This window comes from Desulfatibacillum alkenivorans DSM 16219 (assembly GCF_900142135.1).
Taxonomy (GTDB): Bacteria; Desulfobacterota; Desulfobacteria; order Desulfobacterales; family Desulfatibacillaceae; genus Desulfatibacillum; species Desulfatibacillum alkenivorans.
On sequence record NZ_FQZU01000007.1, the window covers coordinates 115,343 to 213,656 of the forward strand.

At 55.2% G+C, this 98,314-nt stretch carries 76 protein-coding genes, 1 tRNA gene and 1 pseudogene; 41 read left to right on the top strand and 37 right to left on the bottom strand.

What is annotated here, in order from left to right; all coding sequences use genetic code 11:
• Positions 1–53: 53 nt before the first annotated feature.
• The gene (gene creD / locus BUE18_RS08240; protein ID WP_073474760.1) at positions 54–1,358 is read right to left on the bottom strand and encodes a cell envelope integrity protein CreD; all 1,305 of its coding nucleotides are present in this window, start codon (positions 1,356–1,358) and stop codon (positions 54–56) included.
• A 423-nt stretch (positions 1,359–1,781) separates the two neighbouring features.
• On the opposite strand from creD, the gene BUE18_RS08245 reads away from it, so the two are divergent.
• The 4 genes from BUE18_RS08245 (at position 1,782) to BUE18_RS08260 (ending at position 6,482) form a co-directional block, all read left to right on the top strand.
• Positions 1,782–2,492: a response regulator transcription factor gene (locus BUE18_RS08245; RefSeq protein WP_073474762.1), complete on the top strand. Its 711-nt coding sequence runs from the start codon at positions 1,782–1,784 to the stop codon at positions 2,490–2,492.
• Complete coding sequence (locus BUE18_RS08250) at positions 2,489–4,093, top strand: sensor histidine kinase (RefSeq protein ID WP_073474764.1); 1,605 nt, start codon at positions 2,489–2,491, stop codon at positions 4,091–4,093. Before BUE18_RS08245 ends, BUE18_RS08250 begins: the two co-directional genes overlap by 4 nt.
• A gap of 220 nt (positions 4,094–4,313) precedes the next feature.
• Positions 4,314–4,598 (top strand): pentapeptide repeat-containing protein, encoded by a 285-nt coding sequence (locus tag BUE18_RS08255; RefSeq protein WP_073474765.1) that lies wholly within the window; start codon positions 4,314–4,316, stop codon positions 4,596–4,598.
• A 354-nt stretch (positions 4,599–4,952) separates the two neighbouring features.
• A complete protein-coding gene (locus tag BUE18_RS08260) occupies positions 4,953–6,482 on the top strand; it encodes a methyl-accepting chemotaxis protein (RefSeq protein WP_073474767.1) in 1,530 nt (509 codons plus the stop codon).
• A gap of 229 nt (positions 6,483–6,711) precedes the next feature.
• Here the strand turns inward: BUE18_RS08260 and BUE18_RS08265 are convergent, their stop codons facing one another.
• From BUE18_RS08265 to BUE18_RS08275, 3 genes are all read right to left on the bottom strand, one after another.
• Entirely contained in the window at positions 6,712–7,338 is a 627-nt protein-coding gene (locus BUE18_RS08265) for a class I SAM-dependent DNA methyltransferase (RefSeq protein ID WP_139264652.1), read from the bottom strand.
• Positions 7,339–7,446: 108 nt separating this feature from the next.
• Positions 7,447–8,292: an SDR family NAD(P)-dependent oxidoreductase gene (locus tag BUE18_RS08270; protein WP_073474769.1), complete on the bottom strand. Its 846-nt coding sequence runs from the start codon at positions 8,290–8,292 to the stop codon at positions 7,447–7,449.
• A 148-nt stretch (positions 8,293–8,440) separates the two neighbouring features.
• Positions 8,441–9,202: a YkgJ family cysteine cluster protein gene (locus BUE18_RS08275; protein WP_073474770.1), complete on the bottom strand. Its 762-nt coding sequence runs from the start codon at positions 9,200–9,202 to the stop codon at positions 8,441–8,443.
• Positions 9,203–9,948: 746 nt separating this feature from the next.
• On the opposite strand from BUE18_RS08275, the gene aprB reads away from it, so the two are divergent.
• From aprB to BUE18_RS08305, 6 genes are all read left to right on the top strand, one after another.
• Positions 9,949–10,386, top strand: a complete 438-nt coding sequence (gene aprB / locus BUE18_RS08280) for an adenylyl-sulfate reductase subunit beta (protein WP_073474772.1) — start codon at positions 9,949–9,951, stop codon at positions 10,384–10,386.
• A gap of 76 nt (positions 10,387–10,462) precedes the next feature.
• Positions 10,463–12,433 (top strand): adenylyl-sulfate reductase subunit alpha, encoded by a 1,971-nt coding sequence (gene aprA / locus BUE18_RS08285; RefSeq protein ID WP_073474774.1) that lies wholly within the window; start codon positions 10,463–10,465, stop codon positions 12,431–12,433.
• A 116-nt stretch (positions 12,434–12,549) separates the two neighbouring features.
• The gene (locus BUE18_RS08290; protein WP_073474775.1) at positions 12,550–13,824 is read left to right on the top strand and encodes a CoB--CoM heterodisulfide reductase iron-sulfur subunit A family protein; all 1,275 of its coding nucleotides are present in this window, start codon (positions 12,550–12,552) and stop codon (positions 13,822–13,824) included.
• A gap of 10 nt (positions 13,825–13,834) precedes the next feature.
• Positions 13,835–16,159 (top strand): FAD-dependent oxidoreductase, encoded by a 2,325-nt coding sequence (locus BUE18_RS08295; protein WP_073474777.1) that lies wholly within the window; start codon positions 13,835–13,837, stop codon positions 16,157–16,159.
• 17 nt (positions 16,160–16,176) lie between these two features.
• Entirely contained in the window at positions 16,177–17,418 is a 1,242-nt protein-coding gene (gene qmoC / locus BUE18_RS08300) for a quinone-interacting membrane-bound oxidoreductase complex subunit QmoC (protein ID WP_073474779.1), read from the top strand.
• A gap of 201 nt (positions 17,419–17,619) precedes the next feature.
• A complete protein-coding gene (locus tag BUE18_RS08305; RefSeq protein ID WP_073474781.1) occupies positions 17,620–18,525 on the top strand; it encodes an alpha/beta fold hydrolase in 906 nt (301 codons plus the stop codon).
• 17 nt (positions 18,526–18,542) lie between these two features.
• On the opposite strand, the gene BUE18_RS08310 is transcribed toward BUE18_RS08305, so the two are convergent.
• From BUE18_RS08310 to prfB, 3 genes are all read right to left on the bottom strand, one after another.
• Positions 18,543–19,091: an HD domain-containing protein gene (locus BUE18_RS08310; RefSeq protein ID WP_073474783.1), complete on the bottom strand. Its 549-nt coding sequence runs from the start codon at positions 19,089–19,091 to the stop codon at positions 18,543–18,545.
• Positions 19,092–19,101: 10 nt separating this feature from the next.
• On the bottom strand, positions 19,102–19,932 hold the full coding sequence (locus tag BUE18_RS08315; RefSeq protein WP_073474784.1) for an ATP-grasp domain-containing protein: 831 nt from the start codon (positions 19,930–19,932) through the stop codon (positions 19,102–19,104).
• A 1-nt stretch (position 19,933) separates the two neighbouring features.
• A protein-coding gene (gene prfB / locus BUE18_RS08320) for a peptide chain release factor 2 (protein WP_211482792.1) occupies positions 19,934–21,032 on the bottom strand; the annotation gives its coding sequence in 2 pieces (ribosomal slippage) (positions 19,934–20,962 and positions 20,964–21,032; 1,098 coding nt in all).
• A 249-nt stretch (positions 21,033–21,281) separates the two neighbouring features.
• Here prfB and BUE18_RS08325 point away from each other — a divergent pair.
• Positions 21,282–21,845, top strand: a complete 564-nt coding sequence (locus BUE18_RS08325; RefSeq protein ID WP_073474786.1) for a flavin reductase family protein — start codon at positions 21,282–21,284, stop codon at positions 21,843–21,845.
• A gap of 146 nt (positions 21,846–21,991) precedes the next feature.
• Here the strand turns inward: BUE18_RS08325 and BUE18_RS08330 are convergent, their stop codons facing one another.
• The 10 genes from BUE18_RS08330 to BUE18_RS08375 form a co-directional block, all read right to left on the bottom strand.
• Positions 21,992–23,500, bottom strand: coding sequence for a hypothetical protein (locus tag BUE18_RS08330; protein WP_073474788.1), 1,509 nt, complete (start codon positions 23,498–23,500; stop codon positions 21,992–21,994).
• 303 nt (positions 23,501–23,803) lie between these two features.
• Positions 23,804–25,375 carry an apolipoprotein N-acyltransferase gene (lnt, locus tag BUE18_RS08335; protein WP_073474790.1) on the bottom strand — a complete coding sequence of 524 codons (1,572 nt, stop codon included), beginning with the start codon at positions 25,373–25,375 and terminating at the stop codon, positions 23,804–23,806.
• A 409-nt stretch (positions 25,376–25,784) separates the two neighbouring features.
• Positions 25,785–26,627 carry a hypothetical protein gene (locus BUE18_RS08340; RefSeq protein WP_073474792.1) on the bottom strand — a complete coding sequence of 281 codons (843 nt, stop codon included), beginning with the start codon at positions 26,625–26,627 and terminating at the stop codon, positions 25,785–25,787.
• 178 nt (positions 26,628–26,805) lie between these two features.
• A complete protein-coding gene (locus tag BUE18_RS08345) occupies positions 26,806–27,429 on the bottom strand; it encodes a TetR/AcrR family transcriptional regulator (protein ID WP_073474793.1) in 624 nt (207 codons plus the stop codon).
• Between the two features lie 191 nt (positions 27,430–27,620).
• Positions 27,621–28,130 carry a MogA/MoaB family molybdenum cofactor biosynthesis protein gene (locus BUE18_RS08350; protein WP_073474795.1) on the bottom strand — a complete coding sequence of 170 codons (510 nt, stop codon included), beginning with the start codon at positions 28,128–28,130 and terminating at the stop codon, positions 27,621–27,623.
• Between the two features lie 26 nt (positions 28,131–28,156).
• Entirely contained in the window at positions 28,157–28,627 is a 471-nt protein-coding gene (locus BUE18_RS08355; RefSeq protein ID WP_073474797.1) for a hypothetical protein, read from the bottom strand.
• Between the two features lie 156 nt (positions 28,628–28,783).
• Positions 28,784–29,602 (bottom strand): NUDIX hydrolase, encoded by an 819-nt coding sequence (locus tag BUE18_RS08360; RefSeq protein WP_073474799.1) that lies wholly within the window; start codon positions 29,600–29,602, stop codon positions 28,784–28,786.
• 185 nt (positions 29,603–29,787) lie between these two features.
• Entirely contained in the window at positions 29,788–30,561 is a 774-nt protein-coding gene (locus BUE18_RS08365) for a TIGR03943 family putative permease subunit (protein ID WP_073474800.1), read from the bottom strand.
• Positions 30,558–31,604, bottom strand: a complete 1,047-nt coding sequence (locus tag BUE18_RS08370) for a permease (protein ID WP_083610868.1) — start codon at positions 31,602–31,604, stop codon at positions 30,558–30,560. Before BUE18_RS08370 ends, BUE18_RS08365 begins: the two co-directional genes overlap by 4 nt.
• A gap of 91 nt (positions 31,605–31,695) precedes the next feature.
• Positions 31,696–32,754, bottom strand: coding sequence for a metal ABC transporter solute-binding protein, Zn/Mn family (locus BUE18_RS08375; protein WP_073474801.1), 1,059 nt, complete (start codon positions 32,752–32,754; stop codon positions 31,696–31,698).
• Between the two features lie 285 nt (positions 32,755–33,039).
• Here BUE18_RS08375 and BUE18_RS08380 point away from each other — a divergent pair, with 285 nt between their 5' ends.
• Positions 33,040–33,240 carry a hypothetical protein gene (locus BUE18_RS08380; protein WP_073474802.1) on the top strand — a complete coding sequence of 67 codons (201 nt, stop codon included), beginning with the start codon at positions 33,040–33,042 and terminating at the stop codon, positions 33,238–33,240.
• Positions 33,241–33,387: 147 nt separating this feature from the next.
• Here the strand turns inward: BUE18_RS08380 and BUE18_RS08385 are convergent, their stop codons facing one another.
• Positions 33,388–34,683, bottom strand: a complete 1,296-nt coding sequence (locus BUE18_RS08385; RefSeq protein WP_073474804.1) for an alkaline phosphatase — start codon at positions 34,681–34,683, stop codon at positions 33,388–33,390.
• Between the two features lie 480 nt (positions 34,684–35,163).
• Between BUE18_RS08385 and BUE18_RS08390 the strand changes: the two genes are divergently transcribed.
• From BUE18_RS08390 to BUE18_RS08410, 5 genes and pseudogenes are all read left to right on the top strand, one after another.
• Complete coding sequence (locus BUE18_RS08390) at positions 35,164–35,745, top strand: SCP2 sterol-binding domain-containing protein (protein ID WP_073474806.1); 582 nt, start codon at positions 35,164–35,166, stop codon at positions 35,743–35,745.
• 67 nt (positions 35,746–35,812) lie between these two features.
• A complete protein-coding gene (locus tag BUE18_RS08395; RefSeq protein WP_073474808.1) occupies positions 35,813–36,754 on the top strand; it encodes an AAA family ATPase in 942 nt (313 codons plus the stop codon).
• A gap of 760 nt (positions 36,755–37,514) precedes the next feature.
• Positions 37,515–37,829: pseudogene (locus BUE18_RS28860) on the top strand (DUF58 domain-containing protein); the annotation flags it as partial.
• Positions 37,830–38,080: 251 nt separating this feature from the next.
• On the top strand, positions 38,081–40,123 hold the full coding sequence (locus tag BUE18_RS08405; RefSeq protein WP_073474811.1) for a transglutaminase-like domain-containing protein: 2,043 nt from the start codon (positions 38,081–38,083) through the stop codon (positions 40,121–40,123).
• Entirely contained in the window at positions 40,089–40,277 is a 189-nt protein-coding gene (locus tag BUE18_RS08410; protein WP_073474813.1) for a hypothetical protein, read from the top strand. Before BUE18_RS08405 ends, BUE18_RS08410 begins: the two co-directional genes overlap by 35 nt.
• A gap of 21 nt (positions 40,278–40,298) precedes the next feature.
• Here BUE18_RS08410 and BUE18_RS08415 read toward each other — a convergent pair whose 3' ends face one another.
• Positions 40,299–40,778: a CBS domain-containing protein gene (locus BUE18_RS08415; RefSeq protein ID WP_073474815.1), complete on the bottom strand. Its 480-nt coding sequence runs from the start codon at positions 40,776–40,778 to the stop codon at positions 40,299–40,301.
• A gap of 517 nt (positions 40,779–41,295) precedes the next feature.
• A complete protein-coding gene (locus tag BUE18_RS08425; RefSeq protein WP_073474819.1) occupies positions 41,296–41,658 on the bottom strand; it encodes a DUF1330 domain-containing protein in 363 nt (120 codons plus the stop codon).
• 512 nt (positions 41,659–42,170) lie between these two features.
• Here BUE18_RS08425 and BUE18_RS08430 point away from each other — a divergent pair.
• The 7 genes from BUE18_RS08430 (at position 42,171) to BUE18_RS08460 (ending at position 51,348) form a co-directional block, all read left to right on the top strand.
• The gene (locus BUE18_RS08430; protein ID WP_073474821.1) at positions 42,171–42,593 is read left to right on the top strand and encodes a hypothetical protein; all 423 of its coding nucleotides are present in this window, start codon (positions 42,171–42,173) and stop codon (positions 42,591–42,593) included.
• Positions 42,594–42,661: 68 nt separating this feature from the next.
• Positions 42,662–45,700, top strand: coding sequence for an FAD-dependent oxidoreductase (locus BUE18_RS08435; RefSeq protein ID WP_073474823.1), 3,039 nt, complete (start codon positions 42,662–42,664; stop codon positions 45,698–45,700).
• Between the two features lie 517 nt (positions 45,701–46,217).
• The gene (locus BUE18_RS08440) at positions 46,218–47,042 is read left to right on the top strand and encodes a hypothetical protein (RefSeq protein ID WP_073474824.1); all 825 of its coding nucleotides are present in this window, start codon (positions 46,218–46,220) and stop codon (positions 47,040–47,042) included.
• A 5-nt stretch (positions 47,043–47,047) separates the two neighbouring features.
• Positions 47,048–48,151, top strand: coding sequence for a 2-hydroxyacyl-CoA dehydratase subunit D (locus BUE18_RS08445; RefSeq protein ID WP_073474826.1), 1,104 nt, complete (start codon positions 47,048–47,050; stop codon positions 48,149–48,151).
• A gap of 10 nt (positions 48,152–48,161) precedes the next feature.
• Complete coding sequence (locus BUE18_RS08450; RefSeq protein WP_073474828.1) at positions 48,162–49,403, top strand: 2-hydroxyacyl-CoA dehydratase subunit D; 1,242 nt, start codon at positions 48,162–48,164, stop codon at positions 49,401–49,403.
• Between the two features lie 4 nt (positions 49,404–49,407).
• Positions 49,408–50,184 (top strand): acyl-CoA dehydratase activase, encoded by a 777-nt coding sequence (locus BUE18_RS08455; protein WP_073474830.1) that lies wholly within the window; start codon positions 49,408–49,410, stop codon positions 50,182–50,184.
• Between the two features lie 561 nt (positions 50,185–50,745).
• Entirely contained in the window at positions 50,746–51,348 is a 603-nt protein-coding gene (locus BUE18_RS08460; protein ID WP_170868304.1) for an ankyrin repeat domain-containing protein, read from the top strand.
• A gap of 129 nt (positions 51,349–51,477) precedes the next feature.
• Here BUE18_RS08460 and BUE18_RS08465 read toward each other — a convergent pair.
• Positions 51,478–51,553: transfer RNA gene (locus BUE18_RS08465), tRNA-Arg, on the bottom strand.
• A gap of 528 nt (positions 51,554–52,081) precedes the next feature.
• Between BUE18_RS08465 and BUE18_RS08470 the strand changes: the two genes are divergently transcribed.
• The 6 genes from BUE18_RS08470 to BUE18_RS08495 all read left to right on the top strand — a co-directional run bounded on the left by BUE18_RS08470 (position 52,082) and on the right by BUE18_RS08495 (position 59,592).
• Positions 52,082–52,795, top strand: a complete 714-nt coding sequence (locus tag BUE18_RS08470) for a CBS and ACT domain-containing protein (protein ID WP_073474833.1) — start codon at positions 52,082–52,084, stop codon at positions 52,793–52,795.
• Positions 52,796–53,272: 477 nt separating this feature from the next.
• Positions 53,273–55,753 (top strand): S8 family serine peptidase, encoded by a 2,481-nt coding sequence (locus BUE18_RS08475; RefSeq protein ID WP_073474835.1) that lies wholly within the window; start codon positions 53,273–53,275, stop codon positions 55,751–55,753.
• A 12-nt stretch (positions 55,754–55,765) separates the two neighbouring features.
• The gene (locus tag BUE18_RS08480) at positions 55,766–56,215 is read left to right on the top strand and encodes a hypothetical protein (protein ID WP_073474837.1); all 450 of its coding nucleotides are present in this window, start codon (positions 55,766–55,768) and stop codon (positions 56,213–56,215) included.
• A 266-nt stretch (positions 56,216–56,481) separates the two neighbouring features.
• The gene (locus BUE18_RS08485) at positions 56,482–57,321 is read left to right on the top strand and encodes a DUF3108 domain-containing protein (protein WP_073474839.1); all 840 of its coding nucleotides are present in this window, start codon (positions 56,482–56,484) and stop codon (positions 57,319–57,321) included.
• A 6-nt stretch (positions 57,322–57,327) separates the two neighbouring features.
• On the top strand, positions 57,328–58,935 hold the full coding sequence (locus BUE18_RS08490) for a SidJ-related pseudokinase (RefSeq protein ID WP_083610871.1): 1,608 nt from the start codon (positions 57,328–57,330) through the stop codon (positions 58,933–58,935).
• A gap of 48 nt (positions 58,936–58,983) precedes the next feature.
• Positions 58,984–59,592 carry a DUF3786 domain-containing protein gene (locus BUE18_RS08495; RefSeq protein ID WP_073474841.1) on the top strand — a complete coding sequence of 203 codons (609 nt, stop codon included), beginning with the start codon at positions 58,984–58,986 and terminating at the stop codon, positions 59,590–59,592.
• Between the two features lie 509 nt (positions 59,593–60,101).
• On the opposite strand, the gene BUE18_RS08500 is transcribed toward BUE18_RS08495, so the two are convergent.
• From BUE18_RS08500 to BUE18_RS08515, 4 genes are all read right to left on the bottom strand, one after another.
• A complete protein-coding gene (locus BUE18_RS08500) occupies positions 60,102–60,884 on the bottom strand; it encodes a YkgJ family cysteine cluster protein (RefSeq protein ID WP_073474843.1) in 783 nt (260 codons plus the stop codon).
• A 7-nt stretch (positions 60,885–60,891) separates the two neighbouring features.
• Positions 60,892–61,494: a hypothetical protein gene (locus tag BUE18_RS08505; protein WP_083610872.1), complete on the bottom strand. Its 603-nt coding sequence runs from the start codon at positions 61,492–61,494 to the stop codon at positions 60,892–60,894.
• Between the two features lie 16 nt (positions 61,495–61,510).
• Entirely contained in the window at positions 61,511–62,566 is a 1,056-nt protein-coding gene (locus BUE18_RS08510) for a deoxyguanosinetriphosphate triphosphohydrolase (RefSeq protein ID WP_073474845.1), read from the bottom strand.
• Positions 62,567–62,718: 152 nt separating this feature from the next.
• Positions 62,719–63,999, bottom strand: coding sequence for an OmpP1/FadL family transporter (locus BUE18_RS08515; RefSeq protein WP_073474847.1), 1,281 nt, complete (start codon positions 63,997–63,999; stop codon positions 62,719–62,721).
• Between the two features lie 270 nt (positions 64,000–64,269).
• On the opposite strand from BUE18_RS08515, the gene BUE18_RS08520 reads away from it, so the two are divergent.
• Together BUE18_RS08520 and BUE18_RS08525 are read left to right on the top strand one after the other, a co-directional pair.
• Complete coding sequence (locus BUE18_RS08520; RefSeq protein ID WP_073474849.1) at positions 64,270–65,250, top strand: hypothetical protein; 981 nt, start codon at positions 64,270–64,272, stop codon at positions 65,248–65,250.
• Between the two features lie 92 nt (positions 65,251–65,342).
• Positions 65,343–65,855 carry a hypothetical protein gene (locus BUE18_RS08525; protein ID WP_073474851.1) on the top strand — a complete coding sequence of 171 codons (513 nt, stop codon included), beginning with the start codon at positions 65,343–65,345 and terminating at the stop codon, positions 65,853–65,855.
• Positions 65,856–65,871: 16 nt separating this feature from the next.
• Here the strand turns inward: BUE18_RS08525 and BUE18_RS08530 are convergent, their stop codons facing one another.
• The 5 genes from BUE18_RS08530 to BUE18_RS28695 all read right to left on the bottom strand — a co-directional run bounded on the left by BUE18_RS08530 (position 65,872) and on the right by BUE18_RS28695 (position 72,393).
• A complete protein-coding gene (locus BUE18_RS08530) occupies positions 65,872–66,543 on the bottom strand; it encodes a methyltransferase domain-containing protein (protein ID WP_083610873.1) in 672 nt (223 codons plus the stop codon).
• A gap of 851 nt (positions 66,544–67,394) precedes the next feature.
• Positions 67,395–68,699, bottom strand: coding sequence for a 4Fe-4S dicluster domain-containing protein (locus BUE18_RS08540; RefSeq protein WP_073474856.1), 1,305 nt, complete (start codon positions 68,697–68,699; stop codon positions 67,395–67,397).
• A gap of 273 nt (positions 68,700–68,972) precedes the next feature.
• Complete coding sequence (locus tag BUE18_RS08545; protein WP_073474858.1) at positions 68,973–69,893, bottom strand: ABC transporter substrate-binding protein; 921 nt, start codon at positions 69,891–69,893, stop codon at positions 68,973–68,975.
• 71 nt (positions 69,894–69,964) lie between these two features.
• Positions 69,965–70,426, bottom strand: coding sequence for a chemotaxis protein CheX (locus tag BUE18_RS08550; RefSeq protein WP_073474860.1), 462 nt, complete (start codon positions 70,424–70,426; stop codon positions 69,965–69,967).
• A 50-nt stretch (positions 70,427–70,476) separates the two neighbouring features.
• Positions 70,477–72,393 carry a chemotaxis protein CheW gene (locus BUE18_RS28695; RefSeq protein ID WP_073474862.1) on the bottom strand — a complete coding sequence of 639 codons (1,917 nt, stop codon included), beginning with the start codon at positions 72,391–72,393 and terminating at the stop codon, positions 70,477–70,479.
• Between the two features lie 418 nt (positions 72,394–72,811).
• Between BUE18_RS28695 and BUE18_RS08560 the strand changes: the two genes are divergently transcribed.
• Together BUE18_RS08560 and BUE18_RS08565 are read left to right on the top strand one after the other, a co-directional pair.
• The gene (locus BUE18_RS08560; RefSeq protein WP_073474864.1) at positions 72,812–75,412 is read left to right on the top strand and encodes a PAS domain-containing hybrid sensor histidine kinase/response regulator; all 2,601 of its coding nucleotides are present in this window, start codon (positions 72,812–72,814) and stop codon (positions 75,410–75,412) included.
• 308 nt (positions 75,413–75,720) lie between these two features.
• Positions 75,721–77,643, top strand: coding sequence for an FAD-dependent oxidoreductase (locus BUE18_RS08565; RefSeq protein WP_073474865.1), 1,923 nt, complete (start codon positions 75,721–75,723; stop codon positions 77,641–77,643).
• 242 nt (positions 77,644–77,885) lie between these two features.
• Here BUE18_RS08565 and BUE18_RS08570 read toward each other — a convergent pair whose 3' ends face one another.
• The 3 genes from BUE18_RS08570 to BUE18_RS08580 are packed head-to-tail and all read right to left on the bottom strand — an operon-like array spanning position 77,886 to position 82,410.
• Positions 77,886–80,297 carry an ATPase, T2SS/T4P/T4SS family gene (locus tag BUE18_RS08570; RefSeq protein WP_073474867.1) on the bottom strand — a complete coding sequence of 804 codons (2,412 nt, stop codon included), beginning with the start codon at positions 80,295–80,297 and terminating at the stop codon, positions 77,886–77,888.
• Positions 80,285–81,718, bottom strand: coding sequence for a sensor histidine kinase (locus BUE18_RS08575; protein WP_073474869.1), 1,434 nt, complete (start codon positions 81,716–81,718; stop codon positions 80,285–80,287). The genes BUE18_RS08570 and BUE18_RS08575 overlap by 13 nt, the downstream gene beginning before the upstream one ends.
• 41 nt (positions 81,719–81,759) lie before the next feature.
• Positions 81,760–82,410, bottom strand: a complete 651-nt coding sequence (locus BUE18_RS08580) for a GTP-binding protein (protein ID WP_073474871.1) — start codon at positions 82,408–82,410, stop codon at positions 81,760–81,762.
• A gap of 263 nt (positions 82,411–82,673) precedes the next feature.
• On the opposite strand from BUE18_RS08580, the gene BUE18_RS08585 reads away from it, so the two are divergent.
• Genes BUE18_RS08585 through pbpC form a run of 3 tightly spaced genes read left to right on the top strand, consistent with a single transcriptional unit; the run spans position 82,674 to position 90,752 of the window.
• Positions 82,674–83,480, top strand: a complete 807-nt coding sequence (locus BUE18_RS08585) for a heterodisulfide reductase-related iron-sulfur binding cluster (protein ID WP_073474873.1) — start codon at positions 82,674–82,676, stop codon at positions 83,478–83,480.
• Entirely contained in the window at positions 83,477–88,327 is a 4,851-nt protein-coding gene (locus BUE18_RS08590) for an alpha-2-macroglobulin family protein (protein ID WP_073474875.1), read from the top strand. The genes BUE18_RS08585 and BUE18_RS08590 overlap by 4 nt, the downstream gene beginning before the upstream one ends.
• Before the next feature lie 46 nt (positions 88,328–88,373).
• Positions 88,374–90,752, top strand: coding sequence for a penicillin-binding protein 1C (gene pbpC, locus BUE18_RS08595; RefSeq protein WP_083610875.1), 2,379 nt, complete (start codon positions 88,374–88,376; stop codon positions 90,750–90,752).
• A gap of 558 nt (positions 90,753–91,310) precedes the next feature.
• On the opposite strand, the gene BUE18_RS08600 is transcribed toward pbpC, so the two are convergent.
• Both BUE18_RS08600 and BUE18_RS08605 read right to left on the bottom strand, forming a co-directional pair.
• Positions 91,311–91,682, bottom strand: a complete 372-nt coding sequence (locus tag BUE18_RS08600; protein ID WP_073474877.1) for a response regulator — start codon at positions 91,680–91,682, stop codon at positions 91,311–91,313.
• A 30-nt stretch (positions 91,683–91,712) separates the two neighbouring features.
• Positions 91,713–92,384 (bottom strand): acetate--CoA ligase family protein, encoded by a 672-nt coding sequence (locus BUE18_RS08605; protein WP_073474878.1) that lies wholly within the window; start codon positions 92,382–92,384, stop codon positions 91,713–91,715.
• A 407-nt stretch (positions 92,385–92,791) separates the two neighbouring features.
• Between BUE18_RS08605 and BUE18_RS08610 the strand changes: the two genes are divergently transcribed.
• Positions 92,792–93,193 carry a response regulator gene (locus BUE18_RS08610; RefSeq protein WP_073474880.1) on the top strand — a complete coding sequence of 134 codons (402 nt, stop codon included), beginning with the start codon at positions 92,792–92,794 and terminating at the stop codon, positions 93,191–93,193.
• 40 nt (positions 93,194–93,233) lie between these two features.
• Here the strand turns inward: BUE18_RS08610 and BUE18_RS08615 are convergent, their stop codons facing one another.
• Positions 93,234–93,938, bottom strand: a complete 705-nt coding sequence (locus BUE18_RS08615; protein ID WP_073474882.1) for a hypothetical protein — start codon at positions 93,936–93,938, stop codon at positions 93,234–93,236.
• Positions 93,939–93,948: 10 nt separating this feature from the next.
• On the bottom strand, positions 93,949–95,118 hold the full coding sequence (locus BUE18_RS08620; RefSeq protein ID WP_083610876.1) for an OmpA family protein: 1,170 nt from the start codon (positions 95,116–95,118) through the stop codon (positions 93,949–93,951).
• A gap of 123 nt (positions 95,119–95,241) precedes the next feature.
• Between BUE18_RS08620 and BUE18_RS08625 the strand changes: the two genes are divergently transcribed.
• The 3 genes from BUE18_RS08625 to tnpA form a co-directional block, all read left to right on the top strand.
• Complete coding sequence (locus tag BUE18_RS08625) at positions 95,242–95,697, top strand: DUF3015 domain-containing protein (protein ID WP_073474886.1); 456 nt, start codon at positions 95,242–95,244, stop codon at positions 95,695–95,697.
• 110 nt (positions 95,698–95,807) lie between these two features.
• The gene (locus BUE18_RS08630) at positions 95,808–97,640 is read left to right on the top strand and encodes an Lnb N-terminal periplasmic domain-containing protein (protein WP_139264654.1); all 1,833 of its coding nucleotides are present in this window, start codon (positions 95,808–95,810) and stop codon (positions 97,638–97,640) included.
• Between the two features lie 402 nt (positions 97,641–98,042).
• A partial coding sequence (tnpA, locus tag BUE18_RS08635) for an IS200/IS605 family transposase (protein WP_139264584.1) occupies positions 98,043–98,314 on the top strand: 272 nt, incomplete at its 3' end.

Here is a 98,314-nt window from a genome sequence, read left to right on the forward strand (position 1 = left end):
CGCCCCAATACGCGGTGGACAGGCCCCCGGCCCAACAAGCCAAATGGTTGCGGCTATATTTCCACCGCGTACCAGTCTATATTGCGGGTCAGATACATGGTCAGGCCCAAAAGCACGGCCAACCCGGCCGCGCCGGAAACCAGGGAGTAATCCTCCAGTTGCAACAAAATGAACAAATACCCGTACAATGCGGCGTACACTCCGCCCACGATCAGGGCGAATTTTTTGCTTTTCAGCACGCTGGAGGAATACCCCGTGACCAGAATCATGACCGCAATGCACGAGGCCAGATAGGCGCCTCCAAAAGCGACGTGTTCGGACACGGAAATCAGAAGCAGGTAGAATATGACGATGGCCATACCCACCAAAGCGTATTGGATCGGGTGGATGCGCACTCTAGTAATGACCTCCACCAGAAAGAAGCCCACAAACGCGACAAGGATGAACAGAATGGCGTATTTCAAGGTCCGCTCCGACTGCTGGTAGGCGTCCGCCGTGTTGATGAATTTTACGCCGAATCCGGAACGCTGCACCCCGTACCCCTCATCAACCCAGTACTGGGGATATTCCCGGTTCAGGTCCAGGATGTTCCACTTGGCTTCAAATCCTTCCCCTACGTTTCGCTCTCCGGGAAGATAAGCCCCGAAAAAACTGGGGCTGGACCAGTCCGACTTCATGTGCACCGAAGTGGTTTCCCCCAAGGGAATGAATTGCAGGGAGTAACTGCCGTTCAAGCAAATTTGAATGGAAAAGGTATATTCCTCCTGGATGGCATCCACTGCGATGGGAGACGATATTCCCGATTCAAAAACCTCCTGGGAAGACAAGCCCGGACCCATTTTTAAATCCGCCTTGTTGAATTTTCCCGACACCCTTTTGGTCAGCCCGCGCATGTCGGTAATTCCTAACTCCAGGGCCGCCTTGTCCCAATCCACGTTTTGGGGATCGATTCCCAGTTTTTCCAAATCGAATTTTTTGAATGTCCCCGAAATCTCCAGGGTGGAGTTGTAAACCACCGCTTCGTATATGCCTCTGGACAGATTCATGGGCTTGGCCTCCCCGTTAATGTTCAACTCGTGGGGCAGAAAGTGTGCGCTGTGGGTCCTGACGTAATCTTTTTGGGCGACTTCATAAGGCAGGGTGATGAAAGGCCCGCACAGCATCTGCGCATTGCCCCATTTGGAGGATATTTCATCCACCGCCTCCATGCGGCGGCCCGACCTTTCGTTGATCAATCCCGAGATCAGGCCTGTTGGAATCATGAGCAGAAAAATCAGGACGATGATGGTTATCATTTTAACGGTGGCCGGGCTGATTTTCCGTTTTTGGTCAGGCGATTCTCCTCTGTGATCCTCCATGTCTCCTCCCTGTTTTTACCGGGTTTAGTTAATTTTGCGGCGCGTCTCAGGCTTTGATCCCAAGACGGGTTTTTTCCGCATCATTTTCCAGTTGCGCGCCCGCACCAGGAGGGTGAGCAAAACCTTTCTGGGGAAGTGCGAAAAGGCCGAAACATAAATGATTCCCTGGAACGTAGTCATGAGCGCCTCCTTGTTTTCGAGAATGTATAAATGAAAGGTGTGCAGGCATGATGGAATCGGTGTGGAGAGGCGTGGAAAAAATGTGCAGAATCTGTGCAGACTGTGTTAACGAATTGAAATCATATTCTTTTGGGATGTTTTATCATCGCTTCACCGGGCTTGTAATGTAAAGCGGCTTGGCTTATGATAGGCCTGCAACTTACCAGCATGCCTTAAAAACCAAGCCGTTAAGGGAGAAAGAGCATGGTCAAGGCCCCGACCATTATGGTGGTGGATGACGACGCCCATATCAGGGAAGTAGTTGGATTCGCTCTTAAAAAGGAGGGATTTCAAACCATCCAGGCCAAAGACGGCCTGCAGGCCGTGGAGATGTTTGCGGAAGCCGCTCCGGACCTGGTTATCCTGGACATCCTCATGCCCGAAATGGACGGCACGGAAGTGTGCAAAAAAATCCGGGGGGATTCGGACGTTCCCATCATTTTTCTTTCCTCCAAGGACGATGAAATCGATCGCATTTTAGGCCTGGAGTTGGGCGGCGACGACTACGTGACCAAGCCTTTCAGCCCAAGGGAGCTTATCGCCCGGGTCAAAGCCCGGTTGAGAAGACGGCTGACCGAAGCCAAGCCCGCGGTTTCGTTGCAGGAAAAACTGGGCGCCATTCTGGAAAAGGGCCGCCTGCGCCTGGACGTGGACGCCCGCATCGTGTCCTGGGATTCGGTCCGGGTGGAGTTGACTCACCGGGAATTTCGGATTTTGCAGACCCTCATGGGCTATCCCGAGAAAATTTTCACCCGGGAGGAGTTGATCGACGGCGCTTACGGACGGGATCATTTTGTCAGCGACAGAACCATTGACAGCCACATCAAGTCGGTGCGGAAAAAGCTGGCCGCCGTGGGCGGGGAAGCCATCCGCACCGCCCACGGGGTGGGGTATCAATTAGGGGAGTGCACATGAAACTGGGGCGGCCCCGGCTTAGATCCATCCTGCTGATTGTAAACCTGGTGGTGCTTTTGCTGCCTCTGGGCGGGATCGCGGTTTTCCGCCTGTACGAAACCGAATTGGTCAAGCAGACCGAGGCCAGCCTTATCGGTCAGGGAACCCTGGTGGCCTCCATGTTCCGGGTGGAAATGGCCCGCCAGTTCGACCTGGCCTTGGATCAGGGCGAGGCCTGGGACCTGGCATACGGCAATCCCCTGGACCCCCAATTCACCCCTCGGGAAAAAGACGTGTACGACCCCATCCCGCCCAGCCTGGACATTGCAACCGAGCCTATCCTGCCCCAGGGCCGGGACGCGGTTCCGCCCCGGCATCCCCCGGATATCTTCGCCAAGGCCGCGGGCGACGCCATCATGCCCGTCATCATCTCTTCCCGGAAAACCACCCTGACAGGCACAAGGGTCCTGGATTACCAGGGGACCGTGGTGGCGTCCTCGGGCACGGAGATGAACGAATCCCTGCTGGTGCGGGAAGAGGTTCCCAGAGCTTTAAAAGGCGAGCACGTGAGCTTGCTCAGGCAAAGGGAGCAGAATCCCTCCATAGGCCGGCAAAGCCGGGTGCGGGTGTTTGTGGCCATTCCCGTCATATATGGAAACCGGGTCTGGGGGGCTGTTGTGCTTTCCCGCACTCCCCTGGACTTAAACAAAGGCCTGTACCTGATCCGGTGGCATCTTCTGGAGGCCGGGGCCATTTTGCTAGGCGTGGTCCTGCTGGTGACCACCCTTACCACCCTGGCAATAAGCCGGCCCATGAAAAGGCTGGTCCGGCAGGCGGAGCAGGTCGCGTCCGGAGGGGAGGGCGCGGCTCCGCTCAAACGGCCGGGAACCAGGGAGGTGGCTCAGCTATCCGAAGCGATCTCCCGCATGGCGACCGCGCTGTCGCAAAGGGCGGAGCAAACCCGGGTGTTTGCAAATAACGTATCCCACGGATTCAAAACACCCCTTACCTCCCTTTCGGCTTCCGTGGAGCTTTTGCGCGATCCGGACCTGGACATGAGCGACGAGGAACGGGCGCGCTTCCTGGAAATGATGGAGTCCGACATTACCCGCCTGGATCGTTTGGTGAAGCGCCTCATGGAACTGGCCAAGGCGGATACCACGGAGCATAAAGGCGAAACCGTGGACGCGATTCTTGTTTTGGAATCCCTGGAGGAAAAATACCTGAATCAGGGCCGGGACATCTCCGTGTCCCATGGCGGAAACATGGGCAAGGTGGGCATGGCCAGAGAGTCTTTGGAGTCCATCCTGGTCAATCTTTTGGAAAACGCCTGGTTTCACGGACCGGAGGACGTGCAGGTTCGCATGGAAGCCAGCGTGGATTTTGAAGAGGAAGAGGAAAGGGTGGTCATCCGGGTATCGGACAACGGCCCGGGAATCTCCCCCGGCAATGCGTCCCGGATTTTCAACCCCTTTTTCACCACCGCCGCCCAAAGCGGAGGCTCGGGCATGGGGCTTTCCATTGTGGCCTCCCTGGTGAAATCCCACGGCGGAGCCATCACCCTGGATCAGGACGCCCCCGGCGCCTGCTTTGTTATCTCCCTGCCGCGTATGCCTGCATAATTCCCTGTGACGGCAGCTTGTTCGGGCTTGCCACAATTTGATTGCCAAGTCCTCTTTTAGCTTCGCGTTGGATATATAATGAGTTGATCAAGGACCGTCCCAAAAGGATCTAAGAATACGAAATCATGATACTTGACCATTAGTTTTTATCTCGTTAAAAAGACCCGGGGCAAACCTCCATAAAGCCAATTTGCTGCAAACCTCCTAAAAAAATGCCAATTTGTCGAAAAGTAATCTCCAGAATAGCATACTCTCATATCCCAACCTCAGTGGCGCCAACCTCCAAAGGGCTGATCTTAGGGAAGCAACCTTGCAGGAAGCTGATATGCGAAACGCTAGATTGCAGGGAATCATGTGTTTGAGCGCCGACTTCAAAAAAAAGCTGGAGGGCGACCCGTTGACGAAAACCGAAAAGGAATACTACTCACGAACGGTAAAAAAGAAAGCGGCGGCGCTCGCCAATTCAGACCTGCACAGTTTAGCCAGGAAATTGCTGGAACAGTGACGGGGATGGGGGCGAATTCATGTTTGACCTTTGAAATTTTACGGAGGCTTGGGACTGTTACGGCGGCGCTCGCTCCAAGGGTTCCCGAGGGAATGTATGCGGATGAATCAACAATTCAAAAGCATGCGTTTTTTTCTCGACGCCAGGGGCTCTCTGAATTATACTGTTTTTCCATAAAGCGTTGGATCAACCGTTAAATGAGCAGGCAATTTTGTCATGACTGATTACGTCCCCCCATGTATTGGTATTGACGGCGCCCATTTATAGACAATTCCCCCTTATCTGTTTTCAATCCGATGCGTTGCCTTGTATTATTTTGCATGGGCGCCGCTATGTATTGCATGGAGGGTAGTCATGAAACGCACTATTCAAACCAAACTCGTCGCCAATATCCTTTTCTATTTGTCCATTGCCATGGTTATTTTTTTGTTTGGCGCCTACAAGATGTCTCACGGGGTGGTGGATGTCTTTCTAAGCGACCTGGCCAAATCCTGTGCGGACAGAATGGCCGTATCCCTGGAGCACCCCATGAAGCATCAGGATCAGGAAGGCGTTCTTCGGCTGCTTGGGGCTGAAACTGTGGAAAAACGGAATTACGCCATTGTGGTGAAATCCGGCGCCGGAGGGGATATCTTTGCGGGGGTTCTCCGGGGAGAAAACGATGAGACATGGCGGCCCATCACGGATGAAAGCGCCATTGTGGAAGAGTGCGTCAAGCAGAGCAGAAACATCGGGCCGAAAGGGGCGGAACTGGGCGTCGTCGACTATTATGTATCCTTGCGTTACAAGGCTGCAAAGCTCCGTTACATCCTGGCGGTGATCGTTTCTCTCACATTGATTCTCACAAGCGTTTTATTGGTGAGCCTGTTTTTTGCCTTCCGCAGGGTTGTGGTCCGCCCATTGAAGAAAATTTCCGCGGGCATGGAGAAAATCGCACAGGGAGAAGGCGACCTGACTGCCAGGATGCATATAGAAACCGATGACGAACTGGGCGACCTGGCCCGGAACTTCAATATTTTCACCGAGAACACCCAATCTCTCGTGGCGCAGGTCAAGGAAGTCTCCCAAAACCTTTCCGCCTTTACCAGCCAAATATCGTCCACGGCTTCCGAGCTTTCGGCCAGTTCGGCGGAAACCTCCAGCACCCTGAGCCAAGTCAGCACCACGGCGGAGGAAATCAAGCAGACCAGTATGGTTTCCAATCAAAAGGCCGACGGCGTGGCGCAAAAAGCCGAAGAGGCCGCCCGGATTTCCAAGGACGGAGAAAACGCCTCCAGGGAAGCCATGGACGGGATGCAGCGCATCAAGGACGAGATGCAATACATCGCCGAAAGCATTATGAAACTCTCGGAGCACTCCCAGAGCATCGGAGACATCATCGGCGCGGTGAACGACCTGGCCAACGAATCCAACCTTTTGTCCGTGAACGCCTCCATCGAGGCGGCCAAGGCCGGGGATTTCGGAAAAGGCTTCGGCGTGGTGGCCCAGGAGGTCAAATCCCTGTCTGATCAATCCAAGCAGGCCACGGGGCAGGTCAAAGCCATCCTCAGCGATATTCAGGCGTCCACCAGCAAGGCGGTCATGGCCATGGAGCGGGGCGCCAAGGCCGTGGAAACCGGAGAGAACCTCTCGGCCAGCTCCGGCAACGCCATTCGGGTTCTGGCCCAAAGAGTGGAGGAATCCTCCCAGTCCGCCGCACAGATTTCCGCCTCCAGCCAGCAGCAGCTCATGGGGTTGGACCAACTCACGGCCGCCATGGAGAGCATCAAGCATGCCAGCGCCCAAAATGCGGAAGGCGCCCGGCAACTTGATCAGGCGACAGCCCGATTGCATGAGTTGGGGGAGTCCCTAAGGAATTTGTCCGAAAAATTTAAAGTGGATTAAAAGGGCGCGCCCCCGGGCTGCACGCTTGATGGAAAAACCGGAATAAAGATCCGTCAATGGCTCTTTGACCAAGGACCGGGATTCAACAGGGGGCGGAGCCGAGCGTCCGCCTCGGGTTCCCAAAAGGCCGGCACGCCTGCCTCCGGCAGCCCGTTTCCGGCCTAATGCCGTTTGCTCCCTGGGTTGACTTCGAAAAAAATAGAATCCCGAATCTTGAGTGCTTATTGGGTCACCCCGCAACCTGGTACAAACACACCTTGCAGGTGGATCCTTCCTTTTGAATATAGTCGCTGGTCTTTTCCTCCAAGGCTGTCCACGCCTTGCCTTTTTTCATCCTTGCAATTTCGTTGCGGTAATCGTCTTCGATCCAGGCGGCTTCCCGAACCGTAAAACAGATGAGGCCGCCGGGTTTGGTGATGCGTACCAGTTCGCCCAGGGCTTGGGGCCCCACATGCCCGGAGGTGAATGTGCCCACGCTTATGACGGCGTCATAAGCGTTTCTCTCAATATCCAGCGTTTGCGTAAGATCCCCTTGGACAAGGGACTGATAGACGTCCTTGCCCTTGGCCTGCTCGAGCATGTCCTGGGAATAATCCAGACCCGTGATGTCGGTGCACCCGTTTTCAGACAAAAAAGCCCCCACGAGGCCGGTTCCGCATCCGGCATCCAAAATTTTTATCCCCGGATTTTTGATGTATCGCAGCAGCAGTTTGCCTGCAATGACAGGGGCCACATATCCCATTTCATCGATCAAGTCTGCGTCGTACTTGTCGGCCCACTCTTTGTATGCGTCCATAAGTTCTTGTTTGCCGGTTGCATTCAGGACTCTGTCGTGGATTTCTTTACGGCTGCTCATAATCTTTCCCGTCTTTATTTTTGAGGATGTGATATCAACTAAGGATTTCCAATCCAAACACAGCCGGTTATAAAAATCAATGATTCCCTGAGGGGCGCAGTTGGGCGGTTATTTGCCGAACACGCTTTCGCCGGGCTTGACCACTCCCTTGGGCATGGAGGGGACTTTTTCTCCGCCCAGGACGTAGCCGCCGTCCAGGCGGAGGACGCTTCCGGTCATGAACGGGGCGTCGTGGATGAGAAATCGCACGGCCTTGGTGACGTCGTCCATCACTCCGGTGCGGCCTAAAAGGGTATGGTCCAGGATGGCTTGCTTTTGCTCATCCGTTAGTATTTCCCATCCCCGCGTGCCCGGTCCGTGGCGGGTTTCAAACAATCCCAGCATGATTTCGTTCACCCGCACTTTGGGCGCGGCCGTCCTGGCCCAGGTTTCGGTGAGGGAGGAAACCGCCCGGTTGGCGGCGGCGTAGCCGTCGTTAAAGATCAGCCCGGCCGGGCCGCTGCGGCCCGTGATCCCGGCAATGGAAGAGATGTTTATGACCAGCCCGTCCCCGGACTCCACGAGATGGGGCAGGGCGGATTCAAAGGCCCAGCGTTTGGCCCGGAGGGTCGTCTCCATTTCCAGGTCCCACTGGTCCTGGGTGTAATGGCCGTGGACGATGGGCCAGCCGCCCCGTTCGATATTGTTAACCAGGACGTCGAGCCGGCCAAAGTGCTTGGTTACGGTTCGGACCATGGTGGGGATGTTTGACTGGCTTTCCAACAGGTTGTTTTTCAAAATCAGGAAAGGCGCCCCCGAATTTTTCAGGTCGTGCTCAAGTTTGGGCAGGGAGTCCTCCCAGTCAAAATAGTTCACGGCCACGGCCATTCCCTGGCTTGCCAGGTCCAGGGCCAGGGCTTTGCCGATGCCTTTGACGCCTCCCAAAACCAGGGCTGTTCGACGGGGCGCGCTCATGGGGTTTCTCCTTGAAATTATTTGTTAAAGCCAGGTTAAAGCCTGGCGGGGGGGCGCCATATATCCGGGGCTGGAATCCTACTCCCCCCATATCTTGCGGGAACTTTGTTGCGACCCGCATTTGCTTGCCTTATTAAAAATCAGGGTGTTACCCTTCGAAATCGAGTTCCAAAGGCGCGTTGAAAAGCGCGTGCGCCGCCCAATGGACGGCCAGGTGCAGCAACTGCGTCTCATCCGCCTGGACCTTGCTGATTATCTCATCCCCAATGTCTTCGCACGAAGCCAAGGTCCCTTGCTCCAAGCGCTCTCTGAACCGGTCCAGGTCGTAACATGCCAGACGAAAAACCTGCTGGCCTTTAAGGTCCAAGGGACCGGGTCCGGCGGCGGCTTTAAGCCCGATCAGCTCCATGAAAAGATCGTTGAACCGGTTGAACGGCTCAAGGCCCTGGTTGCGGACCCAATCACCGGCGGTCCATTCCTTACCGCTTGCAAATCCCTGGCAATGGGATTCTTGTAATACAAAATAGCGTTCGGTCTTCAGGCCTGTATTTCTGTCTCTGGAAGCAAGGCGCACCAAAGGGTAGGTCCGGCACGATCCCGGCCGGTCCTCGTACACGGTGCATCCCTGGGGGGATACAAAGGGACAGATGAAGTTGTTCGCCCCGCTTACTTTGAGGGTGACGACGGGCAGCCCGGTCTGGGGGCCCGTGTGGCCTGTTGTATATTGCTCCAGGAAATCCGAGGAGTGGAGGCCGAAGTGGTTTTTCAGCCTCATGATGTCGTAGGGCGTCAAAAACTGGTTAAGGTCCCTGCAGCACTGGTTGAAGCAGGGAACCTCCGGGCGGCAGGCAAACACAAAGACGTCTTCCGGTCCCAGAGGGGCTAAAGGCGTGGCATCCGGTTGGGGCATGATCGGCTCCTTTAAGGTATTGAAATAAAATGCCTCCGTCCGCAAGCGGCCGGAGAGGTCCAGATTCCAATATGCCGTCGGGAAAGTCAATGCTTAAACTATAGCAGGCGACTGGGCGGACAGCCCGGGGCCCACGCCCTGGTCGGCCGGGAGCAGGCGCGGCTGATAAAACGGCTGAGCCTGTTCCGGCCTTTGGGTGCGGCGGGGCGTTGGAAAAGCAAGTGCGGCGTGCGCGGGAGGCATTTGCGCATTTTTTCACAAACTTGATGGAGGGGGTGAAGAAATTTTTCACAAGCATTGAAGAATATTTTCACAAGCCCTCACAAACTTTTCTTGACAAATTAAAATGCAGGTGCTTAAACCGGTATGTTTGTTTTTTGGGAGAAGCTCGATGGGTTTCTTAACCAATTTGAATTATTTAAAAAAAAGCAATGGATACCTTCTGGACAGGAAACGGATCCAATTGCGACCCAAGAAGTACAAGCCGAATCTTAAAGTAAATTGGCCGGATAGAGCCGAAAAACTTGAGCGGCGAGGGAGACGAAAAAAGCGCGGACATAAAGAGCCGGCGCTGCTACCCGCATACAATTCAAGAATACGCATATAGGAAGAATGAAGGAAGGGAGGTGCTGACTAAAACTTAGGATTTAACGGCGGGGTTTTAGGAGAGCTGACAACGCTTGGCCCTGCCTTGGCAATTAGTTGAGTGTATCTGCTGACAACGTGAACTTTAGGAGGTATAGTTTATGCCGAGTTTCGTAATTCAAGAAAAATGTGACGGCTGCAAAGGTGGCGAAAAGACCGCATGCATGTACATCTGCCCCAATGACCTGATGGTCTTGGATCCCAATGCCATGAAAGCCTACAACCAAGAGCCCGATCAGTGCTGGGAATGCTTTTCCTGTGTCAAGATCTGCCCGACCCAGGCTATCGAAGTGCGCGGTTACTCCGACTTTGTGCCTCTGGGAAGCTCCATTATGCCCATGATGGGCACCGAAGACGTTATGTGGACCTGTAAGTTCCGTAACGGAACCGTCAAACGCTTTAAGTTCCCCATCCGGACCACTGCTGAAGGATCCGCCAATGCTTATCTGGATCTGCAGGGCAAGGACATTGATTCCGAACTGCTGTCCACCGAAGAAGCCGACGGCATGGAACTGGCTGGCCCCACCGAACTGGCCTAGTTCGGACTTTGGGATGCAGTGAATCTGAACTTTAAAGTAACATCGAATATTCGACCCTTTTTTAAGGAGGAACAATATGGCATTACCGAACAAACCTCTGGGAGAACTCAAGGCGGAACTGAATCCTGAAGTAGAAGAGCGGGAAGTTGACATTCTGATCGTGGGCGGCGGCATGGCTGCTTGCGGAACCGCTTTTGAAATCAAAAAATGGGCTGCCGACAAAAGCATCCTGCTTTGCGATAAAGCTGCTATGGAACGCTCCGGCGCTGTTGCGCAGGGCCTCTCCGCCATCAATACCTACGTTGGAACCAACTCCAAGGAAGATTACGTCCGCATGGTTCGTAACGACCTGATGGGTCTGGTCCGCGAAGACTTGATCTTTGACCTTGGCCGTCACGTGGACGATTCCGTCCATCTGTTCGAAGAATGGGGACTTCCCGTATGGAAGAAAACCGAAGACGGAAAGAACCTGGACGGTAAAAAAGGCCAGAAGATGGGCACCCTGAAGAGCGGCGCTCAGCCGGTCCGCACCGGTAAATGGCAGATCATGATCAACGGCGAATCTTACAAGAGAGTCGTTGCTGAAGCCGCCAAGCTCGCTCTGGGCGAAGAAAACATCCTCGAGCGCGTGTTCATCGTGGAACTCGTTCTCGATGCTAACGAAGAAAACCGCATTGCCGGCGCAGTGGGCTTCTCCGTCCGCGAAAACAAGATCTACATCATCAAGTGCAACACCATGATGGTGGCTTGCGGCGGCGCCGTCAACATCTACCAGCCCCGGTCCGTTGGTGAAGGTAAAGGCCGCGCCTGGTACCCCGTATGGAACGCCGGCTCCACTTACACCATGTGCATGAAGGTGGGCGCCGAACTCTCCATGATGGAAAACCGTTTCACCCCGGCTCGCTTCAAAGACGGTTACGGCCCTGTCGGCGCTTGGTTCCTGCTGTTCAAAGCCAAGACCCTCAACGGCTTGGGCGAACCCTACGCCGGATCCGATGCAGCCAAGGCTGAATTGGAAAAATACGCGCCTTACGGAACGGCCGCCATCACGCCGACCTGTCTGCGTAACCACCTGATGCTGTTCGAGATGAAAGAAGGCCGCGGCCCCATCATCATGGACACCGTCACCGCTCTGGCAGCTCTGGGCGAAACCATGGACAAGAAAGAACTCAAGCACCTCGAATCCGAAGCTTGGGAAGACTTCCTGGACATGACCTGCGGACAGGCCAACCTGTGGTGCGCCACCAACACCGAGCCTGAGAAGAAAAACTCCGAAATCATGCCCACCGAACCTTACCTGTTGGGCTCTCACTCCGGCTGCTGCGGCCTGTGGTGCTCCGGTCCTGCAGAAGACTGGGTCCCCGCTTCCTACAAATGGGACTACAACGGCGTTGTCTACAACCGTATGACCACCGTTAACGGTCTGTTCACCGCTGGCGACGGCGTGGGCTGCTCCGGTCACAAGTTCTCCTCCGGCTCCCATGCGGAAGGCCGCATCGCCGCCAAGTCCATGGCGCGCTTTGTGAAGAACAACCCGGATTTCAAACCCACCCTGAACAAGTCCACCGAAGAACTGGTCGATCTGGTGTGGAAACCCGTCAAGGTTTTCTATGAATTCTCCGGCTACACCACCGCCGTGGACATCAACCCCAACTACATCAAACCTTCCGGAATGGCTCTGCGTCTCATGAAAGCCACCCATGAGTACGGCGCTGGAACCGCCACCTTCTACCAAACCTCCTCCAAGGCTTTGGAAGTGGTGATGGATCTCCTCGAGACCATGCGCGAAGACTGCGAAAAACTGGCCGCCGGCGACCTGCACGAACTGATGCGCGCTTGGGAAATCTACCACCGCATCTGGACCGTGGAAGCTCACCTGCGTCACATCCAGTTCCGTAAAGAAACCCGCTACCCCGGCTTCTACTATCAAGCCGACTACCCGGGCCAGGACGACGAAAACTGGTTCTGCTTCGTCAATTCCAAGTACGACCCCAAGGCCGGCACCTGGGAATGCAAGAAAGAAGACTACATCAAGATCATCAGCTAGTACCCATGCTGTTTGATTGACACTCACCTCCAGGCGTTCTTTGCGACGCCTGGAGGTTTTTATTAAGTATACCCCAGAATTTTAGCGCATATGTTTTTTGTGCACGGAGGGATAGCATGACAACAGACACTGCGGCTCGTGCCAGCGGAAGCATTTTAGTGGTGGGAGGGGGTATCAGCGGACTGACCACGACCCTCGAAGCCGCCGAAGTGGGGTACGAGGTCTTTTTGGTTGAAAAGAACCCGTATCTCGGCGGGAGAGTATCTCAGCTGAATCAGTATTTTCCCAAGCTATGTCCTCCCACATGCGGACTCGAGATCAACTTTCGCCGTATCAAGGACAACCCCGGCATCAAAACCTTCACCCTGGCCGAAGTGGTCAAGGTCTCGGGCGGTCCTGGCGACTATGACGTGGAAATAAAGCTGAATCCCCGGTATGTCAACGAAAACTGCACTTGCTGCGGCGAGTGCGAAAAAGCGTGCCAGATCGAAGTGGATAACGATTTCAACTTCGGCATGGATAAAACCAAGGGGGCTTTCCTGCCTCACGAAATGGCCATGCCTGCACGCTACGTGATCTCACCCAAGATCATTGGAACCGAGGATGCCAAACGTTGTTTGGAAGCTTGTAAATATGACGCCGTTGACCTCGAAATGGAGCCCAGAACCATTAACCTTAAAGTGGGCGCCATAGTGTGGGCGACGGGTTGGGAACCCTACGATGCTACCAAGATCGACAACCTCGGTTTTGGACAGTACGACAACATAATCACAAACATGATGCTGGAGCGCCTGGCCGCCCCGAACGGACCTACAAAGGGTCAGATTGTTCGGCCTTCGGACAACACCGCGCCTGAAAGCGTGGCCTTCGTCCAATGCGCCGGCTCCAGAGACGAGAACCACCTGCCCTACTGCTCCTACATCTGCTGCATGGCTTCCCTGAAGCACGCCTGCTACATCAGGGAGCAGTATCCGGACGCAAAGATCTACATTTTCTATATCGATCTCCGTGCACCGGGCGACAGGTATGAGAAGTTCTACAAGAAGGTCAAGGAAGACGAAAACGTATTTTTCATCAAGGGCAAAGTAGCGGAAGTTTCCGCCGATGCCTCAGGCGATATCACCGTGACCGCAGAAAACGCCGTCACCGGGGAAAAGGTCTCCCAAACCGTGAATATGGCGGTTCTGGCAACCGGTATGCAGCCTTCTGCTGCGCTGAACAAACTTCCGGCCGATCTCAAATACACGGATGACGGATTCGTCATCAATGATTATGCGGCTGGGGGAATGTTTGCTTGTGGATGCGCCGCCCAACCGGCTGATGTGGTGTCTTCGAACCAGAATGCAACTGGCATGGCTTTGAAGGCCATTCAAACCTTGGTGAAGAGGTAGGAGGTAATCCATGGACAAGAAGTTCGGTTTCTATATCTGTTCTGGATGCGGAATCGGAGACGCCCTTGACATTAAAGGTCTGATCGAGGAAGTCCCCGAAGAGGAGGGCTATTCCAATTGCAAGACCCATCCTTTTCTATGCAGCCAGAGCGGTGTGGACCTCATCAAGAAGGACGTGGCTGATGGGGTCAACACCATCGTGATCGGCGCCTGCTCCCGCAGGGTTAACTGGGACGTTTTCAAGTTTGATAACTGCATTGTTCAGCGCGTCAACCTTCGCGAAGGCGTTGTGTGGTCCCATAAAGACCTCATTACGGACGAAGAAATTCCCGAAGACGAGCCTAACAACCTGCAGATGATGGCCGAAGACTATCTCCGCATGGGCATGGTCAACGCTGAAAAGATCAAACTTCCCGAGCCTTATCAGCTGGAAGAAGGCATCAACAAGAAGATCATGGTCATCGGCGGCGGCATCACCGGCATTTCTGCGGCTCTCGATGCAGCAGCCACCGGCTACGACGTGACCATCGTGGAGAAGGAAGATGCTCTGGGCGGCTGGGCCGCCAAGGTGCGTAAGCAGCTTCCCATGGCGTATCCTTACGAGGAACTCCAGTCTCCCATCATTGGCAGCCTGATCGCCAAAGTTCAGGAAAATCCCAAAATCACGGTCAAGACCGGCACTGTGGTCGCCCGTATCGCCGGACAGCCCGGCGATTTCACTGTGACCCTGAAAAAGCCCGGCGAAAAGATTCCTTTTGACGTGCCTTATCCGCTGCCGGATGAAATGAAGGTGGATGAGAACGGAAAAGAGCTGGACAACGATGCTCTGGCCGTCAAGTACAAGGAATACAACGAAGGAAGGCACGACATCCTGAAGCTGGACCCCGACGGAGAAAAATTCGGCGCCGTGGTTCTGGCTGCTGGTTGGAGACCTTACAAACCTGCTGAAGGCGAATTTGCTCACCTGGGCTTCGGCGTGGAAGAAAACGTCGTCACCAACGCTCAGTTTGAAGAAATGGCCGCCAAGGGCAAGATCGTCACGGCTGACGGACAGCCCGCCAAGAGCGTGGTCTTTGTGCAAAGCCCGGGACAGGGCGACGACTCCGACTTCCCCTACGCTTCTTCCGTGACCAGCCTTGTTTCCCTGAAACAGGCCAAGTACGTCACCGAAGACTATGAAGACGGAAAAGCCTTTGTGTTCTATCAACACATGCGCACTCCCGGCCTGTCTGAAAACTTTTACAAGAGCATTCAGCAGACCCCCGGCATCTTCCTGACCAAGGGCGAGGTCGTCAGCGTCGCCAAGGGCGACGCCGGCCTGGTTGTGGAAGCGGACAACACCCTGTTGGGCGAAAAAATCCAGGTCAAGGCCGACCTGGTGGTTCTGGCCACCGGCATGGTGCCCGCCACCAAGGACGATCCGGTCGTCAATCTGGCTTATCGCCAAGGCCCGGCTTTCCGCGACATCGGCCTGTTCAACGGCTACTGCGACTCCAACTTCATCTGCTTTCCCTACGAAACTCAGCGCACCGGCATCTACGCCGCCGGCGGCGTGAGGCGCAGCCTCACCATGGCCGAGTCTGTGGAAGACGCCACCGGCGCCGCACTCAAGGCTATTCAGTGTCTCGAGTCCACCGACCGCGGCGTGTCGGTTCATCCCCGTTCCGGCGACAAGACCTTCCCGGACTTCTTCTTCCAACGCTGCACCCAGTGCAAGCGCTGCACGGAAGAATGCCCCTTTGGCGCCCTGGACGACGATGAAAGAGGAACGCCCAAGCCCAATCCCACACGGTGCCGCCGTTGCGGAACCTGTATGGGCGCTTGTCCCGAACGCATCATCGGCTTTGCGGACTACAACATCGACTCCATCGGCTCCCAGGTCAAGTGCATCAAGGTTCCGTCTGAAGACGACTTCGACGAACCGCCCCTGCGCATCCTGGCTTTGGTCTGCGAAAACGACGCAATGCCGGCTCTGGACATCGCAGCCATGAACGGTCTGACCTATAACCATCAGCTTCGTATCATTCCTGTGCGCTGCCTGGGTTCCGTAAACGTGATCTGGATCAAGGACGCATTGTCTCAGGGCATGGACGGAGCCATCCTCATCGGGTGCAAGCATGGCGACGACTATCAGTGCCACTTTGTCAAGGGCTCTGAACTGGCCGACATTCGTATGAAGAAAATCGGCGACGCCCTTGCCAGCCTTGCACTGGAACCGGAACGTGTGACCCAGGTCCAGGTAGCTATTGACGAGTACGACAAGCTCCCCGAGATCATCAACAAGTTCTGTGAGGAAGTCGAAGATCTTGGACCCAACCCGTTCAAGGGATTCTGATTTAGGAGGAAAAAACAATGGGTCAACAACTGTTGGAACCTGATGTTAGTTTTATTAAAGTGCTCAATGAGCGCGGCGGCGACACGCTGAAGAAGTGCTTTCAGTGCGCCACCTGCTCCGTAGCGTGCCCCATTTCTCCGGACAACAAGCCCTTTCCTCGCAAGGAAATGATTGCTGCTTCCTGGGGTCTGAAGGACCGCTTGGTGAACAACGTGGATATCTGGTTGTGCCACCAATGCGGAGACTGCTCCGTCATGTGCCCCCGCGGCGCCCGTCCCGGCGATGTGCTGGGCGCGGTCCGCAACGTGGCCATTGAAGAGAACTCTCCCATTCCGGCGCTGGCCAAGGCCGTAAACGATCCCAAAAAGCTGCCTGTGCTGCTTTTGATCCCGGCCGTCCTGTTCCTGATCATGGGCTGGGTGGTGGCGCCGATGATTTGGGCGGTGATCGGCCCCATCCTGGGCGCCATCTTCCGTTTTGACTACACCCAGACTACGTTCCTGAACTTCTCTCCCGAGCTGTTTCATGGACAAATCGCCCACTCGGCGTTTTTCAACACCTGGCTGGTGGATATGATTTTCATTCCCACCGCCATTTTCGCCGTGGTGTGCTTTGCTCTGGGCGTCAAGAAGTTTGCGACCAACATGCATAATGCAGCCGTGGCCGAAGGCAAAGTCAAGGAAACCGAGTTTTCCTGGAAGGGCATTGCCCAGGCTCTGCCTAAGGTCGCCGCATCCATTTTGCGTCACGAAAAATTCAATGAATGCTCCGAGAACAAGTCCCGCGGCACCTCCCATATGATGGTGCTGTTCGGCTTCATCGGCCTGTTCATCGTCACAACCTGCTTTATGCTCATCCTTTATGGATCAGCCCTGGTAGCCGGGTACGACCATGCATGGCACGGCCCCTACAGCCAGCTTAACCCCATCAAGTGGCTTGCCAATTTTGCCGGCATCGCTTTGCTGATCGGCTCTCTGGCCATGATCAAGAACCGCCTGGGGAAGAGCGAAAACCACCTGAAGAGCAGCTATCCTGACTGGAGCCTCTTGGGTCTGGTGTTGGGTCTGGCCGTGACCGGCCTGGGCGCGGAAGTCACCCGCCTCGCAGGCGCTGAGTTCGTGACCTACCTGACCTACTATGTGCACCTTATCTTTGTGTGGTGCCTGTTTGCTTACGTGCCGTTCTCCAAGCTGGCTCACCTGGTATACAGGACTGTCGCCCTGTGCTACGCCGAGTACGCCGGAAGAGACGCAAAATAAGCATTTGCAGTTCTTTGTTTCCACTGTCGGGGGCAGGTCTTTTTTCATCTCCGAAAAAAGCCTCCCCCGGCTTTTATTTTAAGTCTTGGATTTTTCCTTCCTTTTTTTCCTGATTTCGTAATAGAATGAGCAATCCATTCAATTCATCACAACCAGTTCGCTTTACAGCCGGCCATCGCCAATCAAAAAAAGGGGGATTCCATGCATCGTTATTTGATCGTCGCCGTTTTGGCTTTTTGTTTTGGTTGCGCCTCAACCACGCCGTTGGATAACTCCGCGCGCTCCTCGGCGCCCGGGTCGTTTGTCCAGCTTTCCCAGGGTATGGTACATTACAGCCTGGACGGGCCGGAAGACGGCGAGGCGGTCGTATTGGTTCACGGCTTTTCCACTCCCATGTTCATCTGGGAGAGAACCGTCCCCGCGCTGACGGACGCCGGATTCCGGGTATTGACTTACGATTTGTACGGCCGCGGATATTCGGACCGCCCGGACGTTAAATACAACGAAGAGTTGTTCGACTCCCAACTGGAGGAATTGCTTGAGGCCCTTGATATACAAGAGCCTGTGAATCTTCTGGGGTTGTCCATGGGCGGGGCCATTGTCACGATCTTTACGGCCAGGCATCCTGAAAAGGTCCGCAGGACCGGCATGATCGCCCCTGCAGGCTTTCCCGTAAAGATTCCTTTTACGGCCAAGCTGGTCCGCATTCCAGGCTTGGGAGATTTTTTAATGAGCGTCATGGGAGACAGGACTATACGGAAGAGCGCCGCCAAATCTTTTTACGACCAAAGCCAGGTGGAGCCCTTTTTGGCCAAGTTTGATGAGCAGATGAAGTACAAAGGATACAAGCGCGCCATTTTACGAACCTTGAAGGAATTCAACCTGAACGACCAGGAAGAGGCGTTTAAAGCCGTTGGAAGCTTAGGCAAGCCCGTCCTGTTGATCTGGGGAGAGAACGATCAAACCGTGCCTTACGAACACCACGAAAAGGTGATGGCGGCCATTCCTCAAACCCAGTTCCACTCCATTGAAAAGGCGGCCCATGTTCCCCATTATGAAAAGAACGGGGTGGTTTCACCGATTATCGTGGGATTTTTTGAAGATTAGTTCGGGCGCGGCCAAAGTCAGGGCAGTCCGAATTCCTTCACCCATTGTTGAAAGATCGCAACCTTTTCTTCACCAAATTTGGCAAGCCCCCTGGCGACCTGGTCCACGGATTTTGTTACGCCTTCGGCATGGCCGTTTTTCGAGTGAAATTTGTCCACGTAACAGATGATTTTTTCTTCCTGGCTAAGGGGGAGCATATCCCTTTCCGGCAGGCCCATGTTCAGCAGGGCCGCTTCCTCTTTGGGAATGCCCACGCCTACGTGGCGTTCGCAGACCAGACCGTGGCGAGGCATGTTGTCTGCATCCAGGATCTTTTTGCCTTCTATGCCATGATGCAGGTAATGCAGGTCGCCGTGGCAATCCAGGCCGGGGGCGTTGGTGGCGAATATGCCGATGTCGTGGAGCATGGCCGCTTCATGAAGGAAATCCAGATCAATGGAACCAGGGCCGATTCTCTTGGCCAAAGCCACAGATTTATCCGCCACCCAGGTGGAATGATTCACCAGCATGGCGTAGGCTTTTGATTCGGGATCGTAATATCTTTTTATAATTTCTATGGGGTCCATTTTTAGTCTCTCAATGAAAAAGGCGAAGGCCCTTGCTTTTTAGCCATTGCACGGCGGCCGCGTCAAACATATTGCGGAAGGCCGTTACGCCTCCTACTCCCTTTCGGCCGAAAACAAAATTTATTTCACTAATGAGCGGCTTTTTTCTGTTTTGATCGAACATTACGTCCACAGCCGCCAGGTTGACTCCCGTTCTGTCCTTGAAATCCTTGACGCATTCCACCCCTTTGGCGGTCAGTTCCGGATCGCCTTCCAGGTCGATCAATGCGCCTTTGCCCACGTTGTTTCTAAACTCACCGGGCGTATTTTGGCAGCGCCAATACGTTTTAACCATGTCGCCTATCAGGACCACGCGCAGGTCCTTTCCTCCATGGTCTACAAATTCCTGAGCAACGAAACCGTCTCCCTGCCTTTGAAAAAAAACCAAAGCCTGATCAAGTTCATCCTGGTTTGTTATCAGAAAAATTCCGAATCCGCATCCGCCCTGATTGTTTTTCAGGACAAAAGGACGAGGCAGGGGAGGGCGGTCAGGATCGGGAAATCTCCTCCTCCAGTCGTTTACGGACTCGAACGGCAGGGTTTTGGGGCGGGGCAGGCCGAATTTATCCAACAAAAGAAAATTACCGGCCTTGCCTTCAAATCCGAATCGGTTGGAATAATTGGGAAAGATACAATCCGTAAAACGCCGGCAGACGGCGTACTGCTCCTGATTGACGCTTTGGGGAAGGATAACGGCCCTAGCGTTTTTCAAAATGCCTGTGGTCCGATCTTCAGACAGGCTTTTGATAGGCAAGGTCAGGCCGAAGTCTCCTTTAAAATGCGGATGCAGCGAAACGATCATTTTACTTATGCCCGGAAAGGAGCACCGCTTCGATAAAGGGGTCGATATCTCCGTCCAGCACGGCGTTCACATTGCCCACATCCATGTTGATCCGGTGGTCTTTCACCATTTGGTAGGGATGAATGACATAAGACCGGATCTGGTTGCCAAAGCCGATGTCCTCCTTGGCCTCATAATTGTCCTGCATTTGCTTTTGCTGCTGTTCCTGCTCCACCTGGTACAGCCTGGCTTTCAGGACTTTCATGGCAAGATCGCGGTTTCTGTGCTGGGACTTTTCCTGCTGGCACTGGACCACAATGCCTGTGGGGATGTGCAGAATCCGTACGGCGGAGCTGGTCTTGTTTACGTGCTGGCCGCCTGCGCCGCTGGCCCGGAACACGTCAACCCGCAGGTCCTTTTCGTTCACGTCCACCACGATTTCCTGATCGATTTCAGGGTAGACCGCCACGGATGCAAAGGAGGTCTGGCGCTTGCCGTTGGAGTTGAATGGAGAGATGCGGACAAGGCGATGGACGCCTTCTTCGGTCTTCAGGTATCCGTAGGCATAGTCGCCGGTTACGGTAAAGGTGACGCTTTTGACTCCGGCTTCGTCGCCCGGCTGATAATCAAGGATGGAGTACGAGAAGCCCTTTTGCTCCACCCACCGGAGATACATGCGCAAAAGCATTTCGGCCCAGTCCTGGGCGTCGGTGCCGCCTGCGCCTGCATTGATGGCCACAATGGCGTTGCGGGCGTCGTCTTCGCCGTCCAGCATGCGGCTGAGGGACAGCTTGTCTATGCCTTTTTCAATTTTGACAAGGTGTTGACGGGCCTCTTCAATGGTTTGGCTGTCCTCCTCCTCCACGCCCAATTCGAAAAGGACCTCTGCTTCAGACAACTCTTCTTCGAGCTTCTCCCAGCCTTCCACCAGAGCGGTGATGCTTGTGCGTTCCTTTAATATGGCTGTATTTTTATCAGGCGAGTCCCAAAACCCATCCTGGGCCATGATGGACTCAATTTCGGCTAATCTTTGCTTTTTGCTTTCTAAGTCAAAGATACTCCTTCAATTGAACTAATTTTTCCTGGAGATCTTTGATTAATTGTTTCAACTCGCTGCTCATGATCGCCTCCTGTATACAAGCCCGTTTTCGGGATTATTCATTAAGAGAAACCTTTTAATAATGCCGCATTCTAAAAAATTTGTAAAGATGAATTAAAGTGCGGGAAATTCCGGCCAGGAGGCCGGAGATAATGGCCGGGCGAAGCGCCGCCGGAATATGTCTTGCCAAAAAAGGGTGAGGCGCTTTACTAAAGGAAGATAGATCCGTCATTCCAAATGCCCCACTAAACCATAACTAATGGAGGATGCTATGAAAAAATCATTCGGACCGCAAACCTACCTCCCCGCAACGCCCGTGCTTCTGGTGGGAACCTATGACAAAGAGGGGAAGCCCAATCTGATGACCGCCGCCTGGGGCGGCATCTGCTGCTCCAACCCTGTGTGCATGACCGTATCTCTGCGCAAAGCGACCTATTCCTATTCAGGGATAGTGGAGCGCAAGGCTTTCACGCTGGGAGTTCCCTCACAGTCGCAGGTCAAGGAAGCCGACTACATGGGCATCGTGAGCGGCGCCAAGGTGGACAAGTTTGCGGAGGCAGGCTATCACGCAGCAAAGGGCGATTTTGTGGACGCCCCGTACGCCGAGGAAATCCCGTTGGTTGTGGAATGCGAACTGGTGGAAAGCCTGGAACTGGGCTTGCACACCATGTTTGTGGGCAAGGTCATGGATGTGAAGGCGGATGGGTCCGTACTAGCTGAAGACGGCCTGCCGGACGTCTCCCGGATCAAACCCATTGTTTACGATCCCATACACAAGATTTACAGCGGCTTAGGCGAGTCCTTGGGCAAGGGCTTTTCCGTAGGCGGGAAGTAGACGGAAACAACGGAAAAGTCCGCTTTTGCCAAATTCGATATTGAACGGATTCTCCCGCCCCAAAGCCTTATGGGGGCGGGAGATCGTTCATAGCAATACGCGCATTTTATCCTGGAAATAACCTGCAGGGCGCCATTAAATTTTAATTATGGAGAGACCCCGGAAACCACCTGCAAGGCCCCGACGGCGTCTTCAACTCCAATTTTCCCGTCGTAGTTAAAATCCCCTTTGGGGCTGCTCAGATAGCCCAAGTTTCCAAACATGAGCGGGTTTTCCTTGGTGGGAATCCGTACGTTGTCCACTTTGGCGTTCACGGTGGTCGCCCCCGGGTCCACGCTCATGAAGATGCGAATGCTGTCATCCCTGTAGGAAATGTTCGAGGGCAAAGGAACGGAGAAGGCGCCCCGCCCTTCCGCCATAAACACCACGTTATCGTTGACCACGGCCAGTCCCATGGGCACGGCCTGGTTCAAGCTCCATCCGTAAGTTTGGTTCACCCGCACAATATCGCGATACATATCGCCGGCGGCGTTGCGTTCGCGCACCCGGCAATGTATGCGTTGGCTTCCTCCGCTCCATTCTGAGCGAATTTGGGCGGATATGTAGGTCCCTCTTGTCGTGTCCGCCACGTTCAGCCGCAGACCTACAGCGGCCCATTCACTGTTGGCGGAGGTCGTGACGGTGAGCACGGTAACGTCGGCCATAAGGCCTATGGAGTCGCCTTTGGCTCTTCTAATTTGGCCGTCGGAAGCGTCCTGGTCCGTGGAGGTGCACTCAAAATAATAGCGGCTGCTATCCACGGGGTCGATATCAAAATCAGCGCCTGATTCCTCCTCTACCGTCCATGTGGAAAGGTCTTCCTTGTCATAGCCTGCATGCCTGATGACGAGGGCCGAACGATTAAGCACCTGGTCGGTGTAGCGCGCATTGGTGTCCGACTCTGGATGGTACTGCAAAGCCCTGATCACAACGGGATAAGCGGCGCCATATTTAAACAGATCGCCCGTATAGGTATAGGTATAAGGATCGGCGGATCCGGTGTCCGGGATTGCCGGAGAGAAGAAAAGCGGCTGGGAGAATACAGGCTCCCGGTTCTGGTTTGGGGGAAAAATCACAACATCGTAGGCGTCGGCGCCGGTCACGCCATTCCAGGAGAATGTGGGGTTTTCTCCCGCGGTAGCCGCCACGGAGGTGACAACCGGCAACTGCTCCAGCGAGTTGGATGGAATATACCAGGTGCTTTGCGTGGAGGGGCCCACGGAAAATATATATTCCTTGTCCTCCCAGGTGGATCCCGGAACATCGTAGCCGCCTCCAAGATATGCGGGAAGCAGCCCGTCTGAGGAAAGGTGGTTAAAGTTGTAATAGGGCCCATTATATGTGAGTTGCAAAGAACCCGTGCGGGTGGACGATAGAGTTACGGGAAAAGGTGCGTCTCCGTCCGTAAGGGCGCTGCCGATCATAAACCATCGAGGCTGGTCGTTAGCCCACGGGTGGTAGGAAGGGTAGTAATAGTACTCGGATGAGTACTGGCGGCTTTCCGACATAACGGCTGCGTGATGAAAAACCTCGGCGGCGAAAAGCGCCGGGGCGGCAAAACACATCAATGCTGCGCACAAAGTGAACAACGCCATCGGGAACCTGGCTTTTTTCATGGTTCATCCTCCAAAAATTCTTGTTATCCTGTCTTATATGCTGTTTCCGGCAATTTGGGGGCAGGCAATGGAGCGGGGGCGGCGTCCGCTCCGGCGGTTTTTGGGGACTCTCCAAATAGCGCTGGCAATACGATATCGGCCTTAATTGCATAAAGATTTTTAAGGCCGTCTATAGGGCGGGCCCCCGATCAGTTTTTGCAAACATAAGTAAAGTTGGAGCATCATACTGCATGAAAAAAGGAATATCAATTATTTTTACACGATCGGACAAGAACTCCGAAAATATACCCGCAGACAGCGCTATTACTTGGGTTTTGGGCCGGCGAACATGAGAATCATCACCAAACCCATGCAGATGAAAGCAAAGAGATCGCCCAGTTCCGTATACAGGGTCTCGGTTTTTAGAAGCGGAAGGCTTGTTGTTCTGGAATCTTCGACAAATAGGTTCGTGGCCGCCAAAATGTCGCCCGTGGGATCGATGAATCCGCTGACGCCCGTGTTGGCCGCCCTGGCTACGGCTCTGCGGTTTTCCACGGCGCGGAAAACCGCGGTGGAAAAATGCTGGTAGGGCGCGCTGGATCTTCCGAACCACGCGTCATTGGTGATGGTCACCAGCAGATTGGCGCCGTCAAGGACCTGATGCCGGGCGAGGGAGGGGAAAATAATCTCGTAGCAAATAAGGACGCCCAGGCTAACGCCGTTTGCGGGCAGGGCTTCGCCTTTGCGTCCCGGGGAAAAGTCGCTGACTTGCTCCACCAGGTTATTGATAAAGGGCATATATTTTTTCAGGGGTACGTATTCCCCCCAGGGGACCAAATGGGCTTTGTCGTACTTACCGAGGACTTTGCCGTTTTGCCCGATTAGAAAGGCGCTGTTGTAAAAAATGGGTTCGTTTTCAGTGCGCTCAAAAGACATGCTGCCTGTAAGCAGGTATAGATGGTCCTCCCTGGCTTCGTTCAACACGCGGGCCGTCAAGAAAGGCTCTGTGGCCGAAAAATAAAAAGGCATGGCGCTCTCAGGCCAGATCGCCAATTCCGTCTTGGGGCTTACTGCACTTTTGGTAAGGCGGACATAGGTGTCTACGGTGTGTTCCTGATAGGCCGGGTTCCACTTGATGTTCTGGTCTATATTGCCCTGGATCACCGCGACCTCTATGGCCTCGGCGCCCTTGCAGGACTGTTTCACCTGGTCCAGGCGGAACACTCCGTAATAATAGGCGCCGCCCACAATCATGCCGGTGAGCAAAATGGCCAGCATTCCTCGCGTCCTGGATAAAGTAGGGCCGAACAGCGTGCCCGAGTACAGGGACGCCCCTAAAAGGTATAGGCCGTAGTTGACCAGGATGATTAAAGCGGAAACGCCATAGGCGCCCGTCAGGTCGGCAATCTGGATGATTTCAAGATTTTGGTATTGGGTATGGCCCAAAAGCCCCCATGGAAAACCCGTGATGAGATAGGTGCGGACATACTCCAGGCACACCCATAGGGCTGGCGCAAAAAACAGACTGCGCAGGGGCCTTACAGGGCCTTTTCGTGTGAACGCGGCAAACAGACCCATGTAGACGGACAAATAAACGGCCAGCAGGAACAATAACGGAATGGAAGCGTACCATGGCAGCCCCCCGTATTGCCGCATGACTCCGTCCACCCAGTAAACCAGTCCAATATTATGAATCAGGCCGGTCAGGAATCCCAGGCCGAAAGCCGCGCTCCATGATTTGTTGCGCACGGCGAACAACAGAGGCAGAAAGGCGAACCATGCGATCCACCATAAATCCGCCTGGGGATAAGCCAAGGTCAGGAGCACGCCCGAGCACATGGCTGCTATTAAACGGATCAGTGGGCCTTTTATGCTTTCCTTGAAAAAAACCGCCACGTTCCGATGCCCTCGCTATGCAATAACAAACATAAAGAAGCTGTAGAAGGGGCTAACCAAAACAGCCTGAGTCAAATTTCTCTATTCGTTCAAATCCCCGCCCTTTTGCTGTAAGAATCCGCTCCTGCATTTTTTAGTGCAGGCGAAGTCTTATCTATCTGTAATATCCGGCGTTTTGTTGCCCGGGAAGGGATTTTGTTGATTATACAGCCGAAAAAAATCATGGATGTTTTCCGGAAACAAATAATGCCTCGAAAAATCAGGCTTTGTCAATGCCTCCGGAGGTTGTTTTTCTGCATGAGAGTATGAATATGCATCATAAGGATGGGAGAAACAGGCGGGAATTGAAAGCGCGGAGCGGTTTTTTAACCGCTCCGCGCTATTTGAACTACGTTAATAGACGCCCATGCTATGCCGTGGGCTCTTCAATGAATAATTGCTGAAACACCCGGTAGCCCGGCATCTGGGGTTTAAATAAAAGAAAATAGGCTGCCGCGCCAAACGCCGCCAGGCCGATAATAAACCCAAGCCCCTGACTGCCCAGCAACTTGCCGATGTAATGGACGGCCAGCCCGGCCCCTCCGGCGGAAAGCAGGCTGACCGCAAAAATCGCGGTAAGGAGCCATACTCCCAGCATCAGAGGATTTTGACGGGATTTTTCTTTAGGCAGGGTGGCGTCCATGGCTGCGCCCTGGGCGATCCAGCGGATGACCGGTATCCCCAGGCCGGGAACCACAAAAAGCCCCATGCCCAAAAGGGTGTAGCATACATTGGACGTCAAAAATCCCAGGCCCATGTGCATACCCGGCGCCCAGTGCGCCCCGTTGTTCACCGACGAGTCGTATAAAAAGCGCTGCCAGCCCAGGCCGTCCCAACCATGGAGCAAGATGAAGAACATGAAAAAATACCCGAGAAACCATTGCATGTGGGCGGCGAAAAATTTCCCCATGCGAATGAATTTATAAGAAATCCAGAAACCTAATATCCCCTGGGTGATGTTGGTCACGGAAAAAATCACAACAAGCCAGGCCGGCAGATCCAAATGCGACCTGGCGACCTGCATGGTCTCCCAATCCGGAAAATTCCATAGCAGGTAAATGCCCGAAGGCGCGAATATGCACGACAGAAACAGCAAGTTGTACACAAAATACTTGGAGGTAAAAGGCTTATCCTCCTCTTTCAACTGCCTGGCCGCCGCCGAGGCGAACGTCGATCCCAGAGCGTAAGCCCAAAACACGTCAACCTGTACCATGATATCCCTCCCGTTTCGCTATGATTAACTAGAGACCCCTCACTGAATTATTCCATATGACAGTTTGCTTCATTCCCTCGCTTTGAATGGGAATGAATATTGTAAGATAAGTATCGCGTCCCCTTAAAATCGATGCTGAACTTTCCCCTAAGACCGTTGTGCGACCTCATATCCTGGCTCAGCTCATGCCGCTGATCATGAGTCCCGCAATGGTCCTGGACCAGCGTTTGGTCACGGCTTCGGGATCAGACGCGGACATGACGTCGCGCACACCGGCGACCAACACCCCGGTGATCGCCTTGGACAGGATAAGCGTGTCCAGATCCTGGCGCAAAAATCCCTTTTTAACCCCGTTGATGAAATACAACTCCGTGGCCTGGGCGATGGCGTCCAGCAGAGCTTCCATCCTCGCGTTTAAAGCCGGGTCCACGCCCAGGGCTTCGTAAAAAAGGATGGGGCCGAACCGCATATCCTCCCGGAACACTTCAAAGATGCGTTCGCCCAGGCGGATGATTTGTTGGTGGTATTCTCCGGCGGAGTTGGTCGCCGTGGGATAGTCCGACTCCACGATGGACGCGACCTTGCCGATAATCAGATCGATGACCGAAATGAAGATGTCCAGCTTGTTTTCAAAATACCGGTAAAAGGTTCCGTGGCCCATGCCAAGCCGTTGGGCGATGTCGGATATCTTGGTGGCGTGATATCCGTTTTCCGCAAAGGCGTCCATGGCCGCAGCCAGTATTTCGGCCCGTTTTTGTGTTGTTTTATCGGGCTGGGCGGTTTTTGAGCTTTTTCCTTGCATCGTGAAAAACGGTCCTTGTATTTTCATGAATGAGCATTGATGGCGCAGGGTCAATAACAGAATGACTCGTCATTCTGTACACTCGGATGAAAAATTGCGCAAGAAAAATTTTTCACGATGTGAAAAATGGGAAAGGCTATCGGGGCTTCAATTGTCGGCAGAGCCTCGCGAGGCGAGGAGATAAGATTTGATTAAGAATCTTTGGCGATGTGTTTGATGAGGTGGCCCAGTTCGGGAAAAATGAGGGATGTGCAGGCCAGCTTGCAGGCGCCTAAGCTGCCGGGCATGCAAAAGACGGCGGTTTTTCCCACGATTCCGGCGGCGGCCCTGGACAGCATGGCTGCGGAGCCGATTTCTTCGAAGCTTAACTGGGCGAAAAGCACGCCGTAGGCGGTGAGTTCCTTGTCAAACAAGGGGCGCACCGCCTCTACGGTTACGTCGGACGGGGTAACTCCGGTGCCGCCGTTGATGAGCACCACGGAGACCTCCCCGGAATGGGTCAGCCTTTCCACGGCGCTTCGGATTTCCGGCGCCGAATCGGGCGTCACAAAGTGTTCGATCACTTTATGCCCCTGTTCCCTCAACTGCTTTGCTATCCAATGGCCGCTTTTGTCCTGTTCCAGGCTTCGGCTGGTGGAAACAGTAATAACGGCCGCGTTTACGGAAAGAGGGGCCTGGCTTTTATGTTCACGGACTCCCATGATAGGCGCCTTACCGCCGGACGAGATTAGTCCAGGACGTCGTCGTCCGAGTCATCGTCATTGTCGTCAGCGCTGTCATCACTGGAGTCGCCAAGGTCCAGGTCGTCGCTTTCCAGAATGTCTTCTTCCGGCATATCGTCATCCACGTCGTCGTCGTCGTCGTCCGAGTCGTCCACATCTTCGGCCTTGAAAGTTTCTTCCACGATGACGTCGATTTCATCCACGTAACCTTCCTTGACTTCCTCCCTGTTGGGTCCGTAGAGCTGATTGACCAAGTCAACCATATCCATGGCCACATTTTCGGGCGGATACATACCGTGGGTGCGGAGGATGTCCACCACAGCCATTTTTCCCTGGGACAGGGCGGCTTCAATGGCCTCTCCGTCCACTTCCCGGGAGCCCATGATGGACAAATGCTCGTCCACTCCGCGGGCGAATTCGCTGATGATGAGTTTGTTTTTGGAATCATCCCGGGTAAGGACATATCTGTATTTCATCTAAGATTTCTCCTCGTAGCGCTTTTGGGCGCGTTTTGATTACGCCTTGCGGCGGCAGGAAAACCAACCCTAATAAAACAGGAACTCAAGAACCATAAAAACAGACGGCTGTCAACAAGACGCAAAATATTTCCCTGACTTGGCAGCCGATAAAATTTAATGGCGCTTTTTGGCCGCGGCCGGATACAAATCCGCCTTCGCTCGTACAGGCCCGTCCATGGGGGGGGTAAATCCAAACACCGTCTTTAAAAGGTTCATAAGAATCATAAAGGTGGCCCCCCAGAGAATATCGCGCGAGCCGTCCTTGCCGGCCACGGCGAAGCAGGGGAGGTTCCAGACGTCCGTTCCCGCCAGTTCCCGGTATTTTCCGGTGAGCTTGAGGGAGTATAACCCGTAATTGTCAGGTTCCCACAAGTCCTTCAGGGGCAGGCAGACGTTTTTTTCAATTTCATAGCTAATTTTGAATTTGACAGGCTTGGTCAGACGCCCAACCATGGGATATACGATCTTTCTTCTGCCCACAAGCCTATAACACGGCAAAGCTCCTAAAAAATCAATTTTTCGAGGCCCCACCCGCATTTCCTCCCAGCACTCCCTTAAGGCGTTGGCCAGATAAAACGAGATGGTCTCAAAGGTTTTCGGCCTCCGTTGTCTGGCGGCTGCATACCCCTGGCTCTTCCGCATAGGCAGGACGTAAGGGATAATCCAGTTCGCCACAAAACGATCTGCAATGGGCAATGCGTGTCCGCCGGGAAAGCACAGATCTCCCGGCTGTGAGACCTCCTGAGACCTTTTATTCAGAATAAATGACAGGCCGTTTTTCCCTTCGGCCATGAGGACGAGCACGCCCGCCTCCTGCCAGGATATCCCTTTTTTCTTCTGACTGCCCACAAAGGCCTTTTCCTCTTCATAATCAAGAGGGGCGCCGGCCAGGGCTTCCGTAACTTTTTCTATGGTCCTTGTATATGGCGTCACAACAAAACCTGCGTATATAGCCGCCCCCACGCATGATGATTTTCAAGGCGGCGCCCAAAAAAAAGGCTAAGGGGCTTATTTTAAAATTTAAATCATTTTCCGGGTAGGGCCTGGGGCGTCCCCCGGCCTTGCAGGAGGAAATAACCTTAGCAAGCAAGGGCGGAGCCGTCAAAGTAAAAACAGGGTTAAAAATACAGATATTGCTCGTTCACGTCCGGGGCGGGGAGGATTTGCACCTCCTTCAGGGTCAGGGTCGGCAGCTTCCTGCCCATCACGTCTTCCTTGCCGCATACGCCTCGCACCCGCACCCATTGGTCGTTTTTAAGGGATTCCAGGCCCTTTCCCTTCACAAAGACTCCAACCGGAACCGCGTCGGCCGCACAGCATGTTATATAAAACCGGAAGACCATGCCAAGGCCTTCAGGCGCGTCCTCAGGAGCGTAGTACATGCCTTCGGTCAGCACTTCCCCGCCTTCATAATCCTCCCAGTTGCGGAGCAGCTTGCTCAGGATCACAGGCTTCTCCTCCTGTTCCACCGGCGGCAGATCCTTGATGTCCATGGTCCACAAGCTGGGGTCGTCCCGTTCAATTTTTTGCTTCAAAGACTTGCCGGGCATGGAGGTTCCCAATGCCCTTTTGGAAAGGGCGAAGCCGCCCAGGCCCGTATTGTGGGCGCCGATGATGAACAAAATGGGCAGCAGCAGGAACCCTGCTCGAATCCATTGCATATGCGAGGAGCCGTGGGCGCGCTCTCCACGCCCGGCGGAAACCGCGGCCAGGGCGAATAACCCGGCGATTATCAGCCCCATGTACATCAGGCCCGCAAACCTGGGCTGCAAAAAAGCCAGATACCGGTCCTGCTCCAGCAGCCATCCGTAGGCCAGCACCCAGGCGATAAGCACCCAGGGCAATAATCTGGCGGCAAACCATTTTTCCAGAATATGGATGGTGGACCTCATAGGCTGACATACTCCATAACAAGCAAGCTGAAAAAGACCAGTGCGGCAGTCAGTGCACTAAGTGTGATGATCGCCCGTTTTTTAAACAAACTTAAATACATAAGCACCAATTTGATGTCCAGCATGGGGCCCAAGACCATAAAGGCCATTTGAGCGGAAAAAGGCATGCCGGTAAACCGGAAAGACGCGGCGACAAAGGCGTCCGCCTCGCTGCACAGGCTCAGGACTACAGCCAGGACCATCATAAGCAGGATGGAGAAGACCGGGACGCCCACGGCGGCGGCGAAAAGATCCCGTGAGATCATGGTCTGCATGAGCGCCGCCACAAAGGCTCCGATGATCAGGAACCGGCCTATGTCGAAAAAATCCTCCGCCCCGTGAACCAGGCCCGCACGGAGCCGGTGGAAAAATCCCCCGCCGTCATGGGAGCCATGGCAGCCGTCGCATCCCACGTGGTTTTCCGGCAGGATGGCCTGTTCCCTTGTGAAGAACATGTCCATGAGGATTCCCGCCGCCGAGGCGATGGCAAAGCCCAGAAAAAGCCGAATCATGGCGACTTTCCACATCATGCCGTAGGCCGCCAGGGTGGAGGCCGCCGCCAGGGGATTGACAATGGGGCCGCCCAGCAAATAAGCCACGGCCGCGCCTAATGGCAGGCCTTTTTTCACAAGGCGCCTCACCACCGGGACGATGGCGCACTCGCACACGGGAAAGATCAAGCCCAGGCCCGCGGCCAGAAAAATGGTCAACACGGGACGGTTGGGCAGCAGATTGGCGATTTTCTCCCGGGGGGCGAAGACTTCAATCAAGCCTCCTATGAGCGCGCCCAGAAGCATGAAGGGAAAGGCTTCCAGAACAATGGACGAAAAAATAATGCTGAAGGTCTGAAATCCCTCCCGCCTTCCCCATAAGATGAAAAAGAGCACGGCAGTGAACAAAAACAAGCCTTGAATCCACAAGCCGGCGCGGCCGGACCTGGGCTCGGCGTGCACATGCCCGCAAGCAGGGTGGATGGGCGTTAAATGGATAGCCGGTTTTTCCATGGTTCCGTTATTAGCTGTGAAGACGGGCGGGGCTCCGCGCCCCCAAAGAATGAGGCCGGCCCTTGCGGCGCCGGCCTCGTGGATTTTTGCTTTATTGGCTCAATGCCTGGGAAATGGCTGTCGCCATGCTTTTCATGTTGGTAAAGTAGTCCCGCGCCAACGGATTCAGGGAAAGAACCGCGCCGTTAATGGATTGGGCGATTTTTTCCGCCGCGTTTTTGTCAAACTGAGGCTGGACGAAGATCACCCGCACGTTGTCCTTTTTGGCTTTGGCGATAAACTGGGCCAGCTCCCGGCCTTTGGGAGTTTTTCCTTCCAACTCAACGGCCAGTTGCTTCAACCCGTAGGCGTCGCACAAGTAGCCGTACGCCGGATGAAACACAAAGACCGTGCTCCCCTTGACGGGCTTTAAAGCCTCGGCGATTTCACGATCCAGGGAGTCCAGACCGTCCAAAAAGCCTGCCAGGTTTTTTTTGTAGAAGGCTTTTCCCTGGGGATCCAGGTCGATTAGCGCATGGCAAATGGTTTTCGCCTGGATTTTCACCAGATTGGGATCCAGCCAGATATGAGGATCCTTGCCCCGTGCGTGATCGTCCAAAGACTCGCCATGATGATCTCCGTCATGTTCATCCGCGTCATGGTGATGCTCGTCGGCGTCATGGTGATGCTCGTCGGCGTCATGGTGATGCTCGTCGGCGTCATGGTGATGCTCGTCGGCGTCATGATGATGCTCTTCGCCCTCGTCCTCATGCTCCTCCATGTCGTGGTGCTCCTCCTCGCCCTCATGGTGGTGATGGCCGGTCATCGTGCGCAGGCGAACTCCCTGGCGGGTGTCCACAACCAGGGTGTTGGGGGCGGCGGTTTTAATCTTGGGCATGAGCGCGTTTTCAAAGGGCACGCCGATGCGGAAAAACACCTTGGCCTTGGCAAGGCCCGACATCTGGGCCGGGGTGGGGGAATACACGGCGGGGCTTTTGCCAGGGGGGATCAAGACGTCGACGCTCACCCTGTCGCCGCCTATCTGCTCCACAAAAAAAGCCTGGGGCGAAATGCTGACATAAACCGGCATGGGGGCGTCGCCGGCAAAGGCTCCCGGCGCCCATAGGCCCAGGACGCAAAAAAACATTAGCATACGAAATAATATTTTCATAAGTCGCTCCAAAGGAAAAACCACGTGAGTAAACAGAATGATTCCAGAATAATGCTATAGAACGGCCGAAAAATGCAAGCCAGGCGGCCCCCTGGAGCATGGGGCGTCTATGTTGGCGCCTGTTAATCGTTCCTGAGCGGTTTCAACAAGGCGTGAGGCTGCCTCATGCAACCCTTTCATTGAAAAAATCTTGAATTTTGCCGCGTTTTGTTGAACCTCGGAGTGTACAAGGCAAAGCGGGCAGTCATGTTTGTGTAAAGACGAGGCGCTAAGGGACGGCCCTTCATGGGCATGGCCGCGGCGGCCGCCCAATTGGCATTCGTGGCAGCAATGGCGATGGTCGCCATAGGCCAGGTGCAGGCCGTAAAAGGTTGGCGCCATGGCAAACAAAAGAGCGGGTATGATTACAAGCAAACGGACTATTTTGTTTATAATCATGAATCCCATCCTTGTTTAACTATTGGAAAGCGCTGGAGCTTTCCATGAAAAGCCGCTTCCTGCGACCAATGGAGTCCATAAAATATGCCTTATTCAATGGGTTTGTCAATGTAATGAATAGTTTTGGATAGGGGCGAAAAAAACGGGACGGCTTTGGGGCCGTCCCGTTTAGGGGGGAACAATATGGTTTGGGTTTTAGTTCATCCAGTTGACCATGATGTTGTACAGGTCGGTGTTGTCCATGGCCTGGCCGCACACCCAGTTGTTGCTCCAGATGATGGTGTCAACAGCGGTGTGGTTGGCGGACTGGGTGGTGTAATTGGCGGCGTTGCTGCCAAAGAAACCTTCCAGGTCGGCTTCGTAAATGGGGTTTGCATCGTCATCGGTAAGCAGATTGCCCGCCATGTCGGTGGCCTGGGTAGCGGTGTCGCCGGCGTTGGACAGGGTTCCGTAGGGGCCTTCAATGATGAAACCGCCGGTTTCGTGGTCAGCCACCACAACGACCAGAGTGTTGTTATAGCGGTCTTTGTCCTGGGCTGCCCAGTTTTTGACCACTTTAAAAGCATCGTTGAAATCCAGGGTTTCGCCGATCTGGTATTTGAGGTCGCGGGCATGGTTGGCCCAGTCGATCTGAGAGCCTTCCACCATCAGAAAGAAGCCGTCTTCGTTCTGTCCCAGCACTTTCAGAGCCGCCTCGGTCATTTCAGCCAGGGTGGGTTCGTCATTGGCGGCGCCGCGCTGGTAGATGGGGGTCAGGCCGCCGTCTTTGAACAGGCCGAGCAGTTTGCCTGTGTTGGCGGGAACGGCAGCCAGTTCGGTTTCGGTGGTCACGTAAGTGTAGCCGTGATTGTTCTGGGCGTCAGTGATCAGGTTGGCGTTGTATGCTGCATCCGTGGCCGTCAGCAGGCAGGAGGAGCGGTTGGTAGCAATTCCGCCGCCCAGCAGCACTTCAATGTTGTTAGCCAGGAATTGCTCAAAAACTTCGGATTCGCACTTGCGGTTATGCACATGCGCGCCGAAAACCGCCGGAGTGGCGTGGGTGATGTCGGACGTGGCCACCAAGCCTGTGGACAGTCCTTTTTGCTCGGCGATTTCCAGGACGGTCATGGTGTTGATGCGGGTTCCGTCGCAAACGCCGTCGCCGTTATCATCCAGGCAGGAAATTTCGCCGTTATTGAATTTTTCTCCGCTGGCCCATGCTGAGGCTGCGGCCGCAGAGTCGGTCACCGTGCTATTGCGGGAATGCGTGCGCTGGTAGCCGATATAGGGCAACTCTTCAAAATCCAGCGGATCGCCGTTGGGGCCGTTTTTGAAAATACGGGCTGCGGTGACGTTGGAAAGACCCATGCCGTCCGGAACCATTAAAATTACGTATTTGGGAGCGTCTTCAGCCGGGGGGGCAGCATCGCTGTCATCCGTGCAACCGCTGCCGCCAAGCGCCAAGATCAGCGCAGCCGCAATCGCCAAGAACAAGTTACCTGCTTTCTTCATCCTTTTTTCCTCTCCTTAAGTTTGGTTTTCAATTGTGTGCGTTTGCCTGTCTGTGGGGGCGGAGTCCGCCTATCCGGCCAAGGCCGAACTCCAGGTTGTAGATAGGAGAGGAATGTTAATGGGCAATTAACCCAACATGAGATTGCGGCTATGTTTCAGTTTGATAACTATTGATATATTGTTAAGATAGATATCAATTAGTGTAATATTAAATGATTATTGACTGTTGTATTTTGCTCTGAGATGATTATTATCCCCTGGGATTGATGGGTGCCAAATCCTTTCCTTTTTCATCAACCTGCTGTTGCTTTCAATTTTCCATTCGCGCCTAATGGGATTTGCGAATGCGGAGCGTATTCCAACGTAAGGGGCAGGCGCCCGTGCACTCTTCTTCAATTTGTTGCGGAGGGGGGCAGGGTGTGATAGTCTTCTGGTATAAGATCGCTGTTCTTTCAGTAACCCTTTCTGCGGGGACAAACCATGACCGAATCCATGTGCATCACCCTCAGGCTGGATGTAAACGAACTCATGACCGAGTTTATTCCCAAGGTCGCCCGGGAGTTTATGCGCCACGCCGGCACGGGCGCCCTGTTTCAAGGCGCTGAATTGTCCCTGGTCGTGGAAATTTCCGGGAAGCCGTATTTTTATGTCTTCAAGGACGGGGAGGAACTTTCAGCCGGGGAGGGGGATCTTGATTCGCCTACGGCTCGCGTTTGTATGGGCCTGGAAGACATGGAGCGGCTCATCCTCATGCGAAATATTGACCTGTTTGTGGGGCTTCCCACAGACAGCGCAGCCAGAGCCGGGAAGAAGCAGTCTGCCGTTAAGGAGATCAAGGGGTTTTTGGGGCTGGAGCTGACCAATGACGACGATAGCGTCAGCAAGGTCAGCGTCATATTGAACAACGCCCGTGAGCCCCGCGCCGTATTTAAACTGACCATGAAAGACGCCCGAAAACTCATGTCAGGCAAACAAAACCCCGTCAGCATGTTCATGAGCGGCCAGCTTCGCATTGACGGCGACATAGGGTTTGCCATGGCTCTTCAACCATTGTTCACCTGAAAGCCCGCATGGGCCGCAGGGCGGGGCGTCCCTCCCGACCTGGCGCCGTCCCGCAACGGAGAAGCAAATGCCTCATTCCCAGGCGCGGGAAATCTGCTCCCGCGTTACCGCGAACATAGAAAATGTCATGCGCGGCCAGGCCAAATCCATTCGTTTACTCATGGCGGGGTTCGCCAGCGGCGGGCATGTATTGCTGGAGGACGTCCCGGGCACGGGCAAAACCACCTTAGCCAAAGCCCTGGCCCTTTCCGTGGACCTGGATTTTTCCCGGATTCAGTTTACTCCGGATTTGCTGCCTTCGGACATCCTTGGGGTGTCGGTTTTCGATCAAAAGGAAAACGCTTTTAATTTTCACAAAGGCCCCATATTCACAAATATTCTTTTGGCGGACGAAATCAATCGCAGTTCCCCCAGGACCCAAAGCGCCTTGCTGGAAGCCATGGCCGAGAGCCAGGTCAGCATCGACGGCCAGTTGCGCAGGCTGGAAAACGTGTTTTTTGTCATCGCCACCCAAAACCCCGTGGAAACCTCGGGAACCTATCCCCTTCCCGAAGCCCAGATGGACCGGTTCTCGCTTCAATTTTCCTTAGGATACGTGAGCCCCGAGGTGGAGGTCTCCATTATGTCGGATCAGGGCGCCGGGCATCCTTTGGAGCAGTTGGGACCATGCGTTGGCATGGAGGATGTTTTGACGCTGCGCAGCCAGGTGAAACAGGTGGCCATCAGCGAGGAGCTTAAACGCTACATCGTGGATCTCGTGGGCGCCACGCGGAGAGAGGAAGGCATCCTCATGGGGGCCAGCCCCCGGGCTTCCCTGGCTTTGATGAAGGTTTCCCAGGCCCTTGCCCTGATAGACAACCAAAGTTTCGTCTCTCCGGACCATATCCAGGAGGTCGCCGTGTCCGTGATCGCCCACAGGATGGTCATGGATCCCCAGGCCAGGTTCTCCGGGCAAACAACAAAGGCCGTGGTGGAAAACATACTCAAAAGGGTTCCGGTTCCTGCTTGACAGGCAGCATCCAAGGGGCAAGATGATCAGCCGCATCGTCTATCATTTTTTCAGGATCAGGGCTAACCTCAAATATTGGTGGCGGGAACGGTTCACCATTCCCGGCAGGCTGGTCTGGGCGATCATAATCTTTTCCGCCATGGTGGGGGTGGACACCAACCGAACCACCGCCTTTCAGGTGTTTTGCTTTTTCTGCGTGGTCATGCTTTTTTCCTGGTTTTTCAGCAGATTTTTTTCCTGCTCCATCCAGGCGGAACGGCGCCTGCCCAAATTCGGAACCGTGGGGCGGCCGTTTCATTACACCATTCAACTGAATAATCAGGGCAAACGCCGGGAAAGGGGATTGGGCTGCATGGAGATCATGCAGGACGACCGGCCTGGCCTGGATCAACTAAAAAAGGCCGACTGGCCCAAAGGCCTTTGGGCCAGGCTGGTGCGATTGGGGGAAAGCTCCAGGCGCTCCTATCCGCGAGGCTTGGTTTCGCCCCTGCCGGACATGGGGCCGGGCGCGTCCACCGAGATCGAGGCCAGCGTCACGCCCGCCTCCCGCGGGCGTTTAGACTTTCTGGACGTCGCCATTGTCCGCCCCGACCCGTTTAATCTGATCAACTCGTTCAAACGGGTTTCCCGCAAGCAATCGGCATTGATCCTGCCCAGACGATACGAGCTGCCGCCCATCCATTTACCGAGCGTGCGAAAAAGGCAGCCCGGAGGCTTTTCCATCGCCCATTCCGTGGGGGATTCCGAGGAGTTCCTGTCCATGCGGGATTACCAGCCCGGGGATCCTCTCCGGCGCATTCATTGGCGAAGCTGGGCCAAAACCGGCAAGCCCATCATCAAGGAATATCAGGAGGAGTTTTTCGTGCGCCACGCCCTGGTGCTGGATACATTTCCGGAAGGCCGCTCCTCCCTGATTTTTGAAGAGGCGGTGTCCACGGCGGCTTCCTTCGCCAGCTCCGTGCAAACCAAGGAAAGCCTGCTGGACCTGATGTTCGTGGGCGCCAAAGCCTATTGCTTTACCACGGGCCGGGGCATGGGCCATGAAAGCCTTATGCTGGAAGTGCTGGCCTCCGTAAATCCTGTCGCGGGCAAGCCCTTTTCCGTCCTGCCTCCCGCCGTATTGCAGCGCGCTTCGGCGCTTAGCGGAGTGATTTGCGTGCTCCTGGCCTGGGACGAGGAAAGGCGCAATTTCGTAAGGGAGCTGAAAGCCCGGAGCATCCCGGCGCTGGCTCTGGTCATTACGGATAAGGCCGCAGACCAGGATGAGGACGGGGGAGAATGCCGCTTTATACATGTTGATTCCATGGCGGAGGATTTGGCGAAGCTATGAAAACCCCCCGCTTGTTTTTAGGCGCCACGCTGCTTTTTTGGGGGTGGCAGACCAACATGCCGATTATTGGCGCTGTCATGGCGGTTGTCATCGAGGCTTCCATCTTTCTGCCCTGGAGATGGACCTTTACAGCCAAGGATCTCAACAAGGCCGCCGACATTTGCGCAATTTTATTCATGGCCTTGCTAATATACCGTTTCAGCCAGGACGCCTCTTCCCAGACCTTGTTGGATTTGCTCCAACAGATTCCCATCCCGTTTTTCCCTTTGCTGGCTTGCCAGTATTACGGAGTGGCCGGCGGCATCGACTCCAGCGCCTTGTTCTACTCCGCCCGCCAGAAGCGGAAGAAGGACCCCGAGGCGCCGCGCAAGGTGGTGGACATCGGCCTGCCTTTCGCCCTGGCCTGCGTGCTATCGGCCAGCGCCGCCAACGCCAGGACGACCTTTTTTATGGGGTTTCTTGTGTTGTCGGTTTGGGCTTTATGGAAAACCCGGCCCAGACGATACCGCCGGAGCCTGTGGATTCCCTTGATTCTACTGGCGGCCGGGGCAGGGTATGCAGCGCAGAACGGGCTTCATACCTTGCAAGGATATGTAGAGCAGGCGTTTTTGGACTGGTACGGCGATTCTCTGGAAACCAAGGAAGACGCGTACAGAACCTTTACCCATCTGGGGGACATGGGCCGACTTAAGCTGTCCCATCGCATTGTCATGCGCATTTTATCCAAGCCGGGGGAGCGTGTTCCCGCCCTGTTGCGCTCCGCTTCTTATAACGCCTATTTTTCGGGCAACTGGACGGCTCGCGATGCGGACTTTTACCCCTCTCCCTACGACAACGCCAAAGACCTTTGGTTTTTTGGCGATGCGCCGGACTCCAGCCGGGAAACGGTCATATCCATGTTTCTGAAAGACGGGGAGGGCCTGTTGAGCCTGCCCGCCGGGACTTATGAAATCCAGGGGCTAAAATCCCGAACCCTGGAACGCAATCATTACGGGGCGGTTGTGGTGGATTTTGCGCCCCGCCTGGCCGTATTTAAAGTGCGATACGGAGACGGCCCTGACCTGCTCAAGCCTCCGGGCCCGGAGGACATGCGCATTCCCTTGGAAATCGCTTCGCTTATCTCCTCGCAGGTTGCCTCCCTGCCCCTGGAAGGGGAGACTGATTTGGAAAAAGTCCGCATTATCCAGGAGTATTTTTTGGATCATTTTAAATACACCCTGGATCTTGACGGAAAGGGGGGAAGGGACGCCGCTTTGGCCCGGTTTCTCCTGGACAGCAAAAAAGGGCATTGCGAGTTTTTCGCCGCGGCCACGGCCCTGTTTCTGCGCAATGCCGGGATACCAGCCCGGTACGCCACGGGATACGCCGTTATAGAACCCGGACCGGACGGCCAGTGGCTTGTAAGGGCGCGCCACGCCCACGCCTGGACTCTGGCGTATGTGGAAGGCCGGTGGCGGGACGTGGACTCCACCCCGTCGATCTGGGCGGAAGAGGAGAAAAGAGGCGAGTCCTTTTTTCAAGGGGTTTTTGACGCCTTTTCCAACCTGTGGTGGCGCATATCCTTAAAACGCCTGCAAGGGGATGGGACGGGGCGAAGCCTCACGGATTATCTGCTGTGGGGGCTGATCCCCCTGGCGGCCTTTCTCGTTTGGAGGCTGTATAGAAAGGAGCGGGTGGAAAAGGATAAAAAATCGGGGGAAGAAAGCCCTATGCCGGATTTGCAGGGCGGGGACTCCGAGTTTTATCCCATAGAGGAAATGCTTAACGCCCAGGGGTATTCCCGGCGGCAAGGGGAAAACCTCAACCAATGGGCGCTTCGGCTTGGGAGCCACGCTCCGGGCCGCTTAAAGGTTGACGTTCTCCGGGAGATCATTCATTTGCACTATAGATATCGCTTCGACCCCGCAGGGTTGGATGAAAATGATCGCCGCCGGCTTGCAGCTCTTGCCAAAGAGTGGCTGGAGAGTTATACCCGGGGCATGGACGCAAGAAAGGAAAAGGACCATGACCAAAATTTCGGAAACGACCTTCAGCCCTAAATGCATTGAATGCGGAGGCGAAACCTCCATCGCGGGCAAATGCGAAAACTCCAAGGTGGTTTGCAAATCCTGCAACAAATCCTACCCTTTTGAGGAGTACCAGGAGGCTTTCGAGGATTACATAGAAGACTCCTGCGTGTTTGAAGACGAGTAGGCGCTTAGCCCGCCAGGGCGGCTAAACTGCAATGCCCAGCCAGTCCTTGCACAATCTCTGAAAGACCTCGTGAATGTAAACCACTCCGATTACGGTTCCGTTTTCCAAAACCGGTAGGCGGCGGATTTTCTTCCGCACCATGCGATCCACCAGGACCAGGATGTGTTCGTCCGCTTCAGCCGTGGAAGCCTGAGTGCTCATGACATGCCGCACGCTTAAACCCTTGAATCGTTCAATATAAGGCGTAATGTCATCCATATCCATGCCGGCGTTGTCCTCCATATAATTAAAGAACGGGGGCCGCAGGTTGTACAGGATGTCCACCATGGAAATGACGCCGGCCATTCCCCCCACGGGATCGGTGACTATCAGGCTGATGGTTTTGTAGCCCGATTCCCTGACCTTGCCGTGGGCGATTCTTTCCACAGCCTCCATGACCGGCGCGTCCATGGAGATGGTTTCGTATTCCAAATACATCACGTCTTTGGCGGTCAGCTTCATAATTTCCTCCTCCTCCAGAAAAAAAGAGTTTAACCCGGCGAATGAACGCCGGATGGCGTGGAGTATTTCTTTTGATAAAGCGGACGGATGGATTATAACCTGTATAAAGGTCTCAAGGCAAAATCAGATTAAGATTGAAATCAGTGTTCAGAGCCCCGCCGGAGACATCCCCGCCCTTCACCCACAACTCGATAATAGCGCGAGCAAAAAAAGACGGGGCAATGCTGCAGAACCATTCAACGGCTCGGCATGGAGCAATTTGGAATGGATGGGCAGCCAGGCAGGAAATGACGCTGCCTGGGCCGCCCGTTTCAAGGATCAATTTCGGTTCGCAACAGTCCATTGTCCTGGGCCGCGCCACCGTTCGGGGTCATTATTGGCCTATCGGCCCCCGGCATTGCATGCTGCGGCAGGCTTGCTCAAGTGACTGCAATGGTTGAATTTGTTCTGTAGTTGCAGGGCTTGCCCTGCCAAGCGTGCTCTGCACGCCAAGGGAGGCTCTCGTTGAGCGAAGCAATCACGCAACGGGCTTGGTGGCCCACAAGCGGGAATCCTCTAAAGCCTCGCTCCGGTGATGCACGGTCGCCTTGTATTCAGGCGAGTTCACCATCTCGAAAAAGGCCTCGATGGAAGGATATTCCACCAACAAAACCCCGTCCCAATCGCCGTCCCCGATCACCGGCATCATGTACTTGCCGAAATAAATGACCCGGCCGCCGATCTTCTGCACCAGCTTGAGCGTGGCGTCGGAATATTTGGCGTAGGATTCCTGGCCGCCCTCCTTTTTCAATTTAAGCAGGTTGACCATCACAATGGGGCCTTCGTGCTTCATCTGGGAAAGTTCCTTCAACTGCTGTCCGGTGGGTTCGATAAAAGCCATGCGTCTCCTCCTGAGTCGTCAAAGTTGAATTGTTCATCCTGTCCATGCGTTTCGAGCCGCATCATAATATCAAGGGCTCTCCCATTGCAAGAGTGAGTTATACGATCGTGTTGAAAATCCGTTATTGAAATTCTATTTTGCAAGGGAAGGTTTATATTGTATCTATCTATTCTTAATATCAAAATATCAAATAGATTCTTGACTTTTTCCATGCCCCCCTTTATTCTCACTGCCACGGAATTTTGGCCGATTAACCCATGCGGAAGCAGACTATGCCTTCTTATATCAAATCTCAATCCTTTCAATATCACCCCTATTCGCCCGGCTTTACATGAGGCCGGGACCATGCGCCGCCCGGGTTCGGCGTGCGCACCCTATAGTCCTGGTTCGGATTTCGGGGCAGACGGCGGTTAAGGCGCCAAGGCCTCGCATCGCCGGTATTCAGGCCGCCAATGGTTCAGCGGCTCAAGCCGGCAGTCGGGCGAACAGCCCCGAAGGAGGGAATCAGGCTCATGGATGAGGGCGACAAGCCTATAACAACTGCTGAGTTATTGGAACTGCGCGACCAGATGCTGGAGGCCGCGGACAGGGCCATTGCGGGCGATCCGGCGTTGTATCGACAGATACGCCGCATGCTGTGCAAGGTCGTCCACGGAGATGTGGAGATAGGCGACTATTACTCCCTGGCGCTCAACATCGCCCGTTCCCTGGATAAACTGGGGCCGGGCGTTTTCCTGTTCGAGTATTACTCGGAGAACATTCATCCTGAAAAAAAGGGCAAGGCCCGGTTTTTCAGGCCCGAGTGCCAGGATTTGCTGTTTCAGCTTGATTCCATCCAGGAGTTTAAGCGGAAAAAGCGGCCTTTCAAAATCATCAACGGCGGGAAGGGTGACGAGGGAGACGCTTCTCCTCCCGTTTGGCTGCATAACGGTTGATTGCGGAAATTCGGCGAACCGGGGCTCGAAAGCCCCTACGGAAAGATTTGGATAAAAGGAGACAAACCATGTCTAATGATGTTGTGGGATCTGTAATGGTGGTTGGGGGAGGCATTGCAGGCATTCAGGCTTCTCTGGATTTGGCTCAGTCCGGGTACAAGGTGTATATGGTGGAGAAAACCGCTTCCATCGGCGGCGTCATGGCCATGTTGGACAAGACCTTCCCAACCAATGACTGCTCCATGTGCATCATGAGCCCCAAACTGGTGGAGGTGGGCAGGCATCCCAACATCGAATTGATCACTCTGGCGGAAATCCAGGGCATAGAGGGCGCAAAGGGCGACTTTACCGTGAACATCCGTCAGGCGCCCCGTTACGTGGATACGGAAAAATGCATCGCCTGCGGCCAATGCGCGGCCAAATGCCCCAAAAAGGTCACGGACGAATACAACCAGGGCCTCATCAAACGCAAGGCTATCTATGTGCCCTATCCCCAGGCCGTGCCTTTGAAATTCGCCATCGACCCCGAGCAATGCCTCAAGCTGACCAAGGACAAATGCGGCAACTGCGAAAGGGTGTGCCCCGCAGGCGCCATCCTGTACGACGACAAGGAAAAAATCCTGGACATCCACGTGGGCTCCGTAATTCTGGCGCCCGGCTTTTCCGCTTTCGACCCCAAGGGCATCGACGCCTACGCCATGCACCAAAGCAGAAACGTCATGACCTCCCTGGAGTTCGAGCGCATCTTGTCCGCTTCCGGCCCCACGGGCGGCCATCTGGTGAGGCCTTCGGACAGCAAGGAGCCCCTGAGGATAGCCTGGCTCCAATGCGTGGGCTCCCGCGATATCAACCGGTGCGGCAATTCCTATTGCTCGTCCGTCTGCTGCATGTACGCCATCAAACAGGCTATCATCGCCAAGGAGCACGCGCCGTACGAACTGGACTGCTCGGTGTTCTACATGGACATGCGGACCCATGGCAAAGGCTTTGAAGACTGCTACAACGAAGCCCGTGACAAGCACGGCGTAGACTTCAAACGAGCCCGCGTCCACACCATCGATCCCAATGCCGAAACCGGGGATCTTAATCTGCGGTACGTGGACGAAGACGGCAATGTGCTGAACGATGAGTACGACTTGGTCGTCCTGTCCGTAGGTCTGGAAATTTCCGATCCGCTTCGGGAACTGGCCGGCAAGATGGGCGTGGAGCTCACCCCCGGCGGATTCGGCCTGGTGGACTCCTTCTCTCCTGTCGCCTCCAACGTGGACGGCATTTACCTGTGCGGCGCCTTCGCAGGCCCCAAGGACATCCCCCAGTCTGTGGTGGAAGCGGGCAGCGCCGCCCTCATGGCGGGCTCGGCCCTCACAGCCAGCCGCGACACCCTGACCGTAAAAACCGAAATGCCTCCCGAGGTCAATATCAAGGGCGAGCCTCCCCGCGTGGGCGTGTTCGTGTGCCAGTGCGGCATCAACATCGGCGGCGTGGTGGACGTTCCGGCTGTGCGGGATTACGCAGCAACCCTGCCTTATGTGGAATTCTCCGACGACAACCTGTACTCCTGCTCCCAGGACACCCAGGACGCCATGACCAAGCTCATCAAGGAGAAGGGTCTCAACCGCATCGTCGTGGCGGCCTGCTCTCCCAAGACCCACGAGCCCTTATTCCAGGAAACCCTGTCAGCAGCCGGGTTGAACAAATACCTGTTCGAGTTCGTGAACATCCGCAACCAGGACTCTTGGGTTCACAAGGACGATCCCAAAAAAGCCACGGAAAAAGCCAAGGACCTCCTGCGTATGGCGGTGGCCAAGGTGGCCCTGCTCTCGCCATTGGAAGAGTCGCAACTGCTGATCAACCAGCACGCCATGGTGATCGGCGGCGGCATCTCCGGCATTGCGGCGGCCCAGGCGCTTTCGGCCCAGGGCTACGAAACCTCCATCGTGGAGCGCGACTCCAGCCTGGGCGGTCAGGCCAGAAGCCTGTTCAAGACCGCCAAGCACGAGGACATCCAGGAAAAGCTGGGGCGGATGATCCAGGAAGTGGAGGACGATCCCAACATCACGGTGCATCTGAACGCCGAACTGGCCGACGTGACCGGCTTTGTGGGCGCCTTCCAGTCTACCGTTAAAAATGACCAGGGCGAATACGTCCTTGATCACGGCGTGACCATCGTCGCTACGGGCGCTTATGAACTTGAGCCCACGGAATATCTCTACGGCCAGGATCCCCGGATTCTCACGGGCCAGGAAATGGATCGCAAGATGATTGAAAACGATGCGGTCGTCAAAAACGCCGAAACCGCGGTTTTCATCCAGTGCGTTGGCTCCCGCGAGCCCAGCAGGCCCTATTGCTCCCGCCTGTGCTGCACCCATTCCGTGCTGAGCGCCCTGCATCTAAAGGAAATGAATCCCGACATGCAGGTTTACGTCCTGTACCGCGATATCCGCACCTACGGAGAGCGGGAAAACCTGTACAAGGAAGCCCGGGAAAAAGGCGTGATTTTCATCCGCTACAGCGTGGATGACAAGCCCAAGGTCAGCGCCGGCGACTCCAGCCTCACCATTGAGGTGCGGGACCCCATCGCAGGCCTGCCCCTGGCTATCAAGGCGGATTTGCTGACTCTCGCTTCCGCCGTGGTTCCCTATAACGACGAAAGGCTGGCCCAGCAGTTCAAGCTGCCCTTGAACGACCAGGGATTCTTTGTGGAAGCCCACGTCAAGCTGGCGCCTTCCTCCTTCGCCACGGACGGCGTTTTCCTGTGCGGCCTGGCCCATTATCCCAAGCCCATTGACGAAGCCGTGGCCCAGGCCCAGGCGGCGGCCTCGGCGGCAGTCACCCTGTTGTCGCGCAAGTCCATCAACACCAGCGCCAACGTGGCCAAGGTGGATCCCAGGTTCTGCTCATCCTGCATGGTATGCGTGAGCACTTGTCCTTACAGCGCGCCTTCCATGGTGAAGGAAGGACCCAACGCAGGCAAGGCTGAGATCAACCCGGTCCTGTGCAAAGGCTGCGGCCAGTGCGTGGCTTCCTGCCGGTCCGGCGCCCTGCACCTCCAGGGATTTGATACGGATCAGATCCTGGCCCAAATCCGCGAGATGTGCGCGGTGTAAGCGAATAGAAAAAACCGCCGGAGGCTGGCTGCTTGGCAGCCAGCCTCCGGCGGCCGACTTTTGAAATATTTGGGTCAAAACCTTTTATACGGCGCTCCGTACAAGAAGCGTTTTTGCCGCAGGGGCGCTGCTTGCCGCGCCCGTTGTTTTTATAGAGGCCGGGCTTGCCCCGCCCGGTTCTTGGGCGGCCCAGGCAACGGCAGTTTTTTGCCTGGGTGCGAAGCTCAAAAGGTTTGCCGATCCACTTCACCACGCCTCTATTGCAAACTGCATCCCGCAACCCCCCATCATTCCGGCGCTAAAAATTCTAGGTTAAGCAGCGCCCTGTGAAACCCCACATTAGCTTTTTGTCGCCTTTTATCGCTCCAGCATGGCTAATGCTCATGGGGTTAATCCAATAGACGGAAACGGATGGTGCTGCTGGAGGTATTTATTACAAAATAAGTTGACATAGATAATATATTGTAATATTGATTTTCCATGCGATCGCCTTTTTCCTTTTTTGGGAAAGAAGCCAATGAACTGGAAAATCACCCCGAAAATTCTCATCGTCAGCATCCTGCACGTCTCGGATAACAAGGCCATGCCCATCAAGGACATGATCGCCATCGGCAAGTTGTTCGGGTTTACCGGCAACGTTATACGGGTGACGACGGCCCGGTTGGTGCGGGACGGGCGTTTGGAAAACGACGAACGGGGGTTATATCGCATTAAAGACATGGACACGCCCATCAGCCGGTTTGTCAACGCCTGGAAACAGGGTGAGGCTCGGGTGAAGGAATGGGACGGGGCGTGGATTTGCTGCCTGGCCCCTAACGGAACCGCGGGGCGCCGGAAGAAAAACGCCAAGGCCCTGGAGCTTCCGGGATTTCGGGAAGGTTTGCCCGGTTTGTGGGTGCGGCCCGCCAATCTGACCATGGACTTGACTTCCCTTAAAAAGCTGCTTGTGCACCAGGGCATGGACCCGGCCGGAGAATTGTTTGTCGGCCGCGACTTTTCGGAAAAAACCGCGGTCCAGTGGCAAAAAATTCTCTGGCCCGTGGAAGAGCTGGTTCGGGACATGGAACAAGCTCTGGAACGCATTGAAAAAAGCAAGGCCCGCATCCAAGGCCTGCCGCCGGAGAGCGCGCTTATGGAAACCTATCTGGTGGGCACGGAAACGGTGCACATGCTGGTTAAGGATCCTTTGCTGCCTGAAGAAATAATGCCTCCGGTCCATCGCATGAAGCTGGCCGGGGCCATGCTGGAATATAATAAAATCGGCAAGGACGTCTGGGAGCGAGAGGCTTTTGGCCTGCGTTTTTCCCAATCCCCCTCCCACATGGAACTGGAAGGAGTGTAAAGCCATTGAACGCCATACAAAGCCAATTAAAAGCCCTGCATGATGCAGGCAAGCCCGTGCTGGGCTGCTTCCCCTTGTATCCGCCTTTGGAATTGATCCACTCCCTGGGAATCGCCCCGGCGGTGCTGTGGGGATTCAAGCCCTATTTCCCTCAGGTTCCCCTGGCTGACAAACACTTGCAGAATTACGCATGCTCCGTGGGCAGATATCTTGTGGAGTTCGTCTTGCAGGACGCGGGGGAGACTCTGGACGGCCTGTTGATGTACAACGCGTGCGACACCTTGCGGAACCTGCCGGAAATCATTGGCCGGGGCCTGGCAAAGGATGCGGCTTTGCCGCTGCACACCTTCCATGTCCCTGCCGTTTCCATGGAGAGACGCGGCGCCAGGGAATATTTGAAAGATCGCCTGGACGGCCTGATCGCCTGGCTGGAGGCGGCGTTCTCCGTAAAATTCGATCCCGACGCCTTTGAAAAGAGCGTGAACCTGTACGCTGAGATGCGCGGGCTCATGCAAAAGGCCCAGAAGTTCGCCGGGGAAGGCAAGGCCTTGTTTTCTGAATTGGCGGAGCTTTGCGGCAAGCTGAATTTCATGCTGGTGGAGGATCAGATAGCCGCCTTGCAGGACTTTTGCGGCGCCTGCGAGCAAAAGACTCCGGCGCCGGCGGGCTCGCGGGTGGCAATCAGCGGCATCCTGCCGCCTCCGCCGGAAATCCTGAAGGCCATGGAAGGCGCGGGGCTGACGATTGTGGGCGCCGACCTCGCCAACATGCATCGGGCCTGGGCGTATTCTCCAACGCCGAGTAAAGACCCGGCTGCTTATTATGCGGATTTTTACGAAAACCATTTTCCCTGCACAACGCTTCTGCCCACGGCGGACAGACGCCTGCCCGCCCTGGAATCCATGCTGGAGGATTGCCGCGCCGGGGCTTGGATATTCGCCGGGGAGAAGTTTTGCGAACACGAGTATTTTGAACTGCCCTACGTGGAAAAAGCGCTCAAGGCCAAGGGAATCGGCGTGCTTAGCCTGGAGTTCTCCCTGGGCGACGAGCAAAACCTGGGCTCCATGAAAACCCGCATAGAAGCCTTTGCGGAAATGATCGAGAAATAAGGAGGGCGGCATGGCTCAATTTGTCAAAACGGATGCGGGAAAACGGCTGACCCGGCTTATCACCAACGGCTATATGGACAATATCGTCAAGGCCCAGCAAGGCGCCTTTGTGGTGTGGATCGCCATTATCGTTCCTGCGGAGATTTTTGCGGGTTTTGATAACGTAATCTACTGCGTGCCCGAAAGCCATTCCGCCCTGTGCGCGGGAAAAGGCGTGGGCGTCTCTTTGTGCGAAAAGGCGGAAAATCTGGGATACTCCATGGACCTGTGCTCCTACGCACGCATCGACATGGGCTGCCACTTCAACCAGGGCGCGGACTCCCCGGCGGGCGGCCTGCCCAAGCCGGACCTGCTGGTCTCCAATAACAACAACTGCACCTTGCTGGCCAAGTGGTTTGACGTGTACCATCGGGAGTGGGACATCCCCCATTTCATCCTGGATATTCCGTTTTGCTACCAGCCGCAAAAGCAGCGGGACATGGAATACATCGTCAGCCAGTTTCAGGACTTGATTCAGACCGTGGAAAAACTCTCCGGCCAGAAGTTCAACCCGGAAAAAATGGCCCAGGCCTGGGAAAACTCCGTGGAAGCCGCCAAGCATTGGCGGCGTTTTCTGGCGGCGGCCAAAAACAAGCCTTCGGGGATTACGGCCTTTGACTCCTTCGTCCAGATGGCGCCCACCCTGACCATGCGGGGGACGCCGGAACTGGCCGAGCATTACCGCTTTTTGGCCGACGAAACGGAAGCGCGCGTTGACCAGGGGATTGTTCCCGCGCCCAACGAAAAATACCGCCTTTTGTGGGATAACATAGCGCCCTGGCACCAGTTGCGCAAAATGTCCTCCCGCCTGGGAGCGCTGGACGCCAACATCATCGCCGCGTCATACACCTATTGCATCGGCAGCCTGGAAGGGAGCCTGGACCCGCTGGAGTTTGCATCCCTCTCCCCATTGGAAGGCATGGCGAGGGTGCAGAATTTCACCATCTGCCCCCATGGGCTGCAGCTCAGGGGCCAGGCCATGAAACAGGCCATCGAGGAAATGGATATAGACGGCGTGGTTTTCGCCTCCAACCGGAGTTGCAAGGTGTATTCGCTCATGCAAATGGACCAGCAGCGCTACGTGCAGGAGGAACTGGGCGTGCCAACGGTCATGATCGACGTGGATCACGCAGACGAGCGGAAGTACAGCGAGGAAACCGCCTTCGTGCGCCTGGAGGCGCTGCTGGAAAGCATTGATGAGGCCAGGAGGTAAGGGGATGTTTTTTGCAGGCGTAGACATAGGCTCCACATCCACCGAATGCGTGATTCTGAACGAGTCAGGCGAAATTGTCGCTGCGGACATGCGGCCCACGGGCGCAAACAGCGCCAAGGCGGCTCAGGCGGTTTTGGACTCAGCTGTGGAAAAGGCGGGGCTGGACGCTCCGCCCCACCGGATCGTGGCCACGGGCTACGGCCGGGTGAGCGCGCCTTTCGCCCATAAGGTGGTGACGGAAATCACCTGCCACGCCCGGGGCGTGCTGCATCTTTTTCCCCAGGTCAGGACTATCGTGGACGTGGGAGGCCAGGACAGCAAGGTCATCCGCATCGGCCCCAAAGGCAATGTGATCGACTTTGTCATGAACGACAAATGCTCGGCCGGCAGCGGCAGGTTTTTGGAAGTCATGGCCCGGGCTTTGGAGGTCGAATTGGACGACCTGGGGCCGCTGTCGGAAAAAAGCGCCGAGGAAATTTCCATCAGCAGCATGTGCACGGTGTTCGCCGAATCGGAGGTCATATCCCTGGTGGCCAGAGCCGTCCCGGTGGAGGACATTATCAACGGCATTCACAAATCCATTGTCAACCGCCTGGCCAGCCAGATGCAGCGGATGAATCCCGAGCCGGATATTGTCATGACCGGCGGAGTGGCCAAGAATTCCGGGATGGTGAAAAAACTGTCCATGGCTGCCGGGCACACGGTGTTAGTCCCTGAAAATCCCCGCATGACCGGCGCCCTGGGCGCGGCCCTGACGGCCATGGGGTTGGAAAGGGAATAGATATAAAACAAGTTGGGGGCGCCTTTGGGACGCGCAGGGCTTGCCCCGCCGGTTTTTGGGCGCCCCAGGCAACGGCAGTTTGTTGCCTGGGTGCGAAGCACAAAAGGCTTGCCGATCCACTTCCATACGCCTTGATTGCCAATGGCATCCGGCGACCTCCCGTATTCTGCGTGTCTTCGTTCCCCTGGTCCTCCGTGGGAATGTATACCGGCGATGATTCGCGGCAATCGTATGTCATAACGGCTGGGGATCATTCCGCTCTGTAGCTTCAGGGCTTGCCCTGCCATTTTTTTGCTCTTCATTCCCATGCCGAAAATTGTAGGTTGGATAGAGCCCCGCGAAACCCAACAAATTGCCGCCGCGAAGCGGCATCATCAAAAACCCCTAATCGTAGAAGTACGCAAAAAAAATCAATCTGCATTCCATTTTAAAAAAAATTTATGGTATAATTACACAATTATCCATTATAGATATGATAACAATCATCTTTTGTGGATAACAACTATGTCATGGGCGCCGGCCTTGGGCGCTATTGACAGCCTTGCAAACAAAGGGGGGGAAATGATCCAGCTAAAGCGGTTTTTATTGCCGGACATCTTCCAGGCGGCCCAACAAGGAAGGATGCGAACGGTGAAATCCTTTTTGCAAAAAGGGACGCCCGTGGACGTCAGGGACGGAAGCGGCAGAACCCCTTTGATGCATGCCGCCGAGGAAGGCCGCCCCCAAATGGTGCAGTTTTTGCTGGATTCCGGGGCCGATCCAAACGCAGAGGACGATACACAGTTTACGCCATTGGGGCTTGCCGTACATTACTCGCATAATCTTGAATGCGTCAGGTTGCTGATAGATCACGGGGCCGACGTGAACGCCCAGGATGATGAGGGCTTCAGCATCCTCATGTTGGCTGTCGATGACGCTCCATTGGAATTGATTAAAATGCTTGTGGAGGCTGGCGCCGACGTCAACCATCAGGATTGCGAAGGCGACACTCCGCTAATCGTTGCCATGGACGGTTTTTCTTCAGCGCAGGAAATTCAATATTTGCTGGACTCAGGGGCGGACAAGACTATTCGTAACAACGCAGGAAAATGCGCCTATGACGTACTCTATGAAGATGATGACAGTTTTCACGGGCCTGAAATACTGGAACTCGTGCGTTTATAATTATGTAAGGCGGCAATTCATCCGGCAGTCAACGCGTTCCAACCCTCACAAAAAAACGGCCGGATTCCAACGCGGAATCCGGCCGCAATACAACAAAATAAATCTATACACAACAATCCAAAAACAGAATGGCGCCCCCGGCAAGGATCGAACTTGCGACACCAGGATTAGGAATCCTGTGCTCTATCCACTGAGCTACGGGGGCTTTTTCGTCCCGGCCTTCCATATAGGAAAAAAACCGGGCCGCGCCGGATTGTCCGCAAATAAAATCTAACAAACAGCCAACCGGCACGGGCCTTTAGAGCAATATTTAGCGCTGATGTCAAGCCCAAATAAGAATTGATCCGGGCTTTTATGGAAATGCTTCGATATCGCTCGCCCTATAGGGCGATCCGCCTTTTTTCCGGCTTTCAGAGGCCTCCGATCTCCTTTCGGCAGCCGCCTCAGCGAAAATTTTCATAAACGGTCGATTCCTTTAACGGGGTGTAAAGAAAACCGACGCATGCACTTTGACATAACTTTTTATTATAATGAATAAAATCAATTAGATAAATCCTTGTTTGCAGAAATATTCTCCTGGCACGGAGCCTGCTTATATCCATTGTCATGCAAGCCCGGCGGCGTTAACCGGGCAAGGCGGAAAACAGAGCCGGAAGCCCCGCGCATGCCCGGGCCAATTCCACCCGGCGCCATCAGCGGCGAAATATTCACAACCCGAAAAGGGGGTGAGACCATGCTAATAAAGGATTGGATGAAGCAGGACGGAGTCTCGGTCAACACCGACTCCACGGTCAAGGAAGCCAGGCGGCTGATGGAAGTCTGCCACACCCGCACCCTGCCTGTTCTCAAGAAAGGCAAGCTGGTCGGGGTCGTGACGGACCGGGATCTCAAGAGGGCTGCGCCTTCGGACGCCACCACCCTCTCCCGGCATGAAATCGCCTATTTGCAGGAAAAAATAGCAGTCAAGGACGTCATGACCAAGGACCCCGTCACCTTGGCGCCCACGGACACCGTGGAGCAGGCGGCTATGCTTTTTTTGGAGAAGAAAATCTCCGGTGCGCCGGTCATGGACGACAAGGGCCGCCTCATGGGGACCATCACCCAGGACGAGCTTTTCAAGGTGCTGATCACCCTCACCGGCGCCTGGCATCGGGGCATTCAGTTCGGATTTCTTTTGGACGACCGGCCCGGCTCCATCAAGGAGGTTGCAGACATCATTCGGGATTACGACGGCCGAATCCTGAGCATTCTCAGTTCCATGGAAAAGGCGCCCTGGAAAAGCCGGTTCGTGTATATCCGCATCCGGCCCATGGACAAAAATTTGCTGCAGCCTTTGCTCGATGAACTGCGCAAAGTCGCCACTATCCTGTACGTTCTGGATCAGACCGAAGGTTCTCGCCTGACCCTGGGAGCGGATGTGGACGCAGAGCCGGCGGAGGTTGTGTAGAGCTAAAAACAATTTTCCGGTTTGGGGCGGGCGGGCCTTAGGTTTCCCCGTTTTATCCCTGGCGTCTTAGGGAAGAGGGCGATCCTCTTCCCGATGCGTTCCTTCCTGTGTGTGTGAAGGCCAGGCCCGCCTCTGCTTTTTTTCCATTCGTTCTGTTGTCTTGACTTTTTTCTGATGAATGAAAATGTCAAACCAATTCAAAAGGTCGATTTTGGGCCTTTGGTTCTGCGAGCGCTTTGACTCGTCGGCACGAAAAAAAATTGGTCTTGGACAAATGAAAGGCAATGTCAAAAATGCCTTGAAAAACTGCGTTAACTTCGGTATTTGTAATCCATCTCCTAACAAAAATTTAAAATTCCGGGTGATCGACTCGTCTGCGCCCTATAAGGGCACAGATTTATTGGCGCTTAACCGTTCAATCTTGCATTGCCGCTCGATGCGGCGTCAAATTATTTATCAGAATCTTGGGAGGGAAAGATGCAAAGAATATTTAGGGTTGTAGGAATTTTTCTTGTCCTTATCCTTGGAGTTTTGACCATTGTTGCCACCACAAGCAGCAGCGACGGGGATGGAAGTGTAAGCGGCGGGGGCGATTCAGGCGATGCAGCTGTGTTTTCGCCAGCCTCCACCTTTCAGGAGCCCCAAGGGGTGGAGACTTTCCTCGTGGACGGCTCTGACGTCAAGGCGGCTTCCGACCAGATGCTGGTATATGTTTCCAGCGACATTACTCAGGCGCAATTGGACGCACTTGTCGCCCAAATTGAGTCTCTTGGCGGAACCATTATTGGGTCGGATTTGGAACTTTTGGTTATACAGGTGGAGACCGACAATGAATTGTGGATGATCGGCGCCTTGGAGGACATGGATGGCGTGGACGCAGCAGGCCTGAACGTCGTTGGCGGCGTCTCGGCGGTTGCAGCAATTCCTGATTTGGACGGGGACTGGTGGGTTGACAAGATTAACGCAGAGGACGCTTGGGATGTCACCACAGGGTCGGCGGGGGTAACCATTGGGATCGTTGATTCCGGCCTCAAGGCAGGACAGGAAATTTTGGATGAGAGCAGGCTTAAGCGATACGACTCCACAGGGAACGCCATTACCGATGACGATACTTGGGACCAAACCAAAGGATATCATGGGTTATGGGTCACGGGGTACGCCGCAGGATACATGGACGATGCTGATAATTACGATGATCAATCCAATGGGAGTAATGTTCGCGGCGTCAATCAGGCCGCCAAAGTTGTCTTAGTGGATGTGGGAAAATTGGAGGGAAGCTGGTGCGTTCCCTTCACGGATTTTTGCTGGTCGCACAGCATGACCCTCACTAACGTTTTAGGAGGAATAAAGACCGCCATCAACAAAGGCTCCAATATCGTGAATGTTTCTATTGGGGCCAGCACAAATGACTGCACTGATGACGATTGTAAAAGAACCCGGCAGGAGGAATGGCGTAAGGGGAAAAACGCCGCTGTTAAGCTAGCCAGGCAGAAAGGCGTCCTGTTGGTTTTTTCGGCCGGAAATGATTCTTACAAGGATGACGATGACCTTTTTGATCTTCCCGATGATCAAGAAGAGCAAACCATGGAGGAGATGTGGCAAAATTACACAATCATAGTGGGCTCCTCCTTGGGCATTGATGGCAGCGATCTATTAATGGCGTCAGGGTTTTCCAGAATGGGTGATGTCGTGGATATCCTGGCTCCGGGTGACGACATTGGTTTTGCACAAGATGGCGTGGATGTGATTCGAGCCAGCCACACTGGCAGCGGCACCTCTTACGCTTCTCCCATAGTAGCCGGCGCCTGCGGCTTGGTGAAAGGCCTCAATACGACGCTATCTCCGCCGGAAATCAAGCATATAATCACCTCTACGGCTCCGGAGGTTGTAACCACCAGCGATTCTCCCAAAAAGCACCTCGATATGGGTGCGGCGGTGAAGAGCGCCAAGCTCACCCAGGATGTGGCTTTGGTTAAAGAATCGCAGCAGGCATTTTCGCAACTGAACGAAGAAAAGGAACTTACTATACAAGTCCAGGTCCCGGACTCAGGCATTTCCGGAGTGGATATGCTTTTTATTACCGATATATCAGGTAGTTATAGTGACGATATCAATACATTCCAGGAAAAAGCGGCCACTATCATTCAAGACTTGACCGACCGGGGCTTGGACATTCAGTTTGGCGTAGCAGCCTTTTCTGACTTCCCCATTGATCCATACGGAGACGCCTCCTACAATGACGAAGCCTTTATTTTGTTTCAGTCGATTACGGATCAGGAGGCGGATGTCGTAAGCGCCATTAACCTGTTGGATCAACCCATAAGGAACGGAAATGACACACCGGAATCACAATTGGAGGCGCTGTATCAGGCCGCCGGGGGTTCGGGAAGGGATGTGGATGGCGACGGTTCCTACAACGACCCGGGAGATATACCTCCAACCCCTGTTGGATGGCGGGAGGGGGTTCAAAAGATAATAGTGCTCAGCACCGACGCTCCTTTTCATGACAGCGGCGAGGAACCCGCCTATCCCGGTCCGACTTTTGGTGAAACCCTTGCCAAACTCCAGGAGCAAAAAATAATCGTCATTGGATTGGACAGCGGGGATTCGGAAGGCGATTTGCAGGATGTTGTGAACGCCACGGAGGGCTTTCTTTTTGACCTTTCCTCCGATTCCGCTGAGATGGCCGACAAGATTGCGGAGGCCATGAACGAAATCCAGTCCTCTGTTGATATCTCCTGGCAAACGGTGACAGGGGAGGAGTTTGTTAAAAGCCTTACTCCCGAAAAATACACCGATGTGGCGCCGGGGTCTACACTGGACTTTGAACTCACGCTTACCAACCCCAAGAGTGTCGGCAAATACGCCCAGGATTATGATATCTTTATTTGGTTCAAGGCCGAAGATTCGCTAATCCAACGTGAATGGCTGCCTGTTTCCATTGCAGGTGGGAAATAAAGGAAAGTCTGTATGAACTGCTTGCGATTATTCAAGCTGAAACTGGGCTCAAAGGCTTTGCATTGGCTTGTTTCCATCATTGCCGGGGGGATGCTGTGCGTCTCCCCGGCTACAGCAGGGTGTTCTGGGAAGGGAGCCAATGTGGAGATTTTGTATAATTGGTCATCTTTTATGAATCTTCCTGACAAGGTTCCGGAGGGGAAGCAAACCTGCCGGTACGAGGGCATCATGGCCGTGTGCCGTGTGCTGCAATTGGAGTTCCATGCCCCCCCTCCCTCCAGCGACGTTGAAACGCTCGAACAGATAATGGATCAGTTCGGGGCGGGGGTGGCAGGGCAGATTCCAGAATTAAATATCTTATATCTAACTGTGGTTAACGGGAGAACTCAGGAGATGAAAAGAGCCCTGGAAGAAGCCAATATTGCTACAGTGTCATATCTCACGGCGTCTTCAATAGACTAATGGATGGCATGCAAACAATAATTGCCTGCGATAATCTCAAAGCGGGCGGGCCTTAGGTTTCCCCGTTTGATCCCTGGCGTCTTAGGGAAGAGGGCGGTCCTCTTCCCGATGCGTTCCTTCCTGTGTGTGTGAAGGCCAGGCCCGCCCCAGCTTTTTTTCCATTCGTTCTGTTGTCTTGACTTTTTTCCCTTGCCGTAGTCTATGAAAAGGGTCCGGCGTTGCGCCGGGCAGGAGGAAGAGTTTCGTTCCAGTCAGGAGAGCGGACCATGAAAAACTTTGCATGCACATTGGGAAAGTATACGGCCCTGACGCTATTCGCCGCGTCTTTCCTGCTCGCCGGTCAGGCGGGGGGCGGAGTCAATCCCACAATGGAAATTCCTCAACGGATTCCTTTTTCGCCCGGAGAAAAGCTCACCTTTGAGCTTAAATGGCTTTTTCTGCCCGCCGGGACGGCCACCATTGAGATTCTGCCCATCGAGTTGATGGACGGCGAGCCTGCGTGGCACTTTGTGCTCAAGGCCCGGACCAACCGGTTTACGGACGCCTTTTACAAGGTGCGGGACCGCATAGACACTTATGTGGACCTGAACATGACCCGAACCCTCTACTATAAAAAGATCCAGAGGGAGGGCGACACCAAGCGCGACGTGGAGGTCATTTTCGATTGGGAGAATCTTAAGGCTTCCTATGTCCAGGACGGGAACAAGGAAAAGGAAACGGAGATCAATCCGGAGTCCTTCGACCCTCTTTCCGTGGTGTACAAGTTCCGGTCCGGCGACATCGCCCTGGAACGGCAAATGCAAGCCTGGGTCACGGACGGCAAGAAGTGCGTGGAGGGAAGGGCCTTTATAACCAAGGAGCAATCCCTGGCCGTTCCCGCCGGACGGTACGAAACCTTTGTCATGGAGCCGGAGCTGAAGCACGCGGGAGGCGTTTTTCAGGAAAGCAAAAATCCCTCCCTGCGCATTTGGTTTTCCAAAGGCCCGGAGCGGCAAATCATCAAGATTCGAGGCAAGGTGGCCGTGGGCAGCTTTTCGGCCAATCTGGTTAAAGTGGAGAAACTTCCTCCCCATTTGCTGGATCAGGATATACCCGAGGAGGATTAGCTGGTTTTGATAGGCGCGTCTGAAATCACCGAACGAGACTTTGCGCTCCAGGAATTGGCCAAGCGCAGGCAAAGCCTGGAGTCCGTATACGTCAATCTGGGGAGGCTGCAATACCTTGTCCAGGAATACACCCCGTGCATCCATTTGGAAACCATGGAGGTGCTGGACGACCTTTTGCTCCGGGAAGAGCACACCAACCGGCGCACAGCCTATTTCACCTACCGCAAGGCGGCCGATGTTCTGGCCATGGCCGTGGAAAAATCCCCGGACCCGGAAGTGCGGCGAAAAGCCCTTGCCATTTTGCGGAACATGGTGTGCATCAAGCACGGGGCCGTGCATAGGGCGGTGGCCGAATCCTTGGGCTCCCTGCCTTTGAACATACGGGGCCCGGCCATGGAAACGCCTTCGGAAAAGGGGGCCTTGCCCAAAGCATCGTGGGCGTCCATTCTGCAGCAGGCGGGATTTTCGCCGGACGGGCCTCCCCTGGCCCAGGGCCGCAGCCTGGTGCTTCGCTCTCAAGACGATCAGGTGTTGGTGGTTAAGATGGCCCGGGACGGAGACTCCGTTCAAACCCTGCACGCCGAAGCCGCCTGGATGGAGCGCCTGGATCAGGAGGCTGAAGGATTTCCCGTGGACTTCCACGTTCCCAGGCCCATCAGCATGGAGAATAGCCGTGTGTTCCGGCTGGAGGAAATCCCCAGGCATGAGGGCGGCCTGGAAAACCTGCATCCTCAAAGACTGGCCATGGCTTACGTCGCGCACGGCGATTATTTCACCTATCCCAACGATCCCTCCGGCCCGGGGCTTCCCGCGGGCGGCGAGTTTGTGGAAATCCTGGGAAAAAACGCCTGGCTTTTGGGCAGGCTGGGCGCCTCCGGCATGGTTCACACCGCGCCCATTCCGTTGTTCCACAACCGGGTTCAGGCGGGACGGCGCACGGATCGCGGCTTGTACGAATGGCCCCGCCAGGGCAGGCTGGACCAATGGCTGTTTTCCTGCCAATACCCCAATCTGTGCAGCACCGGCCTGCGGGATTTCGAGCATATTTTGGCCTTCAGCGGCCCCATGAGCGAGCTGTACCTTCACCTGGGCACCCATGTGCTGAGCCTGGTTTTGGTGGCGGGCTCCTACTTCCGGAACAAGGACCCCGAACGGGTGGGATTAGACCCCCAGGGCGAACCCGTAGACGCCCGGGATCTGTTCGACCGCTCCTTGCTCATCACAGCCATCAGCGAAATTTTTTATCAGTATTACAGCGGCTTTGTAGGCCGGGAATTCACCGCCCCCCTGCCCCGGGACGTGGAGTCTCTGGCCGACGCCATGATCCGCGAAATGGGCGTAGACCGCTACATGGAGGAAATCCTGCGCGTCCATGACCAGGAGGCCATGACTCAGGAGGAGTTTCTCGACTTTCTGACCGGACGCGGGCTTTCTCCGGAAAAAGCCCGGTCATGCGTTCGGGGCAAAGAGGAGATCGTCCTGTACACCGGCCCGCACCTGGGAGGCTTCAACGACGTCATCTCGCTGCCCGAACTGATTTGCTTTGTCGCCACCGTCACCTCCCTGTGCGTTTCAGGCAGGTACGTGGAGCAGAATCCCCAACAAGCGGCTTGACCGCCTGAGTTTTCCAGCAAGGCGCATAGCGACATCCAAGGAGGGGTTATGAGCGCAGAAAATTCCGTTTACGAGCAAACTTACCATAAATACCTGAGCGATCTGGCCGGCATCGATATTCCCCAGGCCTGTCAAACGCTAGGCTTGGAATACGAGGACGGAAAGGCCGTCATTAATTTTGTGGGCAGGACCTACACCGTGTCCCCTCAGGGAGTAAAAAACGCCAAGGGGCTGCAGCCTGAGTTGGGAATCTGCGTAGGCCTGATCCGATACTTGCTCATGTGTCCGCCTTTTCCGCCCAAGGACGGAGGCTGGACAACATTTCGGGACATTAAGGGCGCAGGCCCCCTGACCGTGTATTGGGCCAACGACGTGGAACAAGCTCTCTCGGATGTGTTTGCAGGCAGGCCCCAGGACTTGAAAACGGCTTCGGAAAAGTTGAACGCCGCTCCTCCGGATCAGGATTATTCCTATGACGTGCAGTTTCAGGTGCAGGCCTTATCCCGTATGCCCATGCTGGTGCTTTTTAACGACGGAGACGACGACTTTCCGCCCAAAAGCACGGTCCTGTTCCGCGAAAGCGCCGGAACCTACCTGGACCCGGAATGCCTGGCCATCCTGGGCGTGGCCGTGGTTCAAAGCCTTATCAGGGCGTAGTTGGTTGCCGGAGCCCTTAATTTTTCGAGGAGAGCTTCCAATATATAAAACAACATTGATTTCAGATATTTATGTATGCATTCCCACGCACAGCATGGGAACGAGAAGTCGGGTGGACAACGGTTGCATACACAGTTTAGCACGCCCCCTTGGGCGCCGTTTTTTGGGGCGGCGCTGGCAGAGTCGTTTGCCTCCGTGTTGCAATAGTAGGCGCGGCCGGGATGATAGTCGAAATCGGGAACAGTCAGCGGACGGAAATTCCCTTTTGAAACCAGGGCGGCCCAGGCATGCAATGCCTGGGGCCGGAGGCCAAAAGGCGCGACCCGTGAGGGATTTCAAAATTGGGAATGCCCGGCGGGCGAATGGCATTGCATGAATCCCTATTCTTATTCTTCATCCCCTGCAGGCCAATTCAACCTGTCAGACTTCAAAGGGCAATGTAGGTTCAGGGCTTGCCCTGCTTTTATTTGGTCTTGGAAAGGGCGTTTGGCATACCTCCGCCCCGCCGCCTATACCAACCCCAACTCCGGGGACGGATATCCAAAGCAGAAGAGCTTGATCCAGGCGAATCCCAGGCGCAGCAACTCCACCTCGTCCTTTTTGGCTTTTTTCAGAAAAGCCTTGGGAACCTTGTACCGCTTTAAAAAGGTGCTTTTAAACACGAAATCCTTGAAGTCGTCCATGTTGTAGGCGGCCATAAACGCCATGCGGGCCATTTTGCCTTCCGGCCCGTCCGCGCCCCAGGGATCGTTCTGGAACAGGATTTTCACCTTGGTCCATTCGGTCATCATTTTGTGATAATACACCGCGCCCTGGTCCTGGGACCAACTGGACACGGTCCACTCCTTGGTTTCGTATTGGCCCTGGCAGAAGTCCGGCGGCTTGTAAAAATGGACCGGCGTAAGCACTCCCGTGGCTTCGTCCATGGAAACCCCGTGCTCCGTGGGAAAGGTGCGGCAGGCGTACATTCTGTCGCTGTAAACGGTGCATCCCTTTTCCGACAAAAAGGGGCAGGTTTTTTCTTCATTATCCGCCATGGTCAAGAGCACTTCCGGGAAGAAGTTGCCAGGCCTCAGCACCACGTCCGTGTGCTTTTCGATCACTTCCGAGGCGGTCATGCGCAGTTTCTTTTTTAAACGCACGATGTCGTAGGGATACAAAAACAAATTCAGGTTGCGGCAGCACAGGTTGAAGCAGGAGATGTCGGGCCTGCATTCAAAACAGAACACGTCTCCGTCCTCCAGGCGCCTGCCGGGGATTTTTCCAAGATCTTGGTCTTCTATGCGTTTCATATATAAATCAGGTCTCGCTGCTTTGTTTGACCAGCATTTCGGCCACGGACATTTTAATGGATTGATTGAAGCCGGTCTTTTGCCGAAGCTCCCTCTCAAGCCCCGCCAATTGCTGGTAAAAGGGCGTTCTGTCCAGGACGGCCTCCGCCCCGCTGGTTTTGGCCAGGTCTTCAAAAGCCCGGCATCCGATCCCCTGATGGATCGCTCCGTTGGGCATGGCGAACCGGTAATGGATGCCGTGGAGGCGGCAGATCATGGGCCGGTTTTCATAGATCATGCATTTGCCGTCCTGGTTGACCGGACACATGATTCTGTATGCGCCGCCCGCCATGTGATTGGCCTGGTCGATGACCTCCCGGGCTCTTTGCACGGCGGCCTTGTATTGGTCTTCGCCCAGCTTCATGCATCCGTCCTGGATGCCCAGGTACTCCAAAAAGGTGTGATGGAAGAATAACGTGAGGCAGCAGCTATCCTGGCATCCCTGGCAGTGAAAGCCATGGGCCTGGGCGACGTCATCATAGGCCTGATCCATTTTGGAATAGACTTCTTCCAAACGGGACAAAAAATCCCGGATCATGGGGTCTTGCACTAATGTCCGGACATTGGTCATGAAAGGCTTGTTCCTTCTACACCATGGGGGTGGGGAAAAAGATTTTCTGGTAGCGCGTCAGGGCGAACCTGTCCGTCATGCTGGCGATGAGGTCGCACACGCTTTGCCTGGTGGGCGCGGCTTGCTCGGGGCTGGCGAACAGCTCCTGCTCCATGGCGGCTTTTTGAAAGGCGTCTACGTTGTTCAAGTAAAAGTCAAACAGTTCCGAAAGAATCTTCTTGGCTTTTATGAACTCGTTGTGGACCACCGGCGCCCGATACACATTGTCGTATAAAAAGGTCCTAAGCTCCAGCATGACGTCGTGCATGGCGTCGCTCATTTTGATGGTCATCTGCCCGTCTTCCTCGCCGCTGGAATAAACCACGTCGCGTATCATGGTGGTAACCAGGTCCCGGTGCCTCTCCCCCAAAACCTCCACGCAATGGGACGGCACCTGGTCTCGCGTCACTACGCCGCTTCTGATGGCGTCGTCCAGATCGTGGCTCAGGTAGGCGATGATATCGGCCACCCGCACGACCCGGCCTTCCATGGTGGAGGCCACTTCGCCGGCGTCGTTGGGCATGATGGTTCCGAATCCCTTGGAATGCTTGGCGATGCCGTCCATGACCTCGTAGGTGAGGTTCAAGCCCTCGCCGCGTCTTTCCAGGCAGTCCACCACTCTCAGGCTCTGCCGGGAGTGGGTGAAGTCCTTATGAAACAGTTCCTTCAGGACCGTCTCGCCGCCGTGGCCGAAAGGGGTGTGCCCCAGGTCGTGGCCCAGGGCGACCGCCTCGGTAAGGTCTTCGTTAAGGCGCATGGCTCTGGCGATTGTTCTCGCAATTTCAGCCACTTCTAGAGTGTGGGTCAACCGGGTGCGATAATGGTCTCCCAGCGGAGACAAAAAAACCTGGGTTTTATGCTTCAGCCTGCGGAAGGCATTGCTGTAGACAATGCGGTCGCGGTCTCGTTGGAAAGCGGTGCGGATGGGACAGGGGGCTTCGGGACGCTTTCGGCCTTTGGACTTGGCGCTTGGGCAGGCAAAAGGCGATAAAAAGTCCAGCTCCCGTTGTTCGAATTTCTCACGTATTGTCATTGTTAACCATGGCTTAAGTTAATCATATACGCTTATAGTGCATAAGCCGCGAGAAGCATTTCACAGCTTGTTTGGATTGTAAAGCAGGAATACAAAAAAAGGGGCTGGAGTGCGCCTCCAGCCCCTTGATTTTTTTTTAATTTAAGCCTGAGTTAGAACTTGCGCGTGACGGTCAGGCACAGGATGTGTGCGCTGACCTCCTGCACTTCTCCGACCAGCCTGCCCACTTTAAGGCCGGTGGCTGCGTTGTATACGTCGCCGGCTTCGTTATCAAAGGTGCGTTCGTCCTCATACAGATAGGCGTAAGCGAAATCCGCAACCCATTTGCCGTACTGGCCTCCGAAGCCGCAAGACCAGGTCCAGCGGTCTCCGTTGGGCACAATCAGGTCCAGGGTTTCGTTGGGAACGAATTCAGGCTCGTAAGCCAGGCCCGCTCTCAGGTCCAGGTTCTTGACCACGTTGTAGGCGAAGCCCAGGCGGAAAGCGTGGGCGTCATCCCAGTTTTTGTCGATTTCCGTGACTGCGCCGGTGGAATCCACGTTCAGTTGCAGCATGTTGTAGTTGGACCACTTCGTCCATTGATAGTCAAACTCCACCGTGAAGGGGGCTTTGCTCCAGGAAGCGCCGATCTGCAGCACGGAAGGCAGATTGATGTCCAGGGTTCCGCCGGACTTCATGTTGATCAGGTTGTTTCCGGTAACGGTGATGTCGCCCGTCAGGTCATGGCAGAGCTGGCTGCGGTAGGATGCGCCGAGCCTGAACTCGTCCTGGATGTAGAACATGATGCCCGCGTTCCAGCCGCTGGCCCAGTCGTCGCCTTCCACTTTCATGTGGCCGTCCGGTCCGAATACGCCTCCGGGCATAAGGATGTTGTTTTCCATCTGGGCGTCCATGTAGTTGGCGATGAAGCCGGCGGAGATGCTCACGAATTTCCAGGGTTGGTAAGCAATAACCGGGTTGATGGCGTAGGTTTTGATGCGCGTATAGGTGGCGCCGGAGCAATACTGTCCCGGCCAGTTGTCCGGCCAATCCGTTGAAAGGCCGAAGTTGGAGTAGACCCCAAGGCCTACGGCCACTTTTTCATTGTACTTGTTGGTCAGGTAGAAATTGGGAATGAAGAACTCGTCGTCATTGGTCTTGGTGACCTGGCCGTAATAAGTTCCCAGCGCCGCATCCTTTGTGGAGGCTTGAAATTCCGCCTTGGGCCAGATAGCCGTTACGCCCGCTGCAATCTGAGTGCCTTCCAACTGAGTCAGGCCGGCGGGGTTGTAGTAAACCGCAGTCGGGTCGTCAGCCTGGGCGACGAAGGCGTTTCCCATGGCGACAGCCTTTGCGCCTTGATCGAAAATGCTGAAAGCTGCCGAATAACCAAGCCCGGGGGCTAAAAGCGCCGCCGCGAGCACACAACACACCACTAACCGGGTTTTCTTCATGACGATCTCCTTTTTTTCTGAACGGGAAGCAAAATTGAACAATATAATAGCAATTTCATAGGCGATTTGTTAGCTTCATGTCAACCCTAAAGCCTTTATTCCCTACAAAACTGGCATCTTGATTACGCAATGCTTTAAAAATCATTGCTAGTTTCGCTTCCAATATGGTATGTCCCTTAAAAGGCAAGAAATACTTATAGCAGGATCAGAAACTAAAATGATGGCCCGCAATTATTACCGGGGAACCTTGCGGCGGAAATGGAGGGCGTAATGGCCGGCAAATTCCAAATGGGAACCATCCTGGCACTGGTGTTTTTGTTGATGCTTCCGGCTGCTTCCGAAGCTTTTAACAGGGACCTGAGCACTGTAATGATTGACGATGCAATTTCCTTTTGCCCTGATAACTTAAGAGAGTATCTGGATGCCAGGAAGGCGCTTGTCTTAAAGGGAATGAAACACGGCGACTATGCCAGCGGCCCCATAGATCCCATGTCAGCCGAAAGGGTGTACAACCTGCTTATTGAACGGTTGAAACAAGGAAAAGCCGACGATCCCAATGTTATTATCGCATTTGGGACCCTGGCCTTTTTTCTGTCGGAAACCGTAAGCCCCGGCGCCTGCCGGACCCTGGACGCGCTTCTCCCTGAATGGGTGCTGTACGACGGCACGGACCCCATCAACAACGTGGAAGAAACCATTCTAAGCACCCTGGAGCTTTCCAAGCCTTTTCACGGCCAGTGCGACGAAGAAAGCATGGGCGACGCCTATAACGTGGCTGTGAACGTCATTGTCGACTTCTGGATCGCCGTTTTCAACGAGGCGGGCATGGAAACCGGGGCGCTCCTCCCCGTGGGCTCTCAGGTGGACCACTCCCGTCAGGCCATTTATACGCCTCAGGAACTGGAAGCCATGAGAATTGCCAAGGAAGCCAGGGAAGCGGCCCAGGCGGCCTATGATGAAGAAATGAGGGAAATGGTCCGAAACGGAGTCATCACCGCAGAAGTGGTTCAGTGGCAGAAAGAGCAAAAAGAAAAGAAAAAAATCGACCAGTACATTGAAAAGTACCGCCTCCAGTTGAAGCAGTTGGAAGAGGAATCGGACGAACTCCGCAGCGGGGGAACCATGGACAGGGACGAGGTCAAGCGCATGAGGGCCCTGAACGACGAAATGGGAGAGATTAAAAGCCGTATTTCCGAGTTCGAGGACGACCCCAACATGGCTCTGGAAAAAGAGAGAAACGACAACTGGTAAACAGTTGGATCAAAGCAGCTCGCTAAATAACGGGCCGCCGCCTCTACAACGGGGGCGGCGGCCCTTTGATTTTTATGGAATGGAGATTTGTCATGACCGGACGAAAAATCTTAATGTCAGCCCTTCTATGCCTGAGCCTGGCCCTGGCCGCAGGCTGCGCCTCCAGCGGATACTCCGGCGTTATCCCCGTGGCAGGAGCTACCTCGGGTCCGGATACGCCCGCCCGGCGCATGACAGCCTTAAACGCCGCCGAGCAGGTGCTTCTTTCAAAAGGCTATACGCCTGTATCGGTCGTTAAGGACAAAGGCTTCATGAATTTCCTTCTCGAAGCGGATTCCGACACGGTCTATAAAGTGAATGTCCGGCTGGTGGACGTTCAATCCGAAAAAAACGGCGTGGAAATGGACATAGACATGAACATCCTGCGGTCCGAACCCAAAACAAGCGGCCTTAGCATTGGAGGTGGAATCGGCTTTGGGACCGGAGGGGGAAGCGGCTTTGGGCTGGGAGTGGCCACCGGCGCCCGGGATTATCAGGACGATGACGTCAAGTTTTCCCTGAAAAAGGAGATAGCCGCCGCCGTGGAAAAAGCCCTGGCCCAGTAAACTGGGAAAATAATAATCAAGGCTCCAGGAGCCAGAACCGGGTTTCGTCTTCAATAAACAGGGGGATGTCGTTTTTCCGGGCGTCCGCCAGCGCCGCCATGGCCGGCTCCCGCTTCGGATCCGGCTTCAGGCCGTAGTATCCAAAGATGTACTCGACCATCTCATTATAATCCTGAAACGTCCATTGGATTAAGACGTCCCCGTAATCCACGACTTTCAACACGCTGTCCTGAATGGCGGCCTCGGCTATGACGTACCGGTGGGACTCGTCGTCGATCACGGCGAAAAGACTGGCCCCCAAAGTGTTTGCTTTGGGCTCGATGACCAATATCCGCCCGTTGGCGTTAAGCGTACGTGCAGCCTCTTTCAGGGCCCGGGGCGAATCCTGATGGTGCAGGGACAGCGTAAAAACCACTGCGTCGCAGACGCCGTCCTCCAAAGGTATCTCCTCGCCGCTGCCGACGGCAAGCTGCACGGCGTCTCCTACGCATTGACGCGCCAGATCCAAATCCGCTTGGCAGGGGTCCAAGCCCAAGACGGATTCCGCATGCTTTTCAAGGTGGCAGGTCAGGCGTCCGTTTCCGCAGCCGATTTCCACAATTCGTCCAACCCCGGACCTAAAACACCGCGCAAATATTCCTGCTTCTTTATTCTCAAGATCTCTGTGCATCATTACCTCAAATTGCATGCCGCGGCCGGCCGTTCACATACACCGTATAAATAGAATTTGCATCATTGCAGGGCAAGCCCTGGGATTGCATCGCTGTTTCAAACCGAAAGGGCTGAATTTGACTTGTAGCGGCAGGCCCCTGTGCCTGCCCGTCTGTCATTCCCGCGCCGAAAATCGTAGGTTGAGTAGAGCTCCGCCAAACCCAACAAATTGCAGCCGCGAAGCGGCATCCTTATTTTTCCACGTTCCCATGCCTTGCGTGGGAATACATGCAGAACTATCTGAGGTCAATGCCTTTCCAAACTTCCTTCGCATTGTTCAAGACCTGGAAATGGGTAACCCAGGCACGGCAGTATTGCGCCTGGGCGCGCCAGCGCAGTAGGTGCGGCCTTTGTGGTTGCGTAACGCCTTGAAACTCAGGCGGGCGCACGCCCCATCCAAAACCAGACAAAAGTCGGAAATCCAAGAACGCCATACGCTCGCCGGTCTTTCCTGTTTTCAAAAATCCTTCCCGGTCGCGCCTTTTGGCCTTCGGCCCCAGGCGGCAAACGACGCTGCCTGGGCCGCCCAAAAACTACAGCAGGGCAAGCCCTGACGCTACATCACCTATTGAACCGTAAAGGCTGAATGTGATGTGTAGGGGTAGGGCTTGCCCTACCCAGGACGCGCTCCGCGCGTCCTCAAAGCGCCTACATTGGGCTCCAATATCACATCAACAACCATTTCCTTCCCTCTGCTCGTTCCCATGCTGCGCCTGCGAATGCATACAAAAGTATTTAAAATCATGTTGGCTCGCTGTGCATTTCTACAAACAGAAACCAACAATCCCCGTTTTCGTCCTTTTAACAAAATGATGCAGGCTGCGACCTTCACATCTCCGTCAAAAAACCCTTGCCTTGCAGCCTCACTCCGGCGCGCATGGCGCCCAAAAACCGGGACCTTAGCGCGTCGCTCATGAGCGCGCTTTTTACCGGAGGCAGCCGCAGGAAAGCCCCCAGGATGGCGTTCATGGCCTTGTTTCCGATATTTTCCGGATTGTCGAAAATCTGATTCTGCAAGGCGCCCCGTTCCAGGGACTGGAGGATCACCCGCTCAAAGGTCGTTTCCGGGTGGATGACCCGCTTTTTTCGGGGGATCAATTGGCAGGCCGAGGGCTTGCAGTCCAGGCCGCAAACGCCGCAGCCTATGCAGAGATCCAGGTTGATTTCGGGCTTCTTTTTCCGTTTTGTATTGGGGTCGGAGTCGTCCTTCATTTCAATGGCGTTGATGGGGCAGGCCTTGGCGCATTTGCCGCAGCCCGTGCATTTTTCGTCCTCGATGTCTGCAATAAAGTTGCTGGTGACGATGGCGTTTTCGTATCCGAACTTGTTCATGCCCAAAAGGAGGTTGCAGCAGCATCCGCAGCATTGGCAAATGGAGGCGATGCCTTTTTGAACGTTGTCCGCCTGAAGCACCAGGCCGTATTCCCGGGACCTGGCCAGGTTTTCCTTCAGGGCCGATTTGCTCACCTCAACGGCCATGTTGTGCCGGGTGAGGTATTCCGCGCCCATGCCGAATGACAGGCAGGTGTCCAGGGGGACGTCGCATTCCTTGGCGTCGGCGTGGTGCTTTTCGTGCCGGCACGAGCAAAGCCCTACCGCAACTTTTTCGGCGCTTTCCACAATATGCACGGCTCGTTCGTAATCCAGAATTTCCACGTGATCGGCCAGGGACTCCTCATGGGGGACCGTGCGCAATGGACCGATTTGCTCGCCGTTGGAAAAATTGGCCTTGTACAGGGACCCGTCCTCAAAATAATGATGAAACAGTTTTCCCCAGGTTTCCATGTCCAGGTCGCCCTGGGTGCGCATCATGGTGAATTCAAAGATGCCCACGGCGATGGGGGAGGGCATGTAATGGTACTCGCCGTCGATAAACAAATCGATGACCAGCCCTTTGTCGCTGAGCCCTTCCAAAAGATTTTTCAACCGGGCGGGATTTATGCCCGTAATCTTTTGAATCCGATCCAACGTGGATAGCCCATAGGGCATTTTTACATAGATTTCGGCTTCCTCCGCCGAATACAAGGCCTTGACAATGTTGTATATGCGTTCGTTAAAAGGAACCCGCACTGCTTGCGCGTCGATTTTCTGCACGAGTTTTTTGTAGATGTCCTTGCCGACCAGATGCCCCATGTCCCCCTCCTTCATGGTTTCAGGTATGATGGGTAGATTTACGCCATCATGATGAGATTTTCATGGAAAAAGAATACACGGGTTCCGCCAAATTGTCCAGAACCTGTCTATATTGAGGTAAGAGAAGGCCTTTTGGGGCTGAGATCAGGGGGGATGTTTCGGGCCCCCGGCTTGAGAGCGTGATTGCTCTGCGGCAAGCCTCGGGGGCCCGGAAGCGCCTCGGCGCGTTTCATGCGGATGCTTTCCATGGAATGGCAAGTCTGTTTGGGCGCTTTATTTGCAGCCCACTTCCTGAGCGAACTTGGCGTCCACGAATTTTTCCAGGTCGATTTTATCGGAAAGCACGCCCATCTGACCCGACATATAATCCTGGATAACCGCCAGGTCGTCGATTACAGGCATGAGTTCATCAGTCTTGATGCGCTGGATTTCGCCGGCCAGCACCCTTTCCATGATTTCTTTTTTCTGATTAAAAAACCAGGCGCCCACCGCGGCTGCGCCTTCGGGCTTCTGGGCGGCGTACCGGCCCGAAAGCTCCAGGCTCTTGATCAATTCCAACACCGCATCAGGATGTCCTTCCGTAAGTTCTTCATTCATGACCAGGACGCAGCAGGGATGATTGGGCCAGATGTCCTTGGACAGGGCGAACTCTTCGCCGTAGCCTTCCAGGATCGCCTGGGACCCAAAGGGCTCGGCCACAATAAAGCCTCCCACCTCGCCTTCTTCATCGTACTGGATGGCCATGGGCATTTGGCCGGGCGCCATGACTTCCAGCATCACGTCCTTGCCCGGAATCATGCCTTTTTCAGACATGAGCTTGTGCAGGAGCATGTGATGCACGGAAAGCTGATACGGGATGATGATGACCTTGCCGGCAAAATCCTCCAGGGTTTGGATGTTGGCGCGTTTGTTGGTGATGAGCACGCTGCCGGTCCTGTGCGTGAACATGACCAGCTTGATCTTTACGCCGGATTTGAAAAGGTCCATGGCCGTGGGCGCCAGGACGAAGGCCGCGTTGATCTCGCCGGCGGCCAGGGCGTCGGCCACCTGGTTCCAGCCGCCGATGCTTACGGTCTCCAAAGAGGCGTTGTTGAAGGTTTCGCCTCCCTTTTCCAGTTTGTACTTGGTCAACCCCAGGATCAGATGATCGGTGATGGGCAGGTGACCCACCCTGATAACAGTCTTGTCAGCCATGTTTATCCTCCTTGGATGAAATCCGTATCGTGCAATTATTGTTAACCCGGCCTGATCCGGGCCGGGCTAATTTACTCCTCAAAGCAAACCTCTATGGTAAAGCTGCCGTCGTCCGTGACAAAGGGAATCGCCACGATGGGATAGGTGGTGATGTGGTTGATGGAGTGGTTCTTGCCCGTCACCACCGTTGGTACGGCCGCATATAGCACTCTGCCCAGCTCTTCCAGCTTCACGCGCGCCTGGCCCGAAATCATGTTGCCGATTTCCCCAACCGCGTCCTTAATGTCTTCGTTCAGGCTGTCAATTTGCTCCCCCAGCATTTTGGAGACGATGGCCAGAGCGCATTCCTCCGAAAAACTGACCGACACCGTGCCCCGGGTGTCTCCCGACAGCCCGATCACGGCGGTCACGTCCCCGGTCGCCACCTCGTCCTGCTTGATGTACAGGTTCTCCGCCTTGGCCTTGGTCATGGCCATGGTGTCCAGCACGTTCAGGGTGGCTGTAATGAATGGGTTGATTACTTTAACGTCCATAAGACCCCCGTTGCCTTTGGGTTTTTCAGGACTGGCCCCGCAGGAGCCGTCTAAGTGATAACGTCCAGCACGTGTTCCATATCCAATAAAAGTTTGACGCCGTTATCCAGTTTGGCCATGCCCAAAATGTAATCCGGCTGAATGGTCGCTCCAAAGGACGAGGTGTCCTCGATCTGGGAGGCCAGCACGTCCTTGACCTCCGACACCGAGTCCACAATCACGCCCATAAAAACCGTTTTATCCGGACTTTCCATCTCCAGGACCACGATGCACGTGCGCTCCGTATAGTCCTGGGCCTCCATGCCAAAGCGGAGGCGGAGGTCCATGATGGGAATCACCTGGTCCCGAAGGTTGATGACGCCCTTGATGTAGCTGGGCGCCTGGGGAATGGCCCGGATGGGCCGCATGCCGATGATTTCCCGTATTTTCAAGATGTCCAGGCCGAACTCCTGGCCTTGAAGCGCAAAAGTAAGGTACTTTCCCTCCCGGGCGAGCATGGTCCTGCCCGAGTCCTGCTCCTTGGCGCCGCGAGGCTCCACCAGGGCGCGGGAAAATTCAGGGCTGGTCAAAGGTTTGGATGGGCGATCCCCGCAGGCCGCCTCCGCAAACCGGCAGTCCACGAATTCGTCCAGGTCAATGAGTTTGCCGATGCCCATGTCATGGACCATGTATTGCTGAATGACGTCCAATTCCTCCTTGGAAGGGTACAGGTCGTCCGTCCGGATTCCCATAGGGTCGGTGAGCACGTTTTTCAGGACAGGAACCTTCAACCCCACGGTTTTTTCCGGGTCCAGAAAATCCACGGCGATCCTGGCCGAGTTCTCCGGCCTGTTTTTGATGAACCTGCCCGCCGCAACCAGCAATTCATGGAATTCCAGCATGGCGTCCCCGTGGGCGTCCACCAGCTCCCGGCGCATGGCCAGGACGCAGCACGGATGATTGTTCCATATTTCCGAAGAAAGGAATTGCAGGTCCGTAAGGCCCGAGGCGATGGTCTTGGTGGCCAGAGGCTCCGCAACCATGAATCCGCACGTCCCGTCGTTGCCCTTCAAATATCCCGGCATATCCACAGGCGCCACGACTTCCAGGTTGACGTCGTAATGACGCCCGGCGGTGATCATCCCGGCGGACAGTCCAATGCCCGAAAAAAATTGATGGGTGAGCATGTGGTGGATGGACATCTTGTGGGGGATTAAGAAGGAACGTCCTTTGAAAAAATCCTTCCACGGCTCTTTGTAGCTTCCGTGTTTGCTGCGCACCATCACCGACCCGTTCCTGTGGGCGAACAAGGTCAGGCGAATGGGAACGTCAAACCCGAAAAGATCCATGGCGATGGGCGCCAATACGCAGGCGCCGTCCACGGTTCCTTCCTCCAGGGCCTGGCGCACCGGGTTCCAGCCGCCCATGCACTGGGTTTCCAGTTCAAAGCGTCTGGGCTTGAACACGCCGGACTCTATTAAATGCCTGGCCACGCCCAATACAAGATGGTCCGTAATCTGGATGTGGGCGATTTTCAGCTTCAGTTTTCCCGAAGCCGTAAACTCCGGGACCCGTTTGCCGGTTGTTTTCGGCTTTTCCCTGGCCCCGACAGCCTCAAGAATTCTTTCTTTCAGTTCCTTGGCCTGGAACGGCTTGGGAATGAACCCGGTGGCGCCCGCATCGCGCGCCGCCTGCTCCTGCGCCTTGTCTCCTTGGCCCGTGGCCATGATAAAAGGCAGGCCTGCTAAACGATCGTTTTTTCGCACCCATTGGAGAAGCTCCAAGCCCCCCCGGTTGGGCATGTTCCAATCGCTTATGATCAAATCAACCTTTTCCCCCTGCTCCAAAAGCGCGACGGCCGCATCTCCGTCTTCCGCCTCCAGAATATGTTCATAACCTATGGTCTTCAGAGCGGCGACTTCAATTTGCCGCGTCAGGGGAGAATCTTCAGCCAGAAGAATACGCATCTTCCGGTGGTCTTCAGACATTTTTTGCCTCCTGGAAAAATGAATTGCTCTCTCGGAAACATTCGGACAAGGCTCTTCGGCCGCAATGAAACAACCATAGAGCACAAAGCGTGCCGTTTTTGATGCATCACGATAAATCAATTGATATCAATTGATTATATGAGCAACTTCAGCGCCTTTCTGCTTGTTTAACAGGTTTTGAAGCCATTGATTTGGCGCCGCGTCAAAGACTTGGCAAAATTCCCGGGATTTTTATCGGGGCGAATTGCGGCGGCGTCCAGTTCCTCTGCGTTACGGCTTGAAAAAGACGGTTAAATGCTATTTTGGAACGGATTTTGCTCCGATTAGTTTCTTGCGTTTGCAAAATCCCATAAGCAGGATTTGAGGATCTTGGGTTATCCATGCATTTTTAGGAGATGGAGCATTTAAGAGGCTTGTTTTGAAAGATCAAAACAGATTCCTGATTTTAGTTCTCATTATGGCGTCCGTGTGTCTGCTGGCCACGGGCGTGTCCATCTGGATTTTGTACCATACGTCCATCAAAGCGGAGAGGAATCGCCTCATAGAAACCGCCCAAAGCCAGGCGCGGCTTATTGAAGCGGTTGGCCGGTTTGACGCCCAATACAGCAGGGACTACCCAAAAGGCTCCTTGGAGGCCACGCTTAGCCAGGTCCGGGACGCCCACGGCAGCTACAAAGGCTTCGGAGAAACCGGCGAGTTCACTTTGGCGAAAAAGCAGGGCGGCGTTATCCATTTCTTGCTTAGCCACCGCCATTTCGATCTGACCAATCCCAAACCCGTAAGCATGAAATCTGATTTGGCGATTCCCATGCAACTTGCTTTGAACGGCCAATCCGGGTCCGTCATCGCCAGGGATTACAGGGGCGAGATGGTTCTTGCCGCCCACGAGCCGGTTTTATCCTTGAATATGGGCATTGTCGCCAAAATTGATATGGCGGAAATCCGGGCGCCTTATATTCGGGCCATGGCGATCATCCTTGGCGCCATGCTCGGCCTTGTCATCGTGGGCGCTGCATTTTTTCGAAAAATCAGCTACCCCATAACAAGGCGCCTGGAGGAGCAAAACAAATCCCTGAACCGGGAAATCGGAGAGCGCATAAGGACCGAGGAGGCTCTTCGCTACAATGAAGAGTTTTTAAAGACCTTGCTGGACGCCATTCCGGTGCCTGTTTTTTACAAAGGCCGGGATGGGTTGTACCTGGGGTGCAATCTTTTTTTTGAAAAATTTTTCGGGCTGTCCAGGGATGAGGTCATCGGCAAGTCGGTTTACGATATCTTTCCGTCCAGCGGCGCCGAAACCTATAAAGCAAAAGATAATGATCTCATAGAGCACGGCGGCGTCCAGCAGTATCAAGACAAACTAACAAATGGCCGGGGGGAGCTCCGCGATGTAGCCATCCATAAGGCCGCCTTTTTGGACAAGCAAGGCGAAGTGGCCGGCGTCATCGGCGCTTTGAACGACATTACGGAATTGAAGCAAGCCCAGGAAGCCATAAAAAGCCGGGAGCTACTGCTCAACGAAATGGGAAGCATTGCCAAGATCGGCGGGTGGGAGCACGATCTGACTACCGGAAAGGCGATTTGGACGAAGGAAGTATATAAGATCATTGAATTGGATGAAAACCAAACCCTGCCCGGGCCGGACGAACATTTGGAATATTATCTTCCCGGAGACAGGGAAAAACTGGAGAAGGCTTACAATGAAACCATTGAACAAGGCCTTCCCTTTGATTTGGAGTTGCAATGCGTCACCGCCTCCGGCAAGCGCTTTTGGGCCCGCGCCATAGGCCGCCCGGTCTTTCGGGATGGGCAATGCGTCAAGCTAAAAGGAACCTTTCAGGACATCAGCGAACGGAAAATGGTGGAGGAGCGGCTTCGCCAGGCTCAAAAAATGGAATCCATCGGCCATCTGGCCGGGGGCATCGCCCATGACTTCAACAACCTCCTTTTCCCCATCGTGGGCATGGCCGAAATCCTCATGGAGGACCTTCCCGGGGACAGCCCGGAATTTGAAAACGCCCAGGTCATCTTCGAGTCCGGAAAACGGGGCGGAGAGCTGGTCAAGCAAATCCTGGCTTTCAGCCGCCAGACCGAACATAAAATGTCTCCCGTCCGCATCCAGCAGGTGCTGAAGGAAGTACTAAAACTGACCCGGGCCACCATTCCCTCGTTCATTGAAATGGAGGAGCATATCCAGGCGGATTGCGGCATGATTCTGGCCGATCCCACCCAAATTCACCAAGTGGCAATGAACATCATCACCAACGCCTTTCACGCCGTGGAGCAGGCCGGCGGCAAAATCATCGTCCGCCTCAAAGAAATTCTCATAGACGAAGAGGACGTGGAATATAACGCCATAGGCCCCGGCCGCTACGCCCTCATGTCCATTTCAGACAACGGCCCGGGAATGCCTTCGGACCTGATTAACAGGGTGTTCGAACCCTACTTCACCACCAAAGAGCAGGGAAAGGGGACCGGCTTGGGCCTGGCCGTCGCCTACGGCCTCATCAAGGCGCATAAGGGGGACATCCGGGTGTACAGCGAGCCCGGCCAGGGAACCGCCTTTAATGTTTATTTGCCCCTGATGGAAAAAATGGAGTTTAAGGAGCAGCAGGAGCCCAAAGAAGTCCATCCCACAGGCCATGAGCGGGTCCTGCTTATCGATGACGAGGCCCCTATCATCAAACTGGAAACCCAAATGCTCCAGCGTCTGGGATACCAGGTGACCGCTCGAACCAGCAGCTTGGAGGCCCTGGAAGCCTTTCAGGCCATGCCTTATAACTTTGACCTCATAATCAGCGATATGGCCATGCCCAATATGACGGGCGATCGATTGGCCGAGGAGGTCATCGCCGTCAGGCCGGACATTCCCATCATCATCTGCACCGGTTTCAGCGAAAGGCTGAACGAAGCCGACGCCGGCGCCAAAGGCATCAAGGCCTTTTTGATGAAGCCCGTCATCAGGTCCGAACTGGCGCAAATCGTGCGCCGGGTTTTAGACGCCGCCAAACCGGGGTAATCGTTTTGCACCGTAGGAATGAGGGAGAACGGCGGCCATGCGGAGGAGGGATTCGGGGGCATGACCTGGTTTCCCTGTCTTCCTTGGCGAGCGATGGCGGCTTTTGCGGAATAATCCCAAAAAAATTTCACGACCGGGCAAATCCATGCCCTGATTGTCGTTGACAAAAGTTCCGCCCGTCCGTAATATAAAAAATCGAGCACTCGCTCGAAAAAAAGGCCGCGGAGAATGGATGCAACCGCATTTACTCCCAAGGCCTGTTTCCTGGATTAGATCCGTACCCACACCGATAAAAAGGAGAACGCTCCATGTTAGACCATTTGATGTCCCCTATAAAAATCCGCAACCTGGAATTGAAAAATCGGTGCGTCATCCCTCCCATGGGCACCAACTTGGGAAATCCCAACGGAACCGTCACCGAAAAGAATCTGGCCTATATTAAACGCCGCGCGGAAACGGGCGTCGGCCTGGTGATAACGGAGATCGTGGGGGTTCATCCGTCTGGTTGCGTGGGCCTGGGCATTTTTGACGACAAATACATCCCCGGATTGACTCAAATGGTTGACGCGATTCACTCGGCCGGAAGCAAGGCCGCCCTGCAGTTGCATCACGCGGGGCGCGAGGCGCCGTTTCAGTTGCAAAAGGGCAAGGCCCTGGGCCCCTCGGCCATTCCCAGCTTCGTCTACGGCCAGCCCCCCAAGGAAATGACCAAGGACGACATTAAAATGATCATCAGCGCCTTTGGCGACGCCGCGGTGCGCGCCCAGGCCGCGGGCGCCGACGCGGTGGAAATACACGGAGCCCATGGATATCTGCTGACCCAGTTTATGTCGGTCCACGCCAATCAGCGCACGGACGAGTACGGCGGGGATTTCAAGAACCGCGCCCGGTTCGTCCTTGAAGTGGTGGAGGAAGTCAGGAAAAGGGTAGGGGACGACTACCCCGTCCTGCTCAGGATTTCCGCCGAAGAATACATCAAGCACGGCTACACCGTGGATGAGGTCCTTACCATTCTGCCTGAGCTTATCGGCGCAGGAGTCGACGTGCTCCACGCTTCCGTGGGAACCCACGGCAGCCCCGGCGGCATCACCAGCGCCCCCGTGGAATACGAAGCCGGCTGGAACATCTGGCGCGCCAAGAAAATCAAGGAGGCCGTGGACATTCCGGTTATCGGCGTGGGCCGTTACACCGATCCCCGGGAGGCTGACAAAGCCATCGCCGACGGCGACGCCGACATGATCGCCTTCGGCCGCCAGGTTCTGGCCGACCCGGATTTCCTGGTGAAAGCCCAGGAAGGACGCTATGAAGACATCCGCACCTGTCTGGCCTGCAACCAGGGCTGCATCGAACGCCTGATCCTGGAAATGGGCTCCAGCGTGCGCTGCGCCATCAACCCGGAAACCGGTCAGGAAACCCTGGTTCCCAAAGGCCCCGCGGAAAATTCCAAGGACGTCTGGGTGGTGGGCGCCGGCCCCGCCGGCCTTACGGCTGCTTACGAAGCCGCTAAACTCGGCCACAAGGTCACCCTGTTTGAACAATCCAACCATCTTGGCGGCCAGATTCAGTTCGCCCGCCAGGCCCCGCATAAGGAAGTCTACGGACAATGGATCGACTGGCTGGCTGCCCAGGTGAAAAAAGCGGGCGTGGACGTGAAAACCGGCGTAACCGTCACCGAGGACATGCTAAAAGAAAGCAAGCCCGAAGCCGTAATCCTGGCCATCGGCGGACGCAAGATCACGCCCGATTTTCAGGGACAGGACCAGCCCACAGTCTGCGACGCCTGGCAGGTGCTGAATCAGGAAGTCCCTCCCGGCAAAAACGCGGTTATCGTGGGCGCCGGCCTCATCGGCATGGAAACGGCCGATTTTCTGGTTCAAAAGGGCTGCAAGGTCACCTTGCTGGAAATGCTTAAGCAGTCCCCGGTGCTTAAGATTACCGGCCACGGATACCAGTTGCATAAACGCATGCGCGAAGCCAACGTCATGTTCCTGTTCGGCGCGGTCCTGGCCGCTGTGGACGGAGACAAGGTGACCCTGCGCTTTGACGACAAGGAAGACGTCCTGGAAGGCGTGGACCAGGTGGTTCTGGCTGCAGGCATGAAGCCGCGCGAAGACTTGAAGGAAGCCCTCATGAACCTGGGAATCCAGCATGCTGTGGTGGGCGACGCGGTTCAGGTGCGCCGCATTATCGAAGCCACGGACGAAGGCGCCAAGGCCGCCTGGGCGCTCTAATTCCTCCCTAAACCAATCAAAAAATATTTCGGGCGAACGGAACAACTCCGTTCGCCCGATTTGCTTTTCGCCCCGGCGCCGCCGTTTCTTATGCATTCCTATGCTCTGAGTGTGAATGCATATTGAACTATTTGAGAATAATTCAATTCCTTGCATCCGGAAGGCGGCTGAAAACCATAAATGATGAGGGCGGCCGCGGCCGCAATGATTTTTTTCACCATTAATTCCTATCACAAAGGCTATCATTCCTTATCCAAAAGAGGGCTGGGGGCGCCGCAATGGGGGCAGATTTTCCAGCTTTCCTCCAAAAAGGAATGACACGAGCGGCAGCGCAGCACCAGAGCCGCGGCGCAGTGAGGGCAGTAATTGAATCGTTGCGCCATGGCGTGATTGCAGGCCGGGCAAAGGATTTCCAGGGTGTTTTGCGGCCCCAACACCCGCAGGACCTCTTCACAGGTGGAGATTCCGGCGCGCACCTTGTCCATGGAGTCTTCCAGGATGGTTTTCATATTAGCCTGGCTGGCGGCTCTCATGAGTTCGGCGTCCGAGGCGCCGGAGTGGACCATGCGCCGGAATTCCGAGTCGAACTCCAGCACTTCGTACACGCCTATTCGGCCTTTGTATCCGCCGCCATTGCATTGGGGGCAGCCCCGGCCTTTTTTGGGGGTGAAGTCAAGGCGCTCAGGATCCAGCCTTAGGGCTTTCAGCACATCCGCATCCACTTGGGCGTCTTCCATGCAGTGGGGACAAATTCTCCGTAAAAGGCGCTGGGCGATAATTCCGGTCAGGGCCTCGCTCATGACGTAGGATTTAATGCCCATGTCCCGAAGCCGGATAATGGAGGCTATGCTGCCGTTTGTATGAAGCGTGCTTAAGACCAGATGCCCGGTCAGGGCGGCGTGAAAGGCCACCTCGGCGGTCTGGAAGTCCCGGATTTCGCCCAGCATGATCACGTTGGGATCCTGGCGCAGGATGGACCGGAGGATGGTGGGAAAGTCCAGGCCGATTTTCTCCCGCACGTTCACCTGCTCGGCCATGCCCATATGGTATTCCACGGGATCTTCGATGGTAGTGAAGTTTTTGGTTATGGAAGCCCCCCTCCTGAGCATGGCGTACAAGGTGCTGGTTTTGCCGCTGCCCGTGGGGCCGGTTGCCAGGACCATGCCTTGAGGCTGGCGGATGAAGCGCAGGATTTTCTCCATGTCCATGGGGGTGAGGCCCAAATCCTCCAATTCCTGGCTGGCTGCGCTTTTATCCAGAATGCGCAGGACGATTTTCTCCCCGTTCACCGTGGGCAGGCTGGAAATCCGCATATCCACGGTCTTGGTGGAGGCTTTAACCGTCACCCGGCCGTCCTGGGGCTTGCGGCGTTCGGTGATGTCCAATTCGCTCATGACCTTGATCCGGGATACAATGGGCGGATGCATGGCCATGGGAATGCGGATTTTTTCCTGCAGCAGATCGTCGATCCGGTATCTTACCATCAAATATTTGGTCTTGGGCTCGATGTGCACGTCCGAAGCGCCGTGGCGCAAGGCGTCCGAAATAATGGAGTTGACGATGCGGATGGCAGGAGGCTGATCCTTGCTTTTCAATAGCTCGTCCACGTCCACCACATCATCCTCCTCCAGGATGATTTCAATGGTTTCCGTGGGATCCATCAATTCGATTTCCGATATCACGGAGTTGAGGGACGATTCGCCCCCATACAACTCTTGAACTTTACTCCTGATTTCCTCCTGGGTCGCCAGGGCGGGCTTGATCGGCATGCCCGTTAAAAAACGGAGTTCGTCGATCTTCACCAAATCCGTGGGGTCGGCCATGGCCGTTACTAGCTGGCCGTCCATTCTTTTCAAGGGGACCAGTAAATGCTTCTCGCAAATTTCCGAGGGAATGAGCGAGGCCAGCGGCGCCGAAGCCGTGAACTCGGCGGGATTCACCCGGTTGACCTTAAGCTCCTCTTCCATGACGTCCATGATGGTTTTTTCGTCCGCCAACTTCATTTCCATCAATATGGCAGGCAGGATTTTGTCGCTCCTGGCCTGGACCTGCAGGGCCTTTTCCAAATCCTCCTTGGTCAACAGGTTGCGTTTCACCAGCATGCGTCCGATTTGGCTGCGGTTGGCGCTAAAGCATTTGGTGAGGGTCTTGATTTTCTTGCTCTGTTCTTTCTGGCGATTTTTTAAATAGACGTTTTCCTTGATCAGGTCGTACTGCTCCAGGGCCAGGCCCACGGTGATGCGCAGGTCATCGTCGTTCCAGGGTTTGGTGATGAACTTGTACACCGCGCCTTCGTTGATGGCCCCCATGATGGCGTTTACGTCCGCATGCCCGGTGAGCATGATCCGTATGGTTTGGGGATAAAGCTCCTTGACCTTGCGCAGCAGGTCCGCGCCCTGCATGCCCGGCATGCGATGGTCCGAGACGATCACGTGCACCCTGGCCGCCTTAAGCGTTTCAAGGGCCTCCTCCGCGGACTCGGCGGTTAATAAACGGTAGTTCTCCTTCCGGAATATCCTCCGCATGGCCTTCAAAACATGGGGCTCGTCATCAACAAACAGGATGGCGTACCGGCTGCTTTCCTTTTTCAGGGAGGTGACTTCCTTTGCTTCCTGCGCTTTTCCGCCCATAAATAGAGAGGCTAATTTTGGCATTCCTCTTCTCCGGCTTCGCATTCCATGTCAGGGTTCTCCTTTGGGATTTTTATGGTGAAACAAGTTCCTTCCCCGGGCTGGCTGTCCGCTTTAATGCTCCCATGGTGCCTGGCGATTATTTTGTAAGCCACATTCAAACCAAGCCCGGTGCCCTGGCCCACCTCCTTGGTGGTGAAAAAAGGATCGAAAATGCGGGAAATATTTTCCGGGGCGATGCCCGAGCCCGTGTCACGGATCTCAACTACGGCGAAGTCCTCTTCCATATAGGTTTTAATATGGATTTCCCCGCTGCTTTCCATGGCCTGCACCGCATTGACCAGGAGGTTCATAAACACCTGGCCGATTTGCTGGGGATAGCAGGGAACCTCCTCCATGCTTCCGTATTCCCGTTTCACCAGGGTTTTATATTTGAGTTCGTTGCGGACAATATTCAAGGTGGAATCCATCACCCGATTGAGATCTGAATATTGGATTGCATGCTTTTCCGGATGGGCGAAATCCTTCAGGTCCTGCACGATTTTTTTAATTCTGTCCGCGCCGTCCATGGACTCGTCCACCAGAGTCAGAATGTCGTCCAGCAGAAAATCCACGTCGATGTCCTGTTCCGTTTTCCGCACTTCGTCCAATTTTTCCTGCACCTGCGCCGGGATGCAGTCTCCTGTGTGGCTGTCGTGGATAGCCTTTACAAGGTCCCGATACTTACTGAAAAGCAACTTAAAATCCGCGCCGTATTCCTTTAACGAGTTTAGGTTGCTGGATATAAATCCCGTCGGATTATTGATTTCATGGGCCACCCCGGCGGCAAGCTGCCCAATGGAGGCCATTTTTTCCTGCAACAGAAGCATTTCCTGGGTTTTTCGGATTTTCTCGGCCTTTATTTCCACTTCCTTTTCCAGGGTCTCCGCCAAGCGGCGGTATTTTTGCTCCGACTCCTCCAGCATGGCGTTGCGCCGCTCCAGGGCCTGATACGTGTCTTCCACCACCTTGCCGTGCAGGCCCATGGTCATGAGGACCTGCTGATTCATGGTCATGAATTCCTTTAAAATGGAGAATATCAATAATTCCACTGGGCGGGTCTCGGGTTTGGACGGCCCAAGCCCTAAAAAGCCCACCGCTTCCGCTTCGTGCATCAGCGGATACAACCGGACAGGCCCTTCCGAAAGCTCCAGCAGCATGCCTTCTTCAGGACAGTCCTTTACCGCCTTTTTCAAAAGGGACAGGTCCTCCTTTGTCAAAGGGTGGAATGAAAAATAAGCCTCCCCATCGGGGTGAAGAATGATGGATTTGTCCAGCCCAAGCCGTTTCAGGTGACACGTCCCTTTTTCAATAAGAGGGGCGGGGAGCAACTGGGTAACGTCATACTCCCGGTCAAAATCTCCCAGGCCGTCGTCATGATCCAAAATGTATTTTTGAGAATGCATTGCATCTCCTTTTTGACGCCCGTCCTCTTGCTGCATTTATTTTATCTCCGGCCCTCTAACAGGCTCAAAAAGTCTTCTTCCGCCATGTCGAAATTCTTTTCCAATCCGTGCATCCGGTCCAGGGATTGGTACGTCGCACTCAGTATTTGCTGAAAAGTCTCCACAACGCCCAGGCCTTTCAGGGCCGTTGCAAATACCAGGGGCAGGCCCGTGGGGCTCCAGCGGGCTGACACTTCGTCCTCCGGCTCGATGTCCCGCAAGTCTCTTTTGTTGTATTGAATCACCAATGGCAGGGAGTCCAGGTCCAGGCCCACCCTTTGGGCGTTGTTCTCCAGATTGTCGAAGCTCTCGAAGTTGCTCATGGATTGGGTCAGTTGGGAGTCCGCCACAAACACCACGCCGTCCGCCCGGGACAAAACCGCCTTTCGGGTGGCGTCGTGGGCCACCTGGCCGGGTACGGTGTACAGCTTGATTTTGGCCAAAAAATTGCTCTTGGATCTCGCCGCCAGGGGAAGCAGGTCGAAAAAAAGGGTCCGGTCCCCTTTGGTCTCCAATGTCAGCAAATCGCCGCGCCGGCTTGGATTGACGACGTCGTGCAGACGCATGAGATTGGTGGTCTTCCCGCTCAGCGCCGGACCGTAGTACACGATTTTCACCACCATTTTCTTCCCGTTCTCGTCAAATTGCGCCATGCATAATCCCTTGTCCGGTTTCTAAGGCTGTTTGTGCAGAATTCGTGGAGTCGCCGGTTTCAAATCCTTCATTATGTGAAAAAATTGTGGAGAATGCTTCCCTAAGCTATACCTCCCGGAATTCTGTGCTATTATGGATATACGGAAGCACAAACCGTGCCATCTGAATGGCAACAAGGAATGCGAAGCACTGGTAAACGATTCTTTGTCGAAAAATATGTAAGCACCCGTAAACGCACGTTAAATTTATTAAGGAGGAGCCCATGCACCCACTCATCGACAAGCAGACGGTCAAACTCATCCGTCAGACAGGCGCCACATTCGCCAACGCTCCGGACCGCAAGGAAATTTTAGAGCAGCACGGGCTCCCATGCGATCAAAAAGCGGAAAACGTCATTGTCACCGGGTGCCAGATTTTACCGGCCATGCCCAAGGTGCTGCAGGCCCTGGCCTGGGTGTTTGACCGCGCAGGCTTTTCCTACACTTTTTTATCCGAGGAATATTGCTGCGGAAACAACCTGTACCGCCCGGCCATTAAGGCCAAGGATCAGGAAGCCCTGGCCGAGTGCCAGGACCTCTCCCGAACCTTTGTGGAGCAGAACATCAACAAGGCGAGGCAGTTGGGAGCAAGCCGTTTGGTGATATTCTGCTCTCCCTGCTATCCCATTTACAAACATGCATTCCCGGACGAGAACATCGTGTTCTACCCCACCGCCATTGAAGAGTGCCTGCCTCCCCTGGAGCGGAACATGGCCATTGACTACTATGCGGGATGCTATCGCCTGCACAAAAAATTCGCCCCGGTTCCCATGGATCTCAAGGGCGTGAGCAAGTGCTTTTCCAAAATCAAAGGCCTGGGCGTGCATTCCATATCGGCCCCCCAATGCTGCTACAAGCCCGAGGGTGCGGCCCATATGATGAATTCGGTCCAAACCCAGACCATGGTGCACGTGTGCACGGGCTGCTATTTTCAAGCCCTCATGAACGCGCCCAAGGACCAAAAGGCGCCTTTGAACATCCTTATGCTGCCGGAATTTATCGATAATGTTTTACAGGAGGCCAAATCATGAAAAAGGCCGCACTAATTATCACAACGCTGGTTATCATCTGCCTGGCGGCGGGCGCCGCCCTGGCCGATCAGACTTTCAAGGTGGTGGATATCGGCGAAAGAACCTTTCAGGAAGCCCCCGCCATATCCGTCATCTTTTCGGCCCCGCTGGACCCCAAGGTGCGGCATGACCAGCATTTGCGCATCAGCGATCAAAAGGAAATCCTCAAAGGCGCCTGGATTCTTTCCGAAGACAACAGAACCTTGTATTACACCGCCGTGCAGCCTGAAACCCAATACACCGTCACGGTGCTGGATACGCTTGAATCCGCAGACGGCGCCAGGCTGGAAAAGCGCGTCTCCCAGGGCGTGACCACCCGCAAGATCGTCCCGGCCGTCAGCTTCGCCGGGGACGGCCTGCTGCTGCCTCCCAGCCTGGTGCAGGGTTTGCCCGTGGCCGCGGTCAACGTGCCCGCCGTGGACGTGGAATTCTTCCGCCTGAACGACGACGCCACGGCCAGACACGTGGATTGGTCCAGGCCCAATAAAAGCTTGTCCACCTATTGGATGGGCGAAATTCTGGAGGAGTCCAAAGTGGTCTTCTCCGGGCGATTCGACCTGGATCCGGAGCCCAACCGCCGGGTGGTCCGCAACATCGCCCTGGACTCCATCAAGGCCTTGAAAAAGCCGGGCGTGTACCTCGCGGTCATGCGCAAGCCCGGACAATACTCCTATAATTACGACGCCTCCTTTTTCATCGTCACGGACATCGCTCTCCAGGCCAGGCTGTACAAAGACATGATTTACATTACGGCCTCCTCCCTCAAGGACGGGTCCCCCTTGTCCGGCGTCAAACTCAGTTTTTTGGATTGGAAGGATAGTAAGATCAAAGAGCTTGCCGTGGGCGAAACCAACGAAGACGGCATGTTTTGGAGCGCGGGCGACGTCAGAAAGAAAACCGAGTTTGTCAAAGCGGAGTTTAAGGATCAGATCAGCGTTTTGCCCATGCGCCTGCCCGCTTTGGATCTGTCTGAATTCAAGTACGGCTCCCGGCCCCAGAAAAACCAGGAGATCTTTGCCTACGGCCCTCGGGATCTGTACCGGCCCGGCGAAAAGGTCATCGTCTCCTGCCTGCTGCGCGATTATGACGGCAGGCCGGTCCCGGGCGCGCCCATCCATGCCACGCTCATCGCTCCGGACGGACGCAAGGCCGGGACTTACACCTGGGCGGCCGAGGCTTTGTCCGACGAAGACGTCTACTATTGGCAGGGCGAGATGAGCCTCTCCACGAACGCCGTGACGGGGGAATGGCGCTGCGAACTCCGCACCATCAAGGATTCCAAAAGGCCCGACCAGATATACAAGTTTCATGTGGAGGAGTTCCTGCCCGAACGCATGAAGCTGGAACTGGAATCCAAGCAGGAAACCCTGGACCCCAAAGGGCCTTTTCACGTGGATGTCACGGGCATGTACCTTTACGGCGCCCCGGCGAGCGGAAACCGGGTGGAATCCTCCGTCCTGGTAAAAGCCCAACGTTCGTTTCCCGGCAAATACAAGGAATTCCTCTTTGGGAAAGAGGACGACGAGAACTACTCGGACTTCCAGGAATATAACGACTTCGCCCTGGACGCTGATGGCAAGGGCCTTGTCGCCGTGGACAGCATGTGGAGCGCGCTGGAAAGCCCTGCCCAGGTGCGCGTTTTCGCCGAATTGTTTGAAACCGGAGGCCGCCCCGTCACCCGCAGCATTTCCCGGACCATGTGGCCCGCAAAGACTCTGGTTGGCCTTCGCCCCATGTTTGAAAGGGATTCCGTGGATCAGGGAAAGGCCTTGTTTGAAGTGGTGCGCATGGACAAGGACGGCGCTCTCTCCCCGGCTTCCGGCCTTTTGGTGGACGTAACCAGGGAGGATCGCGATTATTATTGGGAATACACCGAAAACCGCGGCTGGGTGTACCGGCATACGGAAAAGAACTATCATTATCTCTCCCAAATTCTGGATCTTCAGCCGGACAAGCCCACGCCCCTGGCCTTGGATTTGCCTTACGGCAGGTACTTGCTGAGCATCAAGGACCCGGAAACCGGAAACACCGCCAGTTACCGCTTTTACGTAGGCGGTTGGTGGTGGTCCTCCGAACAGGACAAGACCGCCCGGCCCGACATGGTCAACCTGGCCCTGGACAAGCCCGCCTACCTGCCAGGCGACATCATCAAGGTGACGGTCACGCCTCCTCACGCAGGCCAGGCCATCATCATGGTGGAAGGCGACAAGGTCCTTTGGTCCAAGCGCCTGGACGTTCCCAAGGAAGGCGCGGTGGTGGAAATCCCCATGTCCGCCGCCTGGGACAGCCACGACCTTTACATCAGCGCCACGGTTTTGAGACCCATTGACGCCAAGGAAAAAATCGCGCCCAACCGCGCCGTGGGGCTGGTGCATCTGCCTTTGGACCGCACCCGGCGCATCCTGAAAATCAATATTGACGCGCCGGATAAAACCGAGCCCAACCAAAAAGCGGAAATTGGCCTGCATCTGGACAACGCGCCCAGGGAGCCTGTTTTCGTCACCCTGGCCGCCGTGGACGTGGGCATCCTGAATATCACCAATTTCAAGACGCCTGATCCCGTAGAGCATTTCTTCGGCCAAAGGCTTTACGGCGTGGACATTCGCGACCTGTACGCCAAGGTGGCGGAATTCACCGACGGCAAGTTGATCCGGCCCAAGTGGGGCGGCGACGCCGACGCCTCGCCCGGCGGCAAGAAGCCGGAGTCCAAAGTCAAGCTGGCGGCCCTGTTTCATGCGCCCGTGGGCTTTGACCACCAGGGCAAGGCGACCGTTACGCTTGATCTGCCGGATTTCAACGGAACCCTGCGCCTCATGGCCGTGGCTTTCAGCGAAAACTCCTACGGCAGCGCAGATAAGGAAATGATCGTGGCCGCGCCCGTGGTCACCCAATTGGCCATGCCAAGGTTCCTGGCCCCAGGCGATCAAAGCCAGTTCACCCTGGACGTGCACAATCTTTCCGGCGAGGCTCAAAACCTGTCCCTTAAAATGACCGCAGCCAAGGCGGTAACCCTTAAGGACGGCGCCCGGAAAATCAGCCTGGCCGATCAGGAAAAGACCACCTTGGTTTTTCCGGTTAAGGCCGAGGCGGAAGGCGCCGGCAAAATTCAGCTTGCCGTAACCGGCCTTAAAAAGCCTATGAGCCGAGACTGGCGGATTGGAATCCGGCCCGGATACCCGGCTATCTCCAGACTCTCCGCCGGAGTCTTAAGGCCCGGCGAGACCTTCACCCTGAAAAAGGACCTGGTCGACGATCTGGCCGCCCCCACCATAGAATGCTCGTTCAAGATTTCTCCCTACATCAGCCTGCCCGTGGGGGATTCCATGCGCGGCCTGATCCGCTACCCCTACGGATGCCTGGAGCAGACCACGTCCAGCAGCTATCCCTTGCTGGTCGCCTCGGACGAAGCCATCAGGCGCTACGGCCTCAAGCCCATCTCCCGGGAGGAGCGCGCCAAACGCCTGGAAAAATCCATGGCCCTGCTGGCCGGCAAGCAAATGACCAACGGAGGATTTTCCCTGTGGGACGGCGGCGGCAGCGAAGAGCCCTGGCTCACGGCCCATGCGGCCAACTTCCTGTTGGAAGCCCGCGACGCCGGATATCCGGTCCCCGAAGACATGCTGGACAAGGCCCTCAAGCGCCTGGGCGAGTACCTGCGCTACAAGCCGCCCGTCCACTCCTGGGGCTCCCGCGAATCCCACACCCTGCTCAGATTCTCCATCCGGGCATACGCAGCCTGCGTCCTGGCCAAAACCAACCGGGCGCCCTTGGGAACCCTGCGCACCCTGTTCGACAATCACGCGGAGGACGCCAGGTCCTGCCTGCCTTTGGTCCAGATAGGCCTGGCCCTGGACGCCATGGGCGACAAGACAAGGGCCGCCAAAGCCTTTACAATGGCGGCGGATTACAAAAAGAAGTACGAGTACTACTGGGGCGATTACGGAAGCTCCATCCGGGACGAAGCCCTTTCTCTGGCTATCCTGCCGGACGAGCAGTTCCACTCGGACAAATGGACCCAAAAGCTCCTAGAACTCAACAAAACCATAACCAACCGGAAATACTATTCCACCCAGGAAAAATACGCCATCCTCCTCCTTGGCTTGCGTCTGGACTCTATGAGCGGCAAGGAATGGAAGGGCGATCTGGCTGTGGGCCGGGATAAGGATTCCATTGACGGCATCGGCGCTTTCACCTTCAACCCCAGCCCGGACGAATGCCTCAAGGGCGTCAGCTACACCCATAAGGACGGCGCTGTTGCGTTCATTTCGGTTTCCATCCAGGGTTACACCAAGACGCCTCCTCCCCAGGACGACTCCATGATTTTCGTCCGCAGAACCCTGTTCGACCTCCACGGCAAGGAAATATCCGCGTCGGATTTCAAGGTGGGCGAGGTCATGCTGGCGGAGCTGGAAATGATCTCGGAAACCCCGCTCTACGACGCGCTGGTTGTGGATATGCTGCCCGCGGGCTTTGAGTTGGAAAACCCGGCCGTCAGCCAGGGGCTTAAGGTGCAGGACATCGTGATCGACGACAAGTCCGTCTATGAGTGGCGTAGGGGCGGGGTCGTCCAGCATGAACAATTCCTGGACGATCGCTACGTGGCGGCCGTCAACCTGTATGCGCACCGGGCCATGCGGCTGCATTACCTGGTGCGGGCCGTCAGCCCGGGAACCTTCACCTTCCCGCCGGTGATGGTGGAGTCCATGTATCAGCCCGAAATCCGCGGCGTCAGTGAAACGCCCAAGAACATAACCATCGAAAACGTCGGCAAGACCGAGAAGGAAGCTGATCCGCCGCCTTCCAAATAAAGGGCAGGCGGCCTCGAAATCGCTAATTGCATAAAAGCAGCTTGGCATGAAGACAAGTCATATCAAAAACAAATGGCAGCGTAAAAGCGGTTTGCTCCTGGCCTGCGCCCTGGCCGCTCCCGTTGTCCTGACCCTGGCCTTTTTGCTGGCCGACGCCCTGTTTCCCCTCCCCTTGCCGGGAGGGGATTCCCGGGACTTCGCCGTGGCCGTGGCCTCGGCGGACGGCGCGCCCCTCCGGGTTTTTCCGGACGAAAAAGGGGTGTGGCGTTATCCGGTCAGGCTGGATCAGGTGTCGCCCCTGTACCTGGAAGCGCTCATTACTTATGAAGATAAGCATTTTTATGAGCATCCGGGAGTCAATCCCTTTTCCCTGATTCGCGCTTTCTGGACCACGGTCACCCAAAAAGGCGTGGTAGTGGGCGGCTCCACCCTGACCATGCAGGTGGGCCGCATTTTGGACCCTCATGCCAAAAGTATTCCCGGCAAGTGCAAGCAGATGTTCCGCGCTCTGCAACTGGAATGGCATTTCAACAAGGAGGAAATCCTCACTTTATACCTGAATTACGCCCCGTTCGGCGGCCCCGTGGAAGGAGTGCAGGCGGCCAGCTTCACCTACCTTGGCAAGCCAGCCAAGGAATTGAGCCACGCTGAAGCCGCCTTGCTGGCCGTACTCCCCCAATCCCCCAGCCGGATTCGGCCCGACCGCCACCCGGACAGGGCTAGGCGCGCCCGGGACAAGGTGTTGCGGCGCATGGTCTCCCAGGGGGTGTGGCCGAAGCAAATCTCTGAGGAAGCCATGATGGAAGGCGTGGACGCGGGATTCGCCCCCCGGCCCATGATGGCGCCGCTTCTGGCCCGCAGGCTTAAGGAAAACGCCCGGCCCGACGCGCCCGTGCAGACCTTTATCGATCCGTCCTTGCAGGAAGCCCTGGAATCCATGGCCGAGCGTTTTATCGCAACCACCCCGGACGGAACTTCGGCTGCGATTCTGGTCATGGAAAACGCCTCTTTGGAAGTCAAAGCCTACGTGGGCTCCGCCGACTTCCTGGACGCATCCCGGTTCGGCCACGTGGATATGATCCGGGCCGTACGCAGCCCCGGCTCCACGCTCAAGCCCTATTTATACGCCTTCGCCCTGGAGGAAGGGCTGATCCACTCCCAAAGCCTGCTGGTGGACGCGCCTTTCACCTTTTCAGGCTACCGGCCCGGCAATTTTTCCGACGGGTTTTCCGGCCCGGTGAGCGCGGCCCAGGCCTTGCAACGCTCCCTGAACATTCCTGCCGTGGACCTTTTGGACCGCATCGGCCCGGAATTTTTCGACTCCCGCCTGCGCCAGGGAGGCCTGAACCTGGTCTTTCCGCCCCACGGCAAGCCCAACCTGTCCATGGTTTTGGGCGGCGTGGGCGCCGACCTGGAATCCATGGTGGGCGCCTTTTCCGCCTTCGACCGGGGAGGATTGGCGGGCAAGCCCCGTCTGACCAAGGAAGACCCCGTGCGGGAACGCAGGCTCATGAAGCCGGGCGCCGCCTTTATCATCCGGGACATTCTCTCCCGTCAACGCAGGCCTGGAGCGCCTGGAGGCAATCCCATGGCCGGCTGGGCCAGGAGCGTAGCATGGAAAACCGGCACCAGCTACGGATTTCGCGACTCCTGGTCCATCGGAGCCTACGGCGGATACACCATCGGCGTCTGGGTGGGCAGGCCGGACGGCACGCCGTCCCCGGGCTTTTACGGCAGGGCCACCGCCGCACCCCTCATGTTTTCGGCCTTTGACTGCCTGCCCCGCCGGGATCTCGCGCCCCAACCCATGCCCGCCTCGGTCTCCCGGGCGGAAGTCGGCTGGCCTTTAGGCGTAGCCCCTGAGGGGGATAATGATCCCCTTTGCGCGGAAAAGCGCACCGCCTGGATTCTGGACGGCGTGATCCCGCCCACCTTGCCCGATCGCCTGGACGACCAGTGGACCTGCAACCCCATCACCGTCATGGTCAACCCGGAAACCGGCCTGCGTGTGGACGGCGATTGCCCGGTTTCCAATGCAGCGGCCGAAAAAATCGCCCTATGGCCCCGGGCCGCAACGCCCTGGCTCACCCCGCGGGAGAAGGCTATGGCCGCCGTCCCTCCCATGGATCCCGCCTGCGGCAAGGCGGTTTCCATGACGCCTTCCGTAATCAAGATCATGGACGTCCAGCCAGACACCGTGCTTCGGCCCGCAGGCGCCAGCAGGGCCATGCCTGTGCTGAATCTTTCCGCCCTGGGCGGCCGGGGCAGGCTTTTTTGGATGCTGGATAGAATCCTCATCGGATCGGCCGGGGTAGGGGAGTCCATCACCTATGAGTTCACCCGAACGGGCAATCACGAACTCACCGTTCTGGACATGGCCGGCAACAGCGATTCGGTGAACATTCAGGTTTTGAGTTCCAGTTGAGAAGCCGCTAATCTATGAGGAAAATATGATGGAGCCGCAGGAGTAATAAAAATCCGTCTCCGATCCAGGGCGCCCCAGGCAAAGCAGTACCTTGCCCGGGCGCGCCAGCGTATGTAGTTCGACTTATCAGGCTGTGGAATTCATGGAGTATGGACGAAAGGATAACGCATCCAAAACCAAAAAGCAGAAATTCAATCAACTCCGTCCGCCCGCCGGACTTCCACAATTTCTATAATCTTTCCCGGCCGCGCTTTTTGTTGCTTCGCAACACTGGCACGATACTACTGTGCCAGCGCCACCCAAAAAACAATACAGTCAGGCCCAAAACAAGGCCTCCCGTCCGCTGTTCCTGGCTGGTTTCAATTACCTTTTCCGGTCGCCTTATTGTTCTGACGGTCCCAGGCATTGCATGCTTGGGATCGCCAGGTTGGATTCATCCCCGCATCCTAATTATTGCACAAAAAAACCGGCCGGAAAAAATCCGGCCGGTCGGTTCACTCAAAACACTCTGATTTAAATAAATATCTTTTTAAAATTCAGTAGTTTTTGCCTTTTTGATCAGCCCGCTTCCAGCAGGCGTTCCACAGCTGCAAGCATATCGCTTTGCTTGACCGGTTTGGCGAAAGAACACTCCGCTCCCAGCTTTTCCGCGAGATCCAGATAGTCCGCGGGTTGAATCCGTCCGCCTCCGGAAATGGCGATAATCTTCACGTCCGGAGCCCTTTTGCGGATTTCCATGATCAACTCCGCGCCTTCCATTTCAGGCATGATAATATCCGTAATGACCAAGTCCGGCCGGTTCTGATCCATAACCTGCAAGGCTTGTTTGCCATTTACGGCCTCGTCTACGTCATACCCTCTTCTTTGGAAAAGCCTCCTCAACATGGATGTGATGTTGACATCGTCATCCACAACCAAAATGCGCGCCATAAAAACCTCGTTCCCCCACGCAAGCACAATTTAGTTGGCTAAAACCACCAGCGCATCCACAGCAACGGGTTTTCCGCCGGTTAAAATCAGGGGGTTGATGTCCACTTCCGACACCGCCTGATTCTCTTCCCCTAACTTGCCCACAGCCACCAAGATGTCGGCAAGCATATCTTTGTCCGCAGCTTCCATGCCGCGGATTGCTTCCAGAATTTTCTTTCCCTTGATTTCGGCCATCATATCCAGGGCGTCCGCCTTGGTGATGGGCGCCACGCGAAAAGCGATGTCTTCCAGGACTTCCGTAAAAATGCCGCCCAGGCCGAACATCACGCACGGGCCGAACTGGGGATCGCGGGTCAGGCCCACAACCAACTCCCGTTTGCCTTTGACCATTTCCTGCACCAGCACCCCTTTGTCCGCCGAATCCATCTTGGACATCATGGATTCAAACGCCTCCCTTGCCTCCTGTGCGTCCCGGATGTCTATCTTCACCAGTCCGGACTCGGTTTTATGGGCTAAATCCGCAGCGCATCCCTTCATGACAAGGGGAAACCCGATCTCTTGGACCGCCTGGTCCAGCTCCTGCGCGTTTGTCGCCAATATCTCTTTTGTTATGGGTATATTATATTGGTTTAAAACCTGCTTGGATTCAGACTCAGACAACGTGCTGCGCCCGTCGGCCAAGGCTTTCTCGATAATTTCCATGTTTTCCTCCGATGAACAAATTTGGGGCGCTTGAGGACGGCCCCGGAAATGCCTGGAACAAATTGGTACAGTGGTATCATGAAAACGCCCGGGTGTCCAGTTTTCCAGCCTTTAACAAAGATCAAAGTTAAAGATTCAAATTCGTCGATATATCTAAGAGTCAAAACCTCCAACAGTCAACGAGACGGCCAGGCCAATCCACCTGAAATTTGTGGTCAAATTGCCATGGACAGGTCTCTCCGCCCGTGCTATTGAGACCTCGATCAGGTTGTCGGCCCCAGGTTTTTCACCCTATGGGAGGGCTTGCGCCGCATACAAAAAAAAACTCTGCTTCATGCAACGGATTGATATTTTTCAGACCGTGGTCGGTGAATCAATGATGAACCAAAATGGGGGATATTGGGATAATGACATTTGGAAATTCCGCCCATAGAATCCTGGTGATTGACGATGAACGTCAGGTCAGGGAAATGCTCACGCAAACATTGGAACGCGAAGGCTATTTGGTGGAGACCGCTGAGAACGGCGAAGTCGCCATGGAGCTTTTGAAGAGAAATCCGGCCGACCTTGTCATCGCAGACATGGTCATGCCCAAGAAAGAGGGCATCATCACCATTACTGAAATTCGCCGGGATTTTCCCGAGCTCAAGATTATCGCCATTTCAGGGGGCGGCCAACAGGGACGCGACGGGGCGGCTTCGGAATATTTGTCCATCGCCGCCCGTTGCGGGGCTTTGAAAACCTTTAAGAAGCCCGTCCCGAAAAACGATCTGCTTACCGCCATCAACGAGCTTCTTAAATTCCCCTGACCTTAGCTTCCCCCAAGTTTTCTAATCGGACAATTCCCGATTATTCCAGCTTTGCGCCGTTCCATGGGTTGTACTTCCAGCCTCCGTTCAATTCTTCCCCAGTGATGGGGCAGTGTTTGGGCGGAACCAGCGCTCCCAAGGGCGTTCTCCATCTAAAGGAGCGCTTTGCCATGTGCAGGACGAAGGTCCCTTCCGTAAAGACGTTTGCAATGGGATCCCCTTTGCTGTTTTTAGACGTAAACACGGCGTAATAGAGGTTGTTTCCCAAAGGACCCAGACTGCGTGCAAAGGAAGGAAACACGCGGGAAAGAAAATCCTTGGCCTCCTGGCTGATTTCCATCTCGCGCAGGGTTTTATACTTGTTTCCCGCCGCGTCCTCCAGGACCAAGGAGTTGAGGACGTCCTCCCTGGCTTGAAAACGGGGGCGCCCGTCTTCGCCAATGGTTCCGTCCACCACCAAAAAAACCATGTAGGGATCCATGATCCCCAGGTATTTTTGCTTTTCCTCCTCGCTCACGCTTTGAGACTGGGAAAGAAACATGAGCCACAATTCCTGGGGAACCCACCACGCCAGAAGCACGTCTTCCATGGCTCGGGAGGCTTTTTGGGTTTCATAAATCAGGGCGCTCAAGTCCACGGCCATTTCCCCGGATCGGGCCGGAGGCGCCCAAAGGCAGCCCATGACCATGGCGGCAGCCATGGCCAGGGCCGTCTTTTTTCTCCATATCTTAAAAAGCCTGTTCATCAAACAATCCTTACTGCCTGTCAGCGCTTTCCGCATCCTGCACTGCAATGGGAGTCAGGGTGACGCGCCTGTTTTTCGCCCGGCCTTCTTGCGAGTCGTTGGGCGCAATGGGCTTGGCCGCGCCAAAGCCCTGGACCGACAGCCTTTCAGGGGCGACGCCCTTTTTCACCATATAATCCATGACCGCCTGAGCGCGATCCTGGGACAGTTCTTGGTTGAACTTGTCGGGCCCGCGGCTGTCCGTATGTCCGCCGATAAGGACATTGATGCCAGGAGTTTTCTTCAGCACGCAAATCGCCTTGTCCATAATCGGATAGTATTCTTTGGCGATGTCCGCCTTATTGGTTTTAAATTCCAGGCCGGTCAACTGCCAGCATCCCGTGTCGTCCACCGAAGCGCCGGCCGGAGTGTTCGGGCACAGGTCAATGCGGTCGGGCGTTCCGTCTTCATCCTGGTCCGGCCCTTTTTTCAGCAAGCCCCTGGCGATAAAGCAGGCCATGGCTTTGGGGGAGTTCACGTTATCCAGATTTTCCGAATATCCGCACTGGCCCTTTCTGGATAGGCGTTCCAAAAGTTTTTGACCGTTGGGATCATGGCCTACCTGAATCGTGTATACGCACAAACGGTCCCGATAGGTGTTCTTAACGACCTCCAAGGCCCGGGCCGCTTCTCCGTCGGTTTCCTTGCCGTCGGTCACGATAATCAGGGAGATTTCTCCTGTAGTTCTATCCAGGTCGTCGGAAGACTGGGCGATGGCCAAAGCCAGATTGCTTTTACCCGTGGCGAATGTCACCTTGTCCAGGGCTTTGTCATAAGCCGCTTTATCCAAAGGCCCCATGTCCACCAAAGACGAAGTGCTCTCCACAAAGGGATTCATGGTCAGGCCGAACACCCTGAGGCCGGCCTCGAAATTCATTTCCGTTTCCGGAATTCCGGCGATCATGTTGCGCACCGCCTCCCGGGCAAGGACGAATTTTTTCTCGCCGTCGTACAATTCGGCCATGGAGCCGGAGCAGTCGAGAATCACCAAAAAATGATCGGCTTTCTGCACCAGATGGCCTGTCCTGATGGAGCCGTTCAAATCAGATGGGACAAAGACTTCCGCGGACTTCCCTGCACACCCGGCGAATATTAAAACAGCAACCAAACAAGTGAATAGAACAGGCCGTATCCTTGTCATGAAGAGCCCTCCCGTAGTAAAATGATTTATTCAGGTTTTTAACTTGCTATTATGATTGGAGCATTATATGCCATATCTTCAATAAAAACTCCATACTAAACTCTAACAAACCAAGGAGGAACCATGAAAAAAGGTCTATTGGCGGCTGCACTTTGCATTTTCCTGGCGATCAGTCCCGCCGCATTTGCTGATCAAAGCAACTACGGCTGCGGCTTGGGCAGCATGGTGATCGACAACAACGAGTCCCTGGTCTCCCAGACTTTTGCAGCCACTCTGAACGGGTGCTTCGCCAACCAGTTGTTCGGCATGAGCTCCGGCACATCCAACTGCGACAAGCCGGACAGCATTGTCTATAATGAGAAAATCAACATCTTCGTGGCCGACAACATGGACAGCCTGGCCTCGGACATCGCCAAGGGCCAGGGCGAGTACCTGGACACCCTGGCAACCCTTATGGAAGTTCCGGCCGACCAAAGGCCTGTGCTGTACTCCAAACTCCAAAACAATTTTTCCGTTATCTATCCTTCGGATCAGGTGACCCACACCGACGTGCTCAGGAACATCGAAGCTGTATTGTAGTGGCTAAATCCGGTTTGCAAAATATCAAAGGGGAGGCTCCGCTTGTTTTCAGGCGGGGTTTCTCCTTTTTTTGCTTCCTAATATCCCTGCTTGTCCTTCCGGCCCTTTGCATGGCCCAATCCCCTCCGGACCTGGAAAAAACAATAGAACGAATCCAGGCTGAAAAGCTGCACCAAAATCCTTATTGGCATGTATTGCTCCATTATCAAAAACAAGGATCAGGCTTTAAAAGCCGGGTGGACGACCCGAGTTTTTTCCTGGCGCCGGACGGAAAAACCAACCCCAAGGCCGAGCTTTTGGCCGACGTCCGGGCCTTTTACCAACCCAGGGACGCAGACGCGGAAAAGCCCCACGCCGTGCGCCGCTTTCCCGCAAGGTTCGCTTGGATCGCATCGCAAATAGGCGATTCAGCAAGCGCTTTCCCCGTCCGGGAATGCCCCCGGTTTGAAAAAATCTACGCCGCCATGGCGCCGGACTCGGCCGCGCTGATTTTTCCCTCCGCCCACATCAACAGCCCGGCCTCCATGTTCGGCCACACCCTGTTGGCCGTGGAAGCCAAGGGGCAGGGCAGGCTGCTGGCCAACGCCGTGAACTACAGCGCCGTCACCGGCCGCACCTGGGGACCCATCTTCGCCTATAAGGGCTTGTTTGGGGGGTACAAGGGCTATTTCTCCATGCTGCCCTATTACGACAAAATCCAGGAATACAGCGACGTCTCCCACCGGGACATGTGGGAGTATCCCCTGAACCTGACCCAAGAAGAACTCCGGCGCATGCTGCTCCATCTTTACGAACTGGACAACATCTACTCGGATTATTTTTTCATCGACGAAAACTGCGCCTTCAACCTACTTTACCTCCTGGACGCCGCAAGGCCCGGCGCAAACCTGGCCGGCCAATGCCCGTACATAGCCGTTCCGGTGGACACTATCCGGCTGGCGTTAAAAGGCGGATTCCTGGACGGACCGCCCGTATACCGGCCTTCCAAGATGACGCGCATCGAGCATCTTCGCAACGGATTGTCGGGAGAGGAAAAAAAGCTGGCCCGGGAAATCGCCCAGGGGGAGGCGCCGCCCGAATCGGCCGGGGAAAAGATAAAAACGACCGAAAAGCAGGCCCGGGTTTTGGATTTGGCCGCGGAAACCGCATCCTACCGCTACACCCGCAAAGTTTTGCCCAAGGAGGATTACACCCGGCGATATCGCGATATCCTGGCGGCGAGGAGCGGGCTGGGCAGGCGGGAAATCACGCCCGTCCCCGAACCGGCCGGACCGGACTCCGGGCATCTTTCCTCCAAGGTTTGGGCCGGAGGCGGTGCCAACGACGGCGAAGCCGTTTTCCGGCTTGGATGGCGGCCCTTGTTCCACGGCTTTGACGACAACCCCAAGGGATATGAAAAGGGCGCTCAAATCAAAGTTATGAACGCCTCCCTGGATTATTTTCCGGAAAAAGACCGGGTGGATCTCCATAGGGTGGATTTGCTGGACATATTCTCCCTGGCGCCCCGGGACGCTGTGTTTAAATCCCTGTCATGGCGCGTTGCGACCGGATTTCATCAAACCATCGAACCGGACGGAAGCCGGGGCGCGGCCTATGTATTCAACATGGGCGGGGGTATATCCAAGGACCTCGGTCCCCTTGGCCTGGGCTATGTGCTGGCCGAGGCTGATTTTGCAGCAACTCCAGGGTGGGACATGGGATACGGCGCCGGCCCCGGGCTGCGCACCGGGCTTCTGGCCGATCCCGCTCCATGGCTTCGTCTGCGTTTGGAAGGCAAGGGAACCCGTTACCTGCTGGGAGACGACCACACCGCCCTCACGGGATTGATGGAATCGGTCATTGCAACCTCCCAAAACACGGGTTTTCACGCCCAGGCCCTGTTTCAACGCTCCCGCGACTTTTCCAACACGGAGTTAAACCTTTCCTTTCAAATTTATTTTTAGCCGCCGACGAAGTGAAGACCAATGAAGCCAGCGGCATGCATCTCCCCTGGCCAGCCGCGGCATGCAATGCCGGGGGCCGTCAGGCCAATAAGGCGACCGTCAAAGGGGCCAACGCCAATGGGGCGCCGCGAACCGAGGCTGATCATTGGCGAGAGCGCCCCAGGCAACGGCAGTTTGTTGCCTGGGTTCGTAAGAACAAAAGGCGCGGCTGGGAGAATTGCTGAAATCGGGAATGGCAGGCGAGCGATCGGCGCCGATTAAAAGTTCGTTCCCATGCTTCGCGGGGGAATGCATATGGAAGTGTTTGAAATTTATTAGTCTGAAAAAAGGTTAAAACCTCCGCCTTTAGGCGGATAGATTTATCCGTTGGTTTATGTTAGTTCAAAGCCCATAGGAGGTCATATGGACTATCGCTATGGGAGTCATACGGTATTCAACATAGAATACCATTTTGTATGGGTGACCAAATACCGCTACAAGGCGTTGCACGGTGAAGTAGCGTTGCGAGTGCGGGAACTGGTCCGTCAAACGTGTGAATCGTTTGAAATTCGAATTATCAAAGGGGTGGTGAGTAAGGATCATGTCCACATTTTTGTGTCTGCGCCACCCACAATGGCCCCCAGTGAGATAATGCGAAGGATAAAAGGGCGAAGCGCGACAAAGTTGTTTGAAGA

Coding starts and splice junctions, on each gene's coding strand:
- creD (WP_073474760.1), bottom strand. CDS start 1,358: ATGGAGGATCACAGAGGAGAATCGCCTGACCAAAAACGGAAAATCAGC.
- BUE18_RS08245 (WP_073474762.1), top strand. CDS start 1,782: ATGGTCAAGGCCCCGACCATTATGGTGGTGGATGACGACGCCCATATC.
- BUE18_RS08250 (WP_073474764.1), top strand. CDS start 2,489: ATGAAACTGGGGCGGCCCCGGCTTAGATCCATCCTGCTGATTGTAAAC.
- BUE18_RS08260 (WP_073474767.1), top strand. CDS start 4,953: ATGAAACGCACTATTCAAACCAAACTCGTCGCCAATATCCTTTTCTAT.
- BUE18_RS08265 (WP_139264652.1), bottom strand. CDS start 7,338: ATGAGCAGCCGTAAAGAAATCCACGACAGAGTCCTGAATGCAACCGGC.
- BUE18_RS08270 (WP_073474769.1), bottom strand. CDS start 8,292: ATGAGCGCGCCCCGTCGAACAGCCCTGGTTTTGGGAGGCGTCAAAGGC.
- BUE18_RS08275 (WP_073474770.1), bottom strand. CDS start 9,202: ATGCCCCAACCGGATGCCACGCCTTTAGCCCCTCTGGGACCGGAAGAC.
- aprB (WP_073474772.1), top strand. CDS start 9,949: ATGCCGAGTTTCGTAATTCAAGAAAAATGTGACGGCTGCAAAGGTGGC.
- aprA (WP_073474774.1), top strand. CDS start 10,463: ATGGCATTACCGAACAAACCTCTGGGAGAACTCAAGGCGGAACTGAAT.
- BUE18_RS08290 (WP_073474775.1), top strand. CDS start 12,550: ATGACAACAGACACTGCGGCTCGTGCCAGCGGAAGCATTTTAGTGGTG.
- BUE18_RS08295 (WP_073474777.1), top strand. CDS start 13,835: ATGGACAAGAAGTTCGGTTTCTATATCTGTTCTGGATGCGGAATCGGA.
- qmoC (WP_073474779.1), top strand. CDS start 16,177: ATGGGTCAACAACTGTTGGAACCTGATGTTAGTTTTATTAAAGTGCTC.
- BUE18_RS08305 (WP_073474781.1), top strand. CDS start 17,620: ATGCATCGTTATTTGATCGTCGCCGTTTTGGCTTTTTGTTTTGGTTGC.
- BUE18_RS08310 (WP_073474783.1), bottom strand. CDS start 19,091: ATGGACCCCATAGAAATTATAAAAAGATATTACGATCCCGAATCAAAA.
- BUE18_RS08315 (WP_073474784.1), bottom strand. CDS start 19,932: ATGATCGTTTCGCTGCATCCGCATTTTAAAGGAGACTTCGGCCTGACC.
- BUE18_RS08325 (WP_073474786.1), top strand. CDS start 21,282: ATGAAAAAATCATTCGGACCGCAAACCTACCTCCCCGCAACGCCCGTG.
- BUE18_RS08330 (WP_073474788.1), bottom strand. CDS start 23,500: ATGAAAAAAGCCAGGTTCCCGATGGCGTTGTTCACTTTGTGCGCAGCA.
- BUE18_RS08340 (WP_073474792.1), bottom strand. CDS start 26,627: ATGGTACAGGTTGACGTGTTTTGGGCTTACGCTCTGGGATCGACGTTC.
- BUE18_RS08345 (WP_073474793.1), bottom strand. CDS start 27,429: ATGCAAGGAAAAAGCTCAAAAACCGCCCAGCCCGATAAAACAACACAA.
- BUE18_RS08350 (WP_073474795.1), bottom strand. CDS start 28,130: ATGGGAGTCCGTGAACATAAAAGCCAGGCCCCTCTTTCCGTAAACGCG.
- BUE18_RS08355 (WP_073474797.1), bottom strand. CDS start 28,627: ATGAAATACAGATATGTCCTTACCCGGGATGATTCCAAAAACAAACTC.
- BUE18_RS08365 (WP_073474800.1), bottom strand. CDS start 30,561: ATGAGGTCCACCATCCATATTCTGGAAAAATGGTTTGCCGCCAGATTA.
- BUE18_RS08370 (WP_083610868.1), bottom strand. CDS start 31,604: ATGGAAAAACCGGCTATCCATTTAACGCCCATCCACCCTGCTTGCGGG.
- BUE18_RS08375 (WP_073474801.1), bottom strand. CDS start 32,754: ATGAAAATATTATTTCGTATGCTAATGTTTTTTTGCGTCCTGGGCCTA.
- BUE18_RS08380 (WP_073474802.1), top strand. CDS start 33,040: ATGGGCATGGCCGCGGCGGCCGCCCAATTGGCATTCGTGGCAGCAATG.
- BUE18_RS08385 (WP_073474804.1), bottom strand. CDS start 34,683: ATGAAGAAAGCAGGTAACTTGTTCTTGGCGATTGCGGCTGCGCTGATC.
- BUE18_RS08390 (WP_073474806.1), top strand. CDS start 35,164: ATGACCGAATCCATGTGCATCACCCTCAGGCTGGATGTAAACGAACTC.
- BUE18_RS08395 (WP_073474808.1), top strand. CDS start 35,813: ATGCCTCATTCCCAGGCGCGGGAAATCTGCTCCCGCGTTACCGCGAAC.
- BUE18_RS08405 (WP_073474811.1), top strand. CDS start 38,081: ATGAAAACCCCCCGCTTGTTTTTAGGCGCCACGCTGCTTTTTTGGGGG.
- BUE18_RS08410 (WP_073474813.1), top strand. CDS start 40,089: ATGACCAAAATTTCGGAAACGACCTTCAGCCCTAAATGCATTGAATGC.
- BUE18_RS08415 (WP_073474815.1), bottom strand. CDS start 40,778: ATGAAGCTGACCGCCAAAGACGTGATGTATTTGGAATACGAAACCATC.
- BUE18_RS08425 (WP_073474819.1), bottom strand. CDS start 41,658: ATGGCTTTTATCGAACCCACCGGACAGCAGTTGAAGGAACTTTCCCAG.
- BUE18_RS08430 (WP_073474821.1), top strand. CDS start 42,171: ATGGATGAGGGCGACAAGCCTATAACAACTGCTGAGTTATTGGAACTG.
- BUE18_RS08435 (WP_073474823.1), top strand. CDS start 42,662: ATGTCTAATGATGTTGTGGGATCTGTAATGGTGGTTGGGGGAGGCATT.
- BUE18_RS08440 (WP_073474824.1), top strand. CDS start 46,218: ATGAACTGGAAAATCACCCCGAAAATTCTCATCGTCAGCATCCTGCAC.
- BUE18_RS08450 (WP_073474828.1), top strand. CDS start 48,162: ATGGCTCAATTTGTCAAAACGGATGCGGGAAAACGGCTGACCCGGCTT.
- BUE18_RS08455 (WP_073474830.1), top strand. CDS start 49,408: ATGTTTTTTGCAGGCGTAGACATAGGCTCCACATCCACCGAATGCGTG.
- BUE18_RS08460 (WP_170868304.1), top strand. CDS start 50,746: ATGATCCAGCTAAAGCGGTTTTTATTGCCGGACATCTTCCAGGCGGCC.
- BUE18_RS08470 (WP_073474833.1), top strand. CDS start 52,082: ATGCTAATAAAGGATTGGATGAAGCAGGACGGAGTCTCGGTCAACACC.
- BUE18_RS08475 (WP_073474835.1), top strand. CDS start 53,273: ATGCAAAGAATATTTAGGGTTGTAGGAATTTTTCTTGTCCTTATCCTT.
- BUE18_RS08480 (WP_073474837.1), top strand. CDS start 55,766: ATGAACTGCTTGCGATTATTCAAGCTGAAACTGGGCTCAAAGGCTTTG.
- BUE18_RS08485 (WP_073474839.1), top strand. CDS start 56,482: ATGAAAAACTTTGCATGCACATTGGGAAAGTATACGGCCCTGACGCTA.
- BUE18_RS08495 (WP_073474841.1), top strand. CDS start 58,984: ATGAGCGCAGAAAATTCCGTTTACGAGCAAACTTACCATAAATACCTG.
- BUE18_RS08500 (WP_073474843.1), bottom strand. CDS start 60,884: ATGAAACGCATAGAAGACCAAGATCTTGGAAAAATCCCCGGCAGGCGC.
- BUE18_RS08505 (WP_083610872.1), bottom strand. CDS start 61,494: ATGACCAATGTCCGGACATTAGTGCAAGACCCCATGATCCGGGATTTT.
- BUE18_RS08510 (WP_073474845.1), bottom strand. CDS start 62,566: ATGACAATACGTGAGAAATTCGAACAACGGGAGCTGGACTTTTTATCG.
- BUE18_RS08515 (WP_073474847.1), bottom strand. CDS start 63,999: ATGAAGAAAACCCGGTTAGTGGTGTGTTGTGTGCTCGCGGCGGCGCTT.
- BUE18_RS08520 (WP_073474849.1), top strand. CDS start 64,270: ATGGCCGGCAAATTCCAAATGGGAACCATCCTGGCACTGGTGTTTTTG.
- BUE18_RS08525 (WP_073474851.1), top strand. CDS start 65,343: ATGACCGGACGAAAAATCTTAATGTCAGCCCTTCTATGCCTGAGCCTG.
- BUE18_RS08530 (WP_083610873.1), bottom strand. CDS start 66,543: ATGCAATTTGAGGTAATGATGCACAGAGATCTTGAGAATAAAGAAGCA.
- BUE18_RS08540 (WP_073474856.1), bottom strand. CDS start 68,699: ATGGGGCATCTGGTCGGCAAGGACATCTACAAAAAACTCGTGCAGAAA.
- BUE18_RS08545 (WP_073474858.1), bottom strand. CDS start 69,893: ATGGCTGACAAGACTGTTATCAGGGTGGGTCACCTGCCCATCACCGAT.
- BUE18_RS08550 (WP_073474860.1), bottom strand. CDS start 70,426: ATGGACGTTAAAGTAATCAACCCATTCATTACAGCCACCCTGAACGTG.
- BUE18_RS28695 (WP_073474862.1), bottom strand. CDS start 72,393: ATGTCTGAAGACCACCGGAAGATGCGTATTCTTCTGGCTGAAGATTCT.
- BUE18_RS08565 (WP_073474865.1), top strand. CDS start 75,721: ATGTTAGACCATTTGATGTCCCCTATAAAAATCCGCAACCTGGAATTG.
- BUE18_RS08570 (WP_073474867.1), bottom strand. CDS start 80,297: ATGCCAAAATTAGCCTCTCTATTTATGGGCGGAAAAGCGCAGGAAGCA.
- BUE18_RS08575 (WP_073474869.1), bottom strand. CDS start 81,718: ATGCATTCTCAAAAATACATTTTGGATCATGACGACGGCCTGGGAGAT.
- BUE18_RS08580 (WP_073474871.1), bottom strand. CDS start 82,410: ATGGCGCAATTTGACGAGAACGGGAAGAAAATGGTGGTGAAAATCGTG.
- BUE18_RS08585 (WP_073474873.1), top strand. CDS start 82,674: ATGCACCCACTCATCGACAAGCAGACGGTCAAACTCATCCGTCAGACA.
- BUE18_RS08590 (WP_073474875.1), top strand. CDS start 83,477: ATGAAAAAGGCCGCACTAATTATCACAACGCTGGTTATCATCTGCCTG.
- pbpC (WP_083610875.1), top strand. CDS start 88,374: ATGAAGACAAGTCATATCAAAAACAAATGGCAGCGTAAAAGCGGTTTG.
- BUE18_RS08600 (WP_073474877.1), bottom strand. CDS start 91,682: ATGGCGCGCATTTTGGTTGTGGATGACGATGTCAACATCACATCCATG.
- BUE18_RS08605 (WP_073474878.1), bottom strand. CDS start 92,384: ATGGAAATTATCGAGAAAGCCTTGGCCGACGGGCGCAGCACGTTGTCT.
- BUE18_RS08610 (WP_073474880.1), top strand. CDS start 92,792: ATGACATTTGGAAATTCCGCCCATAGAATCCTGGTGATTGACGATGAA.
- BUE18_RS08615 (WP_073474882.1), bottom strand. CDS start 93,938: ATGAACAGGCTTTTTAAGATATGGAGAAAAAAGACGGCCCTGGCCATG.
- BUE18_RS08620 (WP_083610876.1), bottom strand. CDS start 95,118: ATGACAAGGATACGGCCTGTTCTATTCACTTGTTTGGTTGCTGTTTTA.
- BUE18_RS08625 (WP_073474886.1), top strand. CDS start 95,242: ATGAAAAAAGGTCTATTGGCGGCTGCACTTTGCATTTTCCTGGCGATC.
- BUE18_RS08630 (WP_139264654.1), top strand. CDS start 95,808: ATGGCCCAATCCCCTCCGGACCTGGAAAAAACAATAGAACGAATCCAG.